Origin of the sequence: Duganella sacchari (genome assembly GCF_900143065.1) — a bacterium.
GTDB classification, from domain to species: domain Bacteria; phylum Pseudomonadota; class Gammaproteobacteria; order Burkholderiales; family Burkholderiaceae_D; genus Rugamonas; species Rugamonas sacchari.
Map to the genome: position 1 here is coordinate 114,346 of NZ_FRCX01000009.1, position 112,085 is coordinate 226,430.

Sequence of the window (112,085 nt, forward strand, 5' to 3'; positions counted from 1 at the left end):
CCCACGGCCGCCGTCGCCCCCGATCGTGTGCAGCGCAACCTGGCGCGCGCGCTGCCGCAGCCCCCCGCATTTGGCTTTGCGCCGCTGCTGGCGCTGCAAGGTGATCCCAATTCGTGGCTGGCGCAGGTCCGGTTCAGCTATGCCGCACTGAATAATTCTTGGAATCAATGGGTACTGGATTACAATTCCGATAGACAGCGAAGTTTCCTCGAAGAACTAAGCGCAAGCTTTGGCAACTGGCGCAGCGCCGTTGCTGCGGCGCTGGTATGTGGCCTGCTGCTGGCGCTGCGCTGGCAGTGGCAGCGCCAGCCCGCCGATCCGCTGGACAGCCTGTACGCGGCGTTTTGCCGGCTGCAGGCGCGCCATGGTTATGCGCGCCGCCCGGCCGAGGGGCCGCACAGCTATGCCGCGCGCCTGCAGGCCATGCCCGGGAGCGCGGAAAGGCACGCTGCGATAAACCAGTTTTTGCACCTGTACGGTATGCTGAAGTATGGCGCCGACGGAACCGAATCACGTTCGGCGTCGCTAGCGACGCTGAAAACACTTTTACCTTTATGCCGATGAAGACTCTGATTACCGCCCTGCTGTTGAGTGCCGCAACCGCCAGTTATGCCGCGCCTGTCGATCCCTACGGCTACAAGCTGCCGCCCAGCATGCAGACCAAAAAGAAAAAAGCTGAGCCGAAGAAAAAAGCCGCGCCAGCGGTCGACTATGTTGGCGAGTACGTCAACTTTGGCGACTGGAAAGATGTGCGCGCCTTCCTCGATGACGTCGCTGCACGCAATGGTTTCAACCGCGACGAGCTCAACGCGCTCATGGCGCAGGTGCGCTATGTCGATGCCACCGTGCAGCTGGTCAAGCCGGCGCCGCCGGGCAAGCCGAAAAACTGGCAGGCTTACAGCAAGCTCATGATCGATCCGGTGCGTATCGATGCCGGCGTCAAGTTCTGGAATGACAACAGCGAAGCGCTGAACCGCGCCGAATCGCTGTACGGCGTGCCGGCGGAGATTCTGGTCGGCATCATCGGCGTGGAGACGGTGTATGGCCGCAACACGGGCCGCTTCCGCGTGCTCGATGCGCTGACCACGCTGGCCTTCTCGTATCCGGAAGCGCCGCAGCGCCGCGAGCGCATGGAATTCTTCCGCGGCGAGCTGGAAGCCACGCTGCTGTTCGCGCGCCAGAGCGGCATCGATCCGCTGTCACTCAAGGGCTCGTTTGCGGGAGCGATCGGCATGCCGCAATTCATGCCGAGCAGCCTCATGAAATATGCGGTGGATTTTGACGGCAACGGCAAGATCGATCTGCTCAACTCCAGCACCGACGCCATCGGCAGCGTAGCCGCCTTCCTGGTGGGTCACGGCTGGGAGCGCGGCCAAGGCGGCCCGCTGGTGTACGCCGCCAATGTCTCGCCCAACCGCGCCTGGGAAACCATGCTGAACCAGGGCCTGACCGCCAAATATCGGACGCCGGAACTGACGGCGGCGGGCGTTACCGCCACCACGCCGGTGCCGGAACAACAGACTTATGGCCTGGTGGATTTGCAAAATGGGGCTGATCCGACTGAATATTGGCTCGCAAACAACAATTTTTTTGCGATCACACAATATAACCGCAGTTATTTTTACGCCATGTCGGTGGTGGAATTGGGCCGTGCGGTGCGGCTCGCGCGTGGCGGCGCACCAGCGCCAGCAGTTACTTCAGGAATGTAAGCAAGCGTAAAACATCTTGTCGCCAGAGTAAGACCACAGTATTGTTTAGTTGACACTTGGCAATAAATTGTACACACTGCCAACTACGCAATACAATGTGGGCTACTTTACAACGGAATTGTTATACAATTAACTTTAACTGTTCATTAAAAGTGTGCACAGGCAGCTTAACATACAACTCGGTGTATAATTCTCACACAATGTTGCAGTCGGACAACAATACTCTGCGGGAAGATGATTTTTTGTATTGCTGCTGAGTATTAGATTGCACGATGTTGTACAATTGTGTATATATTATGAAACTTGTTATCCTGGAATCCGTGTCCGTGTATAAATACTCCTGGTAAGGATTGGACATTGACGCAGCAAAGCCCCGAGTGTTGTACTTTGCAGGACAACTTTACAGAAGGAAAAGACGACATGACAAACCAAGTCGGCATAGACATGAACAATGATGCGGATGGCGATGATCTGCTGCAATACAATCCCAACCGCCTGCTGGATACCCTGATCGAGAACCTGCGCCTGAAAAACGACGCAGCGCTGTCGCGCGCACTGGAAGTAGCACCACCAGTGATCAGCAAGATTCGCCACCACCGCCTGCCGGTTGGCGCTTCGCTGCTGATCCGCATGCACGAAGTCAGCGACCTGAGTATCCGTGACCTGCGTTACTTGATGGGCGACCGCCGCAACAAGTTCCGCATCAGCGACAAGCAATTCAAGCCTAAAGAAGGCGAAACCCCGAACGGCGGTAACAACAACCAAGGCTAATCCAGCCTCGTTGTGATCCGTTCCGGTCAGCACGCCCTCCTCCCTTTTACCAAGGGGACGAGGGCGTTGTCGCTTCAGGCCGGGAAAACGCCAGTCGACAGGTAGCGGTCGCCGCGGTCGCAGACGATGAACACGATGGTGGCGTTCTCCACCGTTTGCGAAATGCGCAGCGCAATCTCGCACGCACCCGCTGCCGAGATCCCGCAGAAGATGCCTTCTTCCGCCGCCATGCGGCGTGCCATACGTTCGGCCGCCGCCTGCGACACCGACTCCACGCGGTCCACGCGCGAACGGTCGTAAATCTTCGGCAGATAGGCCTCCGGCCATTTTCGGATGCCGGGTATCGACGAGCCCTCTTCCGGCTCGGCGCCGATGATCTGCACGTCCGGATTCTGTTCCTTCAGGTAGCGCGAGGTGCCCATGATGGTGCCGGTGGTGCCCATGGCGCTCACAAAGTGGGTCACGCGGCCGTCCGTGTCGCGCCAGATTTCCGGTCCCGTGCTTTCGTAGTGCGCGCGCGCGTTGTCCTGGTTGCCGAACTGGTCCAGGATGATGCCCTTGCCATCCTTTTGCAGCTGCTCGGCCATGTCACGCGCATACTCCATGCCGCCCGTCTTGGGCGTCAGCATGATGTTGGCGCCATAGGCGGCCATGCTCTGGCGGCGCTCGACACTGAGATTTTCCGGCATCAGCAGCAGCATCTTGTAGCCACGGATGGCGGCGGCCATGGCCAGCGCAATGCCGGTATTGCCGCTGGTGGCTTCGATCAGCGTATCGCCCGGCTTGATGTCGCCGCGTTCTTCGGCACGCATGAGCATGGACATGGCGGCGCGGTCCTTGACCGAACCGGCCGGATTGTTGCCTTCCAGCTTGCCGAGAATGATGTTGTTGCGGGCGGCGGCGTCCGCGCCGGGCAGGCGCACCAATTGCACCAGCGGCGTGTTGCCGATCGTATCTTGCAGAGTCTTGTAAGCCATCGTGTTCTTGTTCGAGTTCGCCAAAATGACCATTTTAGCCGAGTTGCCGCAAAGCGGCCGACTACCGCCTAAGTCTTTGGACTGGCGGCGCCGCTTCGGCTAGACTGGCAACATTCGTGCAACCATCTTCATATTCGGAATTCTCATGGCCACCACCTCCACGGAACTACTCCCCGAAGAAACCCCGGACGAGCCGACGCCGCGCCCCGCCCTCGACCTCGAACAACGCCGGCACCAGATCTTCCCCACGCTGAGTCCGGCCGACATCCGCCACATGCAGCGCTTCGGCCATGTGGTGTGCTTCAAGAACGGCGAAATGATTTTCGAAGCGGGCAAAACCAGCTTCGGCCTGATGCTGGTGCTGAAAGGCGGCATCGAAGTCAACCGCTACGATGGCCTGGGCAACACCTCGTACGTGACCACCCACCAACCCGGCCAGTTCAGCGGTGAAGTGGCGCAGCTGTCCGGCCGGCCGTCACTCGGCAATGGCCATGCGGTGGGCGATGTGGAAGTGCTGGTGGTGCCATCGGAATCGCTGCGCGCACTGCTGGTGGCGCATGCCGACCTGGGCGAACGCATCGTGCGCGCGCTGATCCTGCGCCGCGTCGGCCTGATCGAACAGGCGTCGGGCGGCCCGGTGATCGTCGGTCCGCGTGGCCATGGCCGCATCCATACGCTGCAAAGCTTCCTGCAATCCAACGGCCATCCGCACGTGGTGCTCGACCCCGAGCACGATCAGCAGGCGTCCGACCTGATGGCGCACTACCAGCCCAAGCCGGAAGAGCTGCCGCTGGTGGTGTGCCCGGACGGCGTGGTCAAGAAAAATCCCACCGTGGTCGATATCGGCCGCTGCCTCGGCATGCTGCCGGAGCTGGACGGCGACAAGGTATGGGACGTGATCGTGGTGGGCGCCGGTCCCGCCGGCCTGGCGACGGCCGTGTATGCGGCATCGGAAGGCCTGTCAGTGCTGGCGCTGGAAACCCGCGCTTACGGCGGCCAGGCCGGCGCCAGTGCGCGCATTGAAAACTACCTGGGCTTCCCGACCGGCGTTTCCGGCCGTGCGCTCGCGGGCCGCGCTTACGTGCAGGCGCAGAAGTTCGGCGTCGAGATCGCGATCCCGGCGCCTGCGGGCCGCCTGATCTGCGACACCTACCCGCTGCAGGTGGAGATGTGCGGCAGCCTGCAAAAGCTCAAGGCCAGGAGCGTGGTGCTGTCGTGCGGCGCGCGCTATCGCCGTCCGTCGCTGGCCAACCTCAAGCAGTTCGAGGGCAAGGGCGTGTACTACTGGGCCTCGCCGGTCGAGGCCAAGCTGTGCAAGACGGAAGAAATCGTGCTGGTCGGCGGTGGCAATTCGGCGGGCCAGGCGGCCGTGTTCCTGTCGGGCTTTGCGTCCAAGGTGCATATGCTGATCCGCAAGGACAGCCTGTCGTCCACCATGTCGTCCTACCTGATCGAGCGTATCCAGGCCACGCCGAATATCGAGCTGCACACCTGCACCGAAATCGTCGCGCTGGAAGGCGACGAGGATGGCCTCAAACAGGTCCGCATCCGCCACGCCACCACCGGCGACGAGTGCGACTACGATGTGTGCCGCGTATTCCTGTTCATTGGCGCCGAGCCTAACACGGGCTGGCTCAGCGACTGCGGCGTAGATGTCGATGCCCATGGCTTTATCCGCACCGGCTTTGACGTCACCAAGTCGCAGTGCAAGGCCAACTTCGCCAACGGCGTGTATCCGCGCGACCTGCCCTCACGCGCCGCGCTGGAAACCAGCGTGCCGGGTGTGTTTGCGATTGGCGACGTGCGCGCCACCTCCACCAAGCGCGTGGCCGCCGCTGTTGGCGAGGGCGCGGCCGTGGTCTCGCAGATCCACCAGTTCCTGGCCAACCTGCCAGCAGATAAACTGGGAACGTAAGCTTAGCCGGCGAGCCGCAGATGCTGCAGCAATGCTTTGAGGTTATCAGGATAGGCTTGCAGCATGTCGATGAACAGCGCCGTTACCGGTTGAGATAAAAGGAACTGCTGCTGCGCCTGATCTGGATACACATAGCATTGCCGGGCCCGCAGCCAGGCGAGCAGGCCTTCCTCCAGGCGCAGCTTGCGCGCCTCCGCAGCACCAACCCGCAGGCCGACGCGGGCGATTGCCTCCAGCCAGTTCCAGCGATTGGTTTCCGAAAGCAGCAAGAAAAATCCGACGCTATCGCTGGTTTCAAGCTGGCTGCGTATCAGTGAGAATGGGATGTAAGCCCCATATCTGGACACAAGCTGCACGGCGAGCTTGCGCACGCCCGGCGCGGCATCATGCATCGCGGTGAGCGCGATGTCATCCTTGTCGTGTGGCGCGAGTTTGAACCACGCAGACAGCGCAGCGGCGCGTATCGCGGGATGGCGGCTGTCCACATGGGATTTGATAAGTTCCAGATCTGCCGCGTCGCGCTGTGCCGCCAGCGCAGCCAGATAAACGCGCGTGCGTTGCGCCGGATGCTCTGATTCCAGTCTGGCACGGTAATGGCCGCGCACATCAAAGCCGGCCGCCAAAAGATAGATCGCCGCCGCTGACCGTATCGACGATTGCAGATCATCCAGCGCCGCAACCGCGATCTCCATGCGCGCCTTGATTGGCATGGCCAACAAGGCACGGACAGCCATGGTACGGACCACAGCGAAATGCGTACGTGCCGCCGCACGATATGCGAGTTCCTGCTGCTCCGGCGCCAGCTGCGCACACAGCACAACCGCATGATGGGCCAGCACCACGTCGTCGCGGCGCCTCAGCATCAAGCCGATCAGGTCCACCAGTGGTATCAGCTGGTAGTCGAGCAGCAGGTGGACGGCGGCGCGCGCAATCCTGAGATCGGGACTGGCCGCCGCAACGCGAATCGTCTCGCCGCCCACCTGCTGGATCAGTTGCCGCTCCACGATGGCCAGCCATCCGGCGTTGTCTTCTCTTGCGCCGTTATGCAACTGCCGCAGCAACGGCAAGATGGCCATGAGCTGCCCGGCCGATGCATGCGGCTGCAAGACGCTCCATGCCACACGCGCTGCTTTGCGCACGGCCGGCACCCAGTCGTTCAGCCGTGCCGCGACTTCCGGCAGCAGCTCGGGGTGCGCCAGTTCGGCAGCGCGCTTGAGCGTGGCCTCGCGTACATAGCCGGAATACGAAGCTGCATGCTCGCGCAACACGGTGACGCTATCCGATGTGCGTATCGACTCGATGATCGCTGCGAAATAATCCATCTACAGTCCCTGCTGCCTGAGCGCCGCGATTTCGGCATCGCCATCATCGACCAGGCGCTCCCAGCCTTCAAACTTGCCGAGGCCTTTGCTGCGCGCGATGGAAAGCAGCAGGCTCTGGCCAGCAACCAGCTTTTCCGGCGGCTGCGAGTAGACCTTGTCGGCAAAGGCCTGCGCTGGTGTGATGATGGTCCAGCCCATGTCCCTGAACTGCTGGATCGCATCCTTGAGCCACAGCGCGTTGACCAGGTTGTGGTGCATCAGGATCACCTGCGGAATGTCGCGGCCTTCCAGCTGGCGCGACAGGTCGCGATAGGCAGTCGCGCGCTGGCGCAAGTGCGACAGGTAGGCCTGCCTGATCGGTGCGAGATCGGCTTGCGGATTTTTGGCCAGCACGTCGTTGAGTTTTTCGTCCAGCCGCCAGTCGCTGGTGTCCAGGCTCACATAGGCGTTGCGATAACCGGCCTGCTTGAGAAAGGCGCGCATGCCGTCGCGTTTTTCCGGCGTATTCCCTTCGCGCAGGAAGGTGAAACGGAACCACTTCTGATAGCCTGGCAGCGTTGCGGTAATTCGGTCGCAATCGGTGATCTCCCGCTGGTACTGCGCCAGCGTGACGTTGGCATCGTTGAGGTCCAGGTGCGTCATGGTGTGGTTGCCGACCGCGTGCCCTGCCTTGCCCCAGTCCTGCGCCAGCGCATAGCCTGCCGGACGGTCCGCGCCATTGCCGCAGGTGACGAACAGCGCGGCCGATACCTTCTGCGCGGACAGCGCATCAAGCAAGGCCTGGTTGCGCTGCTGCGGCGACAGCAGCGGCGTTTCCTGCAGACGCGGACCGTCATCAAACGTGAACGCCACCGACTGCGCCTGCGCAGCACCAGCGACAGCCAGCAGCAGGCCGGCAATCCATGCAGCTGATTTCATTGTTTCTCCGTGAGCCGGCGCAACTGCGCCGCCTGATAAGCGCCGATGGCGTCGTTGAACAGGCAGCGTATGAGCGGATCATCCACGATGTCGGCATCGGCTGGCGCGCCATCGATGCGCAGATACATGGAGGTCAGCGACTCGCCCAGCGCCAGTCCCGCGTACAGCTTGGCCATGGGGATGGCCGTCAGCCATGCTGGCGCTTCCTCATCGCCCATCAGCGCGATGCGGTCGCCATGGATGCGGTAGCGGAACTGCTGCACCTGGCCCGCATGATCGTAGACCGACAGCTGCCACACGCACGGTGCGGCGAAGTAGCTGTCCTCCGGCAGTTCCATGTCCTCATAGCGCTGCAACAGGCCGTTGCGGCAGAAGTCCAGCACCAGCGCTTCCTGATCGGCCGTCAGCGGCGCAAAACGGCGCGCGATGTCGGCCGTGGGCGGCGGCACGAGGTCCGGGTCGTAAGCGTAATCGACATCCTGCTCACCGAGCGGCAGCACCCAGGGCAGCGGCACGGCGGGCGTCAACGCAGCGGCCGTGAGCTCCACCGCGACGCCAGGATTGAGCCGCACCACGCGCGCAGCGGGCAGCCACTCGCCCACCGCCTGCGCAAACTGGCGATAGGTGATCGGGAACAGCGCGTGGTTGTACCACGACCATGGCTCCTGGCGGAACTGGCAGGAGCTGGGCACCACGTAGCGCGGCGCCAGCGCCTGCAGCTGTTCCGGCCATTCCTCCGGCAACGCCACCGGGCCGCGCTCGGCGCGCGATGGCGCGATTACATCCACTTCGCGCATGGTCTGGAATGGCCACAGCACCATGTCCCACGGTGCGTAGGGCCTGAGCTGTACCAGCGTCTCCGGGTCCATCCACGAATCCACCACGTTCAGCACATTGAGGCCTTCGGCGCGGATCTGGAACATGGAATCGACGTCCGCATCCAGCGCGCGGCGCGGGATGACCTCAAACGCGCCGACCGGCACGGCCACATCGACCGTGAGCGGCTGTACATTGACGAAGCCCAGCGCGCGTATCATCCCGAACAGTTCGTCGAACAGGCAGTACATATGGATCGGCGTGCTGCGGTCCAGCAGGTCCAGGCTCTCCAGCGAACAATGGTCATCGTGCAGGTGCGAGATGAACACGGCGTCGGGACGCAAGCCGCGTATCTGCTGCGCGTCGAAGGCCACATCGGGGAAGGCGTGGCAGTTGCGGCTGAACGGATTCTCAAACACCGGATCAAACAGGATCTGCGTGCCGCCGCTCTCGAACACATAGCCGGCGTGGAGGATGCGCGAAATCTTCATCAGCGCAGCGGCGTTGGATAGCTGGCCGGGCTCACATTGCCATCCTTGTCGATGGCCTGCACGCCGAAGTACACATTGTCCTTGGACTGCGGCATGGTGAATTCGGTCACGTTGCCGACGAACTTGCTGCCCTGCCAGTCCGCCGCCGTGGTGTCGCGCCAGACAATGCGGTAGCCCGCCAGATCAGGCTCGCTGTTGGCCTGCCATACCAGCTCCGTATCGTTCTGCAGCTTGGCCGTACGTACCTGCACCTTCTGCGGTGCAGCCGGCGCCAGCGCCAGCGAGGACAGGGCCGCCGCGTTCACGCGCGCCACCCTGGCGATGTAGTTGTAGTCGTTGTACTGCGGCAGATCGCCGATCAGCACCCCGTTCTCGGTGCGGATGTTCTGGTGCTGATGATTGAAGTCTTCGGCCGGCTCGGTGAAACGCAAGGCCGCATAGCCCCGCTCAAGGAAAGGCATATGGTCGCCGCCGCGCAGATAACGGTCGCGGCGCTGGATCACATTGACTTTAAACTTGGGCACATAGCGCTCGCCCGCCTCCTTCACCGCGCGCGCCAGCTGGCGCGACAGCGAATCGTTCTCGCCGCCGGTCTGGATCAGCGTACGCACCGCATCGCTGTTTTCCTTCTGCACCGGCAGGCCTTCCGCGAACAGGCGCACTTGCGTGTCGTCCTTCTTGCCATGTTCGTCACGCGAGCTGCCGATGATGTCGTTGGTGAACATGCCGGCGATGTTCAGATTCTTTTGCCTTGCCTGCTCCGCCCAGTGCGCCGCGCCCAGCAAGCCCTGCTCTTCCGCCGCCACCGTCATGAACACCAGCGTAGCATCGAATTTGTACCTGGCCATCACGCACGCCATTTCCATCACGGCCGCCGTGCCGGAGGCGTCATCGTTGGCGCCCGGCGCGTCGCCGCTGGCATCCATCACATCGGTATTGCGTGAATCGTAGTGGCCGCTGACCACGTACATGCGCTCCACCGAGGCCGCCTGCGTGCCCGGCAAGGTCGCCACCACGTTCACGATTTCCGTGGGACGGCTGATGCGTGCCGACACCGGCGCGATGTGACTATCAAACTCCACCTTGAGCGCCGTGCCCGCGCCGCAGCGCTCCAGTTCCGCCTTGATCCAGCGGCGCGCGGCGCCAATGCCCTCGGTTTCGGAGACCGTGTCCGACATCGTGTGGCGCGTGCGGAAGCCCACCAGCTTGCGGATGGTGGCTTCTATGCGTACCGGGGAAATTTCTTTGACGATCTGGTCGATCTGCGCCTGATGACGTTTGGTATCAGGTTCTGCGGCCGTGGCAGGTACGGCGATCAGCAGTGCCAGCGCGAGGGGTTTGATCTGCATGCAGCGGTCTCCGGAGAATAGCCCGCGACGCTGTGGCCGCGGGCCGTTGGAAAACCACTATCTTACTTGGAAGACTTGGCCGGCGCACCGTCTTTCGACTTGCCATTCACTTGCAAGCCAGCCTCGGACAGCTTGAGAGCATTCTTCTGGCCGATGCCTTTGACGCGCTGCTCCAGGTCGCCCCAGTCCTTGAATTCACCCTTCTTGCGCTCTTCCAGGATGGCCTTGGTCTTGGCCGGCCCCAGGCCGCGGATGGCGTCCAGCGCGGCCGCATCGGCCTTGTTGACGTCAACCTGGGCCCAGGCCAGGGTCATGCTTGCGGCCAGCGTGGCAAGCGCCAGCAGTAGTTTCTTGTACATAAGCGTCTCCGTTCAGTTGAACAAGGGCGACCATCGCACCTTGAACCACCTTAACGGCGGGCGGCCGCTGCACGGATGACAGCGGCCGCCTGACGCAGATCAAACCAGCCGCTTACGGCGGCGTGCCGTCGCTGATCCACTTGCCGATAATGGCGCGCTCATCCGCCGTCATGCCGGTCACATTCCCCTGCGGCATGATGGTGCTCTGCACCGCCACCTGGTTGATGCGCGCTGCCTGGCCGCGTATCAATGCTTCCGTATCCAGCCGTACGCCGCCATTGGCCAGCGAGGCCGAATGACAGCTCACGCAGCGTTGATTGATGATGGCCTGCACCTGCGGGAAGCGCAGCACCACCTGCACCTTCTTGTTGGCAAAGAAGGTGCCCACGGCCGTGCTGCCGCCATAGGTCCAGGTTCCCGTCGCCAGGCCGGAGGCCAGATTAAAGCTGCCGCTCAGCGTGGCCGTATGGCCGCCGCCGCTCAAGTCCAGCACAAAGCGGCCGCCCGCCGCAATGCCGGTCACGCCGTTCATATCGACATTGAAGGCGGCCGAGTGCAGCGCGCCGATCAGGGCGCCGTTGGCATCCACCGTCAGGGCCAGCGTGCCGCTGTCGCCGCCGCTGAGGCTACCGTTGTAGTTGGCCGTAAATGCGGTGGCCGGCGTGCTCGGCGCGCTGCTGCCAAACGGAATGTACTCGATGCCGTTGCGGATCTTGTCCGCCACCAGCGCCTTGTTTTCCGCCGACTCCGAAAAGCCGAACAGCACGATCGCCCGGCTCAGCACGCGCCCGCCCGGGTTGGTGCCCTCCAGATTGCCGACGTGGAAGGCCAGCCCGGCCGCGTCCGGCGCGCGCTTGAGCACATTGGCATACAGCTGCGTGACGAACGCGGTGTTGTTCAGCGCGCCATAGGTGTCCGAGAACTCCCTGCTATCGATGAAGTTCTGCGCGATCTGCTCCAGGCTCAGGCCATTGTTCATGCCGTTGATCTGCGCGCCCAGTCCGGCCAAGTCCGGCACGCGGTTGAACGCGGCCTGGTACAGACGGTACATCTGGCCAGGAATGCCGTCATCCACATCCAGCGACACCGTGGCATCGGCAAACTGCAGCAGCGCGCGCGCTGGCACCGCCTGCACCTGGCCGCTGACGTTGTCGGTCACGGTCAGACTGGCATTGGAGATGGTGTACTGGCTCAGATTGCCGGAAAACGTCGTATTCACTGCCGGTCCCGCATCCATGCGGACGCCGCCCTGGCGCAATTGGCTGGCGGTGGCGGCCGTGCTGCTGCTATCGGTACCGGCACCGCAACCGGCCAAGGCCAGCAGCACCAGCACACTGGCCAGTATGCGCTCCTGTTTCATCGTGGGGATCTCCTGTCGTTAAGATGAAAAAGAGCTGCCGGTGAGGCGACCGGCAGCAGCCCGTATGTCGGGTTGCCTGTGTATTCCCGCCGCACGCGCCAAGGTTCAATCCGGGCGTAAAAAAACCCGCACGGCGCGAACCGGGCAGGTTGTCGGGACGGTTGTCGGTGCAGGTTGTCGTGCGGTTAGCCGAACAGTTCCTCGTGCGTCACGGTGGCCGTGCCCAGCTTGCCGACCACGATGCCGCCGGCGCGGTTGGCGGTTTCCACCGCGTCCTGCCAGCTGGCGCCGGCGCCCAGCATGCAGGCCATGGTGGCGATCACGGTGTCGCCCGCGCCGGAGACGTCAAACACCTCGCGCGCCTGCGCCGGCGTGTGGTATTGCGCGCCGTCGGTGTACAAGGTCATGCCCTCCTCCGAACGGGTCAGCAGCAAGGCGTCCAGCTTGAGCTCCGCGCGCAGCGCCTGCGCCTTGGCGGTCAGCTGCTCTTCGCTATTCCACGAACCGATGATACGCTTGAGTTCGGACTTGTTCGGCGTCAGCACGGTGGCGCCGGCATAGCGTGCGAAATCGTCGCCTTTCGGGTCGACCATCACCACCTTGCCCAGCGCGCGCGCGGACGCGATCATGTCAGCCACGGCCACCAGGCTGCCCTTGGCGTAGTCGGACAGGATGATGACGTCGTAGTCGGCCAACAGCGCCTTGTACTGTTCCAGCTTGTCGCGCAACACGGTGTCGGTCGGCGGCTCTTCAAAGTCGATGCGTACCATCTGCTGCTGGCGGCCGATCACGCGCAGCTTGATGATGGTGGAGATGGCTTCGTCGCGTTTCAGATAGCTGCGGATGCCGCCGCCTTCCAGCAGGCGCGTGACTTCATCGCCCGCCTCGTCGTCGCCGACGATGCCCAGCAGCCCGGCCTGCGCACCCAGCGCGGCGGCATTGCGCGACACGTTGGCGGCGCCCCCCAGACGCGCTTCGCGCTTCTCGATGCGCACCACCGGCACCGGCGCTTCCGGCGAAATGCGGCTGACGTCACCGAACCAGTAACGGTCCAGCATCACATCGCCTACCACCAGGATACGTACATTGTTCAAATTGGTCGTCAAGATTCAGCCTCGTATCAGGTGCGGGTCAGGATGGAACGGCCGATGCCGTGGTATTCAAACGCGGCTTCCGCCATCACTTCCGGCTCGAACAGGTTACGGCCGTCGAAGATCACGGCTTGCTTGAGCGCCGTCTTGATCTTGTCGAAGTCCGGGCTGCGGAAGGCCTTCCATTCGGTGACGATGACCAGCGCTTCGGCGTCCGTCAGCGTGTCCATCGGGCTGGCGGCAAAGCGTACCCGCGCCAGCTCTTCCGGCGTCAGGTCCAGCGCCAGCACGCGTTTGGCTTCGGCCATCGCGACCGGGTCGTACACCGCCACCGTGGCGCCGGCGTCCAGCAACTGGCGCAGCAGCACGCGCGATGGCGCTTCGCGCATATCGTCGGTGTTCGGCTTGAAGGCCAGGCCCCACACGGCAAAGTGCTTGCCGCTCAAGTCGGCGCCAAAGCGCTTGATGACCTTCTGGCCCAGCACCAGCTTCTGCTTGTCGTTGACCGCTTCCACGGCGCGCAGGATCAGCAGGTCCTGCGAGTACTGGCGCGCGGTGCGTTCCAGCGCCTGCACGTCTTTCGGGAAGCAGGAACCGCCATAGCCGGCGCCCGCATACAGGAAGCTGTGGCCGATGCGCGGATCGGAGCCGATACCGTGACGCACCGCTTCAATGTCGGCGCCCACCTGGTCGGCCAGGTTGGCCAGTTCGTTCATGAACGAGATGCGGGTCGCCAGCATGGCATTGGCCGCGTACTTGGTGAACTCGGCGGAACGCACGTCCATCCAGAAGGTGCGCTCGTGATTGCGGTTGAACGGCGCGTACAGCTTCTTCATCTTGGCGGCAGCTTTTTCGCCTTCCGCCGTGTTGTCATGGCCGATGACGATGCGGTCCGGACGCATGAAGTCTTCGACCGCCGCGCCCTCTTTGAGGAACTCCGGATTCGACACCACCGAGAAAGTGGCGGTGACGCCGCGCGCGCTGATCTCGTCCTGCAGCGCGGCTTTCACGCGGTCTGCGGTGCCGACCGGCACGGTGGATTTGTCGACGATGACCTTGTAGCCGGTCATGTGCTTGCCGATGTTGCGGGCGGCGGCCAGCACGTACTGCAGGTCGGCCGAGCCGTCTTCATCTGGCGGCGTGCCGACTGCGATGAACTGCACTTCACCGTGCGCCACCGAGGCCGCAACGTCGGTCGAGAACTGGATACGGCCGGCAGCGCGGTTGCGCGCGACGACTTCTTCCAGGCCCGGTTCATGGATAGGAATGCCGCCGTTGTTCAGCAGATCGATTTTCTTCTGATCGACGTCGAGACAGAAAACGTCGTTACCCAGCTCCGCCAGACAGGCGCCAGTGACCAGACCTACATAGCCAGTGCCAATAATAGTAATCTTCATCGCGATACTCTTTAATTCATAACGTTAAGTTCTTCGGTGCGGCGCGGCGGGTAGGTCTCCCACTTGCTGCATCCCGGGCACTGCCAGTAGAACTGGCGTGCTTTAAAGCCGCAGTGGCTGCACTGGTAGCGTGCCAGCTTCTGCGTATAACTGTGGACCAGATTCTTCACCATCGACAGCTCCGGCATCACATTGGCCGGTGCGTCCATCAGGCGCGCTTCCAGGAACTTGTCCAGGCCCAGCAAGGTGGGCGTGCGGCGCAGCTCATTCGACACCAGCTGCTTGGCGGCGTCCACGCCGTCCAGCTCCAGCACCGCCTTGTACACCACCTCCACCAGGTCGATCGACGAGGCCTGCTCCAGGTAGGACTTGAGCAGGTTCACGCCTTCCTGCGGGCGGCCAACCTTGGTGTAGCCATCCATGAGACGCTGAGCCACCAGCGCCACGTGCGGCACGCTGATCTGCTCGACGCGGCGCCAGGTCAGCAGCGCGCCTTCCAGATCGCCCTGCGCCAGCTGGGCATCGCCGGTCAGCAGCGTCGCGCGCACGTTGACGCGGTCCGCCTGCAGCGATTTATCCAGCAGCGCCAATGCCTGGTCGGGATGCATATGCACCAGCGCGTCCTGCGCCAGCTCGCAGTAGAACTGCGCGATTTCCTTCTGGCGCGAACCGGCGCCCGATTCCTGCAGGCCGATGGCCGACTCGATCGCGCGCGGCCATTCTTTCTCGCGCTGGAAAATCTCCAGCAGCGCGCGGCGCGCCTGCGCCGAGTACTGGCCGTTGAGCAGCGTATTAAAGGTCTCTTCGGCGCGGTCCAGCAGGCCCGCCTTGAGGTAATCCATGCCCAGCTCATACTGCGCGTGTTCCTTCTGCTCCTGCGGCAGGTCGGGACGCGCCAGCAGGTTCTGGTGCACGCGGATCGCGCGCTCGGTCTCGCCGCGACGGCGGAACAGATGGCCCAGCGCGAAATGCATATCGGCCGATTCCGGGTCCAGCCGCACGATCTCGATAAACGCGTCGACCGCCTTGTCCGCCTGGTCGTTGAGCAGGAAGTTCAGGCCCTTGTAATAGCCACGCGGCAGCGTACGCGATTCCGACAGCAGCTGGCGGATATCCACGCGCGCCGCAACCCATCCCAGGCCAAAGAAGACCGGGATACCCAGTAACCACCAGAGTTCAAATTCCATGCTGTGTGCTTTTGTTATTGTTTATTGTGTGTTCACGCTGTCCGGCTGCGGCGGTATGGTCGCCTGCTGTGCCGAGGCTTGCAGCGTATGGATGGTCGTCTTGTGTTTGTTCGTTTCGCGGCGGTGGCGGAATACGGTGGGCGTCAGCGCCAGCACGCCCAGTACGGCGCCTGCGACAAAAAAGCCCAGCAGCATTAGCACCAGCGGGCCGCGCAGCTCATAGTGCAGGAACAAGTGCAGATCGACTTCCTGCGAGTTCTTCAGCGCGAAGCCGAAAAACAGGATGAAGATGATAAAACCGATAAAGGTGGAGATGAATTTCATCAGCCAGAGTCCCTGTGTAGTTCCAAGGGTGCCAGTATCGCACCTCGGGCAACAAAAAAAAAGCGGCATCCCGAAGGACGCCGCTTTGTTTAACTATTTGAATGCTTCAGTCCTCGATGATCGGTTGCCCGACCATCGCGTCAACCCGCTCGCGTAATTGCTTGCCAGGCTTGAAATGCGGCACCCGTTTTTCAGGCACCATCACCTTGTCACCCGACTTCGGATTACGTCCGATACGTGGCGGCCGGCTGTTGAGGGCAAAGCTGCCAAAACCGCGGATCTCGATGCGCTGACCAGTCGACAAGGCGTTGGTCATCGCATCCAGAATGGTCTTGACGGCATATTCCGCATCTTTGGCCACCAGCTGAGAATAACGCTCAGCCAGACGGTTTATGAGTTCGGACTTAGTCATCGACTAGTTCTTAATACTTGCTTAGTTCTTGTTGTCCAGCTTTGCTTTCAGCAGTGCGCCCAGGCTGGTGGTGCCCGAAGCAGCGTTGCTGTCAGCAGCGATGTTTTTCATCGCTTCAGCGGTGTCAGCCGAATCTTTGGCTTTGATCGACAGCTGGATCGAACGTGCTTTACGGTCGATGTTGATCACCAGCGCTTCGACGGCATCGCCGACTTTCAGGTGGGTGCCAGCATCTTCCACGCGGTCACGCGAGATTTCCGAAGCGCGCAGGTAGCCTTCAACTTCTTCCGACAGCTGGATCACGGCGCCTTTAGGCTCAACCGATTTAACGGTACCGTTAACCAGTGCGCCTTTGTCGTTCATGGCGGCGAAGTTGTTGAATGGATCACCTTCCAGTTGCTTGACGCCCAGGGAAACGCGCTCACGCTCAACGTCGATCGCCAGAACCACGGCTTCCAGTTCGTCACCTTTCTTGAACTTGCGTACGGCTTCTTCGCCGGACTCAGTCCACGACAGGTCGGACAGGTGTACCAGGCCGTCGATGTTGCCAGCCAGACCGATGAACACGCCGAAGTCGGTGATCGATTTGATCGCGCCTTTGACTTTGTCACCTTTCTTATGGGTCACGCCGAAGTCGTCCCATGGGTTGGCTTTGCACTGTTTCATGCCCAGCGAGATACGGCGACGCTCTTCGTCGATCTCCAGAACCATCACTTCTACTTCGTCGCCCAGTTGAACAACTTTGTTTGGTGCGACGTTTTTGTTGGTCCAGTCCATTTCGGAAACGTGTACCAGGCCTTCGATGCCTTGTTCCACTTCAACGAACGCACCGTAGTCGGTCAGGTTGGTGACTTTACCGAACAGGCGGGTGCCTTGTGGGTAACGACGCGACAGACCGGTCCATGGATCATCGCCCAGTTGTTTCACGCCCAGCGAAACACGGTTTTTCTCTTGATCGTATTTCAGGACTTTAGCGGTGATCTCTTGACCAACGGTCAGCACTTCCGATGGGTGACGCACACGACGCCATGCCAGGTCGGTGATGTGCAGCAGGCCGTCGATGCCGCCCAGATCCACGAACGCGCCGTAGTCGGTGATGTTTTTCACAACGCCGGTCACCACGGTGCCTTCTTTCAGCGTTTCCATCAGTTTCTGACGCTCTTCGCCCATCGAAGCTTCGATGACAGCGCGGCGGGACAGAACCACGTTGTTACGCTTGCGGTCCAGTTTGATAACTTTGAATTCGAGGGTTTTGCCTTCGAATGGGGTGGTGTCTTTGACCGGACGGGTGTCGACCAGCGAACCTGGCAGGAAGGCACGGATGCCGTTGGTCAGAACGGTCAGGCCGCCCTTGACTTTGCCATTCACGGTACCGACGACGATCTCGCCCGATTCCATGGCTTTTTCCAGTGCCAGCCACGAAGCCAGACGCTTGGCTTTGTCGCGCGACAGGATGGTATCGCCGAAACCATTTTCCAGCGATTCGATGGCCACGGAAACGAAGTCACCTACTTTGACTTCCAGTTCGCCTTGGTCATTTTTGAATTCTTCAACAGGGATGAATGCTTCCGATTTCAGGCCGGCGTTGACGATCACGAAGTTGTGATCCAGACGAACGACTTCAGCCGAGATCACTTCGCCCGAACGCATGTCTTGACGCGACAGGGACTCTTCGAAGAGGGCTGCAAAACTTTCCATATTAGACATTGTATTTCCAGGTTACCAGTAAGGCCCGCGGGTTGCGGCTTCAACTGGGTTAGGTTAATAAAATTACTACTTTGCTACAGCGGCGTACCACGCCAGCACCTGTTCGACCGCTTGATCAGCGTTCATTTCAGAGGTATCCAGCACCAGCGCGCCTTCTGCCGGGGCCAGCGGCGCGATGGTCCGGTTTGTATCCCGATCGTCACGCGCCTGCAAATCCACCAGTAGGTCTTGCATATTAGCAGAAAATCCCTTGTCTATCAATTGCTTATAGCGGCGCTCGGCGCGGGCCTGGACCGAGGCGGTCAAAAACACCTTCAAGGGAGCGTGCGGGAAGATTACCGAGCCCATGTCGCGGCCATCGGCCACCAGGCCCGGCGCCTTGCGGAAACTCAGCTGCAGCCCCGTCAGCGCATGGCGCACCGCCGGGAACGTGGCAATTTTTGAAGCGGTGTTCCCCACCTCTTCCGCGCGGATCGCATCCGTGACGTTTTCATGCGACAAGATGATATCGCCGCCCTGGAAACTGCAATGCAGGTGCTCGGCCAGCTTGGCCAGTGCGTGCTCGTCGGCCAGGTCGGTCTCGCGGCGCAGCGCCGACAGCGCCGTGAGGCGGTACAGCGCGCCCGAATCCAGATAATGGAAGCCGAGCTGATCGGCAACGCGGTGTGCGACCGTGCCCTTGCCGGATGCGGTAGGGCCGTCGATGGTGATGACTGGAATCTGGGAAGTTGGCATATCGGTTACTTTGCTATTTCGGCAAACGCCTTGAAGTATTCAGGGAACGTCTTGTTGACGCATTTCGGATCATTGATGCGGGTGGCCGCGCCCTTGCGCAGCGCACCGTCCAGCGCCACCAGCGAGAAACACATCGCCATGCGGTGATCGTCATAGGTATCAATGGTAGCAGGCGCCAGCACGGCGGGCGGAGTCACCTTGATATAGTCCGGCCCCTCCTCCACCGTGGCGCCGACCTTGCGCAGTTCGGTCGCCATGGCGGCGATGCGGTCCGTCTCCTTGACGCGCCAGCTGGCGATATTGCGCAGCGTGCTGGTGCCGTCGGCATACAGCGCGGCCACGGCAATGGTCATGGCCGCATCCGGGATGTGATTGAAGTCAGCGTCAATCGCCTTCAGCGGGCCATTCGCCCTCGCCTCGATCCAGTTATCGCCCATCGTGATCTGCGCGCCCATCTGCTCCAGCGCGGCGGCAAAGCGCACGTCGCCCTGGATGCTGTGATTGCCCACGCCTTCCACGCGCACCGGGCCGCCGCCAATCGCGCCGGCTGCCAGGAAGTACGACGCCGACGACGCATCGCCCTCCACATGGATCGTGCCTGGCGACTGATACACCTGGCCCGGCTGGATGGTGAACGAGGCCCAGCCATCCTGCTCGACCTTGACGCCGAAACGGCGGATCAGGTTCAGCGTGATTTCGATATACGGCTTGGAAATCAGCTCGCCGGTCACATCGATCGTGATGGCATGCTCACTGGCCATCAGCGGCGCCACCATCAGCAGCGCCGTCAGGAACTGGCTCGACACATCACCGCGCACCGACAGGCGCTGCGTGTTGATCTTGCCCTGCTTGATGTGCAGCGGCGGGAAGCCGGGATTGCCCGTGTACTCCACGTTGGTGCCCGCAGCATTGAGCGCATCGACCAGATCGCCAATCGGGCGCTCATGCATGCGCGGCACACCGTGCAGCGTATAGTCGCCGCCGATGACAGCCAGCGCGGCGGTCAGTGGACGGATCGCCGTGCCCGCGTTGCCCATGAACAGATCCGCCGATTTATTCGGCAGCACGCCCGCCACGCCGGTGACGTGGTGAATCGTACCGGTAGCAGTCTTCTCCTCGGTCCAGATGACGCCGAGCGCGCGCAGCGCCGCCAGCATCACCGCCGTATCGTCCGACGCCAGCAGATCAACAATCGCCACCTGCCCCTGCGACAACGCCGACAGCAGCAAAATGCGATTCGAAATGGACTTGGAGCCCGGCAGGCGCACAGCGCCCTCAACATGAGCGACCGTTTGCAGGTCAATGTATTCGTGAGTCATAAAATATTCCTTCCACTACGGGGTCAGGTCCGTCATTTCTACACGAGCCCAGCTGTAAAGCCGTACTACGGTAGAGGTCGTGTAGAAATGACGGACCTGACCCCGGGTTTAATCTGCTTTATCGGGCGATGGCGGCGTTTCGGCTGCTTCGATGGCGGTGATCCATTGGTGGCGCGCGTGCTGGGCGTTGCTGTAGACCTGCTCCAGGCCCGCGCCGTCGTTGGCGGCCAGTTGCGCACGCAGTACGGTCAACTGGGCCATGTAGGCGTCCAGTTCGGCCAGCAGTGCCGGCTGGTTGGCCAGGCTGATGTCGCGCCACATTTCTGGCGATGAACCGGCGATCCTGGTGAAGTCGCGGAAGCCGCTGGCGGCGTACTGGAACAGCAGGTCGGCGTGCGGTTTCCTGGCGATGTCGTCGACCAGCGCGTACGCCAGCAGGTGCGGCAGGTGGCTGACGGCGGCGAACACTTTGTCATGCTCTTCCGGCGTCAGGCGATGGATGATGGCGTCGCAAGCGCGCCATGCAGCGGCGACGCGCTCGACATCCGTTTCGCTGTTTTCGGCCAGCGCAGTCAGCACGACTTTTTTGCCGACATACAGGTTGTCGATGGCGGCATCGGGGCCGTTGGTTTCGCGGCCGGCGATCGGGTGGCCTGGTACGAACTGCGCTACCTTGCTGCCCAAGGCGCGGCGTGCGGATGCGACGACGTCGGACTTGGTACTGCCCGCATCGGTGACCACGGTGCCAGCTTGCAGATGCGGCGCTATCGAGGCCAGGATCGCCTCGGTCTGTGCGACGGGGGCTGCCAGCAGGACCAGGTCTGCGCCATGCAGCGCATCCGCCAGCGGCAGCGCGCCATCGGCGGCGGCACCGCTTACGCCAATCGCATCGATGATGCCCAGCTCTTTTGCACGCGCCATCGATGTGGCGGAACGGCCCACGCCGACAATCTCGCGTACTGCGCCGGCTTTGCGCAGCGAACGGGCGAACGAGCCGCCAATCAGTCCGACGCCAAAAATAACGACTTTATTCAGCATTACTCCGCCAGTGCTTTCTTCAGTGCCGCGATCAGCACGGCATTTTCCTGCGGCAGGCCGATGGAAATGCGCAGCCACTCGGGCAAGCCATAGTTCCCCACCGGACGCACGATCACGCCCTGCTTCAGCAGCGACAGGTTCACGCGCGCACCTGCACCCGCGTCCTCGCCCACTTTTACCAGAACGAAGTTGCCGAACGATGGCACGTATTCCAGTCCCAGCTGCTCGAACGCTTCGACAAACTGCTGATAACCAGCGGCGTTGTTGGCTGCGCTCTGCGCCAGGAAGGCTTTGTCGTTCAATGCTGCAATCGCTGCGGCTTGCGCCAGCGAGTTCACATTGAACGGCTGGCGGATACGGTTCATCAGGTCCGTCAGCGCCGGCTGCGCAATCGCGAAGCCGACGCGCAGGCCCGCCAGACCGTAGGCTTTCGAGAAGGTGCGCGAGACCAGCAGGTTGGGATATTTCTTGACCCACTGCGCCGATTCAAACTGATGCTCGGCCGCGAGGAATTCGTTGTATGCCTCGTCTAGCACCACCACTACGTGCGCCGGCACCTTGGCGATGAAGGCCTCGATCTCGGCCGCCGGAATAAAGGTGCCAGTCGGGTTGTTCGGATTGGCGATGAAGACCAGCCGCGTGTCGTCACGGATCGCCGCCAGCATCGCTGGCAGGTCGTGGCCGCGCGCCTTGGCCGGCACCACGATGTGCTGCGCGCCCACGCCTTGGGTCGCCAGCGCGTACACGGCAAACGAGTACTGCGCATACACGATGGACTGGCCACGCTCGACAAATGCGTGCGCGGCGATTTCCAGGATATCGTTGGAGCCGTTGCCCAGCGTGATCCAGTCTGCCGGCACGTCGTAGCGTTTGGACAGCGCGCCTTTCAGGTCAAAGCCGTTGGCGTCCGGGTAGCGCCCCAGCTCCGCCACGGCGGCGGCCAGCGCATGCTGCGCGGAGGCCGGCATGCCAAATGGATTTTCATTCGACGCCAGTTTGACGATGGCCGCTTCTTCCAGGCCGAATTCACGCGCGACTTCCGAAATCGGTTTGCCTGCCTGGTAGGGGGCGATGGCGCGGACGTATTCCGGGCCGTAGTTCTTGCTCATATTGTCTCTCTTCGTAATCAGGTCAGGCTGACCGGGTAGGAACCCAGCACCTTGAAGAATGCGGCATTGCTTTGCAGCTCTTCGAGCGCGCGCGCAACGGACGGATTCTGGACGTGGCCTTCGACGTCGACGTAGAAATAGTATTCCCAGGTGCCGGTGCGGGCCGGACGCGATTCAAAGCGCGTCATTGACACGCCATGCTGCGCCAGGGAGCCAAGCAGGCGGTAGATCGAACCTGCCTTGTGCGGCGCCGCCAATGCCAGCGAGGTACGGTCCTCGCCTGACGGGCCGGCGTGCAGCTGGCCGATCACGGCAAAGCGCGTGCGGTTCGACGGGTCGTCCTGGATGTTGGCCTTGACCGTGCCCAGGCTGTATCGCACGCCTGCGCGCTCACCGGCGATGGCCGCCAGCGTGTGGTCGTCACGCGCCATGCGCGCCGCTTCCGCGTTGGATGACACGGCGCGGCGTTCCAGGTCCGGGTAGTTATTGTTCAACCAGATCTGGCACTGCGCCAGCGCCTGGGCGTGGGCGCAGATGGCGGTCACGCCTTCCATATTACCGGTGCCGGTCAGCAGGCTATGACGCACGGCGATCGACACTTCGCCACTGATGGTCAGCGGCGTATGCAGCAGCAGGTCCAGCGTGCGGCCGATGGCGCCTTCGGTTGAATTCTCCACTGGCACCACGCCGAATTCGGCGGTGCCGGCTTCGGTCGCGCGGAAGACTTCATCAATCGAGGAGCAGGACAGCACGTCCACCGCAGTGCCGAACTGTTCGTAGACTGCCTGTTCGCTGTAGGTGCCGGCCGGGCCGAGGAAGGCCACGGTGACGCGTTTTTCCAGCGAGCGGCAGGCGGACATGATCTCGCGCCAGATGGTTTGCAGTTCCGCGTTGCCCATCGGGCCGGGATTGCGTTCGGCGACGCCGCGCAGCACCTGCGCTTCGCGCTCGGGACGGAATACCGGTGCACCGGTTTCCGCTTTGACGTGGCCTACTTCCTGCGCGACCTGGGCGCGCTGGTTCAGCAAGTCGAGGATTTGCGCGTCAATCGTATCGATCTTTTCGCGCAAGGGTTTCAGTTTGTCGTTCATTTGTGTTGACCAGCGAATTCGTTGAGGTAGGCGACGAGCGCTTGCACGCCCTCGATAGGCATCGCGTTGTAAATCGACGCACGCATACCACCGACGGACTTGTGGCCCTTCAGTTGCAGCAGGCCGCGCGCTTTGGCGCCGGCCAGGAATGCTTCGTTCCTGCTTTCGTCCTTCAGGTAGAAGGGCACGTTCATGCGCGAGCGGTTGGATGGCGCGACGCGCGTTTCATAAAAGTCGCTGCCGTCCAGTGCTGCATACAGCAGGTCGGCCTTGGCCTGCGCGCGGCGCGACATCTCGGCCACGCCGCCCTGCCGCTTCAGCCACTGGAACACCAGGCCGGCGATATAGATGCCGTAGGTCGGCGGCGTGTTGTACATCGATTCGTTGTCGGCCACCAGCTTGAAGTCGAACGCCGACGGACAGACCGGCAACGCCTTGCCCAGCAGGTCTTCGCGGATGATGACGATGGTGACGCCGGCCGGGCCGATGTTTTTCTGCGCGCCGGCAAAGATCACGCCATATTTGGCGACATCGATCTCGCGCGACAGGATGTGCGAGGACATATCGGCCACCAGCGTCACGTCCTGCAGGCGCAGATCGTTGAAGTCCGGCTGGTACTCGACGCCGCCGATGGTCTCGTTGGTGCACATGTGCAGATAAGCTGCGCCGGGCGTGAGCTGCCACTCCGCCTGCGGCGGCACCGCCGTAGTCGACGATGCGGCGATATTCACGTTGGCGTACTTGCGCGCTTCCTTGATGGATTTCTCCGACCACGAACCGGTGTGAATGAAATCGATGGTTGCACCGTCAGGCTTGTGGCCCAGCAGGTTCAACGGAATCAGGGCGTTCTGCGACAGTCCGCCGCCCTGCATGAACAAGATCTTGTAATTGTCCGGCACTGCCAGCAGCTCGCGCAGGTCGCGCTCCGCTGCCTGGTAAATCGAAATAAACTCCGGTCCGCGGTGGCTCATCTCCATGACGGACATGCCGCTGCCATGCCAGTCCAGCATTTCGGCAGCGGCTTGCGCCAGCACTTCTTTCGGCAATACGGCAGGGCCGGCGGAGAAGTTAAAGATGTGAGTCACGTTGCGATCCTTATGGTGAATGGTGTTACTTGGCTTGTTGCTGCTGCATCTTCTGCATCAGCGGGCCGAGACGGCGCTGCACGATCAACTGGCCCAGCTGCATGCCCTCGCCCATCAGCTTCGGCATCGACGACAGCATCTTGGCGCCCACCGGCGTGCGGTAAAAAGCGGTGATCTGCTTCAGTTCAGCGGCGCTGAAATTGCGCGCGTACAGCGGCACGGTTTCCGCCATGATCTCGTCGACCAGCGCCGGGTCGCTCATCACGGCCTGCATGGTGTTGATGGCGCCCGGCAGTTCGGCTTCCATTTGCGCCAGCGCTTTCTGCTTGTCGTCAGCGCTGAGTTTGGGATTGTTCTTGATCGATGCCTCCGCACCGGCATGCATCGAGGCGCCGATGCTTTGCGACATCTGCTGCATGGCGCCGATCATCACGCTGCGGTAGTTCATCGACTCAAACAGTTCCTTGGCGGCTGCCATGGCGGCCGGGTCGGCGGCTGGCGCCTGTGCGTAGACGGGGGCGGCGCCGATCAGCGCCAGCGAAGTCACCAGGCTTGCTACGATTTTTTTCATGTTCTGCATCTCCAAATAAAAAGGGGCCAGTCTGCGCCGCGTTACGCGACAGACCTGGCCCCGATGGTCCGGACTTGCGTCCGGATTGGTTCAGCCTTATTCGGCTGCCGCGTCGTCCGGTTTGGAATCCGGGCCCGGTTCCAGTTCGACTTCGTCGATGTCGGTTTCGACCACGCGCTGCAGGCCGGACAGCTTGGTGCCGTCTTCCACTGCAATCAGGGTCACACCCTGGGTTGCGCGGCCCATCTCGCGGATCTCCGACACGCGGGTGCGGATCAGCACACCACCGGTGGTGATCAGCATGATCTCGTCGGTCGAATCAACCAGCGTTGCCGCGACCACGCGGCCGTTACGCTCCGAAGTCTGGATCGCAATCATGCCTTTGGTGCCGCGGCCGTGACGGGTGTACTCGGTGATCGGGGTCCGTTTGCCGAAGCCGTTTTCGGTGGCGGTCAGTACCGACTGCTGCTCGTTTTCTGCCACCAGCAGTGCGATCACGCGCTGGCCTTCGTCCAGGTTCATGCCGCGTACACCGCGGGCGTTGCGGCCCATCGGACGCACGTCGTTCTCGTCGAAGCGCACGGCCTTGCCGGCGTCGGAGAACAGCATGACATCGTGTTCGCCATCGGTCAGCGCAGCGCCGATCAGGAAGTCGCCATCATCCAGGTCGACCGCAATGATGCCGGCCTTGCGTGGGTTGCTGAAGTCTTTCAGCGGCGTCTTCTTCACAGTGCCCAGGCTGGTCGACATGAAGACGTAGTGGTCTTCCGGGAAGGTCCGGTTTTCGCCTGACAGCGGCAGGATGACCGTGATCTTCTCGTTGTCCGCCAGCGGGAACATGTTGACGATCGGCTTGCCGCGCGAGTTGCGCGAGCCTTGCGGTACTTCCCATACCTTGAGCCAGTACATGCGGCCACGGTCGGAGAAGCACAGGATGTAGTCGTGGGTGTTGGCGATGAACAGCTGGTCGATCCAGTCTTCATCCTTGGTCGCCATGGCCTGCTTGCCGCGGCCGCCGCGTTTCTGCGCGCGGTACTCGGAAATCGGCTGCGCCTTCATGTAACCGGTGTGCGACAGCGTCACGACCATGTCCTGCGGCGTGATCAGGTCTTCGGTATTGAGGTCGCTGGCGTTGTGCTCGATGTTGGAACGGCGTGGGTCCTTGGCCGGATCGCCGAACTCGGTCACGACCGACGTCATTTCTTCGGTGATGATGGTGGTCACGCGCGATGGCGTGGCCAGGATGTCCAGCAGGTCGGCGATTTCCGCCATCACGTCTTTGTACTCGTTGACGATCTTGTCCTGTTCCAGGCCGGTCAGGCGTTGCAGGCGCATTTGCAGGATCTCTTGCGCCTGGTCGTCGGACAGCTTGTACATGCCGTCGGACTGGATGCCGTAGTGCTTCGGCAGGTGTTCCGGACGGAAGGCTTCGATACCCCCCACGGTGGTGCCTTCGCCGGTACGGGCCAGCATCTCACGCACCAGCGAGGAATCCCACGAACGGTCCATCAGGGCCGCTTTTGCCACTGGCGGCGTCGGCGCGGCCTTGATCAGCGCGATGAATTCATCGATGTTGGCCAGTGCGACTGCCAGGCCTTCCAGCACGTGGCCGCGTTCGCGCGCCTTGCGCAGTTCGAACACGGTACGGCGCGTCACCACTTCGCGGCGGTGCGACAGGAAGCACGACAGCATTTCCTTCAGGTTCAGCAGGCGCGGCTGACCGTCGACCAGCGCCACCATATTCATGCCGAAGGTGTCTTGCAGCTGGGTTTGCTTGTACAGATTGTTCAGTACCACTTCCGGCACTTCACCGCGCTTGAGCTCGATGACCACACGCATGCCCGATTTATCGGACTCGTCGCGGATGTCGGAAATGCCGTCCAGCTTCTTGTCGCGCACGTTTTCAGCGATGCGCTCCAGCAGCGATTTCTTGTTGACCTGGTACGGCAGCTCGTCAACGATGATGGCGGTGCGGCCGCCGTCCTTGCCGTATTCTTCGTAGTGGGTCTTGGCGCGCATCACCACGCGGCCACGGCCGGTGCGGTAGCCATCGCGTACGCCCGAGACGCCATAAATGGTGCCGCCGGTCGGGAAGTCTGGCGCCGGGATCAGTTCGATCAGCTCGTCGATCGAGCACTCCGGGTTTTGCAGCACGTGCAGCGCGCCGGCAATCACTTCATGCAGATTGTGCGGCGGGATGTTGGTGGCCATACCCACCGCGATACCGGACGAACCGTTGATCAGCAGGTTGGGAATGCGGGTCGGCAGAACGGTCGGTTCTTTTTCCTTGCCGTCGTAGTTGGGCTGGAAGTCGACCGTGTCCTTGTCGATGTCGGCCAGCAGCTCGCTGGAAATCTTGTCCAGGCGGCACTCGGTGTAACGCATTGCTGCCGCGCCGTCGCCGTCGACCGAGCCAAAGTTACCCTGGCCATCGACCAGCATGTAGCGCAGCGAGAAGTCCTGCGCCATGCGCACCAGCGTGTCGTAAATCGAGGCGTCGCCGTGCGGGTGGTACTTACCCATGGTGTCGCCCACCACACGGGCGCACTTCACGTACGCGCGGTTCCACACATAATTGGATTCGTGCATCGAGTACAAGACCCGGCGGTGCACCGGCTTCAGGCCGTCACGCACGTCCGGCAAGGCGCGGCCGACGATGACGCTCATGGCGTAATCGAGGTAGCTCTTGCGCATCTCTTCTTCGAGGGAAATAGGGATTGTTTCTTTTGCGAATTGATCCATTGGCGGGTCGTTTTACTGTGGTTTGTTAAGCCTCCCCGAGGGAAAGGCAAGCGTACGATTTTAGCATGCGCGCACGGCAACTAGCGGAATTCCGCTTCCCGCGCGCCGCCATGCGGTGTTGCGGCCTACCACGCACGGTAACAAGTTGTAATATTCATGACACATTACTCAATTATTATCGACAATCCCGTTGCAACAAAACAACATTTTAGTCGAACCTGAAAAGGTGCCATGTTGGAGCCTTTTAAACGACTTTAATCGCTTGTGGCAAAATGGACGAGAAGTCAATTGCTTGTTTCGCAAGCGGAAAACGGTGTCGACGCCCCTGCGTGGTAGAATTCGCCCCACGCAAAGAACTACGTCGCGCAGTTTTCTGCAGATATCACCCCGAAAGGAAGAAAAATATGAAAAAACTGATTTCGATGCTGGCCATCTCGGCTGCATTTGCCGGCTCGGCCATCGCGCAAACCGCGCCAACCGCGCCACCGTATGCGCCTGTGACCCAGGACATCAAAGCAGCAACGCCGAAAAGCGCCTACGTGCAAGACGCGCGCGGCATCATCGCCCGTGATCCATTCGGTCTGTGCTGGCGCACTGGCTACTGGACCCCGGCTGATGCCGTGCCAGGTTGCGATCTGCCGATCTGCGTCGAGCCAGAGAAACTGGAAAACGGCAAGTGCGTAGCACCACCGCCGCCACCAGCCGCTCCAGCACCGGCGCCAGCACCAACCCCGGCGCCGACCCCGGTACCAGTACCAGTGCCAACCGCACAAAAAGTGAGCTTCGCTGCTGACGCCTTCTTCGACTTCGACAAAGCTGTGCTGAAACCAGAAGGTAAAGCCAAGCTGGACGACGTGACCTCGAAACTGGGTTCGATCAATCTGGAAGTCATCATCGCCGTCGGTCACACTGACTCGGTCGGTACCGATGAATACAACCAGAAGCTGTCGGTACGCCGTGCAGAAGCTGTCAAAGCCTACATCATCTCGAAAGGCGTTGAAGCCAACCGCGTGTACACCGAAGGTAAAGGCGAGAAACAACCTGTAGCAGACAACAAAACTGCTGAAGGCCGCGCTAAAAACCGTCGCGTAGAAATCGAAGTGGTCGGCACCAGCAAGTAATTCGCTGCCCGCACACTGGAAAGCCCCGCCTTGCGGGGCTTTTTTTATACCCGCCGGCAAAAAGGGGTCTGACCCCGTACGGGGTCAGACCCCTGCATGCGCAGTGCGGGGTAGAATACTGCTATTCCATCTGCACAGAACAACATGAACGCCGATCCATTAGAACTGCAAAAATTCTCCGAACTGGCCCATCGCTGGTGGGACCCGACCTCCGAGTTCCGTCCGCTGCACGAGATCAACCCGTTGCGCCTTGAATGGATCAACGCGCGCGCGCCGCTGGCCGGCAAGAACGTGATCGACATTGGCTGCGGTGGCGGCATCCTCAGCGAATCGATGGCGCGCAAGGGCGCGACCGTGACCGGCATCGACCTGGGCGAGAAAGCACTCAAGGTAGCCGACCTGCATTCACTGGAATCGGGCGTGCAGGTGCGCTACAAGCTCATCGCCGCAGAAGACATGGCGGCGCAAGAAGCCGGCCAGTACGACGTGGTGACCTGCATGGAAATGCTGGAACACGTGCCGGACCCGGCCGCCATCGTACGCGCCTGCGCGGCACTGGTGAAGCCAGGCGGCCAAGTCTTCTTCTCGACGCTGAACCGCAATCCCAAGTCCTACCTGTTTGCCGTGATCGGCGCCGAGTACATCCTGCGCATGCTGCCGAAAGGCACGCATGACTACGAAAAATTCATCACACCGTCCGAGCTGTCGCAGTTCATCCGCAGCGCCGGGCTGGAAGTGCAAGGCTTCAAGGGCATGGGCTACAACCCGCTGACCAAGATTTACTCGCTCAACGACGACACCAGCGTCAACTACCTGGTGGCTGCACGCCGTCCACTGGCATGAGCACCATGACCTTGCCTGCCGCACCGCGCGCCATCCTGTTCGACCTCGATGGCACCCTGGCCGATACCGCGCCTGACCTGGCTGCCGCCGTGAACCTGCTGCGCACCGCGCGTGGCCTGGCGCCGACCGCCTATGAGATCCTGCGCCCCACCGCTTCGGCCGGCGCGCGCGGCATGATCGGCGCATCCTTCGGGCTGAAGCCCGAGGATGAAGGCTATATCGAACTGCGCGATGGCTTCTTCAGCAATTACGAAGCCGCCATGGCCGTGCACAGCGGCCTGTTTGATGGCATTGCCGCGCTGCTGGCCGGTATCGAGGCAGCAGGCCTGCAATGGGGCATCGTTACCAACAAGTCCAAGCGGTTTACCGATCCGCTGCTGCCGCAGATCGGCCTGGCGCACGCCGCCTGCGCCATCTCGGGCGACACCACGCCGCATCCCAAGCCGCATCCGGCGCCCCTGCTGGAAGCGGCCAAACGCCTGAATCTGGCGCCGGAGCAATGCTGGTATGTGGGCGACGACCTGCGTGACATCCAGGCTGGCAAGGCGGCGGGCATGCTGACCATCGCCTGCGGCTGGGGCTATTGCGGCCCGACCGAACCGCAACATTGGCAGGCCGACTATCTGTTCCAGCACCCCGCCGAACTGTTGGTATTGATGCAGAACACACTGTCAGGCGGCGCGCTGGCGGCCTAAGTTAAATGATAACGCTAACCGTTGTATAGACGACTCATTAGTGTGCTTTGCCTATATTTTGAGCAAAATAGTTATTGCCGTACGGACAGAGTAGGTATAGTCTGCGCCCTGACTGCGTAGAATTACTTATTTCCTGAAAGCCACGACCTCGCTGATTAGGAAGAGAGAGACAGTCACCCTTTATCTCAACTTCCGATCAGGAGCATCATGAATTTTCCTGAGCTGGCTGCCCAGAACCCGCAGCTTTACTCTGACAACACGACCGCCCTGCCGCAGCGCACCGAAGCCCCGCAGAGCTGGATGGTCCGCGTGACCGACGCTAAATACCACTGGTACGACCTGCTGGCCGGCTTTACCCAGAAGCCGGACCTGCACGACCCCGTTGGCCGCTACATGCGCCGCATGCAGTTCGAACTGGATGCCGCAGCGGAGAAGCGTCATCTGTTCTTTGCCGTCACCCGTCCGCGCGTGCGTTTCGACGTCACCGGCGTGGTGCAATGGGGCTTCTTCTCGCTCAAGCTGACGCTGCCGCTGCTGGTGGGCGCGGACGCCCGCAAGGAAACCATCTCGGTGGAACTCAAGGTGCCGTTCGCGGCCACCATGAAAAAACCGACCGTGATCCTGGCCGAAGACTTCATCAGTCTGAACTGGGGCGGCCTGGTCGAAGTGTTTTCCGTGCACGACCTGCTGCAGACCTATGCCCACACGCTCAAGCTGCCAAGCAAGGTCATGTACGTAGGCCAGACCCGCGATCCGGACGGCCGCCTGGCCAAAGGCCGCCTGCCCGCCCTGCACAAGGTGCGCGCGCAATTTGGCGCCGACTACGACATCCTGTTGCTGCTGGTGGGCATGGAAGTGGACGTCAACTGCGCCGAAGGCGATCCCGCCGCGCAGCCGCACAACGAGCATCCGCTGGCGGCCGACGCGCTGCAGGCGGAGCGCATGGACGTGATCGAAGCGGCGCTGATTCGCCACTTCGAAGGCAGCACGCCGCGCTGGCGCACCAGCGATGAGCGCAAGATGCGCAGCGAACGCCTGGACGCCGTGCAGGCATGCAACCAGCTGGCGCAATACACCATCGATCTGCAATTGCCGGAAACCGGCTTTTACAACTACCTGTGCTCGGAATTTGTCACCGCGTCCAGGCAGCACCTGCTGAGCTGCTACATCGCCGACGGCCAGGCCCAAGTGGCCGTCATGCCACGGCCGGACGCCGCCAAACGCACTAAAAGCTGAGTAGTGTTACATTGAGTGAACAGGCGCTTGCGATCATATTTCCACATAGAAATATTTTGCCGCAAGCACTATAATCACCTCACTATGACATCCCTGGAGCGCGCAACATGACCAATGACGACGACGATTACCCCGATCCGTCGCCGGAAGAACTGGGCATAGGCGCGCTGTTTGAGGAAGCGCCCGAACCCTTCCACGACCTGGTGGCCCCGCCGCCGGACGCGATGGAAGAACTGCTGCCGCTGATGCCGCAACGGACCGCCGCGCCACAGACCTGGGTGGTCACGGTGGCCGACGCCAAATTCCACTGGTATGACCTGATCGCCGGCTTCCCGGAAGTGCCGGACATCCGCGACCCGGTCGGCCGCCACCTGCGCCGCATGCAGTTCGACCTGGAAGCAACCAGCGAAAAGCGCCTCATCTACTTTGCCGTCAACCGTCCGCGCGTGCGCTTTGACACCACGCGCAGCACCAGCTGGGGCTTCTTCTCACTCAAGCTGACCGTGCCGCTGCTGGTGGGGCCGGAAGAGAAAAAGGAATCGCTGACCATCGAGCTGGAGGTACCGTTTGCGGCCACGCTGAAAAAGCCATCGGTGGTGCTGACCGACCGCTTCATCACGCTCAACTGGGGCGGCCTGATCGAAGCGCTGTCGATCCACGACGTGCTGCAGCAGTACGAGAATCAGCTGAACTACAAGACCGAAGTGCAGTACGTCGGCCAGACCAAGGACCCGTTGGGCCGCCTGGCGCGCGCGCGTTTGACGCCGGTGCAGCGCGTGCACCAGAAGTTCAGCGAAGACAACGACATGCTGCTGCTGATCCAGCGCTTCAATGTCGAAGTCATGTCGGACGATGGCGACCCGGCCGAGATGGAAGTCAACCAGAATCCGGTGGCGGCCGACATGCTGCTCAAGGACCGCATCGACGTGGTGGAATGCGCGCTGATACGCTACTTTGAAGGCCCGGAAATGCACGGCCGCAGCGACAAGGAAGCGGACATCCGCAAGCAGCGCCTGCGCGATGTGCAGGCCGCCAACAACCTGCAAAACTTCCGCATCGACCTGCGGCTCGAAGAGTCAGGCAAGTACCACGACCTGTACTCGCGTCACGCGGGCGTATCGCGCAGCCACATCATCGACTGCACGATCGCCGATGGCAACGTCATCATCACCCGCGTGCCAGACAAGGCCAAGCCTTAAACCGCGGCCAGCGCCTGCTCCAGGTCTACGAGCAGGTCATCGCTGTGTTCAATGCCGATCGACAGGCGCACCGTATCCACCGTCACCCCGGCTTTCGCCAGCTCTTCTTCATTGAGCTGGCGGTGCGTGGTGGTGGCCGGATGACAGGCCAGCGATTTGGCGTCGCCGATATTGACCAGGCGCGTGAACAGCTTGAGCGCATCCTGGAAGCGCGTGCCGCCCTCGACGCCGCCTTCGACGCCAAAAGTCAGCAGGCCGGACGAGCGGCCGCCCAGGTACTTGAGCGCCAGCGGATAATCCTTGTGGTCTTCCAGGCCGGCGTAATTGACCCACTTCACCTTCGCGTGCTGGCCCAGGAACTGCGCCACCTTGCGCGTGTTCTCGACGATGCGCTCCATGCGCAGCGCCAGCGTCTCGATGCCCTGCAAAATCAAAAAGGCATTGAACGGCGACAGCGCTGCGCCAGTATTCCGCAACGGCACCACGCGTGCGCGGCCGATATAAGCGGCAGGCCCCAGCGCGTCGGTGTAGACCACGCCGTGATAAGACACATCCGGCTCGTTGAGGCGCTTGAAGCGTTCTTTGTGCTGCGCCCACGGGAACTTGCCCGAATCGACGATGGCGCCGCCGATGGAATTGCCATGGCCGCCCAGGTACTTGGTCAGCGAGTGCACCACGATGTCGGCGCCGTGCTCGATGGGGCGCAGCAGATAAGGCGTGGCGACGGTGTTATCGACAATCAGCGGCACGCCGTGCTGGTGGGCGATGGCGGCAATCGCGGCGATGTCGGTGATATTGCCGAGCGGGTTGCCAATCGATTCAATGAACACGGCCTTGGTGCGCTCGTCGATCAGTTTGGCGAAAGATGCGGGATCGCGCGCATCGGCAAAGCGCGTGGTAATGCCGAACTGCGGCAGCGTGTGCGCGAACAAGTTGTAGGTGCCGCCATACAGCGTGGCGGCGGAGACGATGTTGTCGCCCGCTTCGGCGATGGTCTGGATCGCATACGTGATGGCGGCCTGGCCGGATGCCAGCGCCAGCGCGGCAATGCCGCCTTCCAGCGCCGCAACGCGCTCTTCCAGCACGTTCTGCGTCGGGTTCATGATGCGGGTGTAGATGTTGCCCTGCACTTTAAGATCGAACAGGTCAGCGCCATGCTGGGTGTCGTCAAAGGCGTAAGCGACGGTCTGGTAAATGGGCACGGCGACGGCGCGCGTGGTCGGGTCCGGGCGGTAGCCGCCGTGGACGGCGATGGTTTCCAGTTTCATGCTGTCTCCTTGGGTGGTGGACTTGGCAAAATAGCATGGAAGGCCATGGCGTGACCAAGAATGATTCCAAAAATGCAAATGCGCATTCCAGATAAGCTATGCTGTCACAAAACGGAGCACTGGCACGTCTACGCTGCATGATCACTGATACGACGACTTTTAACGGGCTGCGTCCGCGGCTATTCTCGATTGCCTACCGCATGCTGGGCGTTCGCGCCGATGCCGAGGACGTGGTGCAGGATGCATGGCTGCGCTGGCACGGCAGCGCGCAGGAAGCCGTGCAATCGGCGGAAGCGTGGCTGGTGACCATCACCACCCGGCTGGCCATCGACCGCCTGCGCGGCCGTCTTGCAGAACGTGAGTCCTATGTGGGCTGGTGGCTGCCCGAACCCATCGTCGAGCTGGACGAACACACGCCGGAAAGCCATGCGGAGCTGGCCAGCGAAGTGTCGATGGCATTTCTGTGGGTGCTCGAGCGTTTGTCACCCGAGGAGCGCGCAGCGTTTCTGATGCGGCAGGTGTTCGACCACGATTACGCCGATGTCGCGGCAGTGCTGGGCAAAAGCGAAGCGGCGTGCCGGCAGATGGTGCACCGCGCGCAGGAACGCGTGCAGCAGCAAAAGCCACGCTTCGATGTATCACGCGAGCAGCATCAGGCGCTGCTGGGCCGCTTCATCGCCGCCGCCCAGATCGGCGACCGCGCGGCCATGAAAACCATGCTGACAGACGATGTACAGCTGGTGGCCGATGGCGGCGGCAAGGTCAACTCCTACCTGCACATCCTGCACGGCGCGGGACGCGTGGCGGGATCGTTCTGGTCGCTGGAGCACCAGTATCCCCAACAGGTGGTGTACCGCCAGGCGCGCGTCAATGGTGGTCCAGGGCTGGTGCGCTATGTGAACGGCAAACTGGAGTCGGCGCAATCCCTCGTCATCGAGAACGACCGCATCGCCGCCGTGCTCATCGTGCGCAATCCCGACAAGCTGACGGGCGTGCCGCAAACTATTTTCTGAACGCTGTCACAAGCTGCGAAGCTGGCCCGTCTTACAGGGTATGGAGCGCGCGCGGTGCGCCCTCCCCTTACTCTGAAAGGCATCACCATGAACCAAGCACGCATCCCTTTCTTCAAACTCGCACCGGCCAATATGCAGGCCATGATTGCGTTGTCCGGCACCGTCAAGAAAAGCTCGCTGGGCCCGCGCCTGGTGGAACTGATCAACCTGCGCATCTCGCAGATCAACGGCTGCGGCGTGTGCGTCGACATGCACTGGCGTGACCTCATCAAACAGGAAGTGGAACCACGCCACCTGAATGCCATCGCCGGCTGGCGCGAGGCGCCGGCATCGTTCTTCAGCGAACGCGAGCGCGCCGCGCTGAACTGGGCCGAAGCGGTGAATGCCCTGCCCCACAAACATCCTGGCGACGCTGATTTCGATTTACTGAAAAGCCATTTCAGCGACAACGAAATCGCCGAAATGAGCTACGCAATTGCGGTGATCCGCGGTTGGAACGTGATCAACGCCAGCCTGCACAACCAGATCCCGGAAGTGCCACCGCCAGGGATGTAATCATTTAACCGCTGTGCTCAGCTTTACACGCTCGAATCCGGCAAGAGGCGGGAGTTCATTGACCGCCTCTGTCTGATCCTCCAGGCCGACAACATGGCGATACAGCACATACTTCGCGTCCGTTTCGCCATAGCCGAATGTGGCGGAAACCACCATCACCTGCGAGGCCGAAAGGTATAGCCATATCGGCCTGCTCTTTTCGGCAAAATCCAAACGCTTCAAACCAGCGCCTATCGAAGGGTACGAGACGACAAAACCCTGCAACGCGTTTGCGGTAAATTCACCCGACACAATCAACACGCGCTGGCTTTTCCCCACGCACTGCACCAGAACCGACTCGCCTCGGGACTGCTCTGCCGTTTCAAAAAATGGCACACGCTGGCGGCCTTGCCGGAGATAGTAGACGTAGGTCGAAGCAAGTCTTGCTTCGCGAATTATCTCTACACGCTGCCGCGATTTCGCACCAACATCGCAGGCGCTAACCATTTCGGCAGCGCATGTGCCGCTGACTATCCATGAGCAAAGCAATATGGCGGTTCTCATTTGACCATGTCCCTTAATATCTGCATAGTGTCAGGATGACTCGACAGCTTATCGGCCGCCGCTTTGATTCTGCGATAGTAAATGCCGTTTCGGATACCCCGATAATCCTTGTATGCTTCTTCGATCGCTACTTGGGCAGTCGCTGTCGGCCGTTTGTCGATCAGCGCTTGTAGATAAGCGGTACCGGTCTGGATATTAAGCGCTTCATTCAACATATCCAGACTGTCGTGGAAGGCGTCGGCTTCGCGGTATAGGTCCGATTCTGGCCGCCGCATAGCACGCGGCTTGGCCAGATTATTGAGACGTGCAAGCTCGCGAACTGGCGCCCTAAGCAGCTGCATGAGTCCTCGTGCAGAACTTCCCTGCGCATTCGCATTCTTATCGAACCGCGACTCCATATAAATCTGGCAGATGATGGTATCGGTGTCTAGCGTGGATCGGTTGTTGGCAATGACCAGTGCCCGGATTTCACGCAGACGCCCTGATTCATCAACTTTGACCTCCGCAGGACGCGTATCGGAGATGGGGGTCAGCCTTGCCACCTGCATTTTCACCGCCGTCCGTGAATTCATATTAGCGATCCCAGAGCGGATTAACCGGAGCAACTTCAGGTGCATAAACGCGTAAGATCGCATCGACCATACGGACCGAAGCTATCCTTGTCGTCCTGCCGGCACCATCCGTTTTTCCATTCAAAAACAGGCCATCTGTCAGTTCAATGGAGTATGGCCAACCTATCGCCGGGCTTCCACTCTGCTCATCAATGATCAGGAAGTCGAGGTCATAGCCGGAGTCAGACGCTGCGCCTATAGTGTCTTCGTTTGAGAGGCCAGTTTCGGCTGCTACCTCCGCTATCACTTGGCTGCGCAAGGTCTGGCAGGGAATGAGGCGTGGCGACGGGCTGCAGCCACAAAAACACAGATCCCCTTCCAACGCGACTTGTTGGCCATTCCATGTTTCAGGAATACGGGGTCCCACACAAAGAATCTTTCCTGTCGTTTTGCAAGCAGGACAAAAGATCAGATCGTTTTCAAGCGCAATAGCAATGCCATTGATGGCGCCTTGACTACTCGCAGAAATGACTTTCCCTCCAGCAGAAGTTGAGGCGCCTAACGTGATTGTGTATCGTTGCATGCCCCCTCCCATACACTGGTTTCCAAACGCACTAAATAACAATTATTGCGCTTCGACTACGAAATGGTTTGCGATGAAGCAATAATCCAGCGAGAGGTCACTAAATAATCCGTTCTGGAAAAACAAAAGGCCTCGGTGCTAACGCGCCGAGGCCTTTTCTTCTTGCATCCGGATGGTGGAGACGGCGGGAATCGAACCCGCGTCCGCAAGCACTCCACAGACAGTTCTACATACTTAGCACTATCATTTAATTTAACCGGTATGGCACGGATGTGCACGTTACATACAAGCGATTCACCTTAGATTTAGCGCTGCTTCAAGTGACCCGTTACAGCGCGATTCCCTGTAAATGACTCCTTGACTTTTAACGGTCCGCCCCAGGGAAGAAGCGTTTAGGAGCTAACAGCCCTTAGGCTGCCAGTGCGTACGAGTTATCGTTTGCAGTTATTGATTTCTGGGTGTATTTACGAGGTAACCAGGCCTCGGTATGCCCTGCTCTGCTTTGCAACCCACGTCGAAGCCAGGTCGTCCCCACAGACTTCGTATTCTACCGTAATTTGCCGCCCCCCGCCATGCACGTCAAACGCCCGTCATATTCGGCCGTTATGATGGCTGCAGTTCTCACATAGAACGACCATTTAGCGCCCCGTGTGGGCGGCTCTACCGGCGCCGGCGGTCGGGAAATATACCGGCACCAATTACCTTAGATGGTCTTGATCAGCAACGCAGCCATGCCTAGCATGCTGGTGAGCATGAGACCTACCAGCCAGCGGAACTGGGCATCGTTACGGTTGCGCAGTTCATCGATTTTGGCTTCGATGAGCCTGAAATTATCGTGAGTCTCCTTACGCAGCTCATCAATGCGTTCGTTGCCTTCTTTGCGCAACTGATCAATCCGCTCATACGTTTCTATACGCAACGCATCGATACGGGCATTAACTTCGCGGAAATTCCCGTCAATGTTGCGAAAGTTGGCATCAACGTTACGAAAGTTCGCGTCTACTTCCCGGAAGTCGGCTCTGACCTCCTGGAAGCGGACATTCATTTCTGTCCTGAGCGTATCGTTGGCGTTGTCCATGGGCTTCATCCTCGTGTGCACGATTACGGTTGTCAAGCTGAGCTGGTATGACACAAACGTGCGGCCTGTTGTTGCGGCGCAGCACGCGCTACAGGATTTGTGAATTTATCGCTAACAACGTATTAAAATGACAGTGTCATCATTCCAGCTTCCACCACGCCATGCCTGATGCCGCCGTCCAAACTGTCCCCGGCCCCAAGAAACGCGGACGCCCGCAAAAGGGTGAAGGCGGCGGCCTGCGCGCGGAACTCATCGAGAAGTCTGCGCAGCTGTTCCGCACCAAGGGCTATGACAACACCACCGTGCGCGATATCGCAGCGGCCACCGGCATCCAGGCCGGCAGCTGGTTTTATCACTTCAAGACCAAGCAGGAAATCCTGGCCGCCATCATGGAGCAAGGCATGCAGCGTTCGCTGGCGCAGATCGAGGAGATCGCCGCCCAGCAGCTGCCGCCGGGCGCCATGCTGCAGCGTTTGGTGGAGACGCATCTGCACACGTTGCTGGCGCCCGATCACCATTTCATCGCGGTGCTGCTGTATGAATGGCGCTCGCTGGACGAGGCCTCACGCGCGCGCATTGTCGCGCTCAAGGATCAGTACGAGGCGGTATGGGACCGCGCCATCGCAGCCCTGCATCATTCAGGCGACTGGAGCACGCCGTCGCAGTTCGACCGCCTGCTGATTTTCGGCGCGCTGAACTGGACCGTGCAATGGTACAAGCCGGGCAATGGCGCCGACGTCCAGGAGCTGGCGCGCCAGGCCATGCGTTTCATCCTGCGCACGCCTGCCGTAGTTGAGGCACAATAGCACCATACTTCACTGCCAGGAACGTTTATGATTTACGAAGTCGCCGAGCTCTACATCAAGTCCGACGCCCACGACGCCTTCCAGGCCGCCGTGCGCGAAGCAGTGCCGATTTTCGAGGCGGCCACCGGTTGCCTGTCGATGCGTCTCGACCGCAATATTGAAGTGCCGGACACGTACCATCTGGTGATCGGCTGGGACACACTGGAAAATCATACGGTCGATTTTCGCGGCAGCGCCGGTTTTCAGGCCTGGCGCGGGCTGGTGGGCAGCCACTTTGCCCTGCCGCCGAAAGTGGAGCATTTCGCAACCGTGGTGGCGGGTTTTTAAGCGCCGCCGCGCACTAATGAGTCTCAACAGGAGGCCATCATGAGCCGCACCATCCATCGCAATTTCGAGCAGGTCGCGGACGCCGAGAGCGCCCGCAGCGCCCTGCTGTCCAGCGGTTTTCCGCAGTCCAGCGTCAAGCTGACCAAGCACACCACGCCGGCGCCCAATGTGGCCACCAGCACGGTCGGCAATCTGCTCGACTCCCTGACGCCGGGCGGGCCGGCCGCCGCCGCTGCCGCGCGCCAGCGCAGTGGCGCCATGCTGACCGTCGATATCTACGATGACGACGATCAGGACAAGGCCGACTCCATCATGGGCGGCTACGGCGCCAAAGACACTTAAGTCCTACATCGTCGAGACAGCGGCTGCGGCGTCGTCGCCGGCGTTGCGGCCATCTGCGCCAGCGCTGAGCTGGCGCTGCATCCATGCGCCTGCGTCGGCCACGGTCAGCGGCCGGGCGTAGAAGAAGCCCTGCAGGGCCTGGCAGCCGGCATCCCGCGCGGCGATCGCCTGCTCCAGCGTTTCGATGCCCTCGGCCACCACTTGCAGCGCCAGCGCGGACGCCAGCTGGCAGATCGCGGTCACCACCGCCACTGCGTCCGGCGCCGGCAGCGGAATGATCAGGCCACGGTCGATTTTCAGGGTGCTCAACGGCAGTTCGCGCAGCATGCTCAGCGACGAGAAGCCGGTGCCAAAATCGTCCATGGCGACTTCGATCCCCAGTCCACGCAAGTGCCGCAACTGGGTCTGCGTGTCTTCGAGGTTGTCGACCGCCGCGCTTTCGGTGATTTCCAGCGTCAGGCAGTGCGGCGGGATGCCGGTCTCGCGCAGCAGGCGCTCGACCAGCTGCGGAAAGCCCTTGGTCAGCAACTGCACCGGCGAGACGTTGACCGCCACCGGTACGCAGTCGCCCAGCTCAGCGTGCCAGACGGCGATCTGGCGGCAGGCGCGTTCCAGCAGCGCGGCGCCCAGTTCGGCAATCAGGCCGGTGCGTTCGGCAATCGCGATGAACTCCACCGGGCTGACCAGGCCGATGCCGGGGCGCTGCCAGCGCGCCAGCGCCTCAAAGCCCAGCAACTTGCCGTTCACGGCATCGATCTTGGGCTGGTAATCCAGATAGACCTCCTGGGTGCGGATGCCGCGCCGCAGCGCCTGCTCGTTTTCCAGCGCGCTCGACAGCTGCTCCACGCGCAGCGGTTCAGCCAGCGCCAGCGAGGTGCCCGGGATGCGCTTGGCCTGGTACATGGCGGCGTTGGCCGCGCGCAGCAGCGCTTCGGCGTTGCCGGCGTGCTCGGGGAAGATGGCCATGCCCATCGAGGCGTCGATCACATACTCGCTGCCACCCACGCGCAACGCTTGCGAGCAGGCGCTTTGCAGCCGGCCGGCGATGTCGTGCGGATTGGCGCCATCGGGATCGACGATGGCGAATTCGTCGCCGCCCAGCCGCATCAGCTCCGCGCGGGCGCCCAGCACCTGCCTGAGCTGCGCGGCAAACGCCTTGAGCACATGGTCACCCACCACGTGGCCCTGGCTCTGGTTGAACAGTTTGAAGCGGTCGATATTCAGCACGATCAAGGTGCAGTGCAGCGAGCCGTCGGCCAGGTAGCAGTATTCCTTGAGGCGCTGCATGAGCACCGTGCGGTTGGGCAGGCCGGTCAGCTTGTCGTGCGTGGCCTGGTGCAGCAAGGCGCGCGCGCTGGCGTTGCGTTCGGTGTCGTCGGTGATCAGCACTTGCGTGGCGGAGTGGCCGTCCCACTCGACACGCCACGCTTCGAAGCGCAGTTCCAGTTCGCGCCCGCCCGCCACTTCGCGCCGCCCTTCCCAGTTGGCGATATCGGTCTGGCCGCTTTGCAGCGCGTGATGCTGGCGCTGCAGCGTAGCGTCGCAAAAGCTTTCCGGCGGCAGGTCGGCCAGCGTGATGTAGTTGCCCAGTCCGAGCGGCAGGCCGTAGATCTGGCGCACCGCCGGGTTGGCGTACAGGATGCGCTGGCCGTCAATCACCACCACGCCCTGCACCGCATGTTCGGTGAGCTGCTGGAAGCGGCGCGCCAGCTTGCCCGCTTCATCGAGCGCGCCATCCAGCGCGGACAGCACGAACACGGCGCCGATCACGGCGCGCAGCAGCGTGGCGTTAATGATGTTGATGGCCAGTCCCTGCTCGGCGTAGGCGATCAGCAGCAGCTGGTTGAGGCCCAGCGTGATCAGCAGCGGCCCGACCAGGCGCACGCCGGCGCCGGTACGCCACAGGAAACGCGTGGCCAGCACGCCGAGCGCGGTCAGTACGCACAGATTGAGGCCGGCCCACCAGACCAGCTTGGCGCCGGCGGGAGGTGCCAGCAGCACGATCAGGGCGCCGCCCGTGATGACGGCCGCCACCGGGCGCGGCAGGCGGCGGCCGGACAGCTGCAGCACGCCGGACGCCAGGAACAGCAAATTGGGAATCGCGCCGACAACCACCAGCGCCATGCCCAGCGCCTGCCATGGCGGCGCGGCTTCGGTGTGCACCAGGTAGCCGATCGGCAGCAGCGCCGCGAACACGGTCGAACAGCCCATGTCGCGCGCGAAGGTTTGCGCGCGGTGGCGCTGCCACACTGCCAGCAACGCCGTACCGATGATCAGGTACATGCCGGCGTTGAGCAGGTAGAGGTAGTCCATTTACGTGGCCGGATGGTTGAACACCTGGCGCAGATAGGCCAGGAAAGTCTCGTCCTTGCACACCGTCTTGCCCGGGGAATCGGACAGCTTGGCCACCGACTGGCCGTTGCAGCACACCAGCTTCATGACGATGTTGAGCGGCGCCAGGCCGACGTCGTTGGTGAGGTGGGTGCCGATGCCAAAGCCGGTCATGATGCGGTCGGCGAAGTGGCGGTACAGCGCAATCGCGCTGTCGAAGTTGAGGCCATCGGAAAACACCAGCCGCTTGGTCTTGGGATCGATGCGCAATGCGGCGTAGTGGGCGATGGCTTTTTCGCCCCACGCCACCGGGTCGCCGGAGTCGTGGCGCAGGCCGTCGAACAGCTTGGCGAAGTACAGGTCGAAGTCGTCGAGGAAGGCATCCATGCCCACCACGTCGGTGAGTGCGATGCCAAGGTCGCCGCGGTATTCCTGCACCCACGCTTCCAGCGAGGCTTTCTGGAAGTCGCGCAGACGCACGCCAAACGCCTGGAACGACTGCATGTATTCATGCGCCATGGTGCCAATCGGGATCAGGCCAAACTTCATGGCCTGGTAGACGTTGGAGGTGCCCTTGAAATACTCGGGCACTTCGCGCGCCAGGCGCTGCACCACTTCGTCATGCCAGGTGCCAGAAAAGCGGCGGCGCGTGCCGAAGTCGGAAAACTCGAACGGATAGCGGCGCGACGCTTCGTCGCCCAGGGTTTTCAGGCGGGCGATCTTGGCGCTCAGGCGCGCGCGCCCTTCGGTGAGCGCGGCGTCGTGGTCAAAGCGGCGGAAGTACAGCTCGTTGACGATGTACAGCACGTAGATTTCAAAGCCCATCACGTGCACCTGTGGACCGGCCGCGTGGATCACCAGCGTGTCGCCAACGGCGCGTACCTCGATGAATTTGCGCTGGAAGCGGAACACGGTGAGGAAGTCGATGAAATCGCTTTTCATGTAGCGCAGCGAGCGCAGGTAGCTGAGTTCTTCGTCGGTAAAGCTCATCGAACACAGGTGATCGAGTTCGTGCTCGACGTCTTCCAGCAGGTCGGCCAAGGGAAAGGCCGGTGTATTGCGGCACACGAATTCGTACTCGGTGTGCGAGTTCGGATGGCCATGCAGCAGCGCCTGCCACATGGTGAATTTGTATAAGTCCGTTTCCAGCAGGCTGCGGACGACTGGCTGCTTCATGCGCTCTCCACGACGCTGTCGCTGGCGTTGGCATTGGCCAGCAGTTCGGGCAGCACGTCGCCCGATTGCATGAGCTGCACGCCGCGCGCCTGCATGGCGTGCAGGAAGCCCTGATATTGCGCGTCAAAGCCGGCCACAGGACTGATGCAGTCGGTGATCAACACCAGCTTGGCCAGCGCGGCGGCGCCATATTCCGCTTCAAAATAATCGGCGATGTGTTCCACCGTGGCTTTGACGCAGTGGCTGCCCGCCTCGCCGGCCACGTAGATGCGGTCGGCTTCGGCCAGCGTACGCACGAAGCGGGTGTTGAACTGGGTATCGGGATCGTCGGCGTCCGGCACTTCGGCCTGCACTGCGGAATAGTGTTCGGTCCACGGATTGGAGCCCTTGGCCAGCTTGGCGACAATGCCCAGCGAGGCTTCTTCCCAATGGCTGTAGGCGGCGCGCACGTCGGCGTGGACGTTGTTGCCCCAGGTGCCGATCTCGCAGTGCACGGGCCACACCATGAGCTGGTAGCGACCGGCCGCTTCCAGTTTATCCAGGTAGTTCAGCGCGACGGGCAAGGCGGCCGGATGGCGTGGCGCGTATTTTTGCGCACGCACGTCGGCGGCGGTGATTTCGGTGAATGGTGCGACTGCGGCGCCGTCTGCGGCGATCCAGAAGGTCGGGTGGGCGATGTCGAAGCGGTGGTGCGAATCGAGCGTCACGCTGATGGCGGTCAGGCCGGCGCGGCCGCGGTTAATCAGCGCCGCCAGGCGCAGCATGTCCTGGTGGGCGCCCGCGACCGGTAGCGCTGGCGCCAGCGGCTGGCGCGTGGACGGGTCCAGCGGACGGTATTGGTCCGGCAGGTCGCAAAAATCGTTTTGCGGGTCTATCATCAACAGATGCAGATTCCGTTTCATGTAAGGCTCCATGGCTTTGGAGTCTTACATGATACAGCAGTCCAGGCACGTCATTCGCGCCTGGGCGGGAGCGGCGGCTTAGGCGGCGATGGCGTCGATTTGCGCGCGGCTCTTGGCCAGCGCGGCGTTGACGGCTTCTTCGCCCATGGCCACGCCTTCGGCCACGATGAAGGTGACGTCGGTCATGCCGAGGAAGCCCAGCACCGAGCGCAGGTAGGTGGTCACGTGGTCAAACGCGGCGGCCGGGCCAGCGCTGTAGGCGCCGCCGCTGGCGACGACCACGTAGACCTTTTTGCCCAGTACCAGGCCTTCGGGGCCGGTGGCGCCGTATTTGAAGGTGCGGCCGGCGCGCGCCACGTGGTCGATCCAGGCCTTGAGGCCGGAGGTGACGGAGAAGTTGTACATCGGCGCACCGATCACGATGGTGTCGGCAGCCAGCAGTTCGTCCACCAGCGTATCGGAGGTTTTGATGGTGAAGGCCTGCTCGGCGTTGCGCTGCTCGGCCGGGGTGAAGTAGGCGCCCATCATCTGTTCGGTCAGGTGCGGCACCGGGTTGCTGGCGAGGTCGCGCGTGACCACGGTGGCCGACGGGTCGGCGGCCTTGAGCTTGGCGACGAATTCGCTGCCGAGCTGACGGGTCAGGGAGCCATTGTTGCGCACGCTGCTGTCGATGTGAAGAATGTTTGCCATGATCTGTTTCCTTTCGGGTTAGGGATTGCAGCCATCATAGAACGGGTTTAATATCGACGAAATACAGGAAATTTCTATTTTACTTATCGATAATATCGATTTAAAGGTATGCCATGCGTGATCCCGGCCTCCCCTCTCTCGACCAGCTGCGTGTTTTCATTGCCGTGATTGACCATGGCGGCTTTGCCCATGCGGCGCGCGCCTTGCACCGTACGCAGTCGGTGATCAGTTACACGATTGCCAACCTGGAGGAACAGCTCAATGTGGCGCTGCTGGACCGCAGCAAGCGCAAGCCGACGCTGACCGAAGCGGGCCGCGCACTGCTGGCCGATGCGCGCGCGGTGTCGCTCAAGGTCGATGGCATGCGTGCGCGCGCCAAGGCGCTGTCGGCCGGGCTGGAGGCCGAGGTGTCGCTGGTGGTCGATGTGATGTTTTCCACCTGTAAGCTGGTACGCATCCTGCACGCGTTCCAGAAAGAGTTCCCGACCGTCGCCATGCGCCTGCGCACCGAGGCGCTGGGTGCGGTGACGCAGCTGGTGGTGGACCGCACCAGCCACATCGGCATCAGCGGCTGGATGCCGGGGACGCCGGATGTGATCGAGCGCCAGGCCTGCGGCTTTGTCACCATGGTGCCGGTGGTGGCGCCCGACCATCCGCTGGCGCAGATCGAAGGCGTGGTGCCGACCGCGGTGCTGCGCGAGCATACGCAGCTGGTGCTGACCGACCGCAGCACCTTGACCCAGGGCCAGGATTTTGGCGTGCTGGCGCTGCGCGACTGGCGCCTGGGCGACCTGAGTTCCAAGCACGCGCTGCTGCGCAATGGCATCGGCTGGGGCAATATGCCGCGCGAGTTCGTGCAGTGGGACCTGGACGCGGGCCGGCTGGTGCAGCTGCAGATTGCCGAGGGTAGCGCGTTCAGCTTCCCGCTGTATGTGATACGCCGCGGCGACGAGGAGCCGGGGCCGGCCTCGCGCTGGCTCATGCAGCAGTTCATGGAAAGCGGTGAGCCGGGCGTGACGACCGCGCTCACCGAGCGCGAAACGGCCGAACACGCGGCCCATGCACAGCAGGCCGCCGCACAGGCGCACGCTTACCGTCAGCTCATACCGCCGGCCGAGGTAGCAGTGGCTGCGCCTATTTCACTCCGGCCGCGCTGAGCTTGACGCGCAGGCGGCGGATTTCTTCCGACAGGTCGACCACCAGCGCCGCCACATCATCGTTGGCGTCAAACATGCGTTCGATCTGGCACAGGCGGCGCGCGCGCACCAGATCGGCGCTGGTGAAGCGCCAGCCGGCCGCATTGTCGCCGTGCGTGTCAGCGCTGTCGTCAAGCAGGATGCCGGTGCGCACGCGCGCCACCACCCAGTCCGGTTCCACGGCGCAGGCCTGCGCCAGTTCTTCCAGTGTCAGTGCGGCGTCGTCCACGACGACAGCGGTCAGCACGTGTCCCATCATCATCCTCCCGCGCGCGGATTGAAGGCCATCTCGCGCGCCATGGTTTGATACAGTTCGCGGGCCTTGTCGCTGGTGGCCGGCGGCAGCACCACCTCCAGCAGCAGGTACAGGTCGCCCACCTCCTTGCCCGGGATGCCGCGCCCGCGCAGACGCAGCTTGCGCCCGCTTTGCGAGCCGGCCGGCACCGTGACGTTGACCTTGCCCGACGGCGTAGTGACTTCCACCTCGCCGCCCAGCGCCAACTCCCACGGCGCCACCGGCACGGTCTGGTAGACGTCGCGGCCGTCGATGCGGTAGCGGTTGTGGGGGCGGAACTGGATTTCCAGGTACAGGTCACCCGGGCCAGCCGCGCCCGGCTGGCCCTGCCCCGACAGGCGCAGTTGCTGGCCGGCCGTCACGCCCTTGGGGATGTTGACGCTGAGGTTGCGCTCGCGGGTAAAGATGCGGTCCTGGGCGTCGCGCTCGGCCACCGTGAGGCTGATGGTGCGCGTGGCGCCCGTGTAGGTATCGGCCAGGTCGATGGTGATACTGGCGTGGCTGTCCTCGCCGCGCTGCGGCGGCGCCTGCCGGCGTCGGCCGCCCAGGTTGGCAAACAGGTCGGCAAAGAAATCGCTGTCGGCGCCGCCAAAGCCGGCGCTGGCGCCGGGGCCGCCCGCCCCGCCGCCGAAACCGCGTCCCCAGTCCGGTGGCGGGCGGAATTCCTGGCCCGCGCGGTACTGGTGGCCGCGTCCCAGGTCGTCGTAGGCGGTGCGTTTTTCAGCATCGCTGAGTACGCCGTACGCTTCGTTGATTTCCTGGGTTTTGGCCTGGGCGTCCGCTTCCTTGCTGACGTCGGGATGGTATTTGCGCACCAGCTTGCGGTACGCTTTTTTGATCTCGTCGTCACTGGCCGTTTTGGCCACACCCAGGGTCTGGTAATAGTCCTTGTATTCCACGTTGCCCGCTCCCGTATTGCATCGCTGCCAGTCTAGCGCAAATGCCAAAAACCTGCGTGCGGCGCCGCACGTTGCAGTGGCGGGCTTAGCGTACCCGGCGCACCGAGGAGATGCGGTTGTTCATGTCGCCAAGCTGCTCGTAACGGCCAGGGCCAAGCAGGATGCATTTGCCGCGGAAGTCGGCGTGTTCGCACAGTTCCCACTGGCCTTCGTTGATGATGACCGAGCCGGCCTGGTCGTTGAAGTCGTAGTCGTCGAGCGCGTGGGCGTCGTTGCGCAGTTCGGCGCGGCGGCCGCCGAAGCCGGCGTGGGCAAACAGCACGATGGCCTCGCCACGGCGGCCCCAGCCACCGCGGTCGCCGCGGTCACCACGGTCGCCCCGATCATCACGGTCATCGCGGCCGCGCTCGCCTACTTCGCGCACCGACGAGACTTCGTCGTTGAAGCCTTCCAGGCGGCGGTATTCACCGCGCTGCAGCACGATGCAACGGCCGCGGAAACCCGAGTGTTCGCACAGTTCCCAGCTGCCCGAGCGCACGATCACGCTTGAGGCGCGGTCGTTGAAGCCATAGTCCACCAGGTCGGGCGTGGCGCTGCGCAGCGTGACCGACGCGCCGCCGAAGTTGTCGTCGGTGTACAGCGTAATTTCGCCGGCATGGGCGGCTGCGGCCAGCAGCGAGGTGGCGGTCAGCAACACGGTGGTGTTCAACAGGCGCGAGAGGAATGTGTTCATGATCGGTAAGAAAGATAAAGGTTAATGACGGCTGGCAAGACTACAAGGCCACAACGCGCATGGCAGCGCTGGCGACGACAGACAACCATGGCCAAATTGCAAGCAATTGTAAGGCCGCGCAGGTGGCGCAACAATCCCCGCCTATTTGTGCTCGCGCTTGGTGTCGCGCGCGGCATCGCGGCCGGCGTCGAGTTCGCGCACCGAGGACATCATGTCGTTAAAGCCCTTGAGTTCGGCGTATTCGCCTTCCTTGAGGATCAGGCATTTGCCCTTGTAGTGCTTTTCCGCGCACACTTCCCAGCGGCCCTGGTGCACGATGACGCTGGAGGTCTTGTCGTTGAAGCCCTGCTGGTCGAGGTCGGGCGCCGCCTCGTGCAGGGTGATGGCCGGACCGCCAAAATGTTCGCGCGTGTACAGCGTGATGTCGCCTGCCCAGACGGCGGTGGCGGCGGTGCTGAGCACGGCAGCGGTAAGCATTTTTTGCATGGACGGTCTCCGGGTCGGGCTGAGCCAGCATGATACCGCGCAAAACTATTGGCAACACAGTAAAATTGTCCGTTTCTGTAACAACTTTGTTTCACCATGCCCCATACCTTTACTTTGCCCAATGTCCGCCGTGAAATCGCCTCGCTGTGGCAGCTTGCATGGCCGGTGCTGATCGGCCAGCTGGCCAACGTCGGCATGGGCGTGGCCGACGTCGCCATGACGGGCCACACCAGCGCCGATGAACTGGCCGCTGTGTCGCTGGGCGCCTCGGTGTGGGCCATCGTGCTGGTCACGGTGACCGGCGTGATGATGGCGGTCAACAGCATCGTCGCGCATGATGTCGGCGCCGGCGCACTGGCCAAGGTGCCGCACACGGTGCGCCAGTCGCTGTGGATGGGGCTGGGCGTAGGGGTGGTGGCGGCGCTGCTGGCCAATCTGGCGACGCTGGTGTTCGACCATCTGTACCTGACGCCGCACGTGCAGCGCCAGGCCGCGCTGTTCGTGCACATCATCAGCATCGGCCTGCCGCCGTTTGCCGCCTACCGCGCGCTGTACGGCTACAGCACCTCGATCAACCAGACCAAGCCGGTGATGGTGATTGCGCTGCTGGGCCTGCTGTTCAATGTGTTCGTCAACTGGCTGCTGGTGTTTGGCCACTGGGGCTTGCCGGCGCTGGGTGGCGTCGGCTGTGCGGTGTCCACCGGCTTGTGCATGTGGCTGATGCTGGGCGCCATGCTGGCCTGGCTGCGCCTGGCGCCGGCCTACCGCGCCACCTACCCGTTCACGCACTGGGAGTGGCCGCACTGGCCGGAGATCCGCTCCATGCTGCGCCTGGGCTTGCCCATCGGCGTGACCTATTTTGCCGAGGTCAGCGCGTTTGGCGCGGTCAGCCTGCTGGTGGCGCGCTATGGCGTAGTGGAGGTGTCGGCGCACCAGATCGCGCTGAACTTCAGCTCGCTGACCTTCATGGTGCCGCTGAGTTTTGGGATTGCGCTGATTACGCGCGTCGGCCAGTCCATGGGCGAAGGCGATGCGGTGCGCGCGCGCTTTGTGGCGTGGGTCGGGGTCGGCATGGCGCTGGCGTTTGGCGTACTGTCGGCGGCCGCCATGGTGCTGTTGCGCCACCAGATCGCCGCCGCCTACACTTCCGACCTGGCGGTGCAGGCGCTGTGCGCCTACCTGCTGCTGTTTGCCGCGCTGTTCCAGCTGTCCGACGCCACCCAGGTCGCGACCTCGAGCGCGATTCGCGGCTACAAGGTCACGCGCCAGCCCATGCTGATCCAGTTGCTGGCGTTCTGGGGCTTTGCGCTGCCGCTGGGCTGCTGGCTCGGTCTGGGTCATGACATGGCGGCGGCCGGCTTCTGGATCGGCCTGTGCATCGGCCTGACGGTGGCAGCGGTGCTGCTGAGCTGGGCGTTGCAGCGGCTGTCCGTGCGCAAGGTGGCCGAAGGAAAAACGGTTTTCTAGCGCGGATTCCCAATCTTGCCGTCTCGCCACGGCCGTGTGCGTCTGGTATCGTCTCGGATTCTGTCAATCATAAGAGACACCCATGCGTTTCATACTCTGCTTCCTCGCCCTGCTGTCGGGCGCCGCCTCGGCGGAAAAACTGACCCTGGACCGTATCCACAGCGACCCGTCGCTGAGCGGTCCAGGCATGCGCAGCCTCAAGGTGTCGCCGGACGGCGCACGCGTGACCTTCCTGCGCGGGCGCGAAGACAACCAGTTCCAGCTCGACCTGTGGGAATACAACCTCAAGGATAAAACCACCCACCGCCTGGTCGACTCCAAGGTGCTGGTGCCGGAAGAGAATCTGTCGGACGCCGAAAAAGCCCGCCGCGAGCGCGAGCGCACCGCCGCGCTCAAGGGCATCCTGAGCTACAGCTGGTCGCCGGACGGCAAACGCCTGCTGGTGCCGATCGCCGGCAATCTGTACCTGATCGACGTCAGCCAGCCGGACACCGCGCGCATGGTCGCCAGCGGCAATGTGCTGGACCCGAAAATTTCGCCGCAAGGCCGCTACGTCTCGTACGTGCGCGACCAGAACCTGTTCGTGATCGACCTCAGCACGGGCAAGGAAAAGCAGCTGACCACCGACGGCAAAGGCGCCATCCACAATGCCGAAGCCGAGTTCGTGGCGCAGGAAGAAATGGCGCAGACCACCGGCTACTACTGGGCGCCCGATGATTCGGCGATCGCCTACAAGCGCTACGACGAAGCGCCGGTGCCCGTGGTGCGCCGCTTTGAAATCTTTGCCGACCGCACCGAAGTGGTCGAGCAGCGCTACCCTGCGGCGGGCGATCCCAATGTACTGGTACAACTGAAAATCGTTGCGCCTGACACCGGCGCCATCCGCGATGTCGCGCTCGGCGACAACCAGGACATCTACCTGGTGCGCGCCGACTGGAGCGCCAACAGCAAGGCCCTGCTGTTCCAGCGCCAGACGCGCGACCAGAAAAAGCTGGAGCTGATCTCGGTCGATGCCGCCACCCTGGCGCAGAAAGTGCTGATCACCGAAACTTCGCCAACCTGGGTCAGCATCTTTGACGACCTGCGCTTCCTCGCGGATAACAAGGGCTTTGTGTGGTCGTCGGAACGCAGCGGCCGCAAGCACCTGTACCTGTATGGCATGGACGGCAAGCTCAAACACGCCATCACCAAGGGCGAATGGGGCATCGACCGCCTGCTGGCGCTGGATGAAAAAAATGGCCGCGTCTATGTGCAGTCCAACCGCGATGCGGTGGTTGACAGCCAGACCTATATGCTCAAGCTGGATGGCAGCACCGCCGACAAGCCGCTGCGCGTAACGCAGGGCGATGGCTGGCATGATTCCTCGTTCGCCCGCAGCGGCGAGGTGTTTGTCGATACCTACTCGAACCCGGACACGCCGCCGCAAATCAGCGTGCGCAGCCAGGACGGCAAGATGATCTCCTGGATCGACCAGAACGAACTGAACGCCAACCATCCATACGCCAAGTATCTGGACGCCCACCTGAAGACCGAATACGGCACGCTCAAGGCCAAGGACGGCCAGACGCTGTACTACTCGATCATCAAGCCTTCCGGCTTTAACGCTTCGAAAAAATACCCGGTCTACCTGTCTACCTACGGCGGCCCGCACTCGCAGCACGTGTCGCGCAAATGGGGCAATTTCTTTGACCAGTACATGGCGCAACAAGGCTTCATCGTCTGGCGCCTGGACAACCGCGGCTCGTTCCGCCGCGAGCGCGCCTTCACCGATGCCAACTACCATCAACTGGGCCGCGTGGAAGTGGAAGACCAGCTGACCGGCATCGAGTACCTGGGCCAGCAAAGCTATGTGGACGCCAAGCGCATCGGCGTGTTCGGCTGGAGCTATGGCGGCTTCATGACCTTGCGCCTGCTGGCCGAAGCGTCGGACAAGATCGCCATGGGCGTATCGGTGGCGCCGGTGACCGACTGGTCGCTGTACGACACCCACTACACCGAGCAATTCATGGGCACGCCAAAAGAAAATGCGGCCGGCTATGACTACAGCGGCGTTTATTCGCATCTGGATGGGTTGAAATCGCCGCTGCTGCTGATGCACGGCATGGCCGATGACAATGTGCTGTTCACCAACACCACGCGCATGATCGATGCGCTGGTCAAGCGCAATGTGCACTTCGAGCTCATGACCTACCCCGGTGGCAAGCACGGCATCTCGGGCCGTGCGCCGCAGCGCCATGTGTACGGCAACATCGAAGCATTCTTCAAAAAGAATCTTCAGCCGCAATAAACCAAAACAGCCGCGCAAGCGGCTGTTTTGTTAAGGGCACCAGCAAGGATTAGTTGCGGTTGCCTTTGACTACGTCTTCCACGGCTTCCTTGGCGTCGCCATAGCCTTTCTGGATTTTGCCTTCAGCCTGTTTGTTCAGGCCTTTGGCTTGCTGTTCGGAGCTACCGACCAGTTTGCCAGCTTCTTCCTGAATTTTGCCGCCGATTTCTTTGGCTTTACCTTTGACTTGGTCCTTGTTCATGATGAACTCCTTAGTAAGTAGTGAAGCGAAAGGGCATGCAGTAAAAGCGCTGCATGCATGGCTTCACTATAGGTCCATCATGGCAGAGCTTCTGTGCGCTCGCGTACGCAACGCCACACACTGGCCAACCAGGGCTGTTGCTCACGCGGCAGACCAGTAGGACGGTAGTAATGCTGGACTTCAACAAAGCCGGCTGCGGCGAGGTAAGCCGCCCAGGTGGGGTAGTCGTAGTAGCTGCCGTAGCGCGGGCCGTTCCAGCCTTCGCGGTTATCGCCGCGCGGATTGGAACTGAACAGCACGCCACCGGTTTTCAATGCAGCATGCAAGTCTGTGAGCACTTGCGGCAACGCCGCGCTGGGCACATGGAACAACGAGGCGTTGGCGTAGATGCCGTCAAAATACTGCGCCGGCAACGCCAGCTGGACGAAGTCCTGCTGCCACACGTCGCAGCCGCTGTAGGCACGCGCCATGTCAACGAACCGCGCCGAACCATCAATGCCGGTCGCTTCATGGCCCATGGCCTTGAACGCTTTCAGATCGCGTCCCGGCCCGCAGCCCAGGTCCAGCAAACGGTAAGGCGCGTCAGCCTGAATCGCCTCCAGCAAGGCGCCGATATTCTGGCTCACATCATGGTCGATGGTGCCGGCAAAAAACTGCTCTGCCGTGCGCTCGTAATGCCGCAGCGTGGCCTGGGTGATGTTTTCGATGTCCATGGGCGAAGTATATGCGAGGCGCGCTTGTTGGCGTGAGTGGCCGATCAATCGACCACAATCATCAAAGCGCGTCTACCAAAAAATCGCCGCGCACACGACCGGATGGACCACGATTACGGAAAAGCGACGAAACCCCATCAAATCTCTTCTGCCATGCGAGGAATCCCTATATAGTTAGCCTATAGCAACGCGACCATCGCCAAGGAGATAAATATGAAACTTGATGCCCTGTTCCAGAATCCAACTGCGTTGCCTACCGCGCCCAAAGTCGTGGAAGAGCTGATCAGCAGTTTCGACAAGGCCAGCGTCTCGACCGAAGAGATCGCGAAAAAACTGTCGACGGACCCGGTACTGAGCGCCAAGCTGCTGCGTCTGGCCAACTCGGCCTACTACCACGTCTCACGCAGCATCGGCACCGTGGAAGATGCCGTCCTGATGCTCGGCTTTGTCACCGTGCGCACGCTGGTCATCAGCTCCGGCCTGGTGAGCGGTTTCAAAACCGTACCGGGACTGGATCTGAAGCAGTTCTGGAAGTACAGCCTGCACACCGCCGTCAGCGCCAAATGGATCGCCAAGAAAACCAAGGAAAACACGGACCTCGCCTTCACCATCGGCATGATGCACGCGATCGGCCAGTTGGTGATCCACTCTGCCGCGCCGGAACAGGCCATGGCGCTGGACAAGGTGGCCGGCCCGATGGACCCGCGCCGCCTGGACGCCGAACAGCAATCGCTGGGCTACACCTTCGCCGACGTCGGCGCCGAACTGGCCAAGCGCTGGAAGTTCCCGCACACCTTCTCGGAAACCATCTCGGCCTTCCCGGAACCGCACCACAATGGCGAACTGAACCGCCTGGCCGCCGTGGTCGCGCTGGCCGCCTGGCGCGCCCGCGTTGCCGCCGCCGAGCTCAACGATGAAGAAATCGCCGCCTGCTACCCGGTCGATCTGGCCGAAGAACTGGGCCTGGACGACAACGCCCTGATCGACGACATGCCACCGCCGGACGAACTGAGCGCTGGCCTGGAAGAGCTGGTCAAATAAGCAAGAATTAGCTTTACCACATCGAAATCCGCCTGTTTTTCACTGCAGGCGGATTTTTTTCGACTTTTTTTCGACTTTTTTCAAAAAAACCCTAAAGTTCCCGTTTAAGGCGACGTTAATCAGGACATGCGGTAATCCGCTTTAACTTAGCCAGGTGGGAATATGACCTCTTCCGAAGTCCTCTCGATGTACGAAAACATTGCCGGTTTGACCAATCAAATGGCGACCGCTGCACGCATGGGTGACTTCAACAGCCTGGACAAGCTGGAAGACCAGTGCGCCACGGAAGCGCGCGCCACCAGCACCGGCGTACCCGCCCTGAGCGGCGCCCAGCGTCTGCGCAAGATCGACCTGCTGAAACAAATCCTGGCCAACGACCGCGAAATCCGCGACGTCACCGATCCGTGGATGAACAGCCTCCCAGGCATGGCCCGCCAATAAACGCCGGCCCATAATAACAAAAGCGCCTTTCGGCGCTTTTTTTTCGTCCCGGGAATCGCCGGGTCAGGCTGCCAGTGCCAGCCGCAACGACAGTGCAATCCCCTGCGCTGCCTGATTGATCTCTTCCAGCGACGGGAAGCTCGGTGCGATGCGGATGTGGCGGTCTTTCGGGTCCACACCGTAAGGGAACGCCGCGCCGGCCGGGGTCAGCGTGATGCCCGCTTCCTTGGCCAGTGCCACGGTACGCTTGGCTGCACCGTCCGGCGTCACCAGGTCGATGAAATAACCGCCTTCCGGCCGCGTCCACGACACGCCCGGCACCTCGCCCAGATGCGCCTGGAACTGCGCCAGCACCGCGTCAAACTTCGGCTTGAGCAGCTGTCGATGCTGTTCCATCAGCGCTTCCAGCGTCGGCAGGTCTTTCAGATAGCGCACATGGCGCAGCTGGTTGATCTTGTCCGGGCCAATGCTGCGGATGCCCGCATGCCTGGTCCACCACGCGATATTGGCCGGCGATGCCGCCAGCGCCGCCACGCCCGAACCGGCCCAGCTCACCTTGGACGAGGAGGCAAACACAATCGCGCGGTCCGGATTGCCGGCCTTGGCGCACGCTGCCAGAATATCCGCCACCGCCAGCTTGCGTTCGCCCAGATGGTGGAAGCGATAGGCGTCATCCCACATCAGGCGGAAGTCCGGCGCGGCCGTCTTCATGGCCGCCAGCCGCTCCACCACGCGCTCCGAATACACCACGCCACCCGGATTGCTGTACTTCGGCACGATCCACATGCCCTTGATGCTGGCGTCTTCCGCCACCAGCTTTTCCACCAGATCCATGTCCAGGCCGTCTTCGGTCAGCGGCACATTCATCATCTTGATGCCGCGCGTCTCGCAGATCGCGAAGTGGCGGTCATAGCCTGGCACCGGGCACAAGAAGGTCACCGGCGACTGCACCCACGGCGCATGGCCCGGCACGCCATTGAGCAGGCTGTAGACAATCACATCGTGCATCAGCGACAGGCTGGAGCTGCTGTCCACCACCACTTGCGCGGCCGGCACATCCAGCAGCTCGGCAAACAGAGCGCGCGCTTCCGGCAGGCCGATGGTGCCGCCGTAGTTGCGGGCGTCGGTGCCGTCGGCCGCCTTGTAGGTATCCAGCGCATCGATGAGCGCATTGGACAGATCGAGTTGTTCCGGTGCGGGCTTGCCGCGCGACATATCGAGTTTGAGGCCGAGTTGTTTGAAGGCTTGATATTGTTCAGCTGCGCTCATGGGGCTCTTTCAAGGTGGGAAAAATAGCGCCAAACACTATACCCCAGATTGCCAGAGCGCATGCAGAGCTTACAGCTATATGCTTATGCAAATTTTGCATTACTGTGCCGGCGATTCGGCCGCCACCTCGGGCTGCGCGGCCTCCTGCACCACCGGTTCATCCTTCTTCTTGCGGAAGCCCTGCCAGATTTTCAGCGGGCCACGGCCGGCGTTTTTCTTGCGCCACCAGACCAGGCCACCGCCCAGCAGCGCCAGCAAGCCGACACCGCCGGCCGCCAGCGGCAGCACATTGCTGGACGGCTGCTCCGGCGGTTTTTCCTTCTTGTATTTCAGCTTGGGCAGCACCCGCACCTGCTTGGTCGGCACCGGCGGCGATGCGGCCGAGGCCGCACTTGCAGCCGAAGCCGCCTCGCTTGCCGCCTGCGCGGACGCACTCGCCTCTGACGGGCCGGACGCATCTGCCGCCGCCTTGGCCGCATGCATCCCCGTCTCGCCCTCCGCCGACAGCTTGGCCGTCGATGCGGAAGACTGTTCTGCGTGCGCCGCCTTGTCGCCAGCCGATGCGGACGCCGGCGCACTGCCATGTCCCGCGCCCTGCGCAGCCGCCGCCACAACCGCCGGCGCCGGAGCACTCGCTGCTGTCGTCTTGCCCGTGGTGGCCTCGGCATGCCCCGCAGGCGCCCCCGGACTGGCCGCCGAAGCTCCCTTGGCCGCCGCAGACGCTGCCGCCGGCGTCGTCGGCGCCGCACCACCCAGCGCGCCCTGCAAAGCCTTCAGCTTGCCCTCCAGCTCGGTAATCTTGGTCGACAGCTCGGCATTATGTGCATCCAGCGCCACGCACTCCTTGGCGCTCATGCCGCTCGGCGGACAGGCGGCCCGCGCAGGCCGTTTCACGCCCTTCGGCAACGGCAGCGGCGCCAGCGGCAGCAAAGCCTGCGATACATTGATCGGCACCTCGGCGATCTCCGCGCGCGTCAGCGGCCGCCCCTCCGGCGTCACCAGCACACCGGCAATGCGCCGCGCCTGCAGCGACTTCACCTCGCCCGGCGTGCCCGTCTCCGCCTCATGCAGCGATGGCAGCGGCGCCGGCTTGTTGCGCTCGCGCGCCGCTGCGGCAGGCGCCGGCTCCGGCTTCGCGGTTTCAGACTTGGCGTTCGTTGATTTGGCGGCCTCAGTTTTAGTAGCGTCGGATTTGGTAGCGTCGGATTTAGCAGCCTCGGGCTGCGCCGGCTCCGCCTTGGGCGCCGCTGTGGCCGCGCGCGTCGCCCGCGCCTGGGCTGTGATCTGCTGTGACTGCGCCGGCGTCATTGCACTGGCCAGCGGGGCCGGCGTAGGCGTCGGCGGTGGCGCAGGATTCGGGTCCGGCTGTAGCCACACCGTGGCCAGCCGCACATCCTGCTTGCCCGGCACGCCCAGCTGCACGTACAGATGCACATACTCCGCATCCACCGCGCGCGTGGTCGTCACATGCAGCACCGAACGCTGCCCGCGCTGCTCCACCTGTATCCGCACCGAGGCCAGCGCCGGATGCATGGCCACATTCGCGCCCCGGTACACGTCCTGCTGCGCCAGCCGCGCCTGCAGGCCCGTCACCTCCTCCGGCGTCAGCGCCACCAGGTCGATATCCACCGCCAACGGCTGGCCGATATACGACCTGGGCGCGATATCGCCCAGCTCAGCCGCGTGGGCCGCCGGCAAGCCAGCCGCCAGCGCGGCGCAGGCCAGCGCCAGGGCACGGATCGGGGTTGTGAATTGCTTGTGCTGCATCATTTCAGGGTCGCGGTCAGGCGAGAATTTCAAAAGTGTAACAGCTATAACGGCTGATTTTTCCGGTTTTGTAGCCCCCGGTTAATTTTTCCGAACTGCGCTACACTCGATCATCTTGTTTCGACCAAGGATTCGACCATGAGCACCCGTAGCGAACGCGATAGTTTTGGCCCCATCGATGTCCCCGACGCCCAATTGTGGGGCGCGCAGACCCAGCGCTCTCTCGAGCACTTCCGCATCTCCACCGAAAAAATGCCGAACGAGCTGATCCACGCCCTGGCCAGCGTCAAACGCGCCGCCGCCCGCGTCAATCTCGACCTCGGCCTGCTGGAGGGCGCCAAAGCCATCGCCATCACCCAGGCTGCCGACGAAGTGCTGGCCAACCAGCACCCGGGTGAATTCCCGCTGGCGGTGTGGCAAACCGGCTCCGGCACCCAGTCAAACATGAACATGAATGAAGTGCTGGCCAACCGTGGCTCCGAGCTCATGGGCGGCGTGCGCGGCGAACAGCGCAAGCTGCACCCCAATGACGACGTCAACAAAGGCCAGTCGTCCAATGACATCTTCCCCACCGCCATCCACGTGGCGGCCGCCCAGGCACTGGCCAACAACGTGCTGCCCGCGCTGCAGCAGCTGCGCGCCAGCCTGCACACCAAGGCGGTGGCGTTTGCCGACATCGTCAAAATCGGCCGCACCCACCTGCAGGACGCCACGCCGCTGACGCTGGGCCAGGAATTCTCGGGCTACGTCGCCCACCTCGACTTTGCCGCCCAAGCGCTGCAGGCCGCCCTGCCCGGCGTGCTGCAACTGGCCGCCGGCGGCACCGCAGTCGGTACCGGTCTCAACGCGCATCCCGAATACGCTACCCGCATTGCGGCCGAACTGGAGCACGCGCTGCGCCTGCCGTTCCGCACCGCTGACAACAAATTCGCGGCACTGGCTGGTCACGACGCCCTGCTGAGCGCCCATGGCGCGCTCAAGACCCTGGCCGCCGCGCTCATGAAAATCGCCAACGACGTGCGCTGGATGGCCTCCGGCCCGCGCTCGGGCCTGGGCGAAATCACCATCCCTGAAAACGAGCCGGGCAGCTCGATCATGCCGGGCAAGGTCAACCCGACCCAGTGCGAGGCGCTGACCATGCTGGCCTGCCAGGTGTTTGGCAACGACGTCGCCATCACCATGGGCGGCGCTTCCGGCAACTTCGAGCTCAACGTCTACAAGCCCATGATCGCCCACAACTTCCTGCAAAGCGCGCGTCTGCTGGCCGACGGCATGCGCAGCTTCGAGGAGCACTGCGTGCACGGCATCGAGCCCAACCGCAGCCGCATCGAAGAACTCATGGAACGCTCGCTGATGCTGGTCACCGCGCTGGCGCCGCACATCGGCTACGACAAGGCCGCCAGCATCGCCAAGAAGGCCCAGCACGAAGGCACCACGCTCAAGCAGGCGGCGCTGGCGCTGGGCTATGTCACGGCCGAGCAGTTTGAACAGTGGATCGTGCCGCTGGCCATGACCCAGCCCGGCGCCACCGGCTAGAAGCCGTAGGAATAGCGCACGCCCATGAGCCAGTCCGGCCGGGCATTCGCATCATGGCCGGGATTGACGCGCCACATCACCGCGCCCGTCACCCGGCCCTGGCGGCCCTCCTTGCCCAGCAAACGGGTATAGCCGAATTCCAGATCGCGCTCAGTGGCGGTGGGCCGCAGGTTCAGCGTGGGCGCGCCCAGCGCCGCCACGCCGGGATCGACCGTCTGCGGCAAGGCGCCGCTGTACGCCAGCGAACCGCTGCGCACCTTGGCCGGAATCGACAAGGTCACGGCAAAGCGGTCACTGCCGCTGAAGATCTGGCGCCGCACATAGCCCGCGCTATAGGCTACCGTGCGTACCGACGACACTTGCGCCAGCAGGCTGTCCGGGCTGCCGATGCCGTCCGTGCGGCCATACGAGGCCATCGCCATCAGCGAGCTGCGCGCGTTCAGCGCATAGCCCAGTGACAGCGAGGTGAAGGTGGTGGTTGGCCGCGTGCTGAGCATCATGCCCATCGTATGCTGCATGCCCGGTGCGCCGCCCGCCTCGCGCAGCAGGCCGATGGTCACGATGCCGGTGGCGCGTCCCATTTTCTGTTCGAATTCCGCACTGCTCAGGAAGCGCTTGCTGTGCTCGTTGAGCAGCGGCCCGAGCGGATCGAGCAGCGCCTGGTCGTGCGACAAGGCGCCAAAGCGCAGCCGTGGTGCGCCCGCCAGCAGTATGCCGCGCGCCGGACTCTGCAGCGAGTCGGCCAGCGCCGACTGGCGATCGGCTGCATCAAACAGCAGCGCCGCATCGGCGCGTTTTTCAAACCAGAGGGAAGTTTGCTGAGGCGCAAACGGATCGGATGCGACAGCGTCTGCGCCAAGCAGGCCCAGTGTCGCCAATGCCAGGGAGAGCTTATTCATGATGCAACTCGCTACGGTCGTTGCGCCCTGCTTAAACCTTCAGCAGTTAATTCAGCATAGCTCTTTCTTTGCCCGGTAGCAATCCAAATTACTTTGCAGGGATGAGGTAAACTGCGGGCCTGTCGGAATGTCGCTACACTGGATGAAGGTAGGGCGACCGCCGATTTCACATCATGGCAACAGAGGATAAAATGGAAAAAGTAAGTTTCGAATTGCATGGCGAGTTTGTCGAGCTGAATCAGCTCCTGAAACTGGTGGGCCTGTGCGACAGCGGCGGCGCCGGCAAGCAGATCGTCGCTAGCGGCGATGTCAAAGTGGATGGCAAGCAAGAGCTGCGCAAGACCGCGAAAATCCGCGCCGGCCAGCAAGTGACTGTGGGAGATATTAGAATTAGTGTAGAAGGCGCGTAATTCTTCTTGCATTCAGGAAATAAACTCCTAAGCTGCAAGCAAGCCTTTCGCGCGTTTGAGTGCGCGCAAACCGGCAGCGGCCGGCCCGGCTATATTGGGCCACTCTGCCCCGGCTTTTCAACCAGATCACACAGGGGGACGTCATGGACGGTCCTGAACCAAGCAGCCTCACCCAGGAACGATTGCTGGACGACTTGCGCCAGGTGATCGAAAACGCCGAAGAGCTGCTGAAAAATACCGACCAATACCATGGCTCGCTCTACCAGGCGGCACGCACCAAGCTGGCCGAAGCGCTGCAAACCGCCACGGCGGAACTGGCGCGTTTTGAAGACATGCAGATTGACCGCATGATTGAACTGACCGCCGTCGCCAGCCGGCTGCACCGCGACCTCACCGGCGAAGCCCGGCTGCTACGCGCATTCCGGCGCGAAGACTGACGCCACCAGCAAGCCGTGCGCCAGCCAGCGCTGCAGCTGGCCGGCCACATCGAAATCTTCGTCCAGATCAAACGCCGCATCCAGCGCCGCGCCCAGTGTGCCGCCGTGCGCCACTGCGCCCAGTGCGGCATGGCTGGCGGCAGTCAGCGCCAGCATGCCGGCCTGCCATTGCGGCCGCACCACCACGCCGTAGCTGGGCGCCGCCATATTGTCAGGAAACGCGCCACCGTCCGGCTGGTGCGCCAGCCACAGCGGCACCACCGCCCAGCGCGACGCCAGCAACTGCGCGGCCGGCGCCAGCCTCAACTGCGCCGTCTCGACCTGCGTGGGCGGGATGGCCGCCAGTTGCTGCGCCGTCAGCGCATCCGCCAGCGGCGCATAATGCGCCCGGTGCAGCGCCCACTCCAGCGCCGCCATGTCCGGCAGATAGGGATAGTCCGCCACATGCGGGAAGTCGCGCAGGAACGCCGCGAAGTGCACGCCGAAGTGGTTGAGGTCGGGGTTGTCGGAGGGATGGGCATGGCCATAAGCGCGCGCCAGGCCGCCAAAGAAGTCTTCGCCCACCAGCGCCAGCACCACCGGGTAGGCGGCGGCCAGCGTTTTGGTCCAGGTGGCCGTCAGATTGCCGCGGTACAGCGCGTAGCGGTGCGGCGTATGCGTGCCCGCGCGCAAGCCCGCCAGCACCGGCGGCGCCAGTTGAGGCGCCAGCAGCGCGCCGGCAAATTGCTGCTGTACTGCGGCGGCATCGTCCGCACATGCCTCCGCTGCCACGCCTGGCGGCGACGGCAGGTCAGCCGTCGTCACCAGCGCGGCCGGCGCCATCGCGTGTGCCGCCAACGCCTCCGCCTTGCCCGCTTCCGCCAGCAAAACCTCCAGCGGCGGAATCTCCGTATCCCATTCAATCAGGGTCGGCACTGCGCCAAAGCGCGCCAGCGCCGCCTCATACAGGCGCCACACGGGCGCCGCCACGCGGTCGCCATGGTGATCGATGACCGCCTCCGGCGTCACCAGATGGCCGGCCAGATGCAGCTCGCCCACCGTGCCCGGCGCAATCGCCGCAATAGCGGCCAGCGCGTCCTCGCCATGGTTGCACTGGTTGACGTATAAATTATTGAGGTCCAGTAGCAGCCCGCAGCCCGTGCGCGCTGCCAATGCCGCCATGAACTCGGCCTCGCTCATCGCATCCGCCTGGAAGCGCACATAGGCCGACACATTCTCCAGCAGGATCTGCCGTCCCAGCACGTCCTGCACCTGCTGCACGCGCACGCTGAGCAGGTCCAGCGCCGCCTGGTCCAGCACCAGCGGCAGCAAATCGTTGAGCTGCCGGTCCGCCAGCGCACCCCAGCACAGATGCTCGGACACCAGTACCGGCTCGACCTGCCGCACCAGCTCCCGTACGCGTAACAGATGCGCTGCCGAAAACCCGCGCGCCGAGCCCAGTCCCATGCCGACGCCGTGCAGGCTGACCGGATAATCGCGCCGCAGCTGCTGCAGCACGTGCCAGTCCCAGCCGGCGCGGTCGAGATAATTCTCGCTATGCACCTCCAGCCAGCCGACCGCCGGCCGCTGTGCCAGAAACTGCCGGTAATGCGGAGCGCGCAAACCGACGCCGACACCTAAGCCGCGCGCCATTGCCGCTCCGCCAGCGCTCACTTACTTGGCAGGTGGCGTGGTCTTGCCGCCGGCCTTCTCGCACGTGCCCTTGGCGACAAACTTCCACTCATCGGGCTCATTGTCGGCCTTGGCCTGGCCTGCGCACGAGTGAGCGCTGGTGCCGCAATCGTTCTGGCCGGCCTTGGCCACGCCGTAGCATTTTTCCTTGTCATCGGCAGCGGCGGCAGTACCCACCTGGGCAGCACACACGGTGGCCAGCGCAGCAGCGATCAAGGCTTGACGTTTATTCATGGTAAGTCTCCTGAGGAAAGTGAAAAGCATCCGCAGCGTACCAGCAATTACGCCAATACGCATCTGTCTGATCGTCAGGGGATAGCGCGTGCAGCAGCACACGCCGCGCACCGGACGGTGCGCAGGAGAAAGCCGCGGCGCCGGACGGCGGCCGCAGAACACCCACTCAGGCGGTGGTGTTGATGTTGTTGCCGAGGTGAGACGGCAGATTCGGCACGGGCGGAATCGCCTCAATCAGCGCAGAAGCGCTGGAAGCCTGAATGTCCTGAGCTTTTTTCAGTACGGCAATACCGACAGCTTGCTTGGTGCCTGTATCAGCAATTGTCGTTGCGGTCTGAGCAATACCGGTCACGTCCATGTGATCCTCCAGTTTCGGTTATCACTGTAATTTACGGACGCGGCGCGGCAAACTTTAGGTTTTTTTAGCCCTGGGACGAAATTTTTTTCAGCTGCGTGAGTATCCAGACAAGCACTGCCTCGCGCTGGTTCAGGTCCAGCCACGTGACACTGTCGCGCAAGCCCGGCGGACGCGGATAATCGGCCGCCACCGCAATCACATGCTCATCGTCCGGATACAGCGGCGGCTTGCCTGTGTCCAGGCGATGGACTTCCAGCTTATTGATGGGATAGGACTTGAAGCCTTCCAGCAAGGTCAGGTCAGCTGGTGACAGCCGCGCCAGCTGCTCATCAAGCGACGGCTCCGGCGCGCCGCGCAGCTCATGCACAATCGCATAACGGAACGGCGACGCCACCATCACCTCCGCTGCTCCCGCCATGCGCAGGCGCGCGCTGTCCTTCTGCGGCGGCTCCAGCTCCAGATCGTGGTGACTATGCTTGATGACGTTGACCTTCAATCCCCGCGCCGCCAACTGCGCCAGCAGATCCACCAGCAGCGTGGTCTTGCCGCTGCCGGAACGGCCAACAATGCCAAGGAGGGAGCGCGCGTGCGCAGAGCTGACGTCGAGCATTCGGGGCCTTTCTACACCATCATATTGATGCCCGACATTATACGCAGCAACATCTTGATGGCGCAGCTAGCCCGTTTAGAGTTCAGGCTTGATGACCGGGCTGCGATGGCCTGCGCCCGCAAGTACGATGAGGCTCAGGCACAGCACAATGATGCTGAGGGTGCTCGGTTCAGTCGATTGCACCATTTCCGCAGCGTGCGCGCGCGGCAGGTAGGAAGCCGCGCCAATCAGGAAAGGCAAAAACTTCAAATGTTTCATGATATTTCCCATGCTGAGTTCACAATGATAGAAAAATATCATGATTTAATGACAGGCGAGTTACAGTTCAGTAGGGAACGCGATAACGGTAGCCTTTAAAGCTGAACACCGCCTCCTTGGGTTGCAATTTCTCCAGAACAAGGCCGGGCGCCACCTCTTCGCCCTCGTGGCGCAGCACCTTATCGACCAGCAACAGACGGTCGGCGGGGTTTTTAGAATAGATGTAGCCGCCCACAGCCACTTGTGGAATCGAGCGCTGTATCGGCTCTGGCAAGTCACGCTGATTCATCACCGGCTCTTCCGGCGCGGCGGCCGGCTTAGTGGCCGCGACAGGCGCTGGCAGTTGCGCTTCTGGCACCGATGCGCGCGCCAGATTTGCCACCGACGGCGGCAGATCAGCCACCGGCGCCGGCAACGGGGTTGGCGTCACCGGAGTGGAAACCGGGGCGGGTACCACCGCAGCAACGGGCGCCGGCGCGACCGCAGGCACGGACGCCGGCCGCATCACCAGCACCAGCAACACACCGATCACCGCCGCCATCCCCACCACTGCCAGCAGCATCGACTTGCTGAACCGCCCGGCCGCCGTGGAGGCCGCCGCCGTTTGCAAGGTCGGCGCGTGTATCGTGGGCGAGCTGCCCAGCTGGCGTTCCGCTTGCGCCTTCTTGAGCGCTTCCAAAATATAAGACATAGCTATAACCAAGGTGGAGACCGCACTATCTTAACGTAAGCCCGGAGCTTGACAAAGCCGTGTCACAGGATAATACTAAACCACATGGTTAAGCATGACGACGTCCAACTCGATCTGGTATTTGCCGCGCTGGCTGACGGCACGCGCCGCCGCGTGCTGACCCAGCTCGAACAAGGCAGCTACAGTGTGAGCGAACTGGCGCAGCAGCATGCCATGTCGCTGCCCGGCTTCATGAAACACCTGGCCGTGCTGGAAGCCGCCGGCCTGATCGCCCGCTCGAAACAGGGCCGCATCGTGCGCTGCACGCTGGAGGCCGAGCCCATGCAGGAAGCAGCACAGTGGATAGCCCATTACGAACGCTACTGGAACGCCCAGCTCGATGCGCTGGGACGTTATCTCTATCACGAGGAGCAGACATGCACGCAAGCGAACACACCGGAGAAGTCCGCCTCGTCCGCCATTACCCCGTCAGTGCCGACAAAATCTGGCGCGCGTGGACCGAGCCGCAAGCGCTGATGCGCTGGTTCGGGCCGACGCCGGACACCATCGCCACCCACGCCGAGATCGACCTGCGTGTAGGCGGCCGCTACCGCATCGCCTTCCAGTCGCCCGACGGTGAACATAACGAAGTGGGCGGCGAGTATCTCGAAGTCCATCCCAACCAGCGCCTGGTATTCCACTGGGCGTTCCACAGCACACCCGAACGTGTCTCCCGCGTCAGCATCACGCTCACGCCCGATGCCGACGGGACCGGGCTGACGTTTGTGCACGACCGCTTCGTCGACATCCAGGCCCGCAACAACCACGAGCGCGGCTGGAACGCGTTCTTCCAACAACTCGATCAATTCATGGAGGCTGTATGAAATACCTAGGAAGCTGCCATTGCGGCAAGGTGAAATTTGAAGCGGAAGGTGAAATCGAATCCGGCCTGGCCTGCAACTGCTCGATGTGCCAGCGCAAAGGCTCGCTGCTGTGGTTCATCCCGCGCACCAGCATGCAGCTGCTGACGCCGGAAGAAAACAGCAAGCCCTATCTGTTTAACAAGCACAAGATCGAGCACCGCTTCTGCCCCAACTGCGGCATCCATCCCTACGCCGAAGCGATCGCACCGGACGGCACGCCAAAGGCCGCGATCAACCTGCGCTGCATCGAAGGGATAGACCTCAACGCCATCCCGGTGCACCACTACGACGGCCGCGCCATCTGATCAGCGCAGGCGGGGCTCCTGCACGCCGCCCAGCTGATATAGGCGGATGAAAGTCTTGGGGCCGGCCACGCCGTCGGCCTTGAGACTCTGCGCGGTCTGGAACGCCGTCAGGCGCTGGCGCAGGGCTGCGTCCAGCGGCTGGTTTTCCTGCGGCTTTTTGAGGTCATAGATTTGCGCCAGACGCTTGGCCAGCCAGTCCACATCCGGCCCCTGGTCGCCGGCGCGCACCTCATCGCGCCACGCGCGCGGCGCCCGCCAGTAAGTCGTGTACTCACCCTCATAACGGGCCGACAGCGCATCCAGGCTCAGCGTCTGCGGCTTGCCGCCAGCGGCGACAATGGTGGCCGCCCCCTCCTCCAGCGCGGTCAGCAGCACATAATTGGGCGCGGCTGGATCGTCGTGCAGCTTGAGCAGCGCCGGACGGTCAAGCTGGCGGATATCGTCCAGCGAGCCCCGGCCTTGCAGGCAGCGCAGATTGGCGCGCGCCGCCGTTGCACACGGATCGCCCTCCACCAGCGTCAGCCCCCACAGGCCGGCCAGCTGGCGCAAGGCGGCCGCAGCATCGGTGCCCGTGATGGCAGCTGCCGAGACAATCGCAGCGGACGGTGCGACCGCCACCGCTGGTGACGCCGGCGCCGCGCTGTGTGGCGCCCGCGCGGCAACGTTCGCCGCCGCAGCCTGCGCGCTCGTCACGCCCGGCCCGGCATTGCGCACTGCCAGCTGCCACGCCAATACGCTGAGCGCCACGCCACCGATCACGCCCGCCGCCACCAGCGGCCAGCGCGCCGCGCCAACACTGGCGCCCTGCCCTGCCGGCGCCGCATCCTGCCCGGCAAACACCTCGGCCGCCGCGCGGCGCAAAATCTTCGGCGACACCTGCGGCTGGTTCTCCACATACGCACCCAGCAACGCGCGGTCGCACAGCAGATTGATACGGCGCGGCACGCCCTTGGTCAGCTTGTGCACCAGGCCCATGAGCTTGCGCGGGAACGGCGCTATCGCCGTCGCACCCGCCACCGCCAGGCGGTGCTCGATATACGTGCCGGTCTCCGCTTCCGACAGCGAGCCCAGGTGATAGCGCGCAATCACGCGCTGCGCCAGCTGCTCCAGCTCCGGCCGCGCCAGCATGCCGCGCAGCTCCGGCTGGCCGATCAGGATAATCTGCAGCAGCTTGCGCTCGCTGGTTTCCAGATTGGTCAGCAAGCGCAGCTGCTCCAGCACCTCGGCCGACAGATTCTGCGCCTCATCGATAATCAGCACATTGTTGCGCGACTGCGCATGGCTGGCCAGCAGATAGGCATTGATCGCATCGACATAGGTCTTCACACTGACCGCGCCAGCGCCATGCGGCGGCAGCGCAACCCCGAACTCATCGCAGATCGACAGCAGCAACTCCTCCACCGACAGCTTGGGATTGAAGATATAGCCCAGCTTGCAATTTTCCGGGATCTGCTCCATGAAGCAGCGGCACACCGTGGTCTTGCCGGCACCGATCTCGCCGGTCAGCAGCACAAAACCGCCGCCGCTGCCAATGCCGTACAGCAGATGCGCCAGCGCCTCGCGGTGGCGCTCGCTCATGAACAGATAGCGCGGATCAGGCGCAATGGAAAACGGCGATTGCTTCAGATTGAAAAATTGCGTGTACATGAAAGCCCGGAAAGTCAGCGGTCGCCTATTTTAGCCGCTGTCGGACCGGCGGCGGCTGCACCGGCGGCAGCGGCTGGTACTTGGCGCAATAAATCTTGGACTTGGTATCGAAATACACGATGCGGCTGGCCGGCTTGGCCTCGCGTACCGGATAGGCCGAGGTATCGATCACCGTGTAGTGCGTGCCCACCTGCTGGATGATGGCTTTCTCCAGATTCTCCGGCGTCGCCTCGGCCACCGCGCCCACGAACACATAGGTGCTGGTGTCATCGCTGACCATCACCTCCGAAATCGTCGTGCCCCACAGCGAGGCGCCGTCCGTGCGGAACCAGAACGCGCCGCCGTCGTGCTTGTACGGCGCGCCGAAATGCTTGAGCAAATAATTGTAGTAATAGATGTTATCGGTATGATCGCGGCACAGCAGGCCGTTACCGATGATCGTGCCAAACGTGGTGGGCGCTTGCGCCTGCGCCACGCCGCACAGCAGCGCCAACGCGGCGCCCACGCCACCGTGACGCGCCCGCATTACGTTTTAGACAACCACGCCCGGTTGGCGCTGATGCGCGCCTTGGCCGTCGGTGGCAGTGCTTCGTAGCAGCCTGGATATTGTTTCAAGGCATGCTCCTTGATTTCCTTCTGCAAGCCGTTAATCAAAAAAATATACAGCACACCACCGTCGCTGGTACTTTTAGTTCCCATGTACTTGATCATGTGCGCTCCTTTATCACTGCGCAGGCCTGTCATGCCCGCAGACTGATGTCCCATTATGACATCACGGCAGCGAGGCGGCCACACAAACAGTAACGGCCGTGCGCGCGCAAAAGTTGAATGCCGCTCAGCCCCGGATTTTTGCAGCTGATCCCACCGTTCCGCGCGTCCATCCCATGGGCCGCGACGGCGGGTGACTTTTATCATATCGTCTATGAGTCGCCACTTCTTTTAACGAGATCCCTATGCAGCAGACGCTCAAACGCACCGCACTGGCCACCACCCTGTTACTGGCAGTGGCCGTGGCCGCCAACAGCCGCGCCGACAACAAGCAGGACGAAAGCTACGGCACCGAAACCCGCACCGTTGCCGCCTTCAGCAACCTCAACCTGATTGGCCCGTTTGACGTCATCGTCACCGCGCAGCCGGGCAACACGATTGAAATTTCCGGCCCACGCCGCCAGTTCGCCGAGATCGAAACCTCGGTCAGCGGCGACACCCTGACCGTGCGCAAGCCCAGCAAGAACAAAGGCTGGAGCTTCAACTTCGGCTGGGGCAAGCAAAACCGGCCACTGACGGTACGCATCAGCGCAGCGGCATTGAAAAGCCTGCGCAACGCCGGCAGCGGCGACGTCAGCCTGCAGCAATTCCAGGGCCAGCAACTGACCCTGATTTCCGACGGCCCCGGCGACATTACCGCCAGCGGCAAAGTGGCCGACCTCAGCGTGACCGTCGGCGGCAGCGGCGACGTCGACCTGCGCGCGCTGTCGACCGGCAGCATGAACCTGCGCATGAACGGTCCGGGCGATGTCAGCGCCAGCGGCGTCACGCAAGACCTGAACCTGGTGGTGAGCGGCGCGGGCGACCTCGACATCGGCGACATCCACGCCAACCGCATCAACGCCGCCCTGCACGGCCCGGGCTCCGTGGTACTGCGTGGCAGCGCCAAAGAAATCCGCGCCGAAGTGCATGGCTCGGGCGACCTCGAAGCCTGCACGCTGAACGCCGACGAAGCCAGCGCCAAGCTGCACGGCCCGGGCGAAGCCTGCCTGGCCGGCCACATCAAAAAACTTGACGCCGAAGTGCACGGCTCCGGCGACCTCACCGTGCGCGGTCTGGAAGCGCAAAACGTGCGTGCGCGCCTGAGCGGCCCCGGCAACATGATCCTGTCCGGCAACGCCACCGTACTGAGCGCGCAAGTGAGCGGCTCGGGTGACCTCGACGCACGCCAGCTGTGCACGCGCCAGACCGACGTCACCGTCCAGGGGACCGGCAACGCCATCGTCGCGCTCGCCGACAAAATGGACAGCACCCGCACCCACCTCGTCACCTACCACCGCTAACACCGCATCACTCCGGGGTCAGGTCCGTCATTTCTACACGAGCTCTACCGTCGTCGCGTGACGACGGTAGAGCTCGTGTAGAAATGACGGACCTGACCCCGTTTTGCTTTTTCACGACCAGAACCAGACCAAAGTGGCATGCAAAAGCCACACTTCCGGCATGCCCGTTAAATTCGTTTTTATCGATTAAAAACAAACACTTAAAAAACGATTCCAAGACGACAACGCAAGTCCACTTCATTATTTATTAATACCAGTTAAATACCTGTTGACAAGCTGGTTTGCCAACCCTATAGTGCCCTTCATCGCGGGCCATCCCGGCCCTGGCTTACTCTCACCAACATGATCGAATTTTTAATCGGCGTTGACGGCGGCGGCAGCGGCACCCGGGTGCGTCTGGCCCGCGCTGATGGTACGGAAATCGCAGAAGGCGCAGCCGGCCCGTCGGGTCTGATGCACGGCATCGCCAAGGCCTGGAGCGCAGTCAACGATGCCGTCATCACGGCCTTCCGCGCCGCCGGCCTGGATGTTCCCGATCCATCCCGTATCGCTATTGGCCTCGGCCTGGCCGGCGTGCATAACCGTCAGTGGGCAGTGGAGTTCGTCGCCGCCAATCCGGGCTACGCAAAGGTCGCGCTGGAAAGCGATGGCCATACCACCGTGCTGGGCGCCCACCAGGGCAAGCCGGGCGCCATCATTGCACTCGGCACCGGCAGCGTCGGCGAGATCAAGCTGCCCGATGGCCGTCACGTCGAAGTGGGCGGCTGGGGTTTCCCGGCCGGCGATGAAGCGGGCGGCGCCTGGATGGGCCTGCGCGCCATCAACCACGTGCAGCAGGTGCTGGACGGCCGCCTGCCAGCCAATGCGTTCGCGACCGATGTGGCCAATGCCTGCGGCGGTGAACGCAACGCGATCCAGACCTGGCTGGCGCAAGCCACGCAAACCAATTACGCGCAGCTGGCGCGCGTCATCCTGCAGCACGGCGAGAGCGACGATACGGCGCGCGCCATCCTGCTGGAGGCGGGCCAACAGGTGCAGCTCATGGCCAACGCGCTCGATACCACCGGCACGCTGCCGATCGCCCTGTGCGGCGGTCTGGCCGCGCCGCTGCGCCCTTACCTGCCGGTGTCGATGTTGAAGCGTATCGTCAATCCGCATGGCGACTCCGCAGCGGGCGCCCTGCGTTTGATTCAAACGCGTTTAAAGGAGTAAGCCTGTGCTAGCCCAGTTGAGCGATTTCAAGCCAGACGCCGAGAGCGATACCCCGTTGTACATGCAGCTGGCGAACAAGCTGTCGGACGGAATTGCCGGCGGCGACTGGCGTGCCAACGAGGCTTTGCCGTCCGAGCGCGTGCTGTCGGACATGCTCAACATCTCGCGTGTCACCGCGCGCAAGGCGATCGACATGCTGTGCGAACGCGGCATGCTGACCCGCAAGCGCGGCTCCGGCACCTACATCACGCCGAAACTGGAACAGCCCTTGTCGCGCCTGACCAGCTTCTCCGAAGAGCTGCGTGAGCGCGGCTTCACGGCCGGCTCGCGCTGGCTGCAACGCGACATCGGCATCGCTTCGCCGGTGGAGCTGCTGTCGCTGGGCCTCTCGCCCAACATGCCGGTAGCGCGCCTGAAGCGCCTGCGCACCGCCGACGATGTGGTGATGGCGATTGAGACCACCACCATTCCGGCCCAGTACATGCCCAATCCGCACAGCGTCAACGATTCGCTGTATGGCTACCTGGAAGCCAACGGCACCATCCCGATGCGCGCGCTGCAGCATATCCGCGCCGTCAACGCCAGCGCTGAGCAGGCGCGCCTGGCCAATATTCCCGCGGGTGCGGCGATGCTGCATATCACCCGCGTCAGTTATCTCGACAATGGTTCTGCGGTGGAGCTGACCCACTCGTATTGCCGTAGTGATTATTATGAATTCGTAGCGGAGTCGCGCAGATGAGCGATGCAATCAAAGGCAATATCCTGACACCGGCCGGCTGGGTCCACGGTGAGATCACTTTCAACGAACGCATTGCCGCCATCAGCGGCGGCAGCATCGACCCCGCGCTCAACGAAGAAGTCTATATCCTGCCTGGCTTTATCGATTTGCACGTCCACGGCGGCGGCGGCAAGGATGTGATGGAAGGCGGCGACGCGGTCCACACCATCGCCGCCGTCCACGCCAAACACGGCACCACCAGCATGCTGGCTACCACCATGACCGCGCCGCCGGAAGACATCGACCTCGCGCTCAGAGGCATCGGCGTCGCCGCCACCAAACGCGGCAAAGGCGAAGCGCGCGTCCTGGGCGCACACCTGGAAGGCCCGTTCATCAACTCCGGCAAACTGGGCGCGCAACCGCCGTTTGCCCGCTCCGCCAAACTGGCCGACGTCGAGAAGCTGGAAGCACTGGCGCCGCTGCGCGTGATCACCGTGGCGCCGGAAATCGCCGGCCACCTCGAACTGGTCAAGGAGCTGTCCGACGCCGGCATGCGCGTGCAGATCGGCCACACGCTGGGCACCTATGAAGAAGGCGTCGCGGCGATGGAGAGCGGCGCTTACAGCTTCACCCACCTGTTCAACGCCATGCCCGGCCTGCATCACCGCGAACCAGGCATGGTGGGCGCCGCGCTGGCACATGCCAAATATGCGGAGCTGATTCCCGATCTGCTGCACGTGCACCCAGGTGCGATCCGCACCGCGCTGCGCTGCATCCCCAACCTCTACTGCGTCACCGATTCAACTTCCGCCACCGGCATGCCGGACGGCGAATATATGCTGGGCCGCCATAAAGTCATGAAATGCATGGGCGGCGTGCGTCTGCCCGATGGCACGCTGGCCGGCAGCACCCTCACTATGGACCAGGCATTGCGTAACCTGGTCGGACTCGGCCTCGATCTGGCGGATGCCTCGGCACGGGTCTCAACCTATGCGGCCGATTATCTCGGCCTGCAAGAGCGGGGCCGCCTGGCTCCCGGCGCGTTCGCCGACTTCGTAGTGCTCGACCGTGACCTGAACCTCAAAGCCGTCTATATCGAAGGAGAATTGTTGTGACCTCAATGATGTTGAAAGAAGCCCTGTCCGCAGCTGATTGCGTAGCCCAGCAACTGGCCAACGACGGTGAGCGTTACGCGGAGCTGGGTCGCAAATTGAGGAGCACTTCCTTCTCGACCGCCCTGACCATCGCCCGCGGCAGCTCGGACCACGCCTGCGCCTACGTGGCCTACCTCATCATGGCCCGCCTGGGCCGTGTGGTGGCGTCGCTGCCGATGTCGCTGGTGACGCTGAACAAATCGCCGCTGATCACGCGTGACACGCTGGCCATCTCGATCTCGCAATCCGGCCAGAGCCCGGACGTGGTTGAGCCGATCAGATACTTCCGCGACGGCGGCGCCACCACCATCGCGCTGGTCAACGATATCGATTCGCCGCTGGCGCAAGCCGCCGAGTGGGCGATGCCGCTGCGCGCAGGCAAAGAACAGAGTGTCGCTGCGACCAAGAGCTTCATCACCAGCCTGGTCGCCGGTGCGCGCCTGGTCGCCGCATGGCAGAACGATCCAGAGCTGCTGGCCGGCCTGGAAGCACTGCCGGAATCGCTGCGCGCCGCCACGACCGAAGACTGGTCCAAGGCGGTGGAAGTGCTGACGCCTGCCCGCAACATCATGGTGGTCGGTCGCGGCATCAGCTTCCCGGTGGCGCTGGAAGCCTCGCTGAAATTCAAGGAAACCTCGGCACTGCAAGCAGAAGCGTTCAGTGGCGCGGAAATCAAGCACGGCCCGATGGCGCTGATCGAAGAAGGCTACCCGCTGGTGATCTTCGCTACCCGTGGTCCAACCCAGGCAAGCCTGCTGCAACTGGCGACCGAGATGCGCGGCCGTGGCGCGCGCGTGCTGCTGGCAGCGCCGGCCGATGTCGCCGACCGTGACCTGACGTTGCCGGTTGCGGCCACGCCGGATCTGGACCCGATCGTGGCAGTGCAGGCCTTCTACAAGATGGCGGCGGAACTGTCGGCAGCACGTGGCCTGGACCCGGACCAGCCGCGTCACCTGAGCAAAGTCACCAAAACCAACTAAGCATGTCCGCGCACTCGTCATCCCCGTGCACGCGGGGATCCATACTGAAGCAGCGCGTCCGCTCAGCATGGATTCCCGCCTGTGCGGGAGTGACGGCGCTCATGCTAAGTCTCGGTTCGGCGCTTGCCGCCGACAAGATCGAGTTCTGGACCTTCAGCATGAAGCCCAAGTTCACGCCCTACTATGAAACGCTGGTCCGGAACTACGAGTCCGCCAATCCCGGCGTCAAAGTGGAATGGGTGGACTTCCCGTGGGATATCATCCAGACCAAGCTGGTGACGCGCATCGTCGCTGGCACGCCGCCGGCGCTGGTCAACCTCAACGTGCCATGGGCCGATGAATTCGCCCGCGACGGCCTGCTCACACCAGTCGATTCGCTGCTCGCCGACGCCCGTCCACGCTACCTCGCCAGCACGCTGGAAGACCTGACCTTCGGCGGCAAGACCTACGGCTTTCCGATGTACAGCAACGTCGCCGTCATCGCCTACAACACCCAGATTTTCAAAGCTGCCGCGATCCCGCACGCACCGCGCGATCTCGATGAGCAGCTGCTGTTCGCGCGCCAGATCGCCGCACGTACCGGCAAGGCAGGCCTGTGCCCTGCCCTGTCCAAGATCGATGGCCTGATGATGCAGCAAGGCCTGGCCGTCATCAAGGATGGCAAAGCGGTCTTCAACTCGCCCGCGCATATCGCCTTGATCCGCAAGCTGGCCGATACCTACAAGGCCGGCGGCCTGCTGAAAGATTCCCTGTTCGCAGAAGATAACTTCCCCGCCGCGATCGATGCCTACAAGGGCGGCCGCCTTGGCATGCTGCTGGCGCCACCCACCGCCGTCAAACGCATCGAGAGCGACGCCAGGGATATCTACGCCATCACCGATGTCGCACCGGCGCCGCTCGGCCCTACCGGCATTGCCGATGGCGGCTGGCTGATTCACTTCGCCGTACCAAAAAATGTGGACGCCAGGCTGCTGCCAGCCGTTGGTAAATTCGCACGCTACCTGACCAATGACGCCAACCAGCTGGCCTTCGCCAAACAGGCCAGCGTGTATCCGGCGATGGCGCATGCGGCCAATGATCCATTCTTCACTACCGTGCCGCCTGGCGCTGGCGCGGCGGAGAAAGCCGTATCGGCAGGCGCCGTGTCGATGCCGCATTCGCACACCCTGTACGTGGCCGGCATCACCGACTACGATGAACTGCGCCGCTATCTGGTGAAGGCTGTGGAAGCCGGCGTCACCGGCAAGCAGGACATCAAACAGGCACTGGATCAGGCAGTCGCGATCTGGAACAAAAAACTCGCCTCGCAGCGGAGCCATTGAGATGAGCGCAGACCACGCCAAACTCGCCCCTGCGACGCCGCCCAACGCCAACCACTCGCCATTCGGCACAGTACCTCGCGGCGGCGAAGCGCTGGCCCTGGCGGGTGGCGCGGCGTATACAAAGGGGCCAGCAACGGCAGCCCGCCGCAACGCGCGCCGCGTGAACCTCACCGCATGGCTGTTCCTCGCCCCCGCACTGATCCTGTTGGCGGTCTTCTCGTTCTGGCCCGTGGCTTTCGGCTCCCTGCTCGCGTTCACCGACTACAGCTTGATACGCGAAACGCACTGGGTTGGCCTGGACAACTTCCGCTACATCTTCGATAACGAGATGTTCACCACCGGCTTGAAGAACTCCCTGCTGTTCCTGCTGATGGTGCCCTTCGTGCAAATCGGTGCACTGAGCCTGGCGGTCCTGGTGAACAACAAGCTGCCCGGCATCCGCTACTTCCGCGCCGCCTTCTATGTGCCCGTCGTGACGACGGTGTCCGTGGTCGGCATCATGTGGGGCTTCATGTTCCACGAACAGGGCACGCTGAACTACGTGCTGCAAACGCTACAACTGGTCAACGCGCCGGTGGGCTGGCTGTCCAACGACACGCTCGCCCTGTTCGCCATTATGTTCGTCACGCTGTGGCGTGGCCTGGGCTGGTATATGGTGATGTACCTCGCCGCGCTGCAAGCCGTCCCCGCCGACATGCAGGAAGCCGCCATCCTCGACGGCGCCAACCGCTGGCAGCGGTTCTGGAAAATCACCGTGCCGATGCTGCGCCCCACCATCATGGTCTGCTCCATCCTGTCCATACTGGCCGCGCTGAAGGCCTACCAGGAAGTCGACGTGCTGACCCAGGGCGGACCAATGAACTCCACCTTCACCGGCTTATACTACGCCTACGACCAGGGCCTCAAGCACCTGAAACTGCCGCGCGCACTGGCCGCCAGCTTCATCGTCTCCATCTTCTGCGTCGGCATCGCCCTGCTCTGCCTGCGCTACATCAAACCGAAACACCGCTGATGAAGACGATCATCCACTACCTGCTGTTGTGCGTCATCGCCATTATCTGCGTGTTCCCGTTCTGGTGGACGCTGGTGACAGCACTGTCCACCGAAGGCAATATCTTCGCCTACCCGCCAACCTTCTGGCCGAAACAGCCATCGCTGGACAACTTCATCGAAGTTTTCAGGACGCTGCCGATGTGGTCCTTCTTCCGCAACTCGGTATTCATCGCCGCCTGCACCGTGTTCTGGAAACTGGTGCTGTGCTCCGCCGCCGCTTATCCGCTGGCGCGCATGCAGTTCAAGGGCCGCAAGCTGGTGTTCGGCCTGATCCTGGCCACGCTGGTGCTGCCATCGGAAGTCAACTTCCTGGTCAACTTCATCACGGTGACGAAACTGAGCCTGGTCGATACCTACTCGGGTGTAATCTTGCCCAACGTCGTCAACGCCGTCGCCATCCTGCTGCTCAAACAGGCGTTTGAAGAAGTCCCGCAAGACCTGATCGACGCCGCCCGCGTGGACGGCGCATCCGAGTGGACCATCTTCAGCAAAATCATGCTGCCACTGATCGCCCCGTGGCTGGCCACGGTCGGCATCCTGACCGCAGTGGAAGCCTGGAACGAATACATCTGGCCATCCATCGTCATGAGCAAGCCAGACGAATTCCCGCTGTCGGTAGGCGTGCTGTATTTGCGCGGCACCTTCGGCAGCAGCACGCGCGTGATCGCCGCCGGGACAGTGCTGACCATCCTGCCTACCCTGGCAGCCTTCTTATTTACTCAACGATTCTTCATGCGCGGCATGGACGGAGCAGTGAAATGACAACACAAAACGAACTGAGAAAAATCGCCGGCCAACTTATCATGATCCGCTTCCCCGGCACTGTGCTGGATGCGGCCACTGCAGAATTCCTGAAAGCGAACAGCATCCGCGCTGTCTGCCTGTTCCGCGGGAACATGAGCGACTCCGAACAGCTGGCCAAGCTGACCGCCGACCTGCGCGCCGTCATGGGTCCCGATTCGCTGATCGCGATTGACCAGGAAGGCGGCGCCGTGGTCCGTTCGACCTGGGTGCCAGCCCCGCCAGCCGCCATGGGCCTGGGCGCGGCCGACGACAACGACCTGGCCTACCGCACCGGCGCCGCCGTTGCGCGCGCCGTGAAGGCACTCGGCTTCAACTGGAACTTCGCGCCCGTGCTGGACCTGAACAACAACCCGCACAACCCGGTCATCGCCGAACGCTCCTTCGGCGCCGAACCAGCACGCGCAGCCGAACTGGCGATGGCGTGGATGGCTGGCAGCCATGCAGAAGGCGTGGCCTGCTGCGTCAAGCACTTCCCCGGCCACGGCGACACTAGCGTCGATTCGCACCGCGACCTGCCGACCGTCGACAAGCCAGTCGAAGAACTGAACCGCCTGGAACTGGCGCCGTTCCGCATCGCGTCCGGCGCCGCGCCAGCGATGATGACCGCACACATTGTCTACCCGACGCTGGATCCAGAAAATCCCGCCACCATGTCGCGCCGCATCCTCAATGACCTGCTGCGCAAAGAGTGGGAATACAAAGGCATCATCATCACCGACGGCATGGACATGCACGCCATCGCCGGCCGCTATGGCGTCGGCAATGCAGCCGTGCGCGCACTGACCGCCGGCGCCGACATGGTAATGGCACTGGGCACCACCGAAACGCAGGAAGAAACACTGAACGCCATCGCTGCCGCATTGGAGTCGGGCGCATTGACGCAGCAGGAAGTGCAGGTCCGCCTGGACCGATTGTCCTCGCTGGCGCGCGCCTACCCATGCAAGCCGCGCTCGTACAAGGAAGACGCCGCCGACCGTGCCGTCATGGCCGAAGGCTGGCGCCGCAGCCTGACCGCATACGGCGCGCCACAGCGCCCGGCCGCTGGCGCCAAGGTGCGCCTGATCGCGCGCCAGGATGTAGTCAGCGATGGCGTATCGGAAGCTGGCGTACCAGCCGCCGTAGTGGCCGAATCGCTGCGCAAACTGTATGACGTGGAACTGGTGACCTTCGCCGATGCCGATACCTTCGACTGGAGCGCGTTGCCGCAAGATGGCCGCTTCACCATGCTGGCATCGACCTCGCGCCTACGCTACGGCGAACATGCACGCGGCACCTGGCGCCCGGACCTGCATCTGGCGCTGTGGAATCCGTATCAGGCGCTGGACATCCAGGCGCCAGCGCTGATGACTTACGGCTTCGCCCAACCGGCACTGGACGCCATCAATGCCTGGCTGTCCGGCGAACTACAAGCCACCGGCAACGCACCGGTACCTGGCTTCGCATAAAAAACACACGGGAGACTCCACATGAAAGAACAAATACGCAACCCGAAGCTCTGGGTACCCAGCCTGTACCTGGCGCAAGGCCTGCCCTTCTTCGCCGTGGCCATCGTGGCCAACCAGATGTTGAAGAGCATGGGTGTGCCCAACGACGAGCTGAATCACTGGACCGCCTTGATCGGTTTCGCCTGGGTGTTCAAGCCACTGTGGAGTCCCTTCCTGGAACTGGCCAGCAGCAAAAAGCTGGTCGTGCTGTTCTTCCAGATCTTGGGCGGCCTCTGCCTCGGTGGCGTCGCGCTGGCACTGCAAACGCCGTTCTGGTTTGCCGCCAGCATGGCCATGCTTGGCCTGGTCGCTATCTCGTCCGCCACCCACGACATCGCGTGCGATGGCCTGTACATCACCAGCCTCGATGAAAAAGGCCAGGCCAAGTACGCCGGCTGGACCGGTACCTTCTTCAACGCCGCCAAGTTCTTCACCACAGGCGCCCTGCTGCTGCTGGCCGGCCACCTGGAGAAGACCATGGGCGTGGTACCGGCATGGAGCATCAGCTTCTGCATCCTGGGCGCGCTGATGATCGCGCTGGGCGTGTACAACACCTGGTCGCTGCCGCTGGCCAAGAACACCGTCAGCACAGATACCAATGCCAGCGCCATCGCGCGCACGCTGTGGGAAGTGATTATCGAATTCCTCAAGAAGCCAGGCATCTGGGTCTCGATCGTCTTCATCATCCTGTTCCGTGCTGGCGAAGCGCAGGTGCAATCGATTGGCCCGCTGTTCCTGCGTGAAGCGCACGAACTCGGTGGCCTGGGCCTGACTACCTCTGAAGTCGGCGCGGTGTACGGCACGGTCGGCACAGTGGCTTTCGTAGTAGGCTCCATCGCTGGCGGCTACTTCACTTCGTGGCTGAGCCTCAAGCGCGCCATCCTGTGGCTGATCCTCGCCGTCAACCTGCCCAACGTGGTGTTCTACCTGCTGTCCTACTTCCAGCCGACCGACCTGACCATCATCGGCGCCGGCCTGAGTGTCGAGATGTTCGGCTACGGCTTCGGCTTCGTTGGCCTGATCCTGTACATGATGCAGGTGGTCGCACCGGGCAAATACCAGACCGCACACTACGCCTTCGCCACCGGCATCATGCAGTTGGGCTTTGTGCTGTTCAAACTATTCAGTGGCGACATCCAGATCGCGCTGGGCTACCAGCACTTCTTCATCTGGGTCATGCTGTCGGCGATTCCGGTTGCCATCCTGTCGCAGCTGATTCCGATGACTGCGCGTCCGCAACCGGCAGAAGAAACGCCAAAGGCCGCCGCGCCAGCAGAACAGGTGGTATAAGCGCATGGCCAGCGTTAGCCTCAGCAACATCGTCAAGCATTACGATAAAACGCCGGTCATTCATGGCATCGACCTGGATATCGCCGACGGCGAGTTCATGGTCTTTGTCGGCCCCTCCGGCTGCGGCAAGTCCACGCTGCTGCGCATGATCGCCGGACTCGAATCCATCAGTGACGGCACGCTGCATATCGGCGGCACGCTGGCCAACGACATCGCCCCGGCCCAGCGCAAGCTGGCCATGGTGTTCCAGTCCTACGCGCTGTACCCGCACATGACGGTGTACGAGAACATGGCCTTCGCGCTCAAGCTGGCCGGCCACAAACCTACCGAAGTGCAGACGGCTGTCGAACGCGCAGCGGGCATTCTGCAAATCGCCCCGCTGCTCAAGCGCAAGCCCAAAGAGCTGTCGGGCGGCCAGCGCCAGCGCGTCGCCATCGGCCGTGCCATCGTGCGCAAGCCGGAAGTGTTTTTGTTCGACGAACCGCTGTCCAACCTGGACGCCAGCCTGCGCGTGCAGATGCGCGTGGAACTCAGCCGCCTGCACAGCGAACTGAAAACCACCATGATCTACGTGACGCACGACCAGGTGGAAGCCATGACGCTGGGCCAGCGCATCGTCGTCTTCAACGGCGGCCATATCGAACAGGTAGGTACGCCGCATGAGCTATACAACGCGCCGGCCAACCTGTTTGTCGCCGGCTTCCTCGGCACGCCCAAAATGAATTTCATCCCCGGCGAGATCATTGCTAGCGGCGACAACCGCGTGGCCGTGCAGCTGTCTGGCGGCGCCGTGGTCCATGTGGATGCGGCCCCAGGTCCGCGTGCCGGCGACAAAATCACGCTGGGCATCCGTGCCGAACACCTGTCCATCGCCGCAGCGCAGCAAGAGGACAATGTCATCCAGGTGGGCGTCGGCCACGTTGAGTACCTGGGCGACCTGTCCATCGTGTACACCACGCTGGCCGGCCTGCCTGAAATGATCGCGGTAAAACAGGCGGCAGAAGCGGCGCCGCTGCACGCTGGCAGCCATGCCCGCGTGTATCTGCCGCCGTCGCGTTGCCTGCTTTTCAACGCCGAAGGCCGCGCCTTGCCTCGTGCACCGCAGCACAGCTGAATTCGGAGTTTTGCGCGGTTTTGTGTAACAATACGCGGGTTTACATCCCTATATGTTTGATTGAAGGATAACCATGTCCCATATTCGTCTTGCTCGTATCAGCCTGCTCCTGGCCGCCATTGGCCTGAACGCCGCACCTGCTATCCTGGGCATGGCCCCGGTCCAGGCAGCGGAAGAAAAGAAAGCACCGGAAGCGCCTAAAGATACCGTGCGCCCGGAAATGTACAAACTGATCGACCCGGCACAGACCAAGCCCCTGCTGGACGCCAAGAACTACACCGAATTCAAGAGCCGCCTGGATCAGGCAGCAGCACTGCCGAACCTGACGCCATACGAAAGCTTCATCCTGAGCCAGATGAGCGTTCAACTGGGCCAGGCATCGAACAACTACGAGCTGACCATCAAGGGTCTGGAAGCGATGATCGAATCCGGCCGCATGAAACCGGAAGAAAAGCTGCGCTTCATCGACGCCATCGGCACCATCTACTACAGCAACATCAAAGACTACGACAAAGCGATTCAGTGGTTCGAGCGTTATGGCACCGAGTCGGGCGACAGAGTGAAGGAACGCCAGTTCATCATCCGCTCCTACTTCCTGAAGAACGACTTCGCTTCGACCAAGACCGAAGTGCTGAAGGATATCGAAGCCGCCAAAGCCGCCGGCACCGTGCCGCCGAAAGATGAACTGAACCTGCTGGGTAACGTCGGTATCAAGACCAAGGACACCGAACTGTATCTGCAAGCCGTTGAAGAACTGGCGCGCTACTACCCGACCGAAGACTACTGGAACGACCTGCTGAACCGCACCCGCGGCAAGAAAGGCTATTCCAACCGCTTCGACCTGGACATCGCCCGTATCAAGGCAGTCGTTGTGCCGTCGAAGATGGAACCTGAAGACTACGCAGAACAGGCCGAGTTGTCGGTACTGGGCGGCTTCTTCACCGAAGCGAAGATCGCCATGGACAAAGGCTACCCTAACGGCATCCCGGCCGGCAAGGACAAAGCCGCCCTGCAAAAAATCCGCGACAGCGCCAACAAGGGCGCAGCTGACGATGCGAAAAACATCGACAGCGGCATCCCTGCAGCGCAGAAGTCGAAAGACGGCGTTGGCCTGGTCAACCTGGGCTACAACTATGTGACCCTGGGCCAGTTCGACAAAGGTGTCGATCTGATGAAACAAGGTATCGCCAAAGGCGTGGCCAAGAATCCTGACGACGCCAAGCTGCGCCTGGGCTATGCGCTGGTCATGGCTGGCAAGAAGGATGAAGCGGTTACCGTGCTGAAGACCGTTACCGGCAACGATGGCCGTGGCGACCTGGCGCGCTACTGGATCATGTACGCGACCGGCCCGAAGATCGCCGCACCAGAAGCCAAGTAATCGAAAAGCCGGCGTGAAAGCCGGCTTTTTTTATTTGCGCATCGCTTCCGACAGCGTACGCAGGAGCTGATGCTCACCATCGTCGGCGCTCAGTTCCCAGAACATCGCACCGCGCAGGCCTTGCTGCGTGATGTAGCGGGCCTTTTCTTTCAGCGAAGCGGGATCTTCATACGTAATCCACACCTGCTCCGCCGCGCTATACATATACGGTGCTTTGGCGGACGCATTCCAGTAGCGCTGGTAATCCTTCCCCTTCTTCAGCAGCTGATGGTAGCCATATGAATTGCCGCCATTGATGCCGTCCGTGACGCCGCCCTGGCACAGCTGATACTGCCCATCTCCCTCCGGCCCTGCCGCACAGCCCTTCCATCCATAACCATAGAACGGCACGCCCAGCACCAGCTTATCTGCCGCCACGCCAGCGCGCAGGTAGCGCTGGACCGAACCGGAAGCGTAAAACTGGTTGGCTGTCACCGGATCCTTCGCATCAGCAAACAGCGCCGAATGATGACCGGTACTTTTCTCCCATGGCATGTGATAGTCATAGGCCATAATGTTGATCCAGTCCAGATGCGCCGCCAGCTCCTTCACCCACGCACCGTTACCAACGTAATTGCCGTTCGCGCCCGCAGCGATGGTGATGCTGTAATGCTTGCGATCCTGCTTGCCAGCCGCATCAAACGCCGCGCGCAACTCGCGCACCAGCACAATGAAATTGTGCCGGTCCTCGGGACGCGCACAGACCTCGCCCGCCACGCAAGGCACGCCCGCTTCGCCCGGATATTCCCAGTCAAGGTCAATACCATCCAGCCCATAACGCCGCATGGCCTGCACCGACGACGCGATAAAGTTGGCGCGCGCCTCCGCCGATGCAGCGACATTCGAGAAACGGTTGGACCAGTCCCACCCGCCAACGGAAATCACCACCTTGAATTTGGGATGGCCCCTCTTGAGCGCCACCAGCTTGCGCAGATTGGCGCCATCGGCCGCCTCGTCACGCCAGGCCAGCGCGCCATTCAGCGGCTCCTGGCACGCGGCCACATAGTCCACCGACGGCTCAGGATTGCCATGCTTGCCGTCCCAGCACAGGTCCACAAATGCATACAGCGCCATGGTCAGTTTGCCGGCATCGACATTGGCTGCGGTAACAGGGAAGCTCTCGTGCTTCCAGCCCGGATAATAGCCCACCACTTCCGCCGCCATCGCCGGCAGTGCTGCCATCAAGGCCGCGAAGATCAATTTACGTCGCATTCAATTCCGCCACAAAGTCATACATATCGCCACGGAAGTAGGAGCGGCAAAATTCCACCGCACGCCCGTCGCGCAAAAAGCCCAGCCGCTCAACGGCCAACCCCGCGTCGCCCTCTTTCGCCTGCAGCAGCATGGCCTGCTCCGCGTTCAGCAGCAGCGCCGACAAGCGCTGCAAGGCCCGCACCGGGCGGTTGCCCGACTTCTCCAGCGCGTCGTACATGGAGACATCCACGGCATCCAGCGACGGCAGGCAGGAGGCCACAATGGTGGCATATTCAAGGCACATCGGCACATCGTCCGCATAGCGCATGCGGTTGAAGCGGTACACCTTGGAGCCGGGACTCAGCCGCAGGCGCATCGCTTCGTCCGGCGTGACCGTGCCCTCGGAGCGTTTGAGCCACACGCTGCGCGGCGTCCGCCCACGTGCACGCATGTCCTCCGAAAAGGAAGTCAGCTTGGCGAAGTTTTTTTCAATGCGCGTGTTAATGAAATTGCCGGAGCCGGGACGGCGTATCAACACGCCCTCGCTGACCAGTCCATCGATGGCCTTGCGCACCGTGATGCGGGAGATTTCAAGGTCAGCGGCCAGCTGGCGTTCGGCCGGTAAAGCGTCTTCCGGCTTGAGCAGATGCTGCTCGATTGCGGAACGCAAGGCGCGCTGCAGGCGCTGATAGAGAGGCAGGTTACTGGTCTCATTGAGGTGCTGCCGGATGTGTACCAGTGGGGTCATTGGATCGCGCTCATAACGATGTCGACTGCTCCTCTTTGTTGGTGCAACGATAATACCAAAAAAAGACCACGGCAAATCCAGCGCCGCCGGCGCAAGCTGCAAATAAATCCTATCATTTTGCATAACGCCTTTAGGTAAAGGCTTTATGTGTGTTGCAAGCACGCACAACCCGGTGCCATACCACCATCTATCCGGTCTTATCGAGTTGCTTGAAAGCCACTTTGTATGCCGCATACAACATAACAAAAAAGAATTTTAAAGTGGTAGTGATCTGGTATTGAAACGCGAGTATATTGGCGTTGGATTGGTTTTGAACGTGATTTAAAAGAAGACACACATCAACAATCAGTGGGCTCGGCGGAGCCTCATCAACGGGAGGGAACAATGCATCACCATTCGAATAACACTAAACAGTCCAAACTGACGCCTATCGCTGCTGCGGTTGGTCTGATGATCATGGGCGCGGCCATGTCGACGCACGCACAGGAACAGCAGGTGCAAAAGCAGCAGGCCGAGGAACCAGCACAGGTTATCGTGACCGGTATCCGCGCATCGCTGCAGCAGTCGCTTAACCAGAAGCGTAATTCCGACAGCCTGGTGGAAGTCATCACCGCAGAAGACGTCGGCAAGATGCCGGACAAGAACGTGGCTGACTCGCTGCAACGCCTGCCAGGCGTGAGCGTGGCAGCAGCTGGCGGCGGCGAAGGTTCGTTCGGCGAGAACGACCGCGTGGCACTGCGCGGCACCCCGTTCGGCCTGACCCTGACCACCCTGAACGGCCACTCGGTATCGAGCGGCGACTGGTTCGCTGACAACATCGTCGGCGGTGGTCGCAGCGTCAGCTTCTCGCTGTTCCCATCGGAGCTGATCGGCCGCGTCACCGTGCACAAAGGTTCGCAAGCTGACCTGCTGGAAGGCGGCGCCGAAGGCGTGGTCGATATCGAGACCCGCAAGCCACTGGACTTCAAGAAAACCTTCAACGCCCAAGTCAGCGTTGGTGGCGTCAACTCGTCCAACTCCGGCAAGACCGATCCACAACTGAATGGTCTGATCGCATGGAAGAATGACCAGGGCACCCTGGGCGTGCTGGTACAGGCCTTCCACGAAAAGCGCACCCTGAGCCGCGTCGGCCAGGAAAACCAGGTATGGTACGACCACGTTGATCCGGGCAGCCCGATCGACCAGGCCATTCCTGGCGCCGGCACCGCCATCAAGACCACGCCAGTAGCAGGCGCCATGGCCAACTATCTGGGCGGCACCGCATGGTTCGAACAGAAGCGCACCCGTAACGGCGGCCTGATTGACGTGCAAATGAAACCGAACAGCGACCTGACGGTCGATCTGACGGCCTTCTATTCGCACCTGGATGCGCCGAACATCAACCACAACTTCATGCAGTCGCTGGGCCGCTTCCTGGCGCCATCGTGGGCCACCACCAACTTCCCTGCAGGCGCCGTCAGCGGCACCCTGAGCAACGGCGTTATCACGCAACTGACCGGCACCGTGCCAGCCAATTGCGCCGCCTGCGCCACCATGTCCAGCGCTGTTCAGGAAGAGTTCAGCCGTCCGGTCGCAGAGAGCAAATCGCAGTTCTTTGACGTCGATGCCAAATACCGCGTCAACGACAAGCTGACCCTGAAGGGCCGTCTCGGCACCACCAAAGGCGTTGGCAACACCGTCAGCGGTGCGCTGGGTGTGTGGATGCCATACACCGGCGGCAGCTACACCATCACCGACGCCAACTCGCCTGTGATCTACAACACCCCAGGCGCCAACAAGTTCTCGATCGGCGGCATGCAGGCAACGCCATACACCTACGGCTCGCACGTGACTGCGAACGACAAGGAAACCTATGGCGAACTGAATGGCACCCTGCGTACCGACTGGGGCGCTGTGAGCACCGTGCAATTCGGCGGCCGCGTCGCAGAACACAAACGTGACCTGACCTCGATCGGCATTAATGCGCTGCCAGGTCTGGATTCGGTGGCCAACCTGCCGATGTCGGGCCTGACCGCGTTCCCGAGCGACTTCAATGACCTGGGCGCCAACGGCGCTGGCTACTGGACCTTCTCGCAAGATGCGGTCAACGGCTGGCTGAATAAATACGGCAGCTACTCGGGCGATCTGCGCCAGAGTGAGTTCAACATCAAGGAACCGACCCAGTCGGCCTTCGTGATGGCAAACTTCAACGCCGAAAGCCTGTCGGGTAACTTCGGTCTGCGCGTGGTTCACACCACGGAAGAAGTCAACCGCTACGAAATCGGCCCATCGGGCAGCTTCGAACCTAAGCGTTACTCCAACAGCTATATGGACTTCCTGCCTAGCGCGAACTTCCGTCTGGATGTGACCAAGGATGTGGTGGCACGCTTCGGCACCAGCCGCACCATGGCCCGTCCTGAACTGGGCATGATGGCCGGCGTCGACCTGCGCGACGTACAGGGCACCGGTAACGTCGGTAACCCTAACCTGCGCCCTATCCGCGCCAACAACTACGATCTGGGCGTGGAGTGGTACTTCGCACCGAAGTCGATGCTGTCGGCTGATGCCTTCTACTCGGCACTGGACGGCTACGTCACCTACGGTTCCAGCACCGCGACCTTCTACAACCAGCTGCAAAAGCAGAACACGGTGTACCAGGTGTCGACGCCTGTGAACACCACGGCTGAAGTGAAAGGCCTGGAGTTTGCGTACGTGCAGGACCTGGCCAAGGGCTTCGGTGTGAACGCCAACTACACCTACACCCTGGGCAAGGAAACCGGCCATGCGCCAGGCTCGCCTTGCGGCGCCCTGACCTACCAGGACTGCACCCTGATCGGTACCTCGAAGAACGCCTACAACCTCGGCATCTTCTACGAGCAGGACAAGCTCAGCGCCCGTGTGACCTACAGCTGGCGTTCGGGCTTCCTGAACGGCACCAGCCGTAACAGCGCTGCCTTCCAGGCACCGATTGGTACGCTGTCGGCATCGCTGGCCTACCAGATCAACGACAACTACAGCGTGACCCTGGACGGCAAAGATCTGAACAACCCGCTGGTGCGTTCGATCATCCACACCCCAGGCGCGATGGATCTGCCAGGCTCGCTGTACAAGAACGGCCGTCAGGTGTACTTCACCCTGCACGCCAAGTTCTAAAACGTAGTAACGACGGAGCCTTCGGGCTCCGTCTTTTTCTGTCACAGCACACTATAACTACATCATCATGAATGTGACCTCGACTCCCCGCAAAATCATCATCGTCGGTGGCGGTACCGCCGGCTGGATGACGGCACTGATGTACGGCGACGCGCTGATCAAGCAAGGCGTCGAAATCACAGTACTGGAATCGCCCACCGTGGGCGTGATTGGCGTAGGCGAAGGGTCAACACCGGCGCTCAAGCGCTATTTCGACAGCCTGGGCATCCAGGAATCGGAGTGGATGCCCGCCTGTAACGCCACCTATAAATCCGGTATCGGCTTTGACGGCTGGTCCACCAAGCCGGGCTACGATAACTACTTCCACCAGTTCGCCACCATGGTCGATAATCTGACCCTGCCGAACTTCATGGAAAACGTCCATGCGCGCCAGCGCGGCGTGCATATCGATGCGCGCCCCAACCGCTACTTCCTGTCGGCGCGCCTGAGCGAGGATTGCCTCGCGCCGAAATCGTCGGAGAACTTCCCCTTCTTCACCAACTACGGCTACCACTTCGATGCGACCTTGCTGGGCCAGTTCCTGCACAAACGCGCGGTCGCACTGGGTGTGCAGTACAAGAGCTGCCACGTGACGCATGCGGTGATGAATGAACGCGGCGATATCGCTGCTGTCGCCACCAAAGAAGGCGAACACCTGGCGGCTGACTTCTTTGTCGATTGCTCCGGCTTCTCCGCGCTGCTGATCGGCAAAGCGCTGGAGACGCCGTTCGTGAGCTACGCCGACAACCTGTTCAACGATTCGGCCATCGCCATGCCGAGCGAAATCGGTGACAAGATCCCGACCAAAACCGTATCGTCCGCCATGCGGCATGGCTGGGCGTGGAAGATCCCGCTGACCAACCGCTATGGCAACGGCTATGTGTACAGCTCCTCCTTCGTCTCAGCCGATGAAGCGGAACATGAGCTGCGCAGCAAACTGGGACTGCTGGAATCGGACACCCAGGCGCGCCACCTGAAAATGAAGCTGGGCCGCGTGACCAAACACTGGAACCGCAACGTGCTGGCAGTGGGCCTGTCGCAAGGCTTCCTGGAACCGCTGGAAGCGACCGCCTTGTACTTGACCCAGATGACGGCGGCGATCTTCCTGCTGTTCCTGGAAAAAGGCGACTTGAGCGACCAGGCACGGGACGTCTACAACCAGCAGATTCACGATTACTTCGACAGCCACCGCGACTACATCGTGGCCCACTACAAGACCAACAGCCGCACCGATACGCCCTACTGGCGCGCCAACGCGGAGAATCTGGACAGCGTGTCCGATTCGCTCAAACACATCTTCCAGACCTGGATAGAAGGCCGCGACCTGGCCGCAGAAATCCGCCGCCAGAACATCGAGCATTTCTATCCGGTCGGCTCATGGTATTCACTGCTGGCGGGCATGGGATCATTCCCGGACATTGGTCCCGCCACCGGCCCCGACCTGGTGGCGCCGCTGGATGATTTCATGCGCCGCTGCGCCCTCAACTTCCGCGACCACCGCACCGTGCTGAATGAGATGGCCGAGCAGGCAAAAGCCAGCAGCATGTAACTTCTTCATTGTGTAGTCTGTTTCCGCCAGCGGCCTCTCCCGACCCTGGCGGTTTTTTTTTATAGCTTGCGGCGTATGGTTGCCGCGACCGACCAGTCGCTATCCTCCAGCCCTGCACGCAGGGCTTCCTGCATATTCTCGCGCACCTGCCTTGCCACCGGCAGCAGCGCGCCCTTGGCTTCGGCCGCCGATAAGGCCAGGTTCACGTCCTTGAGTCCCAGCGGCAGCCTGAAGCCCGGTTCAAAGGTATTCGCCGCAATGAAGCCGCCATAACGCTGGTAGCTCGGGCTGGAGAAAATGGTATTGGTCAGCACCTCGAGCAGATCCGCTGCCGAGACGCCATAGCTTTCGCTCAGATGCGCCGCTTCGCCCATCGCCGTAAAAGCCTGGGCGATCATCATATTGCCGGAGATCTTGACCACATTGGCACGCTTGGGATCATCGCCTAGACGCCAGGTCTTGCGCCCCACCACATCCAGCAAAGGCTGGATGCGCGCGATCACCTGTGGATCGCCAGCGGCCAGCACGTTCAGCTGCGCATCTGCTGCAGCCGCCGGCACGCCAAACACCGGCGCCGATACATAGGCCACGCCAGCATCCTTGTGCCGCTGCGCCAGCTCGTCCACCAGCGCCAGCGAAATGGTCGCCATCATGATGTGCACGCAGGACTGGCTGGCTCCGGCCAGCGCACCGCTGTCCAGAATCACGCTGCGCACGGCATCGTCGTTGGCCAGCATGGTCATCACCGCGTCAGATTGAAAAGCCTGGGCGGGCGTATCCAGCACCGTCACGCCATCGATCGCTTCCGCTGCGGCGCGGTTGCGGTTCCATACGCTGACGCTGTGCCCCGCGCGCACCAGATGCGGCACCATGGCCGCGCCCATACTGCCGATACCAATAAAGCTGACTCGCATTGCCTACCTCCGATACTGTGTGAGCTATCCAGTATGGTGCGCAGGCACGGGCAACGGTAGTGGACCGCCACGTACAAATGTTATACGCTCGGCGTATGAGCACATCCTCCAACGCGGCCGACCGCATAGAACTCATGCAGACCTTCGTCCGTATCGTTGAAGCGGGCAGCCTGTCCGCAGCGGCGGTGCAACTGGGCACCACCCAGCCCACCATCAGCCGCAGACTGCAGGCGCTGGAGCGCATGCTGGGCTTGCGGCTGCTGCAGCGCTCCACGCACGCCATGCAGCTGACCGAGGACGGTGAACGCTGCCTGGCGCATGCGCGCGAGCTGCTGTCGCACTGGAGCGCGCTGGCCGCCGATGTACAAGGTGCACGCGAAGAACCGGCTGGCATGCTGCGCGTGGTCGCGCCACATGCCTTCGGCCAGCAGCAGCTGGTAGGGCCGCTGGCCGGATTCCTGGCGCGCTATCCGCGCGTGTCGGTGGAGTGGCTGCTGCACGACCGCACGCCAGACTTCATCGCCGAAAATATCGACTGCGCGATACGCGTTGGGGAGGTCAGCGATCCGTCCGTCGTCGCCATCAAGCTGGCCGACATACCGCGCATCGCAGTGGCTGCGCCATCGCTGCTGGCGGGGCAAGCGCTGCCCACGCACCCCGAGCAGCTGGCCGCCCTGCCCTGGGTAGCGCTGCGGACCTTCTACCGCAACGAGATCACGCTGCATCACGAGGATGGCAGCGCAAGCCACCGGCTGGTGCTGCAGCCGCGCATGAGCACCGATGGTTTATTCGCCGCCCGTAACGCTGCCGTGCTGGGCACCGGCATGTGCGTGATTTCAGCGTGGGCAGTACGCGACGACATCGCGCAAGGCAGGCTGCTGCATCTGGCGCCACAGTGGCAGGCAGCGCCGCTGCCGCTGTACCTGGTCTATCCGCATGCGCCGCATTATCCGGCGCGGCTGCGCTGCTTCATCGACAGCATGCGCGCCGCCATGCCAGCCACGCTGTCGGGCGCCGGACTGGCTTGACTGGCTTGAAATATCAGGCAGCTTTCGCTGCCACCGCACCAAAGATCAGCGACTGATGCGCAGCCACGCCAGCCATCGCGCCATCGGCAACCGCCAGCGCCACACTGCCCGCCATGCGGGCCGCATCGCCGGCCACGTACACGCCGGGCACGCTGCTGGCCTTGATCATATCGGTACGCACGTAGCTGCCCATCGGCCCTTCTTCCATCTCGCAGCCCAGTTGCTCGGCGATCGGACTCGCGCTATGCAGGCGGCTGATGACAAACAGGCCTGCCATTTCCAGCGCACGGCCATCCTGCAGCGCCACCGTCGCCTGGCCGCTCACGGAACGTACCGGCGTGCGCTCCACTGTCACGCCACGCTGCGCCAGCTTTTCCAGCTGCTCGGTATCCGGTTCGAACGCGCCATTGAGGAAGAACGTTACCTTGCCCCAGTCAGGCAGCATCATCGCGTGGTGGATCGAATGCGCGCTGGTGGCGATCACGCCGATATGGCCCTGTTCCAGCTCGTAGCCATGGCAGTAGGGACAATGAAACACGCTGCTGCCCCAACGCTCGGCCAGGCCCGGTATCGATGGCAGTTCATCCACCATGCCGGTCGCCAGTACCAGGCGTTGCGTCTGGAAGATACTGCCATCGGCCAGCGTCACACGGAAGACATCACCATGTTTGACCGCCTGCGTGGCCGATCCTTCGATCCAGCGCACGGTTGGATACTTCATGAGCTGCGCGCGGCCGTCGGCGGCAATCGCCGCAGCCTCGCGGCCATCCTGACCAAGGTAGCCATGTGAATGCTGGGCATAGCGGTTGCGGCGCTGGCCCGCGTCCACCACCAGTATGCGGCGGCGTGCCCGCGCCAGCTGCGTCGCGGCGGACAGACCTGCATAGCTGCCGCCAATAACAATCACCTCAAACTCAGTCGCCGGATGTTGGATGGTCATAGTGCGCTCCCTTGCTTACATGATGGTGTTGGTTGAAGCGGGCCGACAGGTCGGCCAGCGTCACGTCCTTAAAACGGGAGATCAGCAAGGCTTCTGCTTCATCGAAAGCGCTGCCCAGGGCATCGTTGACGGCGCGTTCGACCAGGCACTGCGGCTGTTCGACGCGGTTCCCCATTGCGAACACCGTGGGCGAACCAACGGCTTCGTAGACATCCTGCAGCGTCACCTTGCGCAGATCGCAGGTAATGCTCCAGCCGCCGCCGTGGCCCTTGTCGGAACCCACGTAGCCACGCTCGCGCAAGCCAGCCAGCACGCGCCGCACCAGCACCGGATTGGTGCCGAGGAAGCCCGCCAGCGCTTCGGAAGTAAACGGCCTGTCGCCGTGCGCCATATGCAGCAGCACGTGCAGGATGGAGGAAAGTTTGCTGTCTCGTCTCATGTAACTAATGATAGTACATAATTCGAAAACGTGCAGGAGATGCGCGGGCGAGAACGCCCGCGCAGGGAGGATTACGGCTTTTTGGGTGTGGCCTTGGCTTCGTCGCCAGCCACGGCGACCGACAGTTTGGATGGATCGATATGCTTGCGGAAGGCGGCATTCACCTGCGCCAGCGTCGCGGCCTGCAGCTTGGCCTCATACTCCTTGCTCCAGCTGTAGGTGCGGCCCAGGTACAGATTGTGGGTCCAGCCCGAGGCGACCACGCTGTCCTTGGCGCGGTTCTGCAAGCGCTGCTGCATCAGGCCCGATTTGGCGCCCGCCAGCTCCGCTTCCGTGAAACCGTCTTTCAGCGCGCGCTCCAGCTCTTCGCGGATCGCCACCTCCAGCTTCTTCAGGTTCTGCGGTGCGGCGATCGCGCCCATGCCGAAGCTGCCGGCACGGTCCTCGTCACCCGCGTGCACGCCACTACCACCGCCGTAGGACAGGCCGTCCTTCTGGCGGATGCGGTCCATCATGCGCGACTTCATCGCACCGCCGCCGAACATATAGTTGGCCAGGTCCAGCAGCGGATAGTCGGCGTCGCTGGTGTTCAGGTCCAGATTCATGCGCGCGGTGTAGAAGCCGTTTTCCTTGTCGGGCGTATTCAACGTCACATGCAATGGCGCCTTGGTGTCGTTGGTGTTCAGGATAGGTGCGTAATCAGCCTTGCTGTTCCAGCCGCCGAAACTCTCTTCGATGGTCTTGCCGATGGCGGCCTTGTCGAAATCGCCGACAATGGCCAGCTGGCCATGATTGGCGCCGTAGAACGCGCGGTGGAAAGCCACCACGTCTTCCAGCTTCAAGGCCTTGATGGCGGCCAGTTGCTCATCCACCGTCAGCGCATTGCGGATATCGCCTTTCGGATAGTGGTTGAGGTGCTGGTCTATCGCTTCCGACGCCACCACCTGCGGCTCGCTGCGCGAGTATTCCAGGCCGACGATCCACTGCTGGCGCATCTGCTCGAATTCCGCCGCCGGGAAGCTGGCGTCCTTGAGCACGTGCGCAACCAGGCGCACCGCCGCATCCAGGTTCGGCCCCGTGGTATCGAACTGATACGGGCTGCCGGTGATCTTCAGCTTGGAGAATTCGTCCGCCAGCTGTTCGCGCGTGTACTTGCTGGTGCCGCGCATCAGCATCTCGTTGGCGGCATTGGCCACCACCGTGGTGTTCATGAGGTTCTGCTCATTCCCCCAGTGCAGACCAAGGCTCACTGATACCGCCTCACCACGGTTTTTCTTTGGCAGCAGCGCCACCTTCACGCCACCGATGGTCTTGATTTCCGTGCGGGCGTTGATGTTGTCCTGGCTGGGGTCGAACACTTCCGACGTCAGCGCGCTTTCCTTGCCCTTGAAGTCCTTCATCACCTCGGCCACGCTGGGCGCTGCAGGAATATCGACACGCTGCGGATTGTCCTCGGGGATGAATTCACCAACCACGCGGTTATCGCGCTTCAGATAACGCGCCGCCACCTCGGCCACCTGCTGCGAGGTGATGCTCGGCAGCTTGTCGCGGCCCTGGAACAGCAGGCGCCAGTCACCCAGCGACACCTCTTCCGACAGCGTCACACCAACGCGCTGCGGATCGTTGAGCGACTTCTCGATGCCGTTGGCGAAGTTGCGGCGGGTACGCTCCATTTCCTCTTCGGTCGGCGGCGTCTTGGCGAAGCCCTCCACCGCTTCGGTCAGCGCGGCGCGCACCGGCTCCAGCGGCTGGCCGGCCTTGACCACCGCGCCAATGATTTGCAGTCCGGGCGCATAGCCCGTCATGCCAAAGCTGAACACCTGCGCGGCCTTGCCGCTTTCCACCAGCTGCTTGTGCAGACGGCCGGTCGGCTCATCGCCGAGGATTTGCGACATGAAGCTCAGCGCATCGCTATCCGCCTGCAGCGCGCTTGGAATCTTGTAGCCCAGCGCGACGATCTGCACATCGCCCTTGCGGCGCACGACAAAGCTGCGCTCACCATCCTGGGTCGGTTCGACCGTCCAGAATGGCGGCAGGCTGCGCTTCGGTTTCGGGATCACGCCAAACGATTTGCTGATCCACGCCAGCGTTTGCGCCGGGTCGAATTTGCCGGCCACCAGCAGCACAGCGTTATCCGGCTGATAGTAGGTGTGATAGAAGGCCTGCAGGTTCTCGATCTTGACGTTCTCGATGTCGCTGCGGTTGCCGATGGTCGAACGACCATAGGAATGCCAGTCGTACGCCACGCTCTGCATGCGCTTCAACAGCACGCCGAACGGGCTGTTCTCGCCGCTTTCGTATTCGTTGCGGACCACGGTCATTTCCGAGTCCAGGTCCTTGCGTGCGATGAAGGACCTGGTCATGCGGTCCGCTTCCATGTCCAGCGCCCACTTCAGGTTGTCCGGGCTGGCCTGGAACACTTCATAGTAGTTGGTGCGGTCGTTGGAGGTGGTGCCGTTGAATTCCATGCCGCGGTTGGAGAACTCCTGCGGAATGCTCTTGTTCTTCGGCGAGCCCTTGAACATCAGGTGTTCCAGCAAGTGCGCCATGCCGGTCTCGCCATAGTTCTCGTGGCGCGAGCCGACCAGGTAGGTGACGTTGACGGTGACGGTGGGCTTGGAGGCGTCCGGGAACAGCAGTACTTTCAGGCCGTTGGGCAAGCGATATTCTGTTATGCCCTCCACCGACGGCCCTTTGACGACGCCGGCAGGCAAGGCTGGCGCGGCAGCAGCGGCCCAGGCAGTTCCGGTAGCAACGAAGGACATTCCGCACAGCACGAGGCTGGCAGCGGCGGCGTGTTTCAGACGGCTGTTGTTCATGTTCTCTCACCATAAAGATAGGAACACGCAGCATACGCCTTACCCAGGCGCCGTGCATAGACGGCTTAAGTAAAAATTAATACTAATTATTAATTTTTTTCGGGCACCAGACAGGCGTCGACCATTTGTAGATCGTTGTCTTTAGCGAAGGAAATCACGAAGTGGTAAGCCATCGGTTCGAGCGCGCGCAGCTTGCCGTTGACCACCACCGACTTGACGCCGTTGACCACGGTCGGCGTCACGTAAGGAGAAAACTGCAGGTGGGAATCGCGTCCGCCGCCGGACCCTTCCGGCTTGAAGCAGGCCATCACACCGCACAGGCGCTCAGCCCAGTCGCTCGGACGGAACTGCCTGCCATTGCTGGTTTGGCCAAGGATGAAGAACGAATCTTGCTGTTCTGCCGGTTTTTGAACTGACATAGGCGCGGCTGCTTCTGCGTAGATACTTGTTGGTAACAAGAATGCGTGGAGGACTCCGGCTGGGTACTGGCCGGGCGGGTCATTCTGTAAGAATCTTACGTATTATATCTTATAGAAGACCTGAATACGTAAGTCATTGAATATTCAACGGCTTTTTCCAGCCCCTCCCACTTTGGTGCAGGAAATGCTACAACCTGCACCACAGCAATACCGCTATTGTACCCGTTAAGGCGCCGCTCCGAGCCAAACAGCGCTCGACAACAGCAACAACAACAGCATCCACAACAACAGTGCGCGCCACACCAGGCCGACCGTGCTTTGCAGCGAACGGACGTTCGGTTCGTCGCCGGGCATGACGTCCGGTTCGATCTCCACGTCCACGGTGGTGGCGTCCACCACTTGCGCCTTGACGGCGTTTTCCGCCGGCGTGCCGAGGCGCACGCCCATGGCGCCGCCACCGGCCGTCAGGATGATGCCCAGCGCCTCGTTCGACCAGCGGTGGGCGAAATTACGCCACGCATAGATCGCATCTTCAAAGTTACCCACCACGGCAAACGCCACGGCGGTCAGGCGCACCGGAATCCAGTCGATCCAGTAAAACGCGCGCGCGGCAAACTGGCCGAAGGCTTCATTGCGCATGTGTTCCGGTTCGTTCCAGGCGCGCGCCAGATGCTCGGCCACGCGGTACATCACGGCGCAGGCCGGCCCCAGCGGCATCAGGAACCAGAAGAACACGCCAAACACATTGCGGTGCGTGGTAATCAGCGACTTCTCGACCGCAATACGGGCGATCTCGGACACTTCCATGCCCACGGTGTCCTGCCGGGTCCACTCCGCCAGCAGCGCGCGCGCAGCAGGCTCGTCGCCCGCATTGAGGGCCAGCTGGATCGAGGTGAAATAGTGGCTGTAGTGGCGGAAGCCGAGCGTCAGATAAACGATCAGCACGTTCCAGGCAAATGCAGCCATGGTCCATTCGTAGTGACGCAGCACCCAGTAGATGGCGGCGGTCGGCACCATCAGTATCGCCATCATCAGGAACCAGCCCATGCGGCCATGGGTCGAGTGTCCAGCGTTAAACCAGGTCTCCATCCGCAACGCCAGACTCTTGATTTCGGCGTAGATCGGATTGTCTGCGCGCAGCGGTTTCATCTGCTCGATCAGCAGCGCGCATAGAATGGAAAGAAAAGTCATTAAACGTCCTTTGCGTTGGCATAGCCTTAATGCCCGCTACGATAGCGTAGTTCTCACTCTGCACGCAAGAAATGGAACAGATTCCGCAGCATGCCCGCCGTCGCGCCCCAGATGTAATACGCTTCGTACGGCATCGCATAAAAGCTGCGGCGGCCATCCGGCAAGTCGACCGACAGGCGCTGGTGGTGCGCGCCATCCATGAGGAAGGACAGCGGCACTTCAAAGATGGCCGCCACTTCATCGGGATCGGCTACCACCTCAAACGGCGGCTGCACCAGGCCCACCACTGGCGTCACGCAATAACCGGTGCCGGTCAGATAGTGCGGCAGGGTACCGAGAATTTCCACGTGACGACGAGCCAGGCCGATTTCCTCTTCCGACTCGCGCAGCGCGGTGTCGATGGCATCCTGGTCGTAGTCTTCGGCACGGCCGCCGGGAAAGCTGATCTGGCCCGCATGGTCGGTCAGGTGCGCGGTGCGCTGGGTCAGCAGGATGGTCAGGCCAGTCTCGCGCAGCACCAGCGGTATCAGCACCGAGGCCGGCGTCGGCGCGCGCTCCTCACGGCCGGGGATGGCGCGCTCGCTGCCTTCCGGCACCCAGTCCGGCGGCGCGGCAAACCGGCTGCGCAGCCACGCGGGCGCCAGGCGCTCCAGCGCGACAGCCGGCTCGCCGGCAATGGCGTCTATCGGCAACTGCTGAGGATCGAACGGTGGCTTGGCCATGCAGACTCCTTGATGAAAACAAAAAGGCGCCCAGTAGGCGCCCTTTGCGGGCGCCCTGCGGGGCGCCCTCTCCAAACACAACCGTATTAAACGGCTGCTTTCGCCGCTGGGCGACGGTTTGGCAGTTTTTCCTTGATACGTGCCGATTTACCGGAACGATCACGCAGGTAGTACAGCTTAGCGCGACGTACGTCACCGCGGCGTTTCACTTCGATCGAAGCGATCAGCGGGGAGTACAGCTGGAAGGTACGCTCTACGCCTTCGCCGGACGAGATCTTACGAACGATGAAGTTCGAGTTCAGGCCACGGTTGCGACGGGAGATAACAACGCCTTCGTAAGCCTGGGCGCGCTTGCGGGTGCCTTCGACTACGTTCACGTTGACTACCACGGTATCGCCAGGTGCAAATTCAGGGATGTTTTTGCCCAGGCGAGCGATTTCTTCTTGCTCGAGTTGTTGAATCAGGTTCATCTTAAATGACTCCATATGCCATCTTGCTGGCGCGCTGTGAGTGCGGACACTCTGCCCAGTAGAGGATGGGGTTTAACAAAGCAGGCCTAAAGGCCTGCCAAAAATTGCTCGTCGCGCTTGGTGAGCAGTCCTGCCTCACGCGCTTTGATAAGCAAATCCGGTCGCTTGCGCGCGGTCGCTTCCAGCATGCGCTGGCGGCGCCATTTTTCAATCTCGGCGTGGTTGCCGCCCATTAGCACTGGCGGCACGCCCACACCTTCATACGTTTCAGGCCGCGTGTAGTGCGGCGAATCCAGCAGGCCGTTGAAGAAGCTGTCTTCGATGGCCGAGGCATCGGTGTTCAATACGCCGGGAATCAGGCGGATCACCGCATCCATCAAGGCCATCGCCGGCAACTCGCCGCCGGACAGCACGAAATCGCCCAGGCTGATTTCTTCATCGACCACACGGTCCAGCAGACGCTGGTCCACGGCTTCGTAACGGCCGCACAGGATGACCAGACCGGGCTCCTGCTTCAGCTGCATTACGCGTTCATGCGTCAACTGCTTGCCCTGGGGCGACATGAACACCACGCGCGGCGCCGGCAGACCGGCATCGGTCTGGCGCTGCTTCGCTGCGTTGATGGTCAGCTCCAGCGGCTTGGCCAGCATCACCATGCCGGGGCCGCCACCATAAGGGCGGTCATCCACGGTACGGTGATTGTCAGTGGTGAAATCGCGCGGATTCCACAGCGACAGGCCACATTTATTCTGTTCAAACGCGCGCCGGGTCACGCCCGACTGCGTTATTGCGGCAAACATTTCAGGGAACAGGGTCACGACATCAAATTGCATGGCGAACCGCCCTCAATGTATTGCGCTTAGTAATCAAGGCCCCAGTCGACAGTGATCTTCTTCGCAGCCTTGTCCACCTTGATGATGAACGCGTCCACAAATGGGATCAGGCGCTCTTGCGCCGCAACTTCTTCTGGCTTGGCATCCGGGGCTGCGGCTGGCGCGATGCGCAGGATGGACTGTGGTCCATTGCTCATCATGTCAGTCACCGTACCGAGGTGCTCACCTTGCAGATTCTCTACTTCCAGACCGATCAGCTCGGCCCAGTAAAACTCATCGTCGGACAAGACCGGGAAGCGGCTTTGCGGAATGAACACTGCCGCACCTTTCAGTGCTTCAGCGACGTTCCGGTCAGTCACTCCCACCAGACGCGCCACGACATCGCCGCCATGCAGTTTGACCTGCTGAACGTCCACATCGCGCATCGCTGGCTTATCCAACCACCAGGTCTTGACCTTGAGGAGTGCATCCGCATCTTCCGAGAAAGGACGGATCCTTACCCAGCCTGCGACGCCAAAAGCACCGAAGACAAAGCCTACCTGTGCCAGATCGTCGGGGATTTGCACCCCGGATGCATTCTTATCGGTCAAACCGGTAACCAGACTTGCTTAGGCTGCTTTTTTGTTTTGAGCAACCAGACGAGCAACGGTAGGCGACAGTTGTGCGCCAACAGCTTGCCAGTGAGCCAGACGGTCTTCGGTGATGCGCAGAGCAACTTCTTGACCCGAAGCCATTGGGTTGTAGAAACCAATGCGCTCGATGAAACGGCCATCGCGACGATTACGCGAATCGGTTGCAACGATGTTGAAGAAAGGGCGCTTCTTGGCACCACCACGAGCTAAACGAATAACGACCATAATATTTCCAAAAAATTTGTGCTAGGACGGAAAAAGCCGCAAATTATAGCAAGCTTTGCCGCGTGGCAGCAAGCGTTAATGAAATAATTGGGCATGTTGGGGTAATCAAAGATTATCCCCTGTTCCGGCACTTGGGGCAATAGCCCTGCCTGCAAAAAAGGCGTGCCGGGGGCCGTATTATGCCTGATACTGCTGCTTTACCGACTATTTTGCTGAGCAACCATGACTGTTGTGCATCATACGCGTCACAAAAACAAGACAATCGCCGCCCTGCTGGCCTTTCTGTTTGGCGGTCTGGGCCTGCAAAGGCTATACCTGGGCGGCTTGCGCGACCGCTGGCTGTGGCTGCATCTGGCCTGCCTGCCGGCTGCGCTGATCGTCTCGCTGGCAGCACCGCAGGCGGATGGCTTCTACAAACTGCTGCCGATCATTCTCTCTGGCCTGGCGGGCTTTCTCGAAGCGCTCATCATCGGCGTCACGCCGGATGAAAAATGGGATGCACGCCATAACGCCGCCTCCGGCCAGCAATCCGATACGCACTGGCCGGTCGCCGTGGTGCTGGTGGCCAGCATGATGATCGGTTCCGGCGGCCTGATCGCTACCATCTCCCGCCTGTTTGACTTGCTGTACACTGGTGGCGCCTACGGTTAAAACAAGGAGAACATGATGCGCAACCGCTCCATTCTGATCGCCACGCTGACCGCCGCCCTCGCCGCCACTGCGGCGCAGGCACAAAGCCCCAAAGAACAGTTCAACGCCGAAACCAGGCGCATCGCCACGCGCTACACCGACGACAAAAAACTGTGCGGCGACGAAAAGGACTCCGGCCTGCGCATGCAGTGCCTGCGCGACGCCAAAACCGAATACGACAAATCGATGGCGCTGGCCAAAGCCCAGTACAAGGCCAGCCCTGCCAAACCCGGCCCGTGCCCGGACTGCGGCAAGGTCAGCTCGGTGGTGCTGGGTGAAAAATCCGGCGACAGCAGCGCGCTGGGCCTGATCGCCGGCGGCGTCGCCGGCGCCCTGCTGGGCAACCAGGTCGGCAGCGGCCATGGCCGCCAACTGGCCACCGTCGCCGGTGCGGCAGGCGGCGCCTACGCCGGCAAGAAAATCGAAGAGCAAGCCAAGTCCAGCAAAGTGTGGACCGTCAACGTGCAGTACGACGATGGCCGCCAGGCCGCCTTCACCTTCGACCACGATCCACAGATGCTGAGCGGCGACCGCGTACGCAACAACAACGGCCAACTGGTCCGCAATTAAGCCCTCGCCTGCACGGCTTTCGGGCCGGTGCTAGACTGACCGCCAGTTTTCTACTTGCGGAGCACAGTCATGAAATTTCTGGTGGTCGGCGCAGGCGCGCTGGGTGGCTACTTCGGTGCGCGCCTGCTGGATGCAGGTCAGGACGTCACCTTCCTCGTGCGCGCCAAGCGCGCAGAACAACTGCGGCAGCACGGCCTGCGCGTCCACAGCCCGCATGGCGACCTGGCGCTGCCCTCGCCGCCCCTGGTACTGTCGGCAGACATCGCGCAGCACTATGACGTCATCATCGTCGGCTGCAAGGCTTATGATCTTGAGGCCACCATGGAATCCTTCGCGGCCGCCGTCGGACCGCAGACCGCCATCCTGCCGGTCCTGAACGGCATGGCGCATCTCGACCAGCTGACCGCGCGCTTCGGCAAGGCGCACGTGCTGGGCGGCCTGTGCCTGATCTCCGCCACGCTCGATGCGCAAGGCGAGGTACAACACCTCAACGACATGCACGGCCTGGTGTTTGGCGAACTCGATGCCACATCATCCGACCGCGTGACTGCTATTGAAAAAGCAATGTCCGGCGCCAGATTCGATGCACGCGTGAGCACGCAGATGCGGCAAGAGATGTGGGAAAAATGGGTCTTCATCACCTCCCTCGCCAGCGCCACCTGTTTGCTGCGCGGGTCCGTCGGCGATATCGTCGCTGCGGGCCAGGCGGACATCGCACTGACGCTACAAGCCGAATGCAACGCCATCGCCGCAGCACACGGCTACGCGCCACGCGCGGAACCGGCACTGCGCACACGCACCATGCTGACCACCCAAGGCTCGCCGATCACCGCATCAATGCTGAAAGACCTGGAACGCGGCGGCGCCATCGAAGCGGACCACATCGTCGGCGACATGCTGGCGCGCGACCCGCAGCACAATTCGCCTACGCTGAAAACCGCGTATGCCCACCTGAAAACCTACGAAGCACGCCGCGCACGCACAGCGGCATAACCAAGGAGACACTGTGTCCACACCAGCTTTTCCCGCCGAATGGCAACCACTGGTCGATCAAGCCGCCACCGCCCTGCGCACGCTCGCGCTGGATGAAACGGCCAAGGAAAAATTCTGCAACGACCCGTTGCTGCGGCCCCATATGCACAAGGTATCGCAACGCTACGTTGCCGGCCAGACCGTGGAAGAAGCGCTGCAACGCGTCGAGCAAATCATCGCGCGCGGCCACGCCGCATCGGCCGAATACATGGGCGAAAGCGTGCGCGACGAAGCGTTTGCGATGGCCGAGACGGCAGTCTTCATGCAGCTGGTGCAAGCCATCGGCCAGCGCAACCTGAACTGCTCGATCTCGTTCGACCTGTCGCACGTAGGCTCGCTGGTGGACAGTGAACTGGGCTACCGCAACGCGCGCCGCATCGCCCAGGCTGCGGCCGAGATCAACCGCGAAGTGATGATCTCGATGGAAGGCATCGACCGTTCGGACGACATCTACCGCATCTACACGCGCCTGCATCAGGAAGACGACCTGCGCAACGTCGGCATCACCGTGCCGGCCAAGCGTCACCGCACCGAACAGGACCTGCTCGCGCTGATGAAGCTGCCCGGCCGTATCCGCCTGGTGAAAGGCGCTTTCCTCGAGCCGGAAGGCGTCGCCTACAGCCGTGGCACGCCCGAACTGGCTGCCGCCTACCGCCGCCACGCGCAAACGCTGCTGCTGAGCGGCCACAAATGCTCGATCGCCACGCACGACCGCAGCATCCAGTCCGACCTCAGCGCCTTGATCCTCCAAGAACGCATCGACCCGCGCTGGTTCGAGTTTGAATCCCTGATCGGCCTCGGTGGCGCACAGCTCGACGAACTGCAGGCACGCGGTTTCCCCACGCGCGAATATGCCGTCTTCGGCGAAGAGCACTTCCTGTACGTATTGAACCGCATCGCCGAAGAACCGGTACGCGTGTACCAGGCCCTGGTCGATCTCAGTGCAGGTTAAGCACCGCAAACGGCACCAGACTACCCGGCGCAGCGCGCGATGATGGCCGCGCGCCTGCCGCCACGGCCCAGGCCAATATCCAATGGCCGGCCTTGATCTCCTCCGCAATGGTGTCAGCATGCAGCATGCGCTGGGCAGCGGCATTCATGCGCTGGACCGCATAAGCCTTGCGGCTGGCTAAAGATGCGGTACGAATAAAGATAGATTTCATGCTGGCCTCACGCGGAATATCCAGCTTGTACGTACGCCGTGGCGATTTGGATTCAGCTTTTTAAAGCGTAGCCCGTGGCGATGGCATGCGCCCAGTCGGCGCGGCCGTTGCGCGCGGCCAGCGCCGCCATCGCTTGCCAGTCGTAAGGCACGGCAAGCAACGCAGCAGACCAGCCGTGCGGACCGCTTTCAACGATGGCGTAGCGCGCGTCAGGTGAACCGTTCTGCATGACGTGGTAGTGCAGATGGTCGTCATCATAAGCCTGCAAGCCGACGCTGCCGGGATTGACGATCAGACAGCCGGAAGATAAACGCACCGCGCGCGGCACATGCGTGTGACCGCAAGCGACCAGCGCCGCCTGCGTGCCCGCGATGCGGACCGCCACTTCCGCAGAGGTGGCGAGACGCACGCCGGCCGGCGCCACCGTCTCCAGAAAATATTCATGATCGCTGCGTGGCGTGCCGTGGCACAGCAGCACATCGGGATCCAGGCGGCGCTGTGGCGGCAAGGTGGCGAGCCAGGCCAGCTCCGCCTCGCCCAATTGCGCATGGGCGTAGACATCCGACTCACCGCGCTGATGCGGATTGAGGATCTGCCGCTCATGGTTGCCGGCCAGCTGCAGCCAATCCTGCGCCATCAGGAAGCGCGCGGTTTGCAGCGGCAGCAGCGGCCCGGACAGGCTATCGCCAAGATTGACCACCATGTCCACATCACGCCGCGCGATATCGCCCACCACCGCCTCCAACGCAGGCAGATTGCCGTGAATATCAGAAACGATAGCGATACGCATAAAAACACTCCGGGGTCAGGTCCGCCAATTCTACACGGCCTCAGCAGCAGCAAATTTTAGCGCTGATGAGCTCGTGTAGAAATGACGGACCTGACCCCGGATTGGGTTAGAACTGGTCGATGTCCAGTGCCAGCACGCCGGCGCTGCCCTCAACGATCGAGGTGCGGATGCCGGACGATTGGCTCAGGAAGTGGTCGGCAAAGAAGCGGGTCGTGACGATCTTGGCCTGGTAGAAGCTGGCGTCGCCGTCGCCGGCGCTCAGTTTCTGCTGCGAGATCAGCGCCGCGCGCGCCATCTGCCAGCCGCCCAGCACGATGCCGGCCAGCTTCAGGTACGGCACGCTGCCCGAGAACACGCCTTTGATGTCGGACTTGATGTTGGCCACCACGTAGTCCACCACCGCTTCCAGGTCGGCCGCGCCTTGCGCCAGCTGCTTGCGGATTGCGGCGAAATCGGCGCCGTCCACGTTGGCCAGCTCCGCTTCGGTCGCGCGCACTTCGGCGATCAGGCCTTTGGCGATCTTGCCCGCATCGCGCACGGTTTTACGGCCGATCAGGTCGTTGGCCTGGATCGCGGTCGTGCCTTCGTAGATGGTCAGGATCTTGGCGTCGCGGTAGTGCTGCGCTGCACCGGTTTCTTCGATGAAGCCCATGCCGCCGTGGATCTGTACGCCGTCGCGCGTGACGTCTTGCGACAGTTCGGTCGACCAGCCTTTGATGATCGGCACCAGGTATTCATACACGGCCTGGTTTTGCGCGCGCTGTTCGGCGTCGGCGCTGTGGTGGGCTTTGTCGTACAGCGATGCGCCGACGTAGGCCAGTGCACGCGCGGCTTCGGTCTGCGCACGCATATTCATCAGCAGGCGGCGCACGTCCGGGTGGTTGATGATGGCCACGCCCGACGGCGAGCCGTTCAGGTCGCGCGACTGTACGCGGTCTTTGGCGTACGCCAGCGCGTGCTGGTAGGCGTGCTCGGACAGGCCGATGCCCTGCATGCCGACGCCGAAACGGGCGGCGTTCATCATGATGAACATGTATTCCAGGCCGCGGTTTTCTTCGCCCACCAGCGTGCCGATGGCGCCGCCGTTGTCGCCGAATTGCAGCACGGCGGTCGGGCTGGCCTTGATGCCCAGCTTGTGTTCGATCGAGACGCAGTGCGCGTCGTTGCGCGCGCCCAGCGAGCCGTCGGCATTGACCATGAACTTCGGCACGATGAACAGCGAGATGCCTTTCACACCCGCCGGTGCATCGGGCGTGCGCGCCAGCACCAGGTGGACGATGTTTTCGGTCATGTCGTGATCGCCATAGGTAATGAAGATCTTGGTGCCGAAGATTTTGTAGGTGCCATCGCCCTGCGGTTCGGCGCGGGTACGCACGGCGGCCAGGTCGGAACCGGCTTGCGGTTCGGTCAGGTTCATGGTGCCGGTCCATTTGCCGGTCACCAGCGGTTCCAGGTAGACGGCTTTTTGTTCGTCGCTGCCGGCGGTCAGCAGCGCTTCGATGGCGCCGTCCGACAGCAGTGGGCACAGTGCGAACGACAGGTTGGCGCCGTGCAGCATTTCCACGCATGGCGTGCCGACCAGCTTGGGCAGGCCCTGGCCGCCAAAGTCGGTTGGGTGTTGCAGGCCTTGCCAGCCGGCGTCGGCGAACTGGCGGAACGCTTCCTTGAAGCCTTTGGAGGTGATCACACCGTCCTTGGTCCAGTAGCTGGGTTCCTTGTCCGCTGCGTGGTTCAGCGGGGCGATTTCACCGGCGACGAATTTCGCGCTCTCTTCCAGCACGGCTTCGGCGGTTTCCGGGGTAGCATCCTCGCAGCCTGGCAGTTGGCTCACGGCGTGCAGGTTAGCCAGTTCGTTCATCACGAACAGCATGTCTTTAATCGGTGCTTGATATGGCATCTCGTCTCTCCAAGAAAAAGGCCACGGCAATCCGGCGTGTCCGGATCAGCGTGGCCTGTGTTTGCTTTATTCGGTATTAGCCCAGTTCAGCAACCAGTTGTGGCACTACGTCGAACAGGTCGCCCACGATGCCGTAGTCGGCAACGGAGAAGATCGGCGCTTCCGGATCTTTGTTGATGGCGACGATGGTTTTCGAATCTTTCATGCCGGCCAAGTGCTGGATCGCGCCGGAGATACCGACGGCGATGTACAGGTTAGGTGCAACGATCTTGCCGGTCTGGCCAACTTGCCAGTCGTTCGGCACGTAGCCTGCGTCCACGGCAGCGCGCGAGGCGCCCATGGCGGCGTTGAGCTTGTCTGCCAGCGGTTCCAGGATCTTGAACGCTTCGCCCGAACCCATGCCACGGCCACCGGACACGATGATCTTGGCGGCGGTCAGTTCTGGACGGTCCGACTTGGCCACTTCGCGGCCAACGAACGACGATTTGCCCGAGTCAGCCACAGCGGCCACGGTTTCGGTCGCCGCCGAACCACCGGTGGCGGCAGCGGCGTCGAAGCCGGTAGCGCGCACGGTGATGACTTTGACTTTGTCGCCCGATTGCACGGTAGCGATGGCGTTACCGGCGTAGATCGGACGCTCGAAGGTGTCCGGCGAATCGACTTTGGTGATTTCCGAAATCTGCGCAACGTCCAGCTTGGCGGCAACGCGCGGCAGGATGTTTTTGCCGTAGGCGGTGGCTGGCGCCAGGATGTGGCTGTAGGCACCGGCGATTGCCAGCACTTGTTCAGCAACGTTTTCTGCCAGGCCATCCGCGAAGTAAGCGGCGTCGGCAACGATGACTTTCGACACGCCGGCGATAGCAGCGGCGGCGCTGACAGCGGCGCCGGCATTTGCGCCAGCGACCAGGACGTGCACCTCACCACCGCATTGGGCGGCAGCGGTAACGGTGTGCAGGGTGCTGGCCTTCAGGCTGGCGTTGTCGTGTTCTGCGATAACTAATGCGACCATGATTTTTCCTTTACGTTATTCCGCGCAACGCGCGGAATAGAATCATTATTTAGCGATCCCGCGCTAGGCACGGGATGAAGCAATTAAATTACTTTAGCTTCGGTGCGCAGTTTTGCGACCAGGGTTGCAACGTCCGGTACCTTGATACCAGCGGAGCGCTTGGCAGGCTCGGCAACTTTGACGGTTTTCAGACGTGGGGTAACGTCGACGCCCAGATCTTCCGGCTTGGTCACGTCCAGCGTTTTCTTTTTCGCTTTCATGATGTTCGGCAGGGTCACATAGCGTGGCTCGTTCAGGCGCAGGTCGGTGGTGACGATGGCTGGCAGCGTCAGCGACAGGGTTTCCAGGCCGCCGTCCACTTCGCGGGTCACGGTGACTTTGCCGTCTTCCAGCACCACTTTCGACGCGAACGTCGCTTGTGGCCAGCCCAGCAGCGCAGCCAGCATCTGGCCGGTCTGGTTGGAGTCATCGTCGATCGCCTGTTTGCCCAGGATGATCAGTTGTGGCTGTTCTTTGTCAGCCAGTGCCTTGAGCAGCTTGGCAACTGCCAGCGGCTCCAGTTCTACGGCGGTTTCCACCAGGATGCCGCGGTCGGCGCCAATCGCCATGGCGGTACGCAGGGTTTCCTGGCACTGGGTCACGCCAGCGGACACGGCGATCACTTCGGTGACCTTGCCAGCTTCTTTCAGACGGGTGGCTTCTTCCACCGCGATCTCGTCGAACGGGTTCATCGACATTTTGACGTTAGCGATATCGACGCCGGTGTTATCGGACTTCACACGCACTTTGACGTTGTAGTCGACCACGCGTTTGACGGGTACCAAGACTTTCATAGCTGTGCCTTTGGAAAAATAAAGAATTCGGGACTGATAATGTGGGCTAGATTATATGAGAAATCTGCCCCACACAAGAAATTTAAGCACGATCGTGCGTTTTTTAGCTAGTAGAAATCGTCTAAAAAATAAATCTTCAAGACGAATTCTGGAGGGGAATTACAGCGGAGGAATTATTTGCGCTGCATCAAAAAGACAAACTCACGGCCAGTCTGGACGTGGGACAACAGGGCGTTGCCGGTTTGTTTGCAAAATGCCTGGAAATCACGCACCGAACCTGGGTCCGTTGCCATAATGCGCAGCACCTCACCGCTCTGCAGTTCTGCCAGCGCCTTTTTGGCTTTCAGGATAGGCAACGGGCAATTGAGGCCGCGTGCGTCCAGTTCCTTATGAAATTCAATGATTTCGTTTTCCAGTATCGTGTCGCTCATTGAGAACCCGCTCTTTGGTTAGGTGTGTCGTCATACTACTCCTTTTTGGAATGGATGACGCGCTGCACCAAAATAGTTCGTTGTGCGTTGCAAGTTTGCAACGGGAACTGGAAAGTATACAACACTAACCCACGAAGAACAACGGCCTGCGTGAGACTGTTACACCTCACGCAGGCCGCATAAACACTACTTTATAGCGGTTTTTAACGCTTTATACGCGTTCGCCGACCCACGCCGAAACACCGGCCAGTGCGCCCGCCAGGCCGCTCGGATCGGTGCCGCCGGCTTGCGCCATATCAGGGCGTCCGCCGCCTTTTCCGCCCACTTGTTGTGCAACGAAGTTGACCAGCTCGCCTGCTTTGACCTTGGAAGTGCTGTCCGCCGTGACGCCCGCAATCAGGCTGACTTTGCCGTCATTGACCGATGCCAGCACGATGGCGGCGGTCTTCAGCTTGTCTTTGAGCTTGTCCATGGTTTCGCGCAGCGCGGTAACGTCAGCGCCTTCCAGCGTGGCTGCCAGCACCTTGATGCCCTTGATGTCGACGGCCTGGCCAGCCAGTTCGTCGCCCTGGCCTGCTGCCAGCTTGGACTTCAGTGCCGCCAGTTCTTTTTCCAGCGACTTCACCTGGTCCTGCACGGCGCCGATCTTGACGGTCAGCTCTTCCGGATTCGATTTCAGCGCGGCAGCGGCTTCGTTGAGTTTGCGGGCCATGCCCTGCACCAGCGCCAGCGCGCCTTCGCCGGTCACCGCTTCGACGCGGCGGATACCGGCAGCAACGCCGCCTTCCGAGACGATCTTGAACAGGCCGATATCGCCGGTGCGGTTGACGTGCACGCCGCCGCACAGCTCTTTCGAGCTACCAATGTCCATCACGCGTACTTCATCGCCGTACTTCTCGCCAAACAGCGCCATGGCGCCATGCTTGACGGCGTCGTCGAACGACATATTGTGCGACTGGGTGGCGTGGTTTTCCAGGATCTCTTGGTTGACGATGGCTTCGACCTGGGCGATCTGCTCGGCGGTCATCGGCGCATTGTGGCTGAAGTCGAAACGGGCCTTGTCCGGATCCACCAGCGAGCCCTTCTGTGCCACGTGCGAGCCCAGCACTTCGCGCAGGGCTTTGTGCATCAGGTGGGTCGCCGAGTGGTTGCGGACGGTGCGGCCGCGCTTGGCCTGATCGACGGTGGCGCTGACCGCGTCGCCGACTTTCAGCGCGCCCGAGGCCAGCACGCCATGGTGACCGAATACGTCCGCCTGGATCTTCAGCGTGTCGCTGACGTCAAACTGTGCGGCGCCGCTGGCGATCACGCCCTGGTCGCCGACCTGGCCGCCCGACTCTGCATAGAACGGCGTGGTGTCCAGCACCACGATGCCCGACTGGCCAGCCGTCAGTTCCTGCACCGGCGAGCCGGCCGAATACAGCGCGATGACCTTGCTGCTGTGGTTCAGGCTGTCATAGCCGACGAATTTGTTTTTCTCGCCGCTGTACTCGACCTTGGCGTCCTTGACCGACTTGCCGCCTTTGCGCGACAGCTCCTGGCTTTCTTTCAGCGCAGCGTCATAGCCTTCCTGGTCGAACTTGATATCGCGTTCGCGGCAGATATCGGCAGTCAGGTCCGGCGGGAAGCCATAGGTTTCGTACAGCGTGAAGGCGGTGGCGCCATCGATGCCCGTGGCGTCCTTGGCCAGCTGGGCTTCCAGCACTTTCATGCCGGTTTCCAGGGTTTCGCCAAAGCGCTCTTCTTCTGCCTTGAGCATCTTGGCGACGTTGTCCTTGGCTTCTTCCAGCTCCGGGTAGGCAGCGCCCATCTCGATCGCCAGGTCGGCCACCAGCTTGTAGAAGAATGGCTTGGTCTGGCCCAGCTTGTGGCCATGGCGCAGTGCGCGGCGGATGATACGGCGCAGCACGTAGGCACGGCCTTCGCTGCCAGGGATCACGCCGTCCACAATCATGAACGCGGCCGAACGGATATGGTCGGCGATCACGCGCAGCGATTTGTTTTCCAGGTCGGTAGCGCCGGTTTCGCGCGCGGCAGCCTTGATCAGGTTCTGGAACAGGTCGATCTCGTAGTTCGAGTGCACGTGCTGCAGCACGGCAGCCAGACGCTCCATGCCCATGCCGGTGTCGACCGACTGCTTCGGCAGCTTGTGCAGCACGCCCTGCTCGTCGCGGTTGAACTGCATGAACACCAGGTTCCAGATTTCGATGAAGCGGTCGCCGTCTTCTTCCGGCGAGCCTGGAGGACCACCCCAGATGTCGGCGCCGTGGTCGTAGAAGATCTCGGTGCACGGGCCGCATGGGCCGGTGTCGGCCATCTGCCAGAAGTTGTCCGAGGCGTAGCGTGCGCCCTTGTTGTCGCCGATGCGGATGATGCGCTCTTTCGGCACGCCCACTTCGTTGGCCCAGATGTCGTAGGCTTCGTCGTCTTCCTGGTACACGGTCACGGTCAGCTTGTCGACCGGCAGCTGGTAGACCTTGGTCAGCAGTTCCCAGGCGTAGCTGATGGCGTCGCGCTTGAAGTAGTCGCCGAAGCTGAAGTTACCCAGCATCTCGAAGAAGGTGTGGTGACGCGCGGTGTAGCCGACGTTTTCCAGGTCATTGTGCTTGCCGCCGGCGCGCACGCAGCGCTGCACCGAGGTGGCGCGGGTGTACGGACGGCTGTCGGTGCCGGTAAACACATCCTTGAACTGCACCATGCCGGAGTTGGTCAGCAGCAGGGTCGGGTCATTGCCAGGTACCAGGGAGCTGGAACGAACAATCGTGTGACCTTTGGATTCAAAGAATTTGAGGAATTTGTCGCGAATTTCGGATGATTTCATGTCGTAAGCTAGTAGTAACTGGCAAATGCAAAGGGTTGATTATATATGACCGCGCAGGCCTCAGGGTCTTAGGTGAAGGCGGGACCGATCAAATCAATACGGTCGGTGCAGAAACCATCCACGCCCCAGGACAGGATTTCCCGGCCCCTTGCCGGGTCGTTGACGGTATAGCAAAACAGGCCATAACCGGCTGCCTTGATCTGCGCCGCCAGCGCCGGCGTCAGGTGCTTTTGATTGGTGTGGATGGCCACGGCGCCCAGCTGCTTCGCCTGCGCCTGCCAGTCGGCCGGGATTTTATCCAGCAGATAGCCGCGCGGCAGCTCGGGCGCCGCATCGCGGGCCGCCGCCAGCGCGTCAAAGCTGAACGAGGACAGCAAAGGATAGCCGGCGGGATCGCCGCCAGCCAGCTCCGCGGCATAATTGTCGCGTGTGATTTTTGCAACCCAGGCGCCGGTTTCCGCCTCAAAACCGTCGGCCGGCTTGATTTCCACATTCATCCAGATGCGCTGCGCCTTGCAATAATCGATGAACTGGGTGAAGAATGGCACTGGCTCATCGCGGAATTCCGCCCCGAACCAGCTGCCCGCGTCCATCGCGGCCAGATCGACGGCGTCGGTCTGTGCGACACTGCCCTGCCCGGCGATGGTGCGGCCGAACGCGGGGTCGTGCACCACCATGCCGATGCCGTCGCGCGACAGCATCACGTCGAACTCGACGGCGCGGAAGCCGTAAGCCACGCCGGCGCGCAGGCCGGCCACCGTGTTTTCCGGCGCCAGCGTACCGCCGCCGCGATGTGCAACAATTTTTGGGTAAGGCCACATGGCTTTGCCTCGGGGGTTGTGATGGCAAGGACAACAACGTTATCACGAATAGCGGGCCTGCTGCTAGCCGTCGCCACGCCCACGTCCGGCGGGGCAGCGACGCCGACGCAAGCGGAAGTGATGACGCGCGCCGCCGCCATGTACGCCGACCGGCTGGCCGGGCGCAACATCAACCGCGACGCCGGCTTCACCGCCCGCGTGCGCGGCATCGCCGGCGTGCTCATCGCCCAAGCCAAACGCGACTATCCCGACACCGCAGCGTGGGCGTGGGAAGTCCACACCACTGAC

At 62.1% G+C, this 112,085-nt stretch carries 114 protein-coding genes and 1 other RNA gene (2 of these 115 only partly in view); 45 read left to right on the forward strand and 70 right to left on the reverse strand.

Annotated elements, in window-relative coordinates:
* From BUA36_RS20500 to BUA36_RS20510, 3 genes are all read left to right on the forward strand, one after another.
* A protein-coding gene (locus tag BUA36_RS20500) for a transglutaminase TgpA family protein (RefSeq protein WP_072787181.1) crosses the window boundary here: on the forward strand, positions 1–564 show its end. Its footprint begins 1,455 nt before the window's first position; only the last 564 of its 2,019 coding nucleotides appear in the window; its start codon lies off the left edge, out of view; the stop codon is at positions 562–564.
* A complete protein-coding gene (gene mltB / locus BUA36_RS20505; RefSeq protein ID WP_072787182.1) occupies positions 555–1,709 on the forward strand; it encodes a lytic murein transglycosylase B in 1,155 nt (384 codons plus the stop codon). The genes BUA36_RS20500 and mltB overlap by 10 nt, the downstream gene beginning before the upstream one ends.
* Positions 1,710–2,129: 420 nt before the next feature.
* Positions 2,130–2,480, forward strand: coding sequence for a hypothetical protein (locus BUA36_RS20510; RefSeq protein ID WP_072787183.1), 351 nt, complete (start codon positions 2,130–2,132; stop codon positions 2,478–2,480).
* A 74-nt stretch (positions 2,481–2,554) separates the two neighbouring features.
* Here BUA36_RS20510 and cysM read toward each other — a convergent pair whose 3' ends face one another.
* Positions 2,555–3,457 carry a cysteine synthase CysM gene (cysM, locus tag BUA36_RS20515; protein WP_072787322.1) on the reverse strand — a complete coding sequence of 301 codons (903 nt, stop codon included), beginning with the start codon at positions 3,455–3,457 and terminating at the stop codon, positions 2,555–2,557.
* A gap of 145 nt (positions 3,458–3,602) precedes the next feature.
* Here cysM and BUA36_RS20520 point away from each other — a divergent pair, with 145 nt between their 5' ends.
* The gene (locus BUA36_RS20520) at positions 3,603–5,372 is read left to right on the forward strand and encodes an FAD-dependent oxidoreductase (RefSeq protein WP_072787184.1); all 1,770 of its coding nucleotides are present in this window, start codon (positions 3,603–3,605) and stop codon (positions 5,370–5,372) included.
* Positions 5,373–5,374: 2 nt separating this feature from the next.
* Here the strand turns inward: BUA36_RS20520 and BUA36_RS20525 are convergent, their stop codons facing one another.
* From BUA36_RS20525 to gyrA, 20 genes are all read right to left on the reverse strand, one after another.
* A complete protein-coding gene (locus tag BUA36_RS20525; RefSeq protein ID WP_072787185.1) occupies positions 5,375–6,694 on the reverse strand; it encodes a hypothetical protein in 1,320 nt (439 codons plus the stop codon).
* Positions 6,695–7,612: a polysaccharide deacetylase family protein gene (locus BUA36_RS20530; protein ID WP_072787186.1), complete on the reverse strand. Its 918-nt coding sequence runs from the start codon at positions 7,610–7,612 to the stop codon at positions 6,695–6,697.
* Positions 7,609–8,919 (reverse strand): MBL fold metallo-hydrolase, encoded by a 1,311-nt coding sequence (locus BUA36_RS20535; RefSeq protein WP_072787187.1) that lies wholly within the window; start codon positions 8,917–8,919, stop codon positions 7,609–7,611. The genes BUA36_RS20530 and BUA36_RS20535 overlap by 4 nt, the downstream gene beginning before the upstream one ends.
* The gene (locus BUA36_RS20540) at positions 8,919–10,268 is read right to left on the reverse strand and encodes a M28 family peptidase (RefSeq protein ID WP_072787188.1); all 1,350 of its coding nucleotides are present in this window, start codon (positions 10,266–10,268) and stop codon (positions 8,919–8,921) included. The genes BUA36_RS20535 and BUA36_RS20540 overlap by 1 nt, the downstream gene beginning before the upstream one ends.
* A 62-nt stretch (positions 10,269–10,330) precedes the next feature.
* Positions 10,331–10,627: a ComEA family DNA-binding protein gene (locus BUA36_RS20545; RefSeq protein WP_072787189.1), complete on the reverse strand. Its 297-nt coding sequence runs from the start codon at positions 10,625–10,627 to the stop codon at positions 10,331–10,333.
* 112 nt (positions 10,628–10,739) lie between these two features.
* Positions 10,740–11,987: a DUF4214 domain-containing protein gene (locus BUA36_RS20550; protein ID WP_072787190.1), complete on the reverse strand. Its 1,248-nt coding sequence runs from the start codon at positions 11,985–11,987 to the stop codon at positions 10,740–10,742.
* Positions 11,988–12,172: 185 nt separating this feature from the next.
* Positions 12,173–13,093 (reverse strand): D-glycero-beta-D-manno-heptose-7-phosphate kinase, encoded by a 921-nt coding sequence (gene rfaE1 / locus BUA36_RS20555; protein WP_072787191.1) that lies wholly within the window; start codon positions 13,091–13,093, stop codon positions 12,173–12,175.
* A gap of 14 nt (positions 13,094–13,107) precedes the next feature.
* Positions 13,108–14,475: a UDP-glucose dehydrogenase family protein gene (locus BUA36_RS20560; RefSeq protein WP_072787192.1), complete on the reverse strand. Its 1,368-nt coding sequence runs from the start codon at positions 14,473–14,475 to the stop codon at positions 13,108–13,110.
* 11 nt (positions 14,476–14,486) lie between these two features.
* Positions 14,487–15,662: a lipopolysaccharide assembly protein LapB gene (gene lapB / locus BUA36_RS20565; protein ID WP_072787193.1), complete on the reverse strand. Its 1,176-nt coding sequence runs from the start codon at positions 15,660–15,662 to the stop codon at positions 14,487–14,489.
* A 21-nt stretch (positions 15,663–15,683) separates the two neighbouring features.
* Entirely contained in the window at positions 15,684–15,986 is a 303-nt protein-coding gene (locus tag BUA36_RS20570; RefSeq protein WP_072787194.1) for a LapA family protein, read from the reverse strand.
* Between the two features lie 106 nt (positions 15,987–16,092).
* On the reverse strand, positions 16,093–16,398 hold the full coding sequence (locus BUA36_RS20575; RefSeq protein ID WP_072787195.1) for an integration host factor subunit beta: 306 nt from the start codon (positions 16,396–16,398) through the stop codon (positions 16,093–16,095).
* A gap of 21 nt (positions 16,399–16,419) precedes the next feature.
* Positions 16,420–18,096, reverse strand: coding sequence for a 30S ribosomal protein S1 (rpsA, locus tag BUA36_RS20580; RefSeq protein ID WP_072787196.1), 1,677 nt, complete (start codon positions 18,094–18,096; stop codon positions 16,420–16,422).
* 75 nt (positions 18,097–18,171) lie between these two features.
* Entirely contained in the window at positions 18,172–18,840 is a 669-nt protein-coding gene (gene cmk, locus BUA36_RS20585) for a (d)CMP kinase (protein WP_072787197.1), read from the reverse strand.
* A gap of 5 nt (positions 18,841–18,845) precedes the next feature.
* Complete coding sequence (gene aroA, locus BUA36_RS20590) at positions 18,846–20,159, reverse strand: 3-phosphoshikimate 1-carboxyvinyltransferase (protein WP_072787198.1); 1,314 nt, start codon at positions 20,157–20,159, stop codon at positions 18,846–18,848.
* A 108-nt stretch (positions 20,160–20,267) separates the two neighbouring features.
* Positions 20,268–21,197 (reverse strand): prephenate dehydrogenase, encoded by a 930-nt coding sequence (locus tag BUA36_RS20595; protein WP_208861914.1) that lies wholly within the window; start codon positions 21,195–21,197, stop codon positions 20,268–20,270.
* Positions 21,197–22,306 carry a histidinol-phosphate transaminase gene (hisC, locus tag BUA36_RS20600; RefSeq protein ID WP_072787199.1) on the reverse strand — a complete coding sequence of 370 codons (1,110 nt, stop codon included), beginning with the start codon at positions 22,304–22,306 and terminating at the stop codon, positions 21,197–21,199. The genes BUA36_RS20595 and hisC overlap by 1 nt, the downstream gene beginning before the upstream one ends.
* Positions 22,307–22,323: 17 nt before the next feature.
* Positions 22,324–23,397, reverse strand: coding sequence for a prephenate dehydratase (pheA, locus tag BUA36_RS20605; protein WP_072787200.1), 1,074 nt, complete (start codon positions 23,395–23,397; stop codon positions 22,324–22,326).
* The gene (gene serC, locus BUA36_RS20610) at positions 23,394–24,482 is read right to left on the reverse strand and encodes a 3-phosphoserine/phosphohydroxythreonine transaminase (protein WP_072787201.1); all 1,089 of its coding nucleotides are present in this window, start codon (positions 24,480–24,482) and stop codon (positions 23,394–23,396) included. The genes pheA and serC overlap by 4 nt, the downstream gene beginning before the upstream one ends.
* Before the next feature lie 25 nt (positions 24,483–24,507).
* On the reverse strand, positions 24,508–25,053 hold the full coding sequence (locus tag BUA36_RS20615) for a DUF2059 domain-containing protein (RefSeq protein ID WP_072787324.1): 546 nt from the start codon (positions 25,051–25,053) through the stop codon (positions 24,508–24,510).
* 96 nt (positions 25,054–25,149) lie between these two features.
* A complete protein-coding gene (gyrA, locus tag BUA36_RS20620; RefSeq protein ID WP_072787202.1) occupies positions 25,150–27,795 on the reverse strand; it encodes a DNA gyrase subunit A in 2,646 nt (881 codons plus the stop codon).
* Positions 27,796–28,199: 404 nt separating this feature from the next.
* On the opposite strand from gyrA, the gene ompA reads away from it, so the two are divergent.
* The 5 genes from ompA to BUA36_RS20645 all read left to right on the forward strand — a co-directional run bounded on the left by ompA (position 28,200) and on the right by BUA36_RS20645 (position 32,889).
* A complete protein-coding gene (gene ompA, locus BUA36_RS20625; protein ID WP_072787203.1) occupies positions 28,200–28,916 on the forward strand; it encodes an outer membrane protein OmpA in 717 nt (238 codons plus the stop codon).
* 144 nt (positions 28,917–29,060) lie between these two features.
* Positions 29,061–29,759, forward strand: coding sequence for a bifunctional 2-polyprenyl-6-hydroxyphenol methylase/3-demethylubiquinol 3-O-methyltransferase UbiG (gene ubiG, locus BUA36_RS20630; RefSeq protein WP_072787204.1), 699 nt, complete (start codon positions 29,061–29,063; stop codon positions 29,757–29,759).
* A 5-nt stretch (positions 29,760–29,764) separates the two neighbouring features.
* Positions 29,765–30,454 carry an HAD family hydrolase gene (locus BUA36_RS20635; protein WP_072787205.1) on the forward strand — a complete coding sequence of 230 codons (690 nt, stop codon included), beginning with the start codon at positions 29,765–29,767 and terminating at the stop codon, positions 30,452–30,454.
* Positions 30,455–30,661: 207 nt separating this feature from the next.
* On the forward strand, positions 30,662–31,690 hold the full coding sequence (locus BUA36_RS20640; protein WP_072787206.1) for a hypothetical protein: 1,029 nt from the start codon (positions 30,662–30,664) through the stop codon (positions 31,688–31,690).
* A 107-nt stretch (positions 31,691–31,797) separates the two neighbouring features.
* Complete coding sequence (locus BUA36_RS20645) at positions 31,798–32,889, forward strand: hypothetical protein (RefSeq protein ID WP_072787207.1); 1,092 nt, start codon at positions 31,798–31,800, stop codon at positions 32,887–32,889.
* Here BUA36_RS20645 and BUA36_RS20650 read toward each other — a convergent pair.
* Positions 32,886–34,157, reverse strand: coding sequence for an O-acetylhomoserine aminocarboxypropyltransferase/cysteine synthase family protein (locus BUA36_RS20650; protein WP_072787208.1), 1,272 nt, complete (start codon positions 34,155–34,157; stop codon positions 32,886–32,888). The genes BUA36_RS20645 and BUA36_RS20650 overlap by 4 nt on opposite strands.
* 137 nt (positions 34,158–34,294) lie before the next feature.
* Here BUA36_RS20650 and BUA36_RS20655 point away from each other — a divergent pair, with 137 nt between their 5' ends.
* The gene (locus BUA36_RS20655; protein ID WP_072787209.1) at positions 34,295–35,170 is read left to right on the forward strand and encodes an RNA polymerase sigma-70 factor; all 876 of its coding nucleotides are present in this window, start codon (positions 34,295–34,297) and stop codon (positions 35,168–35,170) included.
* A gap of 87 nt (positions 35,171–35,257) precedes the next feature.
* A complete protein-coding gene (locus BUA36_RS20660) occupies positions 35,258–35,725 on the forward strand; it encodes a carboxymuconolactone decarboxylase family protein (protein WP_072787210.1) in 468 nt (155 codons plus the stop codon).
* On the opposite strand, the gene BUA36_RS20665 is transcribed toward BUA36_RS20660, so the two are convergent.
* The 5 genes from BUA36_RS20665 to BUA36_RS20685 all read right to left on the reverse strand — a co-directional run bounded on the left by BUA36_RS20665 (position 35,726) and on the right by BUA36_RS20685 (position 38,480).
* Entirely contained in the window at positions 35,726–36,268 is a 543-nt protein-coding gene (locus BUA36_RS20665) for a hypothetical protein (protein WP_139260648.1), read from the reverse strand. It abuts the gene before it with no gap.
* Positions 36,265–36,840: a transglycosylase SLT domain-containing protein gene (locus BUA36_RS20670; RefSeq protein WP_084560261.1), complete on the reverse strand. Its 576-nt coding sequence runs from the start codon at positions 36,838–36,840 to the stop codon at positions 36,265–36,267. Before BUA36_RS20670 ends, BUA36_RS20665 begins: the two co-directional genes overlap by 4 nt.
* Before the next feature lies 1 nt (position 36,841).
* A complete protein-coding gene (locus BUA36_RS20675) occupies positions 36,842–37,402 on the reverse strand; it encodes a PAAR domain-containing protein (protein WP_084560270.1) in 561 nt (186 codons plus the stop codon).
* A 173-nt stretch (positions 37,403–37,575) separates the two neighbouring features.
* Positions 37,576–37,935, reverse strand: a transfer-messenger RNA (tmRNA) gene (gene ssrA, locus BUA36_RS20680).
* A 170-nt stretch (positions 37,936–38,105) separates the two neighbouring features.
* Entirely contained in the window at positions 38,106–38,480 is a 375-nt protein-coding gene (locus tag BUA36_RS20685) for a hypothetical protein (protein WP_072787213.1), read from the reverse strand.
* A 161-nt stretch (positions 38,481–38,641) separates the two neighbouring features.
* Between BUA36_RS20685 and BUA36_RS20690 the strand changes: the two genes are divergently transcribed.
* Genes BUA36_RS20690 through BUA36_RS20700 form a run of 3 tightly spaced genes read left to right on the forward strand, consistent with a single transcriptional unit; the run spans position 38,642 to position 39,955 of the window.
* Positions 38,642–39,286: a TetR/AcrR family transcriptional regulator gene (locus tag BUA36_RS20690; RefSeq protein WP_072787214.1), complete on the forward strand. Its 645-nt coding sequence runs from the start codon at positions 38,642–38,644 to the stop codon at positions 39,284–39,286.
* A 27-nt stretch (positions 39,287–39,313) separates the two neighbouring features.
* The gene (locus tag BUA36_RS20695; RefSeq protein ID WP_072787215.1) at positions 39,314–39,613 is read left to right on the forward strand and encodes an antibiotic biosynthesis monooxygenase family protein; all 300 of its coding nucleotides are present in this window, start codon (positions 39,314–39,316) and stop codon (positions 39,611–39,613) included.
* A gap of 39 nt (positions 39,614–39,652) precedes the next feature.
* A complete protein-coding gene (locus BUA36_RS20700) occupies positions 39,653–39,955 on the forward strand; it encodes a hypothetical protein (protein WP_072787216.1) in 303 nt (100 codons plus the stop codon).
* Positions 39,956–39,958: 3 nt separating this feature from the next.
* Here BUA36_RS20700 and BUA36_RS20705 read toward each other — a convergent pair whose 3' ends face one another.
* The 4 genes from BUA36_RS20705 to BUA36_RS20720 all read right to left on the reverse strand — a co-directional run bounded on the left by BUA36_RS20705 (position 39,959) and on the right by BUA36_RS20720 (position 45,054).
* Positions 39,959–42,268: a putative bifunctional diguanylate cyclase/phosphodiesterase gene (locus BUA36_RS20705; RefSeq protein ID WP_072787217.1), complete on the reverse strand. Its 2,310-nt coding sequence runs from the start codon at positions 42,266–42,268 to the stop codon at positions 39,959–39,961.
* Positions 42,269–43,462 (reverse strand): nicotinate phosphoribosyltransferase, encoded by a 1,194-nt coding sequence (gene pncB, locus BUA36_RS20710; protein WP_072787218.1) that lies wholly within the window; start codon positions 43,460–43,462, stop codon positions 42,269–42,271.
* Positions 43,459–44,364, reverse strand: a complete 906-nt coding sequence (locus tag BUA36_RS20715; protein WP_072787219.1) for a cysteine hydrolase family protein — start codon at positions 44,362–44,364, stop codon at positions 43,459–43,461. Before BUA36_RS20715 ends, pncB begins: the two co-directional genes overlap by 4 nt.
* Positions 44,365–44,442: 78 nt before the next feature.
* The gene (locus tag BUA36_RS20720) at positions 44,443–45,054 is read right to left on the reverse strand and encodes an FMN-dependent NADH-azoreductase (RefSeq protein WP_072787220.1); all 612 of its coding nucleotides are present in this window, start codon (positions 45,052–45,054) and stop codon (positions 44,443–44,445) included.
* 113 nt (positions 45,055–45,167) lie between these two features.
* On the opposite strand from BUA36_RS20720, the gene BUA36_RS20725 reads away from it, so the two are divergent.
* Positions 45,168–46,211, forward strand: a complete 1,044-nt coding sequence (locus BUA36_RS20725; RefSeq protein WP_072787221.1) for a LysR family transcriptional regulator — start codon at positions 45,168–45,170, stop codon at positions 46,209–46,211.
* Here BUA36_RS20725 and BUA36_RS20730 read toward each other — a convergent pair.
* The 4 genes from BUA36_RS20730 to BUA36_RS20745 all read right to left on the reverse strand — a co-directional run bounded on the left by BUA36_RS20730 (position 46,189) and on the right by BUA36_RS20745 (position 48,663).
* Positions 46,189–46,512 carry a chaperone modulator CbpM gene (locus BUA36_RS20730; RefSeq protein WP_371851474.1) on the reverse strand — a complete coding sequence of 108 codons (324 nt, stop codon included), beginning with the start codon at positions 46,510–46,512 and terminating at the stop codon, positions 46,189–46,191. The genes BUA36_RS20725 and BUA36_RS20730 overlap by 23 nt on opposite strands.
* Entirely contained in the window at positions 46,509–47,444 is a 936-nt protein-coding gene (locus BUA36_RS20735) for a DnaJ C-terminal domain-containing protein (RefSeq protein WP_072787222.1), read from the reverse strand. The genes BUA36_RS20730 and BUA36_RS20735 overlap by 4 nt, the downstream gene beginning before the upstream one ends.
* 85 nt (positions 47,445–47,529) lie before the next feature.
* Positions 47,530–48,177 (reverse strand): beta/gamma-crystallin, encoded by a 648-nt coding sequence (locus tag BUA36_RS20740; RefSeq protein ID WP_072787223.1) that lies wholly within the window; start codon positions 48,175–48,177, stop codon positions 47,530–47,532.
* A 141-nt stretch (positions 48,178–48,318) separates the two neighbouring features.
* Positions 48,319–48,663, reverse strand: a complete 345-nt coding sequence (locus BUA36_RS20745) for a beta/gamma crystallin-related protein (RefSeq protein WP_072787224.1) — start codon at positions 48,661–48,663, stop codon at positions 48,319–48,321.
* 96 nt (positions 48,664–48,759) lie between these two features.
* On the opposite strand from BUA36_RS20745, the gene BUA36_RS20750 reads away from it, so the two are divergent.
* Both BUA36_RS20750 and BUA36_RS20755 read left to right on the forward strand, forming a co-directional pair.
* On the forward strand, positions 48,760–50,130 hold the full coding sequence (locus BUA36_RS20750; protein ID WP_072787225.1) for an MATE family efflux transporter: 1,371 nt from the start codon (positions 48,760–48,762) through the stop codon (positions 50,128–50,130).
* 82 nt (positions 50,131–50,212) lie between these two features.
* The gene (locus BUA36_RS20755; RefSeq protein ID WP_072787226.1) at positions 50,213–52,417 is read left to right on the forward strand and encodes a S9 family peptidase; all 2,205 of its coding nucleotides are present in this window, start codon (positions 50,213–50,215) and stop codon (positions 52,415–52,417) included.
* Positions 52,418–52,466: 49 nt separating this feature from the next.
* Here the strand turns inward: BUA36_RS20755 and BUA36_RS20760 are convergent, their stop codons facing one another.
* Positions 52,467–52,658 carry a CsbD family protein gene (locus BUA36_RS20760; protein ID WP_072787227.1) on the reverse strand — a complete coding sequence of 64 codons (192 nt, stop codon included), beginning with the start codon at positions 52,656–52,658 and terminating at the stop codon, positions 52,467–52,469.
* Positions 52,659–52,735: 77 nt separating this feature from the next.
* Positions 52,736–53,371 (reverse strand): class I SAM-dependent methyltransferase, encoded by a 636-nt coding sequence (locus BUA36_RS20765; RefSeq protein WP_072787228.1) that lies wholly within the window; start codon positions 53,369–53,371, stop codon positions 52,736–52,738.
* A 213-nt stretch (positions 53,372–53,584) separates the two neighbouring features.
* Between BUA36_RS20765 and BUA36_RS20770 the strand changes: the two genes are divergently transcribed.
* Together BUA36_RS20770 and BUA36_RS20775 are read left to right on the forward strand one after the other, a co-directional pair.
* Positions 53,585–54,412 (forward strand): HDOD domain-containing protein, encoded by an 828-nt coding sequence (locus tag BUA36_RS20770; RefSeq protein ID WP_072787229.1) that lies wholly within the window; start codon positions 53,585–53,587, stop codon positions 54,410–54,412.
* 162 nt (positions 54,413–54,574) lie between these two features.
* Entirely contained in the window at positions 54,575–54,853 is a 279-nt protein-coding gene (locus tag BUA36_RS20775) for a flagellar protein FliT (RefSeq protein WP_072787230.1), read from the forward strand.
* Between the two features lie 63 nt (positions 54,854–54,916).
* Here the strand turns inward: BUA36_RS20775 and BUA36_RS20780 are convergent, their stop codons facing one another.
* The gene (locus BUA36_RS20780; protein WP_072787231.1) at positions 54,917–56,122 is read right to left on the reverse strand and encodes an aspartate aminotransferase type Ic; all 1,206 of its coding nucleotides are present in this window, start codon (positions 56,120–56,122) and stop codon (positions 54,917–54,919) included.
* Between the two features lie 99 nt (positions 56,123–56,221).
* Positions 56,222–57,922 carry a type IV pilus assembly protein FimV gene (locus BUA36_RS20785; RefSeq protein WP_139260649.1) on the reverse strand — a complete coding sequence of 567 codons (1,701 nt, stop codon included), beginning with the start codon at positions 57,920–57,922 and terminating at the stop codon, positions 56,222–56,224.
* Between the two features lie 105 nt (positions 57,923–58,027).
* On the opposite strand from BUA36_RS20785, the gene fumC reads away from it, so the two are divergent.
* A complete protein-coding gene (gene fumC, locus BUA36_RS20790; RefSeq protein ID WP_072787233.1) occupies positions 58,028–59,425 on the forward strand; it encodes a class II fumarate hydratase in 1,398 nt (465 codons plus the stop codon).
* On the opposite strand, the gene BUA36_RS20795 is transcribed toward fumC, so the two are convergent.
* Positions 59,422–60,324 (reverse strand): hypothetical protein, encoded by a 903-nt coding sequence (locus tag BUA36_RS20795; RefSeq protein WP_072787234.1) that lies wholly within the window; start codon positions 60,322–60,324, stop codon positions 59,422–59,424. The two genes, fumC and BUA36_RS20795, sit on opposite strands and share 4 nt — an antisense overlap.
* A 191-nt stretch (positions 60,325–60,515) precedes the next feature.
* On the opposite strand from BUA36_RS20795, the gene BUA36_RS20800 reads away from it, so the two are divergent.
* Positions 60,516–60,734 (forward strand): RNA-binding S4 domain-containing protein, encoded by a 219-nt coding sequence (locus tag BUA36_RS20800; RefSeq protein WP_072787235.1) that lies wholly within the window; start codon positions 60,516–60,518, stop codon positions 60,732–60,734.
* Between the two features lie 143 nt (positions 60,735–60,877).
* Positions 60,878–61,171: a hypothetical protein gene (locus BUA36_RS20805; RefSeq protein ID WP_072787236.1), complete on the forward strand. Its 294-nt coding sequence runs from the start codon at positions 60,878–60,880 to the stop codon at positions 61,169–61,171.
* Here the strand turns inward: BUA36_RS20805 and bufB are convergent.
* The 6 genes from bufB to BUA36_RS20830 form a co-directional block, all read right to left on the reverse strand.
* Complete coding sequence (gene bufB / locus BUA36_RS20810) at positions 61,145–62,803, reverse strand: MNIO family bufferin maturase (RefSeq protein WP_072787237.1); 1,659 nt, start codon at positions 62,801–62,803, stop codon at positions 61,145–61,147. The genes BUA36_RS20805 and bufB overlap by 27 nt on opposite strands.
* Positions 62,804–62,824: 21 nt before the next feature.
* A complete protein-coding gene (locus BUA36_RS20815) occupies positions 62,825–63,076 on the reverse strand; it encodes a BufA1 family periplasmic bufferin-type metallophore (protein ID WP_072787238.1) in 252 nt (83 codons plus the stop codon).
* 166 nt (positions 63,077–63,242) lie between these two features.
* Positions 63,243–63,434 carry a YjfB family protein gene (locus BUA36_RS20820; protein WP_072787239.1) on the reverse strand — a complete coding sequence of 64 codons (192 nt, stop codon included), beginning with the start codon at positions 63,432–63,434 and terminating at the stop codon, positions 63,243–63,245.
* Between the two features lie 64 nt (positions 63,435–63,498).
* Positions 63,499–64,044, reverse strand: coding sequence for a molybdopterin-guanine dinucleotide biosynthesis protein B (gene mobB / locus BUA36_RS20825; RefSeq protein WP_072787240.1), 546 nt, complete (start codon positions 64,042–64,044; stop codon positions 63,499–63,501).
* A 75-nt stretch (positions 64,045–64,119) separates the two neighbouring features.
* Positions 64,120–64,302, reverse strand: a complete 183-nt coding sequence (locus BUA36_RS30410) for a hypothetical protein (protein ID WP_139260650.1) — start codon at positions 64,300–64,302, stop codon at positions 64,120–64,122.
* A 67-nt stretch (positions 64,303–64,369) separates the two neighbouring features.
* Positions 64,370–64,993, reverse strand: a complete 624-nt coding sequence (locus tag BUA36_RS20830; protein ID WP_072787241.1) for a general secretion pathway protein GspB — start codon at positions 64,991–64,993, stop codon at positions 64,370–64,372.
* An 84-nt stretch (positions 64,994–65,077) separates the two neighbouring features.
* Between BUA36_RS20830 and BUA36_RS20835 the strand changes: the two genes are divergently transcribed.
* The 3 genes from BUA36_RS20835 to BUA36_RS20845 are packed head-to-tail and all read left to right on the forward strand — an operon-like array spanning position 65,078 to position 66,200.
* The gene (locus BUA36_RS20835) at positions 65,078–65,509 is read left to right on the forward strand and encodes an ArsR/SmtB family transcription factor (protein WP_072787242.1); all 432 of its coding nucleotides are present in this window, start codon (positions 65,078–65,080) and stop codon (positions 65,507–65,509) included.
* A complete protein-coding gene (locus tag BUA36_RS20840) occupies positions 65,410–65,856 on the forward strand; it encodes an SRPBCC family protein (RefSeq protein ID WP_072787243.1) in 447 nt (148 codons plus the stop codon). The genes BUA36_RS20835 and BUA36_RS20840 overlap by 100 nt, the downstream gene beginning before the upstream one ends.
* Positions 65,853–66,200: a GFA family protein gene (locus BUA36_RS20845; protein ID WP_072787244.1), complete on the forward strand. Its 348-nt coding sequence runs from the start codon at positions 65,853–65,855 to the stop codon at positions 66,198–66,200. The genes BUA36_RS20840 and BUA36_RS20845 overlap by 4 nt, the downstream gene beginning before the upstream one ends.
* Here the strand turns inward: BUA36_RS20845 and BUA36_RS20850 are convergent, their stop codons facing one another.
* From BUA36_RS20850 to BUA36_RS20860, 3 genes are read right to left on the reverse strand one after another with little or no spacing between them, the layout of a single operon-like run.
* Complete coding sequence (locus tag BUA36_RS20850; protein ID WP_072787245.1) at positions 66,201–67,847, reverse strand: AAA family ATPase; 1,647 nt, start codon at positions 67,845–67,847, stop codon at positions 66,201–66,203.
* 25 nt (positions 67,848–67,872) lie between these two features.
* Complete coding sequence (locus BUA36_RS20855) at positions 67,873–68,373, reverse strand: hypothetical protein (RefSeq protein ID WP_072787246.1); 501 nt, start codon at positions 68,371–68,373, stop codon at positions 67,873–67,875.
* A complete protein-coding gene (locus tag BUA36_RS20860; RefSeq protein ID WP_072787247.1) occupies positions 68,373–68,558 on the reverse strand; it encodes a hypothetical protein in 186 nt (61 codons plus the stop codon). The genes BUA36_RS20855 and BUA36_RS20860 overlap by 1 nt, the downstream gene beginning before the upstream one ends.
* A 242-nt stretch (positions 68,559–68,800) precedes the next feature.
* On the opposite strand from BUA36_RS20860, the gene BUA36_RS20865 reads away from it, so the two are divergent.
* The 12 genes from BUA36_RS20865 to BUA36_RS20920 all read left to right on the forward strand — a co-directional run bounded on the left by BUA36_RS20865 (position 68,801) and on the right by BUA36_RS20920 (position 82,407).
* A complete protein-coding gene (locus tag BUA36_RS20865) occupies positions 68,801–69,898 on the forward strand; it encodes a GIN domain-containing protein (protein ID WP_072787248.1) in 1,098 nt (365 codons plus the stop codon).
* A gap of 342 nt (positions 69,899–70,240) precedes the next feature.
* Entirely contained in the window at positions 70,241–71,110 is an 870-nt protein-coding gene (locus tag BUA36_RS20870) for a glucosamine kinase nucleotide-binding domain-containing protein (protein WP_072787249.1), read from the forward strand.
* A 4-nt stretch (positions 71,111–71,114) separates the two neighbouring features.
* Positions 71,115–71,849 carry a GntR family transcriptional regulator gene (locus tag BUA36_RS20875; protein ID WP_084560262.1) on the forward strand — a complete coding sequence of 245 codons (735 nt, stop codon included), beginning with the start codon at positions 71,115–71,117 and terminating at the stop codon, positions 71,847–71,849.
* On the forward strand, positions 71,846–72,943 hold the full coding sequence (gene nagA / locus BUA36_RS20880; protein WP_072787250.1) for an N-acetylglucosamine-6-phosphate deacetylase: 1,098 nt from the start codon (positions 71,846–71,848) through the stop codon (positions 72,941–72,943). The genes BUA36_RS20875 and nagA overlap by 4 nt, the downstream gene beginning before the upstream one ends.
* Before the next feature lie 5 nt (positions 72,944–72,948).
* Positions 72,949–73,962 (forward strand): SIS domain-containing protein, encoded by a 1,014-nt coding sequence (locus BUA36_RS20885; RefSeq protein WP_072787251.1) that lies wholly within the window; start codon positions 72,949–72,951, stop codon positions 73,960–73,962.
* 101 nt (positions 73,963–74,063) lie between these two features.
* On the forward strand, positions 74,064–75,284 hold the full coding sequence (locus BUA36_RS20890) for an ABC transporter substrate-binding protein (protein WP_072787252.1): 1,221 nt from the start codon (positions 74,064–74,066) through the stop codon (positions 75,282–75,284).
* A 1-nt stretch (position 75,285) separates the two neighbouring features.
* Positions 75,286–76,296 carry a carbohydrate ABC transporter permease gene (locus BUA36_RS20895; protein WP_229255768.1) on the forward strand — a complete coding sequence of 337 codons (1,011 nt, stop codon included), beginning with the start codon at positions 75,286–75,288 and terminating at the stop codon, positions 76,294–76,296.
* The gene (locus BUA36_RS20900; RefSeq protein ID WP_072787253.1) at positions 76,296–77,099 is read left to right on the forward strand and encodes a carbohydrate ABC transporter permease; all 804 of its coding nucleotides are present in this window, start codon (positions 76,296–76,298) and stop codon (positions 77,097–77,099) included. Before BUA36_RS20895 ends, BUA36_RS20900 begins: the two co-directional genes overlap by 1 nt.
* Positions 77,096–78,586 carry a beta-N-acetylhexosaminidase gene (gene nagZ, locus BUA36_RS20905; RefSeq protein ID WP_072787254.1) on the forward strand — a complete coding sequence of 497 codons (1,491 nt, stop codon included), beginning with the start codon at positions 77,096–77,098 and terminating at the stop codon, positions 78,584–78,586. The genes BUA36_RS20900 and nagZ overlap by 4 nt, the downstream gene beginning before the upstream one ends.
* A 21-nt stretch (positions 78,587–78,607) precedes the next feature.
* Entirely contained in the window at positions 78,608–79,915 is a 1,308-nt protein-coding gene (locus BUA36_RS20910) for an MFS transporter (RefSeq protein ID WP_072787255.1), read from the forward strand.
* 4 nt (positions 79,916–79,919) lie between these two features.
* A complete protein-coding gene (locus BUA36_RS20915) occupies positions 79,920–81,029 on the forward strand; it encodes an ABC transporter ATP-binding protein (protein ID WP_072787256.1) in 1,110 nt (369 codons plus the stop codon).
* Between the two features lie 73 nt (positions 81,030–81,102).
* Positions 81,103–82,407 (forward strand): tetratricopeptide repeat protein, encoded by a 1,305-nt coding sequence (locus tag BUA36_RS20920; RefSeq protein WP_072787257.1) that lies wholly within the window; start codon positions 81,103–81,105, stop codon positions 82,405–82,407.
* Between the two features lie 30 nt (positions 82,408–82,437).
* Here BUA36_RS20920 and BUA36_RS20925 read toward each other — a convergent pair whose 3' ends face one another.
* Positions 82,438–83,658 carry a glycoside hydrolase family 18 protein gene (locus BUA36_RS20925; RefSeq protein ID WP_072787258.1) on the reverse strand — a complete coding sequence of 407 codons (1,221 nt, stop codon included), beginning with the start codon at positions 83,656–83,658 and terminating at the stop codon, positions 82,438–82,440.
* Positions 83,648–84,388, reverse strand: coding sequence for a GntR family transcriptional regulator (locus BUA36_RS20930; RefSeq protein WP_072787259.1), 741 nt, complete (start codon positions 84,386–84,388; stop codon positions 83,648–83,650). Before BUA36_RS20930 ends, BUA36_RS20925 begins: the two co-directional genes overlap by 11 nt.
* Positions 84,389–84,772: 384 nt before the next feature.
* On the opposite strand from BUA36_RS20930, the gene BUA36_RS20935 reads away from it, so the two are divergent.
* Together BUA36_RS20935 and BUA36_RS20940 are read left to right on the forward strand one after the other, a co-directional pair.
* The gene (locus BUA36_RS20935; RefSeq protein WP_072787260.1) at positions 84,773–87,520 is read left to right on the forward strand and encodes a TonB-dependent receptor; all 2,748 of its coding nucleotides are present in this window, start codon (positions 84,773–84,775) and stop codon (positions 87,518–87,520) included.
* Positions 87,521–87,587: 67 nt separating this feature from the next.
* Positions 87,588–89,108: a tryptophan halogenase family protein gene (locus BUA36_RS20940; RefSeq protein ID WP_072787261.1), complete on the forward strand. Its 1,521-nt coding sequence runs from the start codon at positions 87,588–87,590 to the stop codon at positions 89,106–89,108.
* Between the two features lie 59 nt (positions 89,109–89,167).
* Here the strand turns inward: BUA36_RS20940 and BUA36_RS20945 are convergent, their stop codons facing one another.
* Entirely contained in the window at positions 89,168–90,022 is an 855-nt protein-coding gene (locus BUA36_RS20945) for an NAD(P)-dependent oxidoreductase (RefSeq protein WP_072787262.1), read from the reverse strand.
* A 95-nt stretch (positions 90,023–90,117) separates the two neighbouring features.
* Here BUA36_RS20945 and BUA36_RS20950 point away from each other — a divergent pair, with 95 nt between their 5' ends.
* Positions 90,118–91,050 carry a LysR family transcriptional regulator gene (locus tag BUA36_RS20950; RefSeq protein ID WP_072787263.1) on the forward strand — a complete coding sequence of 311 codons (933 nt, stop codon included), beginning with the start codon at positions 90,118–90,120 and terminating at the stop codon, positions 91,048–91,050.
* Between the two features lie 13 nt (positions 91,051–91,063).
* On the opposite strand, the gene BUA36_RS20955 is transcribed toward BUA36_RS20950, so the two are convergent.
* The 10 genes from BUA36_RS20955 to rpsP all read right to left on the reverse strand — a co-directional run bounded on the left by BUA36_RS20955 (position 91,064) and on the right by rpsP (position 99,740).
* Entirely contained in the window at positions 91,064–91,990 is a 927-nt protein-coding gene (locus BUA36_RS20955; protein WP_072787264.1) for an NAD(P)/FAD-dependent oxidoreductase, read from the reverse strand.
* A complete protein-coding gene (locus BUA36_RS20960) occupies positions 91,965–92,429 on the reverse strand; it encodes an Rrf2 family transcriptional regulator (protein WP_072787265.1) in 465 nt (154 codons plus the stop codon). Before BUA36_RS20960 ends, BUA36_RS20955 begins: the two co-directional genes overlap by 26 nt.
* Before the next feature lie 71 nt (positions 92,430–92,500).
* The gene (locus BUA36_RS20965; protein ID WP_072787266.1) at positions 92,501–95,248 is read right to left on the reverse strand and encodes a M16 family metallopeptidase; all 2,748 of its coding nucleotides are present in this window, start codon (positions 95,246–95,248) and stop codon (positions 92,501–92,503) included.
* A gap of 89 nt (positions 95,249–95,337) precedes the next feature.
* Complete coding sequence (locus BUA36_RS20970) at positions 95,338–95,667, reverse strand: DUF3579 domain-containing protein (RefSeq protein ID WP_072787267.1); 330 nt, start codon at positions 95,665–95,667, stop codon at positions 95,338–95,340.
* A 225-nt stretch (positions 95,668–95,892) separates the two neighbouring features.
* The gene (locus BUA36_RS20975; RefSeq protein ID WP_072787268.1) at positions 95,893–96,858 is read right to left on the reverse strand and encodes a CobD/CbiB family protein; all 966 of its coding nucleotides are present in this window, start codon (positions 96,856–96,858) and stop codon (positions 95,893–95,895) included.
* Between the two features lie 53 nt (positions 96,859–96,911).
* Entirely contained in the window at positions 96,912–97,580 is a 669-nt protein-coding gene (locus BUA36_RS20980; RefSeq protein ID WP_072787269.1) for a CoA pyrophosphatase, read from the reverse strand.
* 86 nt (positions 97,581–97,666) lie between these two features.
* A complete protein-coding gene (gene rplS, locus BUA36_RS20985) occupies positions 97,667–98,050 on the reverse strand; it encodes a 50S ribosomal protein L19 (protein ID WP_072787270.1) in 384 nt (127 codons plus the stop codon).
* An 86-nt stretch (positions 98,051–98,136) separates the two neighbouring features.
* The gene (gene trmD / locus BUA36_RS20990) at positions 98,137–98,883 is read right to left on the reverse strand and encodes a tRNA (guanosine(37)-N1)-methyltransferase TrmD (RefSeq protein WP_072787271.1); all 747 of its coding nucleotides are present in this window, start codon (positions 98,881–98,883) and stop codon (positions 98,137–98,139) included.
* 26 nt (positions 98,884–98,909) lie between these two features.
* On the reverse strand, positions 98,910–99,473 hold the full coding sequence (rimM, locus tag BUA36_RS20995; protein WP_072787272.1) for a ribosome maturation factor RimM: 564 nt from the start codon (positions 99,471–99,473) through the stop codon (positions 98,910–98,912).
* 18 nt (positions 99,474–99,491) lie between these two features.
* Positions 99,492–99,740, reverse strand: coding sequence for a 30S ribosomal protein S16 (gene rpsP, locus BUA36_RS21000; RefSeq protein WP_072787273.1), 249 nt, complete (start codon positions 99,738–99,740; stop codon positions 99,492–99,494).
* Between the two features lie 222 nt (positions 99,741–99,962).
* On the opposite strand from rpsP, the gene BUA36_RS21005 reads away from it, so the two are divergent.
* The 4 genes from BUA36_RS21005 (at position 99,963) to BUA36_RS21020 (ending at position 102,984) form a co-directional block, all read left to right on the forward strand.
* Positions 99,963–100,391 (forward strand): NINE protein, encoded by a 429-nt coding sequence (locus BUA36_RS21005; RefSeq protein WP_072787274.1) that lies wholly within the window; start codon positions 99,963–99,965, stop codon positions 100,389–100,391.
* 12 nt (positions 100,392–100,403) lie between these two features.
* Positions 100,404–101,000: an outer membrane lipoprotein gene (locus BUA36_RS21010; RefSeq protein WP_229255769.1), complete on the forward strand. Its 597-nt coding sequence runs from the start codon at positions 100,404–100,406 to the stop codon at positions 100,998–101,000.
* A gap of 69 nt (positions 101,001–101,069) precedes the next feature.
* Positions 101,070–101,993 (forward strand): 2-dehydropantoate 2-reductase, encoded by a 924-nt coding sequence (gene panE / locus BUA36_RS21015; protein ID WP_072787276.1) that lies wholly within the window; start codon positions 101,070–101,072, stop codon positions 101,991–101,993.
* A gap of 13 nt (positions 101,994–102,006) precedes the next feature.
* Positions 102,007–102,984, forward strand: a complete 978-nt coding sequence (locus BUA36_RS21020) for a proline dehydrogenase family protein (protein WP_084560264.1) — start codon at positions 102,007–102,009, stop codon at positions 102,982–102,984.
* On the opposite strand, the gene BUA36_RS30415 is transcribed toward BUA36_RS21020, so the two are convergent.
* From BUA36_RS30415 to ugpQ, 8 genes are all read right to left on the reverse strand, one after another.
* A complete protein-coding gene (locus BUA36_RS30415) occupies positions 102,971–103,195 on the reverse strand; it encodes a hypothetical protein (RefSeq protein ID WP_139260651.1) in 225 nt (74 codons plus the stop codon). The genes BUA36_RS21020 and BUA36_RS30415 overlap by 14 nt on opposite strands.
* 52 nt (positions 103,196–103,247) lie before the next feature.
* The gene (locus BUA36_RS21025) at positions 103,248–103,985 is read right to left on the reverse strand and encodes a metallophosphoesterase family protein (protein WP_072787277.1); all 738 of its coding nucleotides are present in this window, start codon (positions 103,983–103,985) and stop codon (positions 103,248–103,250) included.
* 106 nt (positions 103,986–104,091) lie between these two features.
* Positions 104,092–105,882, reverse strand: a complete 1,791-nt coding sequence (locus BUA36_RS21030) for an acyl-CoA dehydrogenase (RefSeq protein ID WP_072787278.1) — start codon at positions 105,880–105,882, stop codon at positions 104,092–104,094.
* A 76-nt stretch (positions 105,883–105,958) separates the two neighbouring features.
* Complete coding sequence (locus BUA36_RS21035) at positions 105,959–106,891, reverse strand: electron transfer flavoprotein subunit alpha/FixB family protein (protein ID WP_072787279.1); 933 nt, start codon at positions 106,889–106,891, stop codon at positions 105,959–105,961.
* 83 nt (positions 106,892–106,974) lie between these two features.
* Positions 106,975–107,724 carry an electron transfer flavoprotein subunit beta/FixA family protein gene (locus BUA36_RS21040; protein ID WP_072787280.1) on the reverse strand — a complete coding sequence of 250 codons (750 nt, stop codon included), beginning with the start codon at positions 107,722–107,724 and terminating at the stop codon, positions 106,975–106,977.
* A gap of 173 nt (positions 107,725–107,897) precedes the next feature.
* Positions 107,898–108,155, reverse strand: coding sequence for a sulfurtransferase TusA family protein (locus BUA36_RS21045; protein ID WP_072787281.1), 258 nt, complete (start codon positions 108,153–108,155; stop codon positions 107,898–107,900).
* A gap of 211 nt (positions 108,156–108,366) precedes the next feature.
* Entirely contained in the window at positions 108,367–110,976 is a 2,610-nt protein-coding gene (gene alaS, locus BUA36_RS21050; RefSeq protein ID WP_072787282.1) for an alanine--tRNA ligase, read from the reverse strand.
* 68 nt (positions 110,977–111,044) lie between these two features.
* On the reverse strand, positions 111,045–111,797 hold the full coding sequence (ugpQ, locus tag BUA36_RS21055) for a glycerophosphodiester phosphodiesterase (RefSeq protein ID WP_072787283.1): 753 nt from the start codon (positions 111,795–111,797) through the stop codon (positions 111,045–111,047).
* A gap of 21 nt (positions 111,798–111,818) precedes the next feature.
* Between ugpQ and BUA36_RS21060 the strand changes: the two genes are divergently transcribed.
* Positions 111,819–112,085: the 5' portion of a M48 family metalloprotease gene (locus tag BUA36_RS21060; RefSeq protein ID WP_167544320.1), read on the forward strand. Its footprint extends 480 nt past the window's final position; the window shows 267 of its 747 coding nt (coding positions 1–267); it begins with the start codon at positions 111,819–111,821; its stop codon lies off the right edge, out of view.

Coding starts and splice junctions, on each gene's coding strand:
- aroA (WP_072787198.1), bottom strand. CDS start 20,159: ATGACTCACGAATACATTGACCTGCAAACGGTCGCTCATGTTGAGGGC.
- BUA36_RS20730 (WP_371851474.1), bottom strand. CDS start 46,512: ATGATGATGGGACACGTGCTGACCGCTGTCGTCGTGGACGACGCCGCA.
- BUA36_RS20930 (WP_072787259.1), bottom strand. CDS start 84,388: ATGACCCCACTGGTACACATCCGGCAGCACCTCAATGAGACCAGTAAC.
- BUA36_RS20850 (WP_072787245.1), bottom strand. CDS start 67,847: ATGTACACGCAATTTTTCAATCTGAAGCAATCGCCGTTTTCCATTGCG.
- pncB (WP_072787218.1), bottom strand. CDS start 43,462: ATGAAGCAGCCAGTCGTCCGCAGCCTGCTGGAAACGGACTTATACAAA.
- nagA (WP_072787250.1), top strand. CDS start 71,846: ATGAGCGATGCAATCAAAGGCAATATCCTGACACCGGCCGGCTGGGTC.
- BUA36_RS21045 (WP_072787281.1), bottom strand. CDS start 108,155: ATGAGCGACACGATACTGGAAAACGAAATCATTGAATTTCATAAGGAA.
- BUA36_RS20665 (WP_139260648.1), bottom strand. CDS start 36,268: ATGAGAACCGCCATATTGCTTTGCTCATGGATAGTCAGCGGCACATGC.
- BUA36_RS20885 (WP_072787251.1), top strand. CDS start 72,949: ATGATGTTGAAAGAAGCCCTGTCCGCAGCTGATTGCGTAGCCCAGCAA.
- BUA36_RS20895 (WP_229255768.1), top strand. CDS start 75,286: ATGAGCGCAGACCACGCCAAACTCGCCCCTGCGACGCCGCCCAACGCC.
- BUA36_RS20595 (WP_208861914.1), bottom strand. CDS start 21,197: ATGCTGAATAAAGTCGTTATTTTTGGCGTCGGACTGATTGGCGGCTCG.
- BUA36_RS20945 (WP_072787262.1), bottom strand. CDS start 90,022: ATGCGAGTCAGCTTTATTGGTATCGGCAGTATGGGCGCGGCCATGGTG.
- BUA36_RS20670 (WP_084560261.1), bottom strand. CDS start 36,840: ATGAATTCACGGACGGCGGTGAAAATGCAGGTGGCAAGGCTGACCCCC.
- pheA (WP_072787200.1), bottom strand. CDS start 23,397: ATGAACGACAAACTGAAACCCTTGCGCGAAAAGATCGATACGATTGAC.
- BUA36_RS20940 (WP_072787261.1), top strand. CDS start 87,588: ATGAATGTGACCTCGACTCCCCGCAAAATCATCATCGTCGGTGGCGGT.
- BUA36_RS20815 (WP_072787238.1), bottom strand. CDS start 63,076: ATGAATAAACGTCAAGCCTTGATCGCTGCTGCGCTGGCCACCGTGTGT.
- BUA36_RS20540 (WP_072787188.1), bottom strand. CDS start 10,268: ATGCAGATCAAACCCCTCGCGCTGGCACTGCTGATCGCCGTACCTGCC.
- BUA36_RS20655 (WP_072787209.1), top strand. CDS start 34,295: ATGATCACTGATACGACGACTTTTAACGGGCTGCGTCCGCGGCTATTC.
- BUA36_RS21025 (WP_072787277.1), bottom strand. CDS start 103,985: ATGCGTATCGCTATCGTTTCTGATATTCACGGCAATCTGCCTGCGTTG.
- BUA36_RS20805 (WP_072787236.1), top strand. CDS start 60,878: ATGGACGGTCCTGAACCAAGCAGCCTCACCCAGGAACGATTGCTGGAC.
- cysM (WP_072787322.1), bottom strand. CDS start 3,457: ATGGCTTACAAGACTCTGCAAGATACGATCGGCAACACGCCGCTGGTG.
- BUA36_RS21035 (WP_072787279.1), bottom strand. CDS start 106,891: ATGGTCGCATTAGTTATCGCAGAACACGACAACGCCAGCCTGAAGGCC.
- BUA36_RS20720 (WP_072787220.1), bottom strand. CDS start 45,054: ATGGCAAACATTCTTCACATCGACAGCAGCGTGCGCAACAATGGCTCC.
- mobB (WP_072787240.1), bottom strand. CDS start 64,044: ATGCTCGACGTCAGCTCTGCGCACGCGCGCTCCCTCCTTGGCATTGTT.
- BUA36_RS20960 (WP_072787265.1), bottom strand. CDS start 92,429: ATGAGACGAGACAGCAAACTTTCCTCCATCCTGCACGTGCTGCTGCAT.
- BUA36_RS20865 (WP_072787248.1), top strand. CDS start 68,801: ATGCAGCAGACGCTCAAACGCACCGCACTGGCCACCACCCTGTTACTG.
- BUA36_RS20950 (WP_072787263.1), top strand. CDS start 90,118: ATGAGCACATCCTCCAACGCGGCCGACCGCATAGAACTCATGCAGACC.
- BUA36_RS20765 (WP_072787228.1), bottom strand. CDS start 53,371: ATGGACATCGAAAACATCACCCAGGCCACGCTGCGGCATTACGAGCGC.
- BUA36_RS20575 (WP_072787195.1), bottom strand. CDS start 16,398: ATGACTAAGTCCGAACTCATAAACCGTCTGGCTGAGCGTTATTCTCAG.
- BUA36_RS30410 (WP_139260650.1), bottom strand. CDS start 64,302: ATGAAACATTTGAAGTTTTTGCCTTTCCTGATTGGCGCGGCTTCCTAC.
- BUA36_RS20965 (WP_072787266.1), bottom strand. CDS start 95,248: ATGAACAACAGCCGTCTGAAACACGCCGCCGCTGCCAGCCTCGTGCTG.
- BUA36_RS20925 (WP_072787258.1), bottom strand. CDS start 83,658: ATGCGACGTAAATTGATCTTCGCGGCCTTGATGGCAGCACTGCCGGCG.
- bufB (WP_072787237.1), bottom strand. CDS start 62,803: ATGGCGCGCGGCTTAGGTGTCGGCGTCGGTTTGCGCGCTCCGCATTAC.
- BUA36_RS20795 (WP_072787234.1), bottom strand. CDS start 60,324: ATGAATAAGCTCTCCCTGGCATTGGCGACACTGGGCCTGCTTGGCGCA.
- BUA36_RS20650 (WP_072787208.1), bottom strand. CDS start 34,157: ATGAAACTGGAAACCATCGCCGTCCACGGCGGCTACCGCCCGGACCCG.
- rplS (WP_072787270.1), bottom strand. CDS start 98,050: ATGAACCTGATTCAACAACTCGAGCAAGAAGAAATCGCTCGCCTGGGC.
- BUA36_RS20935 (WP_072787260.1), top strand. CDS start 84,773: ATGCATCACCATTCGAATAACACTAAACAGTCCAAACTGACGCCTATC.
- BUA36_RS20695 (WP_072787215.1), top strand. CDS start 39,314: ATGATTTACGAAGTCGCCGAGCTCTACATCAAGTCCGACGCCCACGAC.
- BUA36_RS30415 (WP_139260651.1), bottom strand. CDS start 103,195: ATGAAATCTATCTTTATTCGTACCGCATCTTTAGCCAGCCGCAAGGCT.
- BUA36_RS20845 (WP_072787244.1), top strand. CDS start 65,853: ATGAAATACCTAGGAAGCTGCCATTGCGGCAAGGTGAAATTTGAAGCG.
- BUA36_RS20525 (WP_072787185.1), bottom strand. CDS start 6,694: ATGGATTATTTCGCAGCGATCATCGAGTCGATACGCACATCGGATAGC.
- rpsA (WP_072787196.1), bottom strand. CDS start 18,096: ATGGAAAGTTTTGCAGCCCTCTTCGAAGAGTCCCTGTCGCGTCAAGAC.
- BUA36_RS20830 (WP_072787241.1), bottom strand. CDS start 64,993: ATGTCTTATATTTTGGAAGCGCTCAAGAAGGCGCAAGCGGAACGCCAG.
- ompA (WP_072787203.1), top strand. CDS start 28,200: ATGAAAAAACTGATTTCGATGCTGGCCATCTCGGCTGCATTTGCCGGC.
- BUA36_RS20635 (WP_072787205.1), top strand. CDS start 29,765: ATGACCTTGCCTGCCGCACCGCGCGCCATCCTGTTCGACCTCGATGGC.
- BUA36_RS20890 (WP_072787252.1), top strand. CDS start 74,064: ATGCTAAGTCTCGGTTCGGCGCTTGCCGCCGACAAGATCGAGTTCTGG.
- BUA36_RS20705 (WP_072787217.1), bottom strand. CDS start 42,268: ATGGACTACCTCTACCTGCTCAACGCCGGCATGTACCTGATCATCGGT.
- ugpQ (WP_072787283.1), bottom strand. CDS start 111,797: ATGTGGCCTTACCCAAAAATTGTTGCACATCGCGGCGGCGGTACGCTG.
- BUA36_RS20915 (WP_072787256.1), top strand. CDS start 79,920: ATGGCCAGCGTTAGCCTCAGCAACATCGTCAAGCATTACGATAAAACG.
- BUA36_RS20570 (WP_072787194.1), bottom strand. CDS start 15,986: ATGAAATTCATCTCCACCTTTATCGGTTTTATCATCTTCATCCTGTTT.
- nagZ (WP_072787254.1), top strand. CDS start 77,096: ATGACAACACAAAACGAACTGAGAAAAATCGCCGGCCAACTTATCATG.
- BUA36_RS20750 (WP_072787225.1), top strand. CDS start 48,760: ATGCCCCATACCTTTACTTTGCCCAATGTCCGCCGTGAAATCGCCTCG.
- panE (WP_072787276.1), top strand. CDS start 101,070: ATGAAATTTCTGGTGGTCGGCGCAGGCGCGCTGGGTGGCTACTTCGGT.
- BUA36_RS20700 (WP_072787216.1), top strand. CDS start 39,653: ATGAGCCGCACCATCCATCGCAATTTCGAGCAGGTCGCGGACGCCGAG.
- mltB (WP_072787182.1), top strand. CDS start 555: ATGCCGATGAAGACTCTGATTACCGCCCTGCTGTTGAGTGCCGCAACC.
- ubiG (WP_072787204.1), top strand. CDS start 29,061: ATGAACGCCGATCCATTAGAACTGCAAAAATTCTCCGAACTGGCCCAT.
- BUA36_RS21040 (WP_072787280.1), bottom strand. CDS start 107,724: ATGAAAGTCTTGGTACCCGTCAAACGCGTGGTCGACTACAACGTCAAA.
- BUA36_RS20550 (WP_072787190.1), bottom strand. CDS start 11,987: ATGAAACAGGAGCGCATACTGGCCAGTGTGCTGGTGCTGCTGGCCTTG.
- BUA36_RS20835 (WP_072787242.1), top strand. CDS start 65,078: ATGGTTAAGCATGACGACGTCCAACTCGATCTGGTATTTGCCGCGCTG.
- BUA36_RS20760 (WP_072787227.1), bottom strand. CDS start 52,658: ATGAACAAGGACCAAGTCAAAGGTAAAGCCAAAGAAATCGGCGGCAAA.
- BUA36_RS20900 (WP_072787253.1), top strand. CDS start 76,296: ATGAAGACGATCATCCACTACCTGCTGTTGTGCGTCATCGCCATTATC.
- BUA36_RS20510 (WP_072787183.1), top strand. CDS start 2,130: ATGACAAACCAAGTCGGCATAGACATGAACAATGATGCGGATGGCGAT.
- BUA36_RS20980 (WP_072787269.1), bottom strand. CDS start 97,580: ATGGCCAAGCCACCGTTCGATCCTCAGCAGTTGCCGATAGACGCCATT.
- BUA36_RS20560 (WP_072787192.1), bottom strand. CDS start 14,475: ATGAAGATTACTATTATTGGCACTGGCTATGTAGGTCTGGTCACTGGC.
- hisC (WP_072787199.1), bottom strand. CDS start 22,306: ATGAGCAAGAACTACGGCCCGGAATACGTCCGCGCCATCGCCCCCTAC.
- BUA36_RS20840 (WP_072787243.1), top strand. CDS start 65,410: ATGCACGCAAGCGAACACACCGGAGAAGTCCGCCTCGTCCGCCATTAC.
- BUA36_RS20870 (WP_072787249.1), top strand. CDS start 70,241: ATGATCGAATTTTTAATCGGCGTTGACGGCGGCGGCAGCGGCACCCGG.
- BUA36_RS20530 (WP_072787186.1), bottom strand. CDS start 7,612: ATGAAATCAGCTGCATGGATTGCCGGCCTGCTGCTGGCTGTCGCTGGT.
- BUA36_RS20775 (WP_072787230.1), top strand. CDS start 54,575: ATGACCTCTTCCGAAGTCCTCTCGATGTACGAAAACATTGCCGGTTTG.
- BUA36_RS21005 (WP_072787274.1), top strand. CDS start 99,963: ATGACTGTTGTGCATCATACGCGTCACAAAAACAAGACAATCGCCGCC.
- BUA36_RS20780 (WP_072787231.1), bottom strand. CDS start 56,122: ATGAGCGCAGCTGAACAATATCAAGCCTTCAAACAACTCGGCCTCAAA.
- gyrA (WP_072787202.1), bottom strand. CDS start 27,795: ATGGATCAATTCGCAAAAGAAACAATCCCTATTTCCCTCGAAGAAGAG.
- BUA36_RS20690 (WP_072787214.1), top strand. CDS start 38,642: ATGCCTGATGCCGCCGTCCAAACTGTCCCCGGCCCCAAGAAACGCGGA.
- BUA36_RS20640 (WP_072787206.1), top strand. CDS start 30,662: ATGAATTTTCCTGAGCTGGCTGCCCAGAACCCGCAGCTTTACTCTGAC.
- BUA36_RS20535 (WP_072787187.1), bottom strand. CDS start 8,919: ATGAAGATTTCGCGCATCCTCCACGCCGGCTATGTGTTCGAGAGCGGC.
- trmD (WP_072787271.1), bottom strand. CDS start 98,883: ATGCAATTTGATGTCGTGACCCTGTTCCCTGAAATGTTTGCCGCAATA.
- BUA36_RS20740 (WP_072787223.1), bottom strand. CDS start 48,177: ATGAACACATTCCTCTCGCGCCTGTTGAACACCACCGTGTTGCTGACC.
- BUA36_RS20715 (WP_072787219.1), bottom strand. CDS start 44,364: ATGAAACGGAATCTGCATCTGTTGATGATAGACCCGCAAAACGATTTT.
- BUA36_RS20545 (WP_072787189.1), bottom strand. CDS start 10,627: ATGTACAAGAAACTACTGCTGGCGCTTGCCACGCTGGCCGCAAGCATG.
- alaS (WP_072787282.1), bottom strand. CDS start 110,976: ATGAAATCATCCGAAATTCGCGACAAATTCCTCAAATTCTTTGAATCC.
- BUA36_RS20770 (WP_072787229.1), top strand. CDS start 53,585: ATGAAACTTGATGCCCTGTTCCAGAATCCAACTGCGTTGCCTACCGCG.
- BUA36_RS20675 (WP_084560270.1), bottom strand. CDS start 37,402: ATGCAACGATACACAATCACGTTAGGCGCCTCAACTTCTGCTGGAGGG.
- BUA36_RS20520 (WP_072787184.1), top strand. CDS start 3,603: ATGGCCACCACCTCCACGGAACTACTCCCCGAAGAAACCCCGGACGAG.
- BUA36_RS20725 (WP_072787221.1), top strand. CDS start 45,168: ATGCGTGATCCCGGCCTCCCCTCTCTCGACCAGCTGCGTGTTTTCATT.
- BUA36_RS20660 (WP_072787210.1), top strand. CDS start 35,258: ATGAACCAAGCACGCATCCCTTTCTTCAAACTCGCACCGGCCAATATG.
- BUA36_RS21030 (WP_072787278.1), bottom strand. CDS start 105,882: ATGCCATATCAAGCACCGATTAAAGACATGCTGTTCGTGATGAACGAA.
- BUA36_RS20685 (WP_072787213.1), bottom strand. CDS start 38,480: ATGGACAACGCCAACGATACGCTCAGGACAGAAATGAATGTCCGCTTC.
- BUA36_RS20800 (WP_072787235.1), top strand. CDS start 60,516: ATGGAAAAAGTAAGTTTCGAATTGCATGGCGAGTTTGTCGAGCTGAAT.
- BUA36_RS20855 (WP_072787246.1), bottom strand. CDS start 68,373: ATGCGGGCGCGTCACGGTGGCGTGGGCGCCGCGTTGGCGCTGCTGTGC.
- BUA36_RS20820 (WP_072787239.1), bottom strand. CDS start 63,434: ATGGACGTGACCGGTATTGCTCAGACCGCAACGACAATTGCTGATACA.
- BUA36_RS20920 (WP_072787257.1), top strand. CDS start 81,103: ATGTCCCATATTCGTCTTGCTCGTATCAGCCTGCTCCTGGCCGCCATT.
- rpsP (WP_072787273.1), bottom strand. CDS start 99,740: ATGGTCGTTATTCGTTTAGCTCGTGGTGGTGCCAAGAAGCGCCCTTTC.
- fumC (WP_072787233.1), top strand. CDS start 58,028: ATGAGCACCCGTAGCGAACGCGATAGTTTTGGCCCCATCGATGTCCCC.
- BUA36_RS20860 (WP_072787247.1), bottom strand. CDS start 68,558: ATGATCAAGTACATGGGAACTAAAAGTACCAGCGACGGTGGTGTGCTG.
- BUA36_RS21010 (WP_229255769.1), top strand. CDS start 100,404: ATGATGCGCAACCGCTCCATTCTGATCGCCACGCTGACCGCCGCCCTC.
- lapB (WP_072787193.1), bottom strand. CDS start 15,662: ATGGAATTTGAACTCTGGTGGTTACTGGGTATCCCGGTCTTCTTTGGC.
- BUA36_RS20745 (WP_072787224.1), bottom strand. CDS start 48,663: ATGCAAAAAATGCTTACCGCTGCCGTGCTCAGCACCGCCGCCACCGCC.
- BUA36_RS20970 (WP_072787267.1), bottom strand. CDS start 95,667: ATGTCAGTTCAAAAACCGGCAGAACAGCAAGATTCGTTCTTCATCCTT.
- BUA36_RS20910 (WP_072787255.1), top strand. CDS start 78,608: ATGAAAGAACAAATACGCAACCCGAAGCTCTGGGTACCCAGCCTGTAC.
- BUA36_RS20645 (WP_072787207.1), top strand. CDS start 31,798: ATGACCAATGACGACGACGATTACCCCGATCCGTCGCCGGAAGAACTG.
- BUA36_RS20955 (WP_072787264.1), bottom strand. CDS start 91,990: ATGACCATCCAACATCCGGCGACTGAGTTTGAGGTGATTGTTATTGGC.
- BUA36_RS20755 (WP_072787226.1), top strand. CDS start 50,213: ATGCGTTTCATACTCTGCTTCCTCGCCCTGCTGTCGGGCGCCGCCTCG.
- BUA36_RS20615 (WP_072787324.1), bottom strand. CDS start 25,053: ATGAAAAAAATCGTAGCAAGCCTGGTGACTTCGCTGGCGCTGATCGGC.
- BUA36_RS20975 (WP_072787268.1), bottom strand. CDS start 96,858: ATGACTTTTCTTTCCATTCTATGCGCGCTGCTGATCGAGCAGATGAAA.
- cmk (WP_072787197.1), bottom strand. CDS start 18,840: ATGCCAACTTCCCAGATTCCAGTCATCACCATCGACGGCCCTACCGCA.